Consider the following 115,343-nt stretch of genomic DNA (forward strand, 5'->3'; position numbering starts at 1 on the left):
TCAGTGGTATATCAACAACTATCATAAAAATTAGCTTTCATTACCGCGTGTTTATAATGATATTGTTGCTCAGGTATACCCAACATACTCAGTGGTATATCAACAACTATCATAAAAATTAACTTTCATTACCGCGTGTTTATAATGATATTGTTGCTCAGGTATGTCCAACAATATCAGTGGTATATCAACAACTATCATAAAAATTAGCTTTCATTACCGCGTGTTTATAATGATATTGTTGCTCAGGTATACCCAACATACTCAGTGGTATATCAACAACTATCATAAAAATTAACTTTCATTACCGCGTGTTTATAATGATATTGTTGCTCAGGTATGTCCAACAATATCAGTGGTATATCAACAACTATCATAAAAATTAGCTTTCATTAGCGCGTGTTTATAATTATATTGTTACTCAGCTATGTCCAACAATATCATTGGTATATCAACAACTATCATAAAAAATAGAGCTAATGCTTTAGCTCAGCTAGCCTAGATCTAAAACTAAAAAGCACCTTTACTGATAATATCAGTAAAGGTGCTTTTTATTGCTTGTTAGTTATCTTACGCGAGTAGCTAAAGCCAACCGAGTACATCTCTCATCACCGACCAGCGCGGCTTTTTCGCTTTAGGATTTTGACCTAAAATCCAATAATCATAAACTTGCTGCTGAAAACCATTTTCTTTTTTCAGTTTCAGCCAGGTATTCATATACTGTAAATAATCTAACTGACCTTGCGGCAGTACAAAGGCAACCGGAGCTCTAAGGCGTAAACCTTTTGGTATAACGGCGGAAAAATTAGGGTATAACATTGCCCAAGCAGATCCTGCCTCGGTCGAGTAAATTAAGGCATCAACCTCTTTATAGCGACCTTTTAGAAATTGTCTAACGTTATTAACCACGGTTAACTTGGCGTTGGGTATATATTCTTTAACCATATCTTGGTAATACTTACTGCTGCCGACACCTAGGTTTAGATTCGTCATTGCTTGAATATTGTAAAGATCGGAAAACTCATCACGCCTAGCGTCACTCACTAATAAGCCGGCCGTGCGGAAAGTATAAGAATCGGTAAAGGTCACTGTTAAGGCACGTTTTGGTGTTATTGCATGACCACCAATAGTGATATCAACACTACCATCGGCCAATAGCTTGGCTTCATCAGCTTTATCTTTAATAAGAATTAAGGCCAGATTGACCTCAAGATCTTTAGCAAATTGATTGAGTAGCTCGACATCAAAGCCGACCATCTGGTTATCTTTATTTCTAAAAGCATAAGGCAAGCTGGCATGGTAATAACCAATACGAATACTTTTACGGGCCATAATTATTTCAAGGCGCGGCTGCTGTTGCTCAAAATATCCCAAAGGCGTAAGTTCTTTATATTGTTCTATTTTAGCACTGCTATTCATCGACTTCATTGCTTCAAACGTTTGTACACCTTCATATTGATAGGGGATCAATGATTTCAAAATAAAGCCAGCAGCAATCATCACGCCAAAGGTTACCGCTAAATGCACACCTATGGCTTGCATCATTCTATGCCATTTAAGTTTTTTCAATACTGCGGAAGCGACCAATAGGGTAACGACAAAACCATGCAGTGCCGCTAGGCCTGTAGCAAAACGAGCAGTCACTACACTGCCTAATAAATACAGTTGGAATTGATCGGCGGGTAAGTCAAAAAAGTCGAGTAAAAAGGGAATAGCGACCGCCATGCTACCAAAAGCGGTTAAGGCGCCCATAATAACAAAAGAAATATAGTCATCAAAACCTAAGGGTGAACCGACATACCAAGCTGAAAATAAGATAAAACCTAGGCCCAATAATGTCCCGGAACTGGGGAAACTGTAGGCGGTAGGTACTAGTACATCAACAGTTGAGTATGTTTCTTCACAATCCATACCATGTTTAGCCAACAGCTCTTTACTGCGCTCAATTATCATCGGCAAGACGACTAATACCGTACCGGTCGCTAATGCTGTTATCACGGCTTCACCTGCCGTTGATAATATTTCACGGTAGGAAAATGGCGTTGCCCAATGAATTATCAGTGGTAACAAGACGAAAGCCAGTAAGGCCGCAGCGGTAATATATACCCATAAAAACACTTGCAAGCGGCCAAGTTCTTCAACCTCAAGCGTACCCGCGGCAGAGGCTGAAATAGCAAAAATTCCTAAGGGCGCTAATTTAGCGATATAAGAAGCTACTTTCATTAAGCTGTCACCAATATTGGTGGTTAAGGTTAGTAGTGTTTCCTTATTTTTAACTTGAATAAGTGCGACGCCCATTAATAATGAGAATAATACGACGGCAGGTACAATAGTTTCTGATAACGAAGCGAAAATATTGCTAGGAATATAAAGTTTAACAAAATTAAAAACTTCGGGCTCAGCTATCATACTGGTACTGAAAAACCCTGCGGTTTGCCAGTTCGGATAAGCTAAGGGCAGTAATAATAAGGTAGCCATAACAGACAGCCACAAGATGATTATTACTTTCACCGCGCGTAAACCAATTCGGCTAGCCATAGTGCTGTCTAAGCGACCAAGACCGCCAATGATCGAAACCAGTACATAAGGTAAAACAGTCATTTGCAATAAGCGAATATAAACATCGCCAATGACTTCCAAGTGTTCGGCTGGCTCGCCAACAAAAATCCCCGTTGATATACCGAGTATTAAGGCAATGATAACCCGTTGAAAAGGGCTGATTTTTTTGTATAGTCTGGCTAGTAGCATTTTGTCTCCGCACTAAAATAGGCCAAAGGCTTAATTTTCATAGCGGGTATTATCGCTTTTCTTCTAGGTTATTCAAGTTTAATAAGGCTGTGATAACAAAGTTATGTTTAAGTTGCCATATAAGCAAAAAAACACCCATTCTAATACCTCAGAGTAAGCTGAGTTGTTGATAATAGTTAATAACGGTTAAATAATCGCGATAAAGACGTTCAGGGGTAAAACTATTAAAACCAAGCTCGGTAATTTCAGGCATAAACACTGCCTGTAATTCAGCCTCTGGGTTTATTAATAATATGCTTAGCCCATGGCTAACCTGATATAACGGCCCGCTTTGAGAGGCTGAAATTGCCCTTGGGCGAGTGATCTCAACCTTAATACCTAAGCTTTGTTGAAAGTTTTGGTCATCTGCTGATGTTTTGGCACGAACGGCAATAAACTTATCTGAAAAATAATGAATATATTGACTAAGTATTGCTTGGGAGTCTCTATCTGGGTCAATGGTATAAAAAATAAATTGAGTTTCTGGCTTATCATGGCTTGCGCTGAGTAAGTCAGCAAGCTGGGTTAAGGTGAATAAAGTTGTTGGGCAAATATCAGGGCACTGAGTATAACCATAAGTAATAAAGTGCCACTTTCCTTTGAAATAGTCCTGATTAATAGCCTGGCCCAGATGGTTAGTTAATTGAACGTTTGTTAATAGTTGTGCATCATTTAGGATAATCCCTTGTATCTTAGGCAGGTCAATATTGGTCTGATAATGTGTATTAGTGGTTAAACGATAAACAAATATCGTGAATACCATGACAACTAAAATAGGCAGTAATATTAAGGCTTGTTGCCAATTTGACTTATTCCTAGACTTGGTCTTCATGTTTTTTTTATCACCAGTAAACTACAAGACGATCGAGTAATAAAGCAATAAAAAGCGCAATTAAATAATAAATTGAAACATAAAATGTTTTTAAGGCTAATTGATTATCTACGGCCACTTTAAATTGAATGGCATAATAGCTAAACCATAGGCCAAGGGGCACAGCTAAGGATAAATAAAGCTCACCAGAGTAGTGAAAAAAGTACGGTAATAAACTGGCAATAATGGTTGCTAAGGTATAAATAACAATACAAGTCTTGGTATGGTTAACCCCTTTAATTACCGGCAACATCGGGACATTAGCGCGTCGATAATCCTCAAGCCGGTCTATTGCTAAAGGCCAAAAATGAGCGGGCGTCCACAAAAATATAATCAAGGTCAATAATAATGGTTCCAGTGCAATGCTATTGGTGATGCTTGTCCAGCCTAACAAAGGTGGGATAGCGCCAGCAAAGCCACCGTAAACAATATTTTGAGGTGTTTTATGCTTTAAAAAACAAGTATATATCAAGGCATAGCCTATAAAACCAATTAAGGTAAGTAATGCAGTTAACAGATTGATATAATTTAACAATAAAAACATTGAGCTAGAGACCAAGCTAGCGGCAAAAAACAGCGCCTGTTTATTGCTAATGCGTTGCTTAACTAGAGGTCGCCATTGAGTTCTTTGCATTTTTGCATCAATGTTAACATCGACGACATGATTAATTACTGCAGCGGCACTCGCGGCAAAACCTATGGCGATAGTTGCGATTACTATCAACTTAAGGTCAAAGTTCTGAGCACTAGCCAAATACATACCAACCATAGCGGTGATTAATATCATCAACACCACTTTCGGCTTACATAAGGCGATATAATCTCGCCAACTAGCTAATTGAGACACTGGCAACTCGGGGGTAGCATTGTTATTCATTTGTGCTCCTTATCAGCAATGCGCTAACATCAAGGATTAAAAAACGAAATAATTCGGCCGATAAAAACATAATCAGCTTCACTCGACATCAGGGCAATAAAAATTAAAATAGCAATGGGTGGTAAAAATAATAATAATTTAACTGCCGTACGCTCCCATGCTAAGTGCATAAATACCATGATAATTAAGCCAGCCTTTAATAGCATGAAAACTAAAATAAGAGTCCATCTGAGCACGCCTTGAAATTGAAAGTAATCAACCATATATGAACAGGCACTTAGGACAAAAAGTAATAGCCATACTTTCAGATACATACTGATAGGGTGCTGTTTAGGCTGTGAAGTAACTGTTTTTATTTTGGTGTTTTCTTTCATCAGCTTAGCCTCACCATAAATAGAAAAATGCAAAAATGAATACCCAAACTAAATCAACAAAATGCCAATATAATCCAGTAATTTCAACAATGTGATAACCTTTCTGGTCGTACTTTCCTTGATATACTCGTTTGGCAATCACGGTAAGATAAATAACACCAGCACTGACATGTAAGCCATGGAAACCGGTGATCATAAAAAATGCCGCGCCAAATTGATTGGCACCCATGGGATTTCCCCAAGGGCGTATGCCTTCTTCTACTATTAATTTGGTCCATTCAAAGGCTTGCATGCCAATAAAACTGGCACCTAATAATGCGGTTGCTAGCATTAAATAGACGGTTTTTTGCTTATTTCCTTGATAGGCATAATTAACCGCCATGGCCATAGTGCCGCTACTAGTGATTAAAATGAAGGTCATAATGGCGATTAAGACCAAGGGAATGTGATGGCCAGCAATAGTTAACGCAAAAACTTCACTTGGGTTTGGCCAAACAGCGGTTACCGTCATGCGTACACTCATATAGCTGGTAAGAAAAATACTAAAGATAAAGGTATCGCTTAATAAGAATATCCACATCATCAACTTGCCCCAGGGCATATCAAAAGACTGCTTATCAGCGTTCCAATCATTGGCGACACTTTGCCAGGACGAGGTATTGTTTGTTTCATGGTCTTTTTTATGGTCATCGTTAGGCATAAATTCTCCCTAGAAACCGCAAATTGAAGCAATAGTTTTAAAGGTATCAGCATCACTGGTTAATAAAAAAAATAAAAATAACCAAATAAAAAATAAATAGTGCCAATACCGCGCACACAACTTCAGACGGGAAACTAGCTGTTGGTAAGAGCGGTTAACAGCAAAGAGTAAAATACAACGCATGAATACCAATATGCCGCCAATGATATGTAAGGCATGTACGCCAGTAAGTAAAAAATAATAGCTGTTAGCGGGATTGGTAGTGATATAAAAGCCAGACTGATTCAGTTGTAGCCACACTTGAATTTGGCCACTGATAAAAAGTAAAGTAAACAATGTTGTTGCTGCTAATGAAATCATGATGGCAGAGAGGCTCTGCCGTTCAGCAAATTTTTTCGCTAACATAATACTAATACTTGCCAATAGTAGATAAGCACTGTTTTGCCATAAAATTTCTGCATTGGTAAACGGCAACCATGGCTCTCCCGATAAGGCCTGAAAATCAAAAGATTGTGTACGTTGCAAAAAAGTGACGGTAAATAAGAAAAATATCACCGTGATCACCGCCAATAAAAAGTGTAAGGCAGTACTGGCGGCTTTTTCTTTATTAAGTAAACCAGTGGCTTGGCTAGTTTGTTGTTCAAACTCGACTGGTAACCAAGGTTTAACTCGCAATGATTTAAGAATTTGCATTATTTATCCCTCTGGTTATTATTTTTATCATCAGTTAGATATTCAACGTCTCTAGGGGCGACATTTTGAGGAATAAAGTCATCTTTAACTTTAGGCACACTATAATCGTATGCCCAACGATAAACCTGAGGTAATTGTTTGCCCCAATTACCATGCCCAGGAGGAAATTGCGCCGTTTGCCATTCCAGTGATGTTGCTTGCCAAGGGTTCCGTCCTGATTTTTTGCCTTTAAAGGTACTCCAGATGAGATTAAAAATAAAAACCACTTGCACTAAACCAACGATAATGGCTGACACGGTAATACCCGCATTAAGCGTCTGGGCGGACTCAGGAATAAAGTCTGTCTCGCCCATGGCATAATAACGTCGAGGTACGCCTAAAAACCCTAAATAATGCATGGGTAGGTAGATAGCATAAGTACCTAAAAATGTGCCCCAAAAGTGAAACTTGCCCAGCTTATTATTTAAAAATCGTCCAGTTAAGAGTGGGAACCAATGATAAATGGCAGCAAACAATACCATTATGGGTGAAACCCCCATGACCATATGAAAATGAGCCACAACAAAAAAGGTGTCTGACAAAGGTAAATCTATGATGACATTACCTAACATCAGTCCAGTTAAACCACCATGAGTGAAGGTGAAAATAAAACCTATGGCAAATAACATCGGCACGGTCAGGTGGATATTTCCGCGCCATAAAGTTAATAGCCAGTTATAAACTTTTAAAGCGGTTGGAATAGCAATAATAAGTGTGGTGGTGGCAAAGAAAAAGCCAAAATACGGGTTCATGCCGCTAACATACATATGGTGTGCCCAAACAACAAAACTTAAACCACCAATGGCAATAATGGCCCAAACCATCATGCGGTAACCAAAAATATTTTTTCGAGCGTGTACGGATATTACGTCAGATACCATACCAAAAGCAGGTAAAGCCACTATGTATACTTCTGGGTGGCCAAAAAACCAAAATAAGTGTTGAAACAATATTGGGCTGCCGCCGCTATGCTCTAATGTTTGCCCTAACGATAAAATGGCGGGCATAAAAAAGCTGGTACCAACTACCTTGTCAAAAATCATCATGATGGCACTAACTAATAAGGCTGGAAAAGCTAACAGTCCCAAAATTGTCGCCACAAAAATACCCCAAAGTGTTAAGGGCATGCGCATTAAGGTCATGCCCTTGGTTCTCGCCTGTAAGATGGTGGTGACATAATTTAGTCCACCCATGGTAAAAGCGACAATAAAAATTGCCAGTGAGATAAGCATTAACAAAATACCAGCACCTGAACCTGGCGTACCACTTAAAATGGCTTGCGGAGGATACAAGGTCCAACCAGCACCCGTGGGACCGCCACTAACAAAAAAACTGGCGAGTAATACCAACACGGACAGCAGATAGATCCAGTAACTGAGCATATTCAAGAAGGGGAAGACCATATCTCTTGCCCCGATCATAAGTGGGATCAAATAGTTACCAAAACCGCCTAACAACAATGCGGTTAATAAGTAAATCACCATGATCATGCCATGCATAGTGACAAACTGCAGATAAGACGAGGGATCAATAAATGAAAATTCATTCGGAAAACCAAGTTGCAAGCGCATCATGCCGGACAATACTAATGCCACCAGACCTACCGCTATTGCCGTGATCGAATATTGCACGGCGATAACTTTATGGTCTTGACTCCAAATGTACTTGCTCATGAACGTGGTAGGATGACTGGATTCATCCACTTGATCCGCAATCGCTACATTTTCCATTTTTGTCACATCATGCTCCTAAAGTCTTTCCGCAGTAAGTTCATTTCACGTTAGGTAGTGAATTGATATAACTCACTACATCAATAACCGCTTGTTGGTCATGTAATATTTTGGACATCAACACCATTTGATTACCATAAAGGTCAGCTGGGTGTGTCCCCCTAATGCCCTGTTGATAAGCGTTGATTTGTCGTTTCAAATACCAAGCGTGTTGACCCGCTAATTTGGGCGCGTTCATGGCATAATGTCCTTGAGCATGTTCACCATGGCAATAGGCGCAGTTTTTATAAAGCGACTTGCCTTTAATGGCATCGCCGCCAGTCACTAGCGTATTTTCACTAGATGTTTTTTCAAAAGGACTTTTTTTTGTAGGAATTAAGGCACTAAGGTAAGCGCTAACGTCGGTAATCGCTTTATTATCGGCTAATAAAACCGACATGGCGGCCATTTGTTGGCCATATAGGTCGGCACTATTTTGGCCTCTAATTTTTTCTTTGAAATAATGTAATTGCCTCTGCAGATACCAACGGCTTAAACCCGCCACTTTAGGCGCTCCCATGGCTTCATTGCCTTGACCATTGATGCCGTGACACGCAGCACAACCAGCATAAAGTTGTTTACCTAGCGCTATATTTGCGCTGTCACGAGTTAATGTCTGAGTAAAGGTAGGTAAACTGGCCAGCCAAGTTTGATAATCACTGGCTGAGTCGACTTTAATAAAACCCCGCATGGTAAAATGCGCAATACCACAGAGCTCTTCACACAGTAGTTCGTAGCGTCCTAGTTTGGTCGGGGTAAACCAGACATTAGTAATGGCACCAGGGACTAAATCCATTTTTACTCGAAATTGCGGCACGGCAAAATTGTGTAAAACATCTTTTGAGCGTAATAAAACTTTGACCGGTTGATCAATAAGCAGATGCAATTCATTGCTGTTTACCAGTAAATCATCAGAGCCATTAATATCATTTACATCAAGTCCAAACGGGTTGTCTTCAGTGATTAACTTGATTGCCGTTTTTCCTAACTTGCCATCCTTGCCCGGTAGTCGATAACTCCAATGCCATTGTTGACCAACAGCTTCAACGATTTCGCTATTTTCAGGCACAGTAATAAATTCCCCCCAGACAACCAGCCCAGGAGCTAACATTGCGGCAACACCAATAGTCGTAACAACAGTCAGCCAAGCTTCTAGTTTGCTATTTTCTGGCTCGTAGTCGGCGCGCCTATCTTTATTATGACGATATTTAATAATAACAAAGGCGAGGAATAGATTTACTGCGACAAAGACAGTACCAACAACCCAAAGAGAAATATTAATGGTGTCATCAATAGCTTGCCAGTTTGATGCCAAAGGAGTGAACCACCAAGGGCTGACAAAATGAAAAATTAATGTTGCTATAACTAATAAAATAATAACAATGGCTATCGTCATAACGCACCCTAATATAAGTTGCAGTACTCGATAGCAATAACTTAATTGATAAAATGCTGAGGTGAATGAGTGAAGAGAAATAATAATTAAATTTATTGTCGCGCTTTAGGGTAAAACCAAACTAAGCTAACATTCTTTTTGTAAAAACTGTTGCACTCATATACACAGTAATCATAGTTAATTATCGATCTGCTCAATTATTAACATAGACTAATTTTGATAAAGTAGCGAAATGTAGCACAACTTAACCTTGCACAAGTTAGCGACAACAGCTGAATGATTTCTCTAGCTCCTCACTATATATTTTACCTATAACAGTTAGAAATAATAAGCTTGGTCATATTGTTAAGATAAAATGATAACGCGAGACTAAGTAAACTGAGCTTAGGCATAGCGTAAAAATAAAACAGGTTAGCTTAGGCGTTTTGCTAATATTTAGTACTAGCTTGATAAGAACTTTTAAAATACCGACCAGCATAAAAACCTTATAGCATAATTGTATAAGGTTTTTATTTTAAGTAAGTGCGATAACGTGACCGTTAGGGCATAACTTTCATAAAGCGTTTGAAGTTATCTTGTGCTCGAATAACCCAATTAGGGGTAGACTCGCCAAAGCCTGAAGCACCAACGTTGGGATGTGTTTTCATGACGTTAGCTAAGGCCAGTTCTTGGCGAGGTTCAACATCAACAAACAAGATATGTTTACCGTTATGCAGCATTTCTTGAAAACGTTTAAAGTTTACATTAGGTTGCTGAATACCGATAAAACCACCTTCCCAAGTACAAAAACCTAAGATAATGATTGCTAGAAATATAAAGGGTACCCAACCAGCTGCTGATAGATGCCAGTTTAACAGATAGGTAAGCAGGATAATGGCACCGGCAGCTATTACGCCAATTAGCGCACCTAATTCGGTTGAATGCACTACGTCTTGTTTTAACACCGCAGCAACTTCATGCAGATGATGATTTTCAACCTCAGTATCATTTTCACTTAATACATGAATTTGTGGCTCGCTAAAACCTTGTTGCTCTAATTCATGTTCAACTTCTTCCAACTCATCAAGATCATTGGAAACAAAATAATGTCTCAACATAATAAACCTCACTTAATAAATTTGTATGTTAATGCTCCTTATATCAGGTCAATCTATTGAGTGACCTCATGGTTTATTCTTATAAAGCTAAGTATAGCAAAGTCTCAAAACATCAAGGACTCGACTACATAGTTGCCACAAAGTGAAAATATTAGCTATATTATTCAGAAGGACAATATTGAAATATCATAAATTGTGATGCTTTCCGCTAGCTTATAAGAGAGTGAATGGTGCCGACTGCCGGAATCGAACTGCTGCACTTTTTGAATTACTGATTCGAACAGTGGACTAGTTGTCACTTCAAGTTAAGTAAATTATGGGCAATAAAAAGGCTCTGTTGTAGTTTAGTGTTGCTGAGTAAACAAGCGAGACACGTACACGCTCTTTGACATCCTGTCACCGCGATATACCGTCCGTCCTGAACATAATCCCGTCCATGGGGCTTTACACAAGCATCAGGACAATATGCTCCTTGCATTGTCTAATAAAGTACATCCTGTACCTTCATGCTTGTGAAGCTCGCTTTATCACTTCAGCAATACTCACCATAAAATCATAGAGTTACAATGTAGACAACAGTATTATGGAACAGAGCCATAAAAAAGCCTCAATACTAATGTCTAAACATAAGTGCTGAGGCTTATTACATTCTCAAAGAGAATAAATGGTGCCGACTGCCAAAGTGGAACTGCTGGGGCTATATGAGTTACTGATTCAATCAGTAGTACAACTAGATAAACCCCAGACGAAAAAAAACCTTAACATTGCTGTTAAGGTTTCGTTTCTTCCTTGCGGAATAAATGGTGCCGACTGCCGGAGTGGAACTGCTGGGCTTATATGATGTACTGATTCAATCAGTAGGCTAGTTGTCACTTCAAGCCGAATAAATTACAGGCAATAAAAAAGGCTATGTCTGAGTAAATTGTTGCAAAGGAACCATACTTAATTTATGTGTGAATAACTTCCAAGGTGACACTCATGAATGAACAACAATTTACTCCTTTTTTACAGCAGCTTACATTGTTATCGCCGAGTCAGCGACAACGACTTCATCAGAGACTAGGACAGACTGAATTATCGGCAGAAGAAGTCTTATCAGTTCAGGCAACTTTGCAACGATGTCCTCACTGTCAATCAACGTTATTAAAACCATGGGGATCAAGCCATGGACTGCCCCGTTATCGGTGTGCAATCTGTCAAAAAACATGTAATCCATTAACTAAAACGCCACTGGCTAGATTACGCCAATGCGATAAGTGGCTAACCTATGCTCAAACATTAATTGATGGGTTGAGTATTAGAAAAGCAGCCAAATTATGCGGTGTTGATAAGAACACAGCATTTCTTTGGCGTCACCGGTTTCTAGAAATCGCTAACACGCATCAAGCGTTGGATGAAGAAGGGATTGTTGAAGCTGATGAAACCTTTTATCTTGAGTCGTTTAAAGGTCAACGCAACTTACCGCGGCCACCAAGAAAGCGTGGAGGAGTGGGTAAAACCAGATGAACCAGCGATGATCAAATTCCTGTGCTAGTCGTCAGGGATAGACATAAATCTACCGCGACAGTGATCTTAGCAAAGGTTGATGCCCAGCATGTGGCTGCGGTTTTAACCCCTCTTGTTGATAAAGATGCAGTACTTTGCACTGATGGTGCAGCAGTATATTCCGCATTTTGTAAAACTAAAGGGATCAAACATGAGGTGATCCCTACTAAAGGCCCGAGAACGCGAGGCGCATTTCATATTCAAAACGTCAATGCATTTGATAGCAGGCTTAAAGGGTGGATGAAACGGTTTCACGGTGTTGCAACCAAGTATTTGGGGAATTACTTAGGATGGAGAAGAATGCTAGAACGTTATTCTCATATAAGCCCAGAGATTTGCTTATTTGAAGCTGTTGGACGAATGCCACAACAGCTACTTCAGACATAGCCATAAAAAAGGCTCTGTTGTAGTTTAGTGTTGCTGAGTAAACAAGCGAGACACGTAAACCCATCCTTGGGGCTCTACACAAGCATCCATGCTTGTGAAGCTCGCTTTATCACTTCAGCAATACTCACCATAAAATCATAGAGTTACAATGTAGACAACAGTATTATGGAACAGAGCCATAAAAAAGCCTCAATACTAATGTCTAAACATAAGTGCTGAGGCTTATTACATTCTCAAAGAGAATAAATGGTGCCGACTGCCAAAGTGGAACTGCTGGGGCTATATGAGTTACTGATTCAATCAGTAGTACAACTAGATAAACCCCAGACGAAAAAAAACCTTAACATTGCTGTTAAGGTTTCGTTTCTTCCTTGCGGAATAAATGGTGCCGACTGCCGGAGTGGAACTGCTGGGCTTATATGATGTACTGATTCAATCAGTAGGCTAGTTGTTAAATTACAGGCAATAAAAAAGCCTCAACATAAATGCTGAGGCTTATTACATTCTCAAAGAGAATAAATGGTGCCGACTGCCGGAATCGAACTGGCGACCTACTGATTACAAGTCAGTTGCTCTACCAACTGAGCTAAGTCGGCACACAAAACTGTGTGCAGTATTTAAGCCTATTAAAAATGAGCTTGAATACTCTGGCACCGAAGTATTACTTAATATTATAATTAAATAATAGATGAGCAGTACTTCTGTAAAATGGTGCCCCGACCCGGATTTGAACCAGGGACACGAGGATTTTCAATCCTCTGCTCTACCAACTGAGCTATCGGGGCTTAACATGTTTAACTTGGCTTTCATTCACTGCCTCGTTAAGACGGGGCGTATTAAACTGTTTTTCCTTTATCCCGTCAACTGTTTTTTACTAAGTTTTTTATAAAAAGTGTTTGTTTGCTGTTTTTTACAGCACATCTGTTTTTTGTGCAGTTTTTGTAAGCGTTAACGAGTTATAAAATAGGCAGCGCAATAGTTAACTATGTTTATTTACTCGGTGGTACATAACCTTCAATTTCTGGTTCTTTACCTTCAAATAGGTAGGCAACCATAGCTGATTCTAAAAAAGCACGATCGTCAGCATTCATCATATTCATTTTTTTCTCATTAATGATCATGGTTTGCTTCTTTTGCCAGATTTTCCAAGCTTCTTTAGAAATGTTATCGAAAATGCGTTTACCTATTTCACCGGGGTAAAGTTGAAAACCTAGACCTTCGCCTTCTTTTTTTAGGCTTTGACAAAATACTGTACGACTCATAATGGCTTCTCTTCTCTTTATTAGGTAAATATTAGGTAAGTAGATAGTTAATTTAGCTGATAGCTAATTGCTAACTCTTAATTACTAAGTAGGGTTAGTAGTTTTTGTGTAGCAGCCGCTAAGCCGACACTTAATTCTTGGTGTAAATCATACCACTTTTGCTGATTAGGTTCGTTTATTTCTACTGCATCAAGTTGCTGGCAGTCCACGACCACAGGGGTAATATCTAAATGAAAGTGACTAAAAGTATGCCTAAACTCTGTTAGGGTTTGTGATGAAAGCGCTTTAAGTGACAAACTCGCCATTAAATCATCAATTTCATTTAACTCATCTACTTCATGAAAACACCATAAGCCGCCCCAAATACCCACAGGTGGGCGCTTTTCCATTAACACCTTATCACAGCGTTCATTTTGTATTCTAGGAATGACCATGATGGTTCTTTTCTCAGGAATTTTTTTCTTAGGTTTTTTCTGAGGAAAATTCATTTGCTGCTCACCAGCCTTGGCCAAACAGCTTTGTTCAACAGGGCAAAGCTCACAACTGGGTTTACTGCGTGTACATACCGTTGCACCTAGATCCATCATTGCTTGGTTGAAGCTGTCGGTTTCGATGCTAGGGGTTAATTGCTCGCTTAATAACCACAAGGCTTTATCGAATTTACTTAAACCGTTATAGCCCTCAACTAAATAGCTACGGGCAAGTACTCGTTTAACATTACCATCTAAAATAGGATGATGTTGCTTTAGGGATAAGCTTAAAATGGCGCCAGCGGTTGAACGACCAATGCCCGGCAAGGCAATAACTTGCTCAATTTCTATCGGAAAATGTCCGGAAAAATCATTGACGATAATTTTTGCGGCTTTATGTAAATTACGCGCTCTGGCGTAATAGCCTAAGCCGGTCCAATGATGTAGCACTACATCATCATCGGCATTGGCTAAGTCAGTAATGGTCGGAAAACTTGCCATAAAACGTTGGTAGTATGGGATAACTGTCGTAACTTGGGTTTGTTGTAACATTATCTCAGAAATCCACACACGATATGGGGTTTTATCTTGTTGCCAAGGGAAATGCTTTCGACCTTGTTGGTGATACCAACTGACAACTTGCTGGCCAAATTTTTCAGCTGATTCGGCTGATATTGCTATAGGATAATTCATAGCGCGCAGTGTAACTAAATAATGTGCTGAGCTCAAATAGGCAAATTCGCATCTTGATGGACTTGGGTATATAATATCGCCTTTAAAATTCGCTCTGTTAAAAAATTGGCATAGCGCTAGGCAAAAATAAGGCTTTATTATGAAAGTTACCGCAAAAAATCGTAGTCGACGTATCCGTAAAAAAATGCGTGTTGATGAGTTTCAAGAATTTGGCTTTGATGTTGCTTGGCAATTAAAAGAAGGCATAAACGGTGATGAGCTTGATGCCTTTATCGATAAGTTTTTTGCCGAGGCTATCCAACCAAATGGTTTAGGTTTTGGCGGTGAAGGTGATACTTTATGGCATGGCCTGATTTGTACACAAGCACTAGGCTCTTGTACGGATGAAAACCGTACTGCGGTTGAAAAATGGCTAACTGATAACGGCGCTACATCAGTAGCAGTTAGCGAGCTATACGATGTTTGGTGGGCTGAATAGTCTTATTCGTTATAAATGATTTTTATACAGCATTGTCGGCGTTATTCATTACCATTACTTATGTCCCATAAGCGCAGGCACTGAATATCTTGACGGCTTTGTCTAAAAGACATTTATTTAGAATAACGAACTAACTTTATATAGCTACATCCCGTTAAATGTTATTAGTAGCCTAAGTAATTGATAAAAACTAAGTTTTGCTGATGTGAAAAAACAAGCTTCACCAACATGACGCTACAGGATGTAGCTTATTAGACAATGCATGGAGCATATTGTCCTGATGTTGGTGTAGAGCGGCCATGGATGGCTTCATAGCGTCTTGTTGTTCGCTTAGCAACACTTATGACCAACAGAGTCTTTTTTGATAAAGAAAACTTATGACTGAAAAAAACGAAAAAACACATAAAACCATAGAGCAGGCCGAGCAAGAAGGTAAGTACATTCGTAAAGTTCGTAGTTTTGTTAAACGCGAAGGTCGCTTAACAAAAAATCAACAACGTTCGATTGACGATCATTGGCAAGATATGGGTCTCAACCATAGTGATGGTCTTATTGATAGCCAAGTAGTATTTGCTAATGCTAACCCTGTGGTTTTAGAGATTGGTTTTGGTATGGGGAAGTCTTTAGTTGAAATGGCTCAAGCAGCACCAGAAACAAACTTTATTGGCATTGAAGTACATAAGCCAGGTGTCGGCGCTTGTATTTCATCGGCCATTGCCGCTGGGGTTAGTAATTTAAAAATTTTTGACCATGATGCTATTGATATTTTAGCGGACTGTATTCCAGACGGAACTTTAACAACGGTGCAATTATTTTTTCCTGATCCATGGCATAAGAAAAAGCACCATAAACGCCGCATTGTTTCTGCTGAGTTTGTTGAAACTATCCGACAAAAATTAAAAGTCGGTGGTGTCTTTCATATGGCGACCGATTGGGAAAATTATGCAGAATGTATGTTAGCAGATATGCAAAGTGCTCAAGGTTATAACAATGTGTCTGCATCAAATGATTATGTACCACGTCCTGAATCTCGCCCGTTAACTAAATTTGAAAACCGTGGTCAACGACTAGGGCATGGTGTTTGGGATTTACAATTTGCTAAAAAGGCTTAAGTTTTATCAGTTAAACCTTTGTCCATTTAGCTTGCTTGGTCTTCGTTTTGACTAGGAGATGGTAAGTATTGGCGCTCAATGAAAAATAAGTGTTGAGCGTTACGTAAATTTCCGCTGTCGATTAACCATTGTTGGTCAATGATTTCACGTGCTAAAGCAGCATGCAATATGCGGCTTTTATATTGAGTCCAATAAAGTAATGTTGCTGCTTGATGGCAATCATTGTTAGGTTGCTGCTCAGTGCGGGTTATTGCTAACTCTGCAATAATATTAGCAATAACTTTAGCTTTTAACTCGCTATCAATATGTTGCTTAAAGCGAGTAAACCTTTTGGCTTTAACTAATTGCCACATTAACCAAACCAAAGACAGTAACGCCAGTATGGCGATAATTTCCATGTGTTTTTCCTGTTTAAATAATGATGGCTATCATAGCATCTCCGCTTAGCTATTTACCTAGTCAACTAGATAAAAAGAATGATAAAGAGGTTGCACTTAGTTACACTGTTATTAATTTAATAACAGACGGGTTTTTTTCAATGAGCAGAGTTTTTATATTTCTTTGTGTTTTATTCTTAAGTGGTTGTGTAACACCAAGCCAAGCCTATCAAGTAAAAGAAAATTCAATCCAAAAATTATATAAGAAGGTCAACCCTTCAGTAGTTGAGTTACATGTGCAGTCATTAGCTGACCCCAAAATTGGTCAGGTGGCCTATAAAGCACAAACTGCTAATTCTTTGGGTTCAGGTGCTTTAGTTAGTCGCGAAGGTCGAATTTTAACTGCTGCGCATGTTGTTGATAAAGCCACTTCAATTGAAGTGATATTTTCTGACGGTACCAAAACTACTGGCCATGTTGTTTGGGTAGAGCCATTAATTGATTTAGCCATGATTCAAGCCGGCAAGGTACCTAGTACAGCAAAGCCATTGAAATTAGCTAAAGCTAACGATTATCAAATTGGTGAGCAAGTTATTGTTATTGGCGCGCCTTTTGGTGTTAGTCATAGTTTATCTGTTGGTTATTTAAGTGGTATTCGTGATGGTAGTGCCATACCGGGTAGCACCTTAGTACCACGCTTATTGCAAACCGATGCCTCAATTAACCAAGGTAACTCGGGTGGACCAATGTTTAACCTCAATGGTGAAATAATTGGCATTGTTAGCCATATCTTGTCAAAAAGTGGTGGCAGTAATGGCCTCGGCTTTGTTATCTCTGTTGATACCATACGTCATATAATTGATAGCGATCCAGGTACATTCTCTGGTTTTATTCCGCTGTTACTGAATAAAAAACAGTCTTACGTTCTTAATAACGCCGCTGGGCATGGTATGTTAATTCAACATGTTATTCCTGGTACTTTAGCAGATAAACTCGGTTTTAAAGGCGGTAGCATGAGTGTAGTTATGGGTCGTAACCCTATTTTACTTGGTGGTGATATACTACTGGAAGTGGCCGGTCGTGCTATAACTGATTTGGCCTCAGTGGTGAAAATTAAGAAGCACCTTGCTAGCTTTGAAAAAGGCGATAGAGTGACTTTTAAATATTTACGTAATGGCCAAGTGAAAGAAATACACTGGCTCGTTGATTAATCTTCATTCAATAGTTATTAGCTTGTTATGGCTAAATAATAGCTAGCGTTTTTGATTTAAAAAAAACTAAAATTAAAACGACAGATAAGCTCCCTGGCGTTTTTTAGCTAATTTAAACGCTAAAGTACATTTTTTAATGGTGTTCTATTAATGACTCTTTATAATGGTCGCTAATATTGTTCGGAAGCATTTTATGAATATAGTATATAAAACAAGAACGCAGCTAGTGGTTGAAACTCTTCGAGAGAAAATTCTTAGCGGTGAATTAAAGGCGGGTGAGTCACTGCGTCAAGCAGCGTTGGCGACCGACTTAAATGTCAGCCGTATTCCTGTCAGGGAGGCGCTACTGCAACTTGAAGGTGAAGGCCTAGTTATCTTTGAACCGCATAAAGGTGCAACAGTAACAATGCTTAATGCTAAACATGCTGATGAACTTTTTGAATTACGATCTATGCTTGAAGGGCATTTATTAGCGGCATCATTACCGTTATTAACCCGTGAGAAATTAACGGAAGCGGGTGATATTTTAGCGGAATTAGATAGAGCACTTGGTAAAGAAAATGCTGCTAATACCTGGAGTGAGCTTAATTCACGTTATCACAACTGTTTATATTCAGCAGCTAAACTTCCACAAACACAAGATTTAGTCAATATTTTAAATAAAAATGCAGATAGGTACATACGTATGCATTTATTGTGGGCAGGTGGTATTTCAAAAGCGGGACCTGAGCACAACCAGTTACTCTCCTATTGTAAAACAGGTGATATAGATAAAGCTGTTGCGGTATTAAAACACCATATTTTAAGTTCTAAAGATGAAATTGTAGCCTTTTTAGAGCAACGCGAAGCAGCAGGCAGCTAATTTAGCTCAGAGACGCAGTTTGTTTGCTTATTTTTGTGGTAAAAGTAAGCAAATATTGACTTTTACCCTCTATATTTATAGTATTCCCGCCCCTTAAAATCACAGAAAACTTGCTTGTTTTTGTCTATGCTTAGTATTGATTAAGTGTAAATGAAATCGGCTCGCCAATTCGAATGCGCAATATTTTTCATCTCGGTGTTAGGTCTTGCGTTAAACCCAATGAGATAAAAATGTTTGAATTACACGCCAGTAAAGTGTCCAACCTGAAAAATGATGTGTTATCGGGACTAACCGTCGCTCTAGCACTAGTGCCTGAAGCGATAGCTTTTGCCTTTGTTGCCGGTGTTGGCCCGTTAGTTGGTTTATATGCCGCCTTTATAGTCGGTTTGATTACCGCCGTGTTTGGTGGTCGCCCGGGAATGATCTCTGGTGCAACGGGTGCTATGGCTGTGGTTATGGTGAGTTTAGTTGCCACTTATGGTATTGACTATTTATTTGCCACGGTAGTACTCACCGGTATTTTACAAATATTGGCCGGGGTATTTAAGATGGGTAAGTTTATCCGCCTGGTGCCGCATCCGGTAATGCTTGGTTTTGTTAATGGTTTAGCCATTGTTATCTTTTTAGCACAACTTAGCCAATTTAAAGTCACCAATGCTGCTGGTGAGCTTGAATGGATGCAGGGTGCGCCACTGTATACCATGCTTGGATTAATTCTTTTAACCATGGCGGTTATTCATTTCTTTCCTAAATTAACGAAAGCCGTACCTTCTACCTTGGTGGCTATTGTCGCGGTTTCTTTCTTAGTGTTTGGACTTGGACTTGATACTAAGCTGGTCGGTGATGTTGCCTCTATTGCGGGTGGTTTACCAACATTCTCAATTCCACAAGTACCTTTTTCTCTTGAAACGTTAAAAATAATTTTCCCGTTTGCTATCGTCCTTGCGGCAATTGGTTTAATTGAATCTTTATTAACCCTGACCTTAATTGATGAATTGACGGGCACACGTGGCCGTAGTAATAAAGAATGTATTGCTCAGGGCGCCGCGAATACTGTGACTGGCTTCTTCGGTGGTATGGGGGGCTGTGCCATGATAGGACAGTCTATGATCAACGTGAATTCTGGTGGTCGTGGTCGAGCATCGGGTATTACCGCTGCGTTAGCGTTGCTAGGTTTTATCTTATTTGCCTCGGGTTTAATTGAGCAAATACCCTTAGCGGTACTTGTTGGGGTCATGTTCATTGTTGTTATTGGTACCTTTGAATGGTCAAGTTTGCGTATTTTAGGCAAGGTGCCTAAAGCCGATGCTTTTGTGCTCATCTTGGTTTCAGCGGTCACCGTTTATTCAGATCTAGCGATAGCCGTTATAGTAGGTGTTATTGTCTCCGCACTCGTTTTTGCTTGGGAACATGCCAAACATATAACGGTTACCCGAAGTGTCGATGAAAACGCCTCAACGGTATATGAAGTTAACGGGCCAATATTTTTTGGTTCAATTGCTAACTTCCTTGAGCAATTTAGTCCAGAGAAAGACAGTGACGATGTTATTGTTGACTTTAAAAATGCCCGGGTTGTTGATCACTCGGCCATAGAAGCCATTGATACTTTAGCTGAGCGATATTTGTCGCGTAACAAAACCATGCATTTAAAACACTTAAACCAAGAGTGTAAGCAATTGCTAGATAAAGCCGGTAAGTTAGTTGAGCTTAACGTAATTGAAGACCCTGATTATCATATCGTTAGTGATAAGTTGGCTTAGTCGTTAAATTGTCTCCTTAGGGGGCAACAGCCACTAGCTGTTATAAAAAATGCGCTGATAAGTTATACTTAACTTATCGCGCATTTTTTTTATTTGTTTTTCGAGTGAGGGTTAAGTGCAATTAGAGTTCTTTGAAGTTCCTAGCCCCTGTGTCAGTATTTGTGAGTCTGATGAAAAAGGCCACTGTCGAGGTTGTATGCGCTCGCGTAATGAACGACAAGAATGGGGCAACTTCACTAACGATGAGAAACAAAAAGTAATAAAACGTTGCCTAAAACGTAAAAAACGTAAATTAAATCAGCAAAAGGTCAAAGAAACTGAACCAGTTATTGAGCCTATCGTTGCCGCTGATTTACAACCCTCCTTGCTTGACCCTCCCCAAGAAATAAAGCCGGTACAAAATACTGACTTAGACTTTAGTGAGTTTGAGTTATAATATTTTAGTTATACTTCTATATTATTTTGAATAACCTACATAAATTCAACGTGTTAATATCAGTTCAATTTTCTAATTTAATACTACTTTATTCAAGGATGAATCCATGCGTTCAAATTTTGTTTTATCAATTTTTTTATTATTGTTAACGGCGTGCAGCCATAAGCAAAATAGCTTAGCTCTCATGACTGACAAAAACCTTAGTCAGCAACTCGTAGCAAATCACCTCGCCATTAATGTCGATAGCTCTGGGCAGCTTGAAGAGCAAGATTTAGCCGCCTTTGCAAAAAAAATTGCCAAGGTACGGATCCTCGCTTTAGGTGAACAAACTCATGGCGCGGGCAGTGTCTTTGCTTTGAAAATAGATTTGATAAAATATTTACATCAACATCATGGTTTTGATTTGTTTATTTTAGAAAGTGGCATGTATGATGTACGGGAAATCATGCAACAAGCAAATGCTGGCAAATCAATAAAAGAATTAGCACCAGGTAATATTTTTTATATGTATGCTAATAGCAAGGAAATTACGCCTTTATTTGATTATGTTAACGAACAGCTAAATACTGACAATCCATTGACCATGGTCGGCTTTGACAGCCAGCATACCGGTGGACTATCTTTGGCGGGCCTTGTTAGCGATTTAACGAAAGCACAAGAAGAAATTGATAACACTTGGGTAAATAGTCCTAATTGGCAAGTGTTTTGCCAGCACATCCAACAAGTACTGGAAGGCTCCAATGTCCGCTTACCCTTAGTACAAGAAACGTTGTTTTTTAGTCAACTCGATACCCTAGCAAGTAATTTTGACCGGCACGGTAATGGTTTTTGGTACCGTATAACCAAAGGGCTGGTCGCTCAAGCTAAAAGACAATGGCAACTTGCGGATAACCGTAGTGAGCAAATGGGTGAAAATATTAAATGGTGGGCAGAGCAATACCCAGATAAGAAAATCATAGTGTGGGCACATACTTGGCATTTAACTAAAGAGGGAAATAAGCAAGTAAATGCTGGAAAAGTGGTTAGTGAAGCCTTTGGTGATGCTTATTACATGGTACATTTTAGCGGTGAGCAAGGGCAATATTTAAGTTATATCGATTTGAAAAATAAAGAGCTCACTACGTTAAAGCAAAACTCAATAGAACAACTATTTAAGCAAGAGACATCCTCAGCGATTAATTATATTGAAAATAAAGGCTTATCACTACAAGGGAGTGACATAGAAGTTTTTGTCAATGATTATCAACAGACACTCCCAGCAAGTGAATGGTCTACTTATTGGGATGGTATGTTTATCCTCAAAGAAATAACACCGGCAATTTACCAACAATAAGGCATAGCTTAATTAATGTCGGTGTCTAGTTAGTATTCCTTGGGTCTTAGTTGGGTCTTAGTTGCGTTTTAGGGTAATAATTACACACTTAATTAGCGGTAAAGTATGAATAAAGTACTAAATTAAATTTTAAGTTAATTATTATTATAAAACGGTTGCCACTGATAATGTTTAACTATATTATACGCGCTCTTTAGAGAGTTCCACTCTGTAAAGAATGCCCCGATAGCTCAGTTGGTAGAGCAGAGGATTGAAAATCCTCGTGTCCCTGGTTCAAATCCGGGTCGGGGCACCATATAAAGATAAAGCCTCAGCACTACTAATTATAAATAGTAATGCTGAGGCTTTTTTCGTTGCTAAAGCTTAAACTTTATAAATTCTATATAAAGTTTGGCACGGAGCCCGCGCCTCTTTAACATTCAGTCACTAAACCTCAGTCAAAAAAAAGCAGCCGTATGTGTAACTCAACTGCTGCTTTAGTTAATACCTAGAGCTGCTTTTTTTAAAGCTGTTCCTTTAAAGAGAAGAGTAAATCTAACGCTTGTCTCGGGCTTAAATCATTCACATCAGTCTCTGCGAGAGTGGTTAGCACTGGGTGCTCATCTGGCGCTAAACTGAGTTGTTCAAAAGCATCACTTTGAATGGGCGAAGCGGTTAACTGATTCGATGTTTGCTGTTGCTCTAATTCGGCTAACCGTTGTTTTGCCCGCTTAATTACCGTTTTTGGCACACCCGCTAGTTGTGCTACTTGTAAGCCAAAACTTTTACTTGCTGCCCCTTCTTGTACTGCATGCATGAATATAATGCTATCGCCATGTTCCATAGCATCTAGGTGGACATTAGCAAGGGTATCAATCTGCTCTGCTAACAGAGTTAATTCGAAATAATGGGTGGCAAACAGGGTAAAAGCTTTGGTTTTAAGTGCCAGCATTTCTGCACACGCCCATGCTAGTGATAAGCCATCGTAGGTGCTGGTGCCACGACCTATCTCATCAAGTAATACTAAACTTCTATCGGTAGCGTTATGCAAGATATTGGCGGTTTCAGTCATTTCAACCATAAAGGTTGAACGGCCACTGGCTAAATCATCTGAGGCACCAATGCGAGTAAATATTCTATCTACTATGCCAATGGTGGCACTGTCCGCGGGGACATAACAACCGATATGGGCAAGTAAAACAATTAGGGCTGTTTGCCGCATATAAGTTGATTTACCACCCATGTTTGGTCCGGTGATGATCAGCATTTTACGTTGCTCAGTTAACAAAATCGGGTTAGCGATAAAGGCATTATTGGTCATTTGCTCAACGACAACATGGCGACCGGCATCAATACTAATACCTGCCTCGGCCACCAAGCTGGGCTTGACATAGTTTAACGCTAATGCGCGCTCTGCGAAGGTGGTTAACACATCAAGCTCGGCAATGGCTTGGCTTAATTGTTGTAATTCCGCTATATCTGGCATGACTTTATCGAATAATTCTTGATAGAGTGATTTTTCTAAGGCTAAGAATTTGCTTCGCGCGCTCAGCACCTTATGTTCATGCTCTTTTAATTCTTCGGTAATAAAACGTTCATTATTTTTTAATGTCTGGCGACGGATATAATTATCAGGGACATTAGCTGCAGCGGTGCGGCTCATTTCAATAAAAAAGCCATGGACCTTGTTATAGCCCACTTTTAGTGAGTGAATGCCAGTACGCTCTTTTTCGCGTTGTTCCAGCTGCTTTAAAAACTCGGTGGCGCCATCACTTAAATCTCGTAATACATCGAGTTCGCTATTATAACCAGGCGCGATAACACCGCCATCACGGATAAGTACTGGTGGGTTTTCGATAATGGCATGTTCAAGTAACCCTTGTAACTGCGGCATTGGTTGGCTTTGCTGTGCTAGGGTGTGTAAGTAACTTGGTTTAGCTAAGGTTAACTCTCTTTGCAGCTCAGGCAATTGTTGTAGCGCATGTCGTAAACGGGCAAAATCTCGTGGTCGTGCCGAGCGTAAGGCTATTCTCGAGACAATACGTTCAATGTCGCCCAAGCCTTTTAATATTGGCTGAATTGGTGTGATTAGATCTAATGCTATGATATCACTTACCGTATCTTGGCGATTATTAAGCACGGTTAAGTCGCGTAATGGAAAGTGTAACCAACGTTTCAGTAAACGCGAACCCATTGGCGTGCAGGATTTATCTAAAATGGCGGCAAGGGTGTTATCAAGTCCACCTTGCAAGTTTTGGGTTAGCTCTAAATTTCGTCTGGTGGCGGCATCAAGCACCACACCATTATTGGCCGATTCACAGATAATGGCACGAATATGGGGTAGGGCAGTGCGTTGAGTATCTTGAACATATTGAAATAAACAACCCGCTGCGGCTAGGCCTAATGGCTTATCATCAACACCAAAGCCGGTTAATTCTTTAGTATCGAACTGTTTATTTAACAAACTGATGGCGGTATCGAGATCAAACTCCCATTCGGGGCGACGACGTAAACCTTTTCTTTGCTCGATTAAACTAAAATCTTGTAGCGATTCGCTGTAGAGTAATTCTGCAGGAGATAACCTTTGCAGTTCAGCTAGCAGTTGTTCACTGGTTTGTGGCTCAGTCAAGACAAAGCGGCCACTGGCCATATCTAAATAAGCCAGACCAAAAGCGGGTGCTGCGTTGTTTTTTAGCTTTGCTTGCGGGGATTGATTGTCGACGATGGCGACAATCAGATTATCTTGCCTATCCGTTAGCAGTGCTTCATCACTGAGTGTTCCAGGAGTTATAACCCGTACCACTTTACGCTCAACCGGACCTTTGCTGGTCGCTGGATCGCCTATTTGTTCACAAATAGCGACTGACTCGCCCAACTTGACCAGCTTGGCTAAATAATTTTCAACCGCATGATAAGGTACACCGGCCATTGGAATAGCGTTACCGCCAGTTTTACCTCGAGCAGTAAGGGATATATCCAATAATTCAGAGGCTTTTTTGGCATCATCAAAAAACAACTCATAGAAGTCGCCCATGCGATAAAAGATCAAAATATTTGGAAACTCAGCCTTAATGGTTAAGTACTGGCGCATCATAGGGGTGTGGGATGAAAGATCTTTTATGGCAGTGGTCATGAAATGCTAAAACTCTTATGTTATTACTAGCTAATGAATAGCTTAATGCTAGGGATAATTATACCGATTGGTAATTCCCTAGATTATGCCATAAGCGCTATTAGCATTGCTTAACTTTTTGCTATTTATTGGCGGTAGAATTACTTATCTAGCCATCCAGGTATTAAACAAAGACCAAGCAACCAGCCACATAACTAAGGCAATAATTATATCTATGGTCATTTTTACTTTGGGTATGCTTAATTGTTTGGAAAGTTTTGCCGCGCCAAGTGCTAAACAACTAAACCAAGTTAATGAGCCCAATACGCAGCCAATGAGGAAATATACTTTGGCATCATCTGAGTATTGGCCACCAACACTGCCAATCACCATAACGGTATCAATGTAGGCATGTGGGTTTAAAAAAGTAACCGCTAAGGTTGTTAAGAAAACAATTTTTGCGGACTTCTTTTTTAACACAGTATCAGGCGTACTTTTACTTTGCGAAAATGCCGACTTCATTGACAGTAAACCATAAACACTGAGAAATATGATGCCACCCCAAGTGAGCATATTAAATAAGGTGGCGTTCTGTGACAGTAAAATACTGCCGCCAAGTACACCTATGCTGATGAGTAAGGCATCATAAAGCACAAAAAGAGCGGCGGTCATTTTGTGATGGTTTTGATTAATACCTTGGTTAATCAACATAGAGTTTTGTGTGCCTATGGGCATTATCATACTCAATGTTAGGGTAAAACCTTTGGCTAAAATTAATAAGCTCATGATGTCCTCGATAAAAATAGTCAGAAAATTTGATAAGCGCTAGTGTGCACTAAGTAAAAGTTTTAATATAATTAATAATTATTAACTATCATTAGTAAAACTTATATAGGGGCTAGGGGATATGGCAAACTTTGATTATAAACATCTTGCGGCATTAGCTGAGGTTATTGAGCAGCAAAGCTTTGCATTAGCGGCACAAAAACTGTTTATCTCCCAATCGGCAATTTCTCAACGAATAAAAGCGCTAGAAGAACATATAGGGCAACCGGTACTTATTCGAAACCAACCCATTGTCGCTACGCTTGCCGGCGAACAAATTCTAAGCCACTTTAAGAAAGTTAAGCAACTTGAGCATGAACTTGTGCCAATACTGTATCCGGACAAACCGATAAAACCGATGAAAGTCTCTTTGGCTATTAATGCTGACAGTATTGCTACTTGGTTTATTGATGCTATTACGCCAATACTTAAGAATCACTTAGTGGAATTGAATTTAATTATTGAACATGAAGAGCGAACCTTAGACAAATTACGCAGCGGGCAAGCCATTGGCGCCGTAAGTGTTATTGAACAACCGTTAAAAGGTTATCGCTCTTTTAAACTAGGGAAGATGGAGTATTGCTTGGTGGCTAGTAAAGGTTTTGCGCAAAAATACTTTCCGGATGGGGTGAATCAAAGGTCGTTAACAATGGCGCCAGCGATAAGTTATGATCATAAAGATGATATGCATGTTCGCTATATTGCGAAACACTTTAATTTAGCGGCTAGTGAATATTATTGCCATAGCGTGTGCTCTTCAGAGGCGTTTGTTGCGCTAGTAAAGCAAGATGTTGCTTATTGCTTGTTACCCAAATTACAAATAGAACAAGAGTTAAATTCTGGTCAATTAATCAGTTTATGCCCAGATAAAAAATTAGTAGAAACATTATACTGGCATAGTTGGGTACTGGTAAAAGGTGTTAATAAAAAAATATCCGAGCAAATTGTTAAAATTGGCCGTGAAAAACTAGCACACTAATTTTTTGGCGATTTATAGTGCTTGCCTAAAATAATGTGACTGTTTATATTAGTGTCTGTTAATCTTTTCGAGCTTACTTTTACCGTAGTTCGTTTGATAGGTAAACAAGGTCGTGCATATGAGCTGGTGTGGCTAGATGAATTTTTTCGTTGTTGCTCCACATTTACATAGAATAACTAGGCGACAAAACCCGCATCGCGATTAAAGTCGCTTAGCATTGAATGAAATTTAACCCTGAAAGGGCAATAGTCCCTAATAGATATTAGGTGTTAATTTTGAGAAATGATTGAAACAATCCTACACACAACAAGAGAGTAAAGCATTAAGAACGTCGACACGAGTCGTTATCTTAACGAGCTTTTTGATCTTAATATTATTGGTCTCACAGAGTTTCTCAGCCAGTAATATCCATCAAAGCTATCAAGAGTCATTGATGGACTCAGTAACTGATCGTATTCTGTCAGATTATCAAGAGTATTTCGCCCAACTGCGTTTAGAAATTGATCTCTTTCAGCAAAAACAACTCAATGCTATCGAGCAATTACAACAGCAAGGTGAGCAAGCTTCTCAGCAAGCGTATATGGAAGTATTAACAGCGCTGAGCAGTGAGATCGATAACACCCGTTTATTTGCTTTGATTGATCAAGATGGCAAGGGTACTTTAAAGCATATAACGGGAAATTTTTTAGCTGACTGTGAAGAAGAAATTGCTGAAACAGTTCAAAATGGTGTGCAAAATAAATTATTCTTACACCGTAGCAAAAGCAGTATTCATTTTGACCTATTACAGCCCCTGGCGACTAAGTCAGGTAAAGGTGCTTTTTTCTTTGTTGCCTTTAACCCTGATGTTTTAATTAATTTACTAAAGAAATATCAACTACCACACCAGCAACTTTTTTTAATGCGTGCCGACTCGCTTGGCGAAGTAGAATTAACCACTGAAACGGAGCATAGTAACACCAGTGAATTAATTATCGGCGGTGAGTTGAAATCTTTTAACTTTGTCAAAGCCATTCCAAATACTCGCTGGCAATTAGCCATACGTTTATCACCACAATATAGCAGTAATTTATATCGCCAGAACTTGATTAAAGCACTACTTATCTGGCTGCTGTTAACCTTATTTATTTATGGTTTTTTCCGCCAGCAAAAACACAGTTTACGCAAGCAATTGCAAGTAGAGCAAGCATTAGCTTACGTGGATAATTATGACCAATTAACTGGCTTAGCCAATAGAGTGAATTTCGACCGACAGTTATCTGAGCATATTGAGGCCAATCACATACTTACCCATAACTCTATTAATGCCAACACTATAGCAAGCAAGCAAGTAGGTGTAGTCATACATATTGACTTGGATAAATTTCAAGTCATTAATAATAGTATCAGTTATGCCGTTGGTGATAAATTTCTCCATCAAATATCGATAAGCTTAAAAGAATTTCTTCCTGATGATGCTATTATTAGCCGCTTAGGTAATGATGAATTTGGCATACTTTTACCTGAGCTATTATTTAGTGAGGCAAAAGACTTTGCCCATAAAGTTCGCTTATTAATACAAAAAATTCGTATTGTTGAGTATCAACAAGATACCAATATTACCGCCAGTATTGGTGTTATCATTTTAGACCAGTCCATTTTTGATGCGCAACAAGTGTACTCATCTTTAGGGCGAGCGGTTAATTTGGCAAAAGAAAAAGGTGGTAATAGAGTACAAGTCTATCAAAGTGATGATGAACAACTGGTTTTGCACGCTAAAGAGATGGAAGCCGTGCATGATGTTGCTGAGGCACTTAAAGATGATCGTTTACTGTTATATCGTCAAAAAATAAAACCTCTTGGCCGACAAGGTAGCTGTCATTATGAGGTGCTGATACGAATGAAAAATGCCCAAGGAATGCTGGTGCCGCCTATTCATTTTATTCCTGCAGCGGAGAAATATGGTTTAATTAGACGAGTTGATCAATGGGTTATTGAAAATACCTTTAAAATGTTAGCTTTATCCCCTGATGATAAGGCCAGTTATAGCATCAATATATCAGGTGTTAGCATAGCTGATCGCGATATATATGATCAGGTAATCAGCCTATTTGAACAATATCAAATACCAGCAAAACGTATTTGCTTTGAAATAACAGAAACCTCGGCCATCACTCATTTAAAGTCAGCCCTGCATTTTATTGATAAAATGAAAGCTTTTGGCTGCCAATTTTCATTAGATGACTTTGGTAGTGGTTTATCCTCTTTTAGCTATTTACAAAAACTACCCGTAGACATCATAAAGATTGATGGTGCTTTTGTTCGGGATATGGACACTAACCCGATAAACCGTGTTTTTGTCGAAAATATTAAGCGCACTGCCGAGGCGATGAATAAAAAAACGATTGCTGAGTTTGTTGAAAATGCAGCCATTGAAAAAATACTAACCGACATTGGTATCGATTATGGCCAGGGCTATCATATTCATAAACCTGAACCTTGGTATGAGCCCAGCCAAAAGTAAACTCTAAATATTGACGATGGCGCATGAGATGGCTTAATCAATAACATGCCTATGTAGTTTACTCAGGAACTTTTTGTATACGTCATCTTCGAAGTCTCTGATCGAAGATCCATTGCTCTTTATACACTGGATCCCCGATTAAAACACCACGGGGATGACGATCCTGAGCCAAGTGCACAGGCATGATCAATAATGAAAAATATAGAATCCGTTGTAGGGATAAACAGACTGCTTCCCTCTCACCAAGGTAACTGCTAAGGCAGCGGTTTTTGGCAATATCACCATCTAACTCACCCTCAAAACGTGCCTTTGAGCCAGTAAAAAATATTGTTTAATACTCATCTACGATTGATGTTGAATAAGTTGATAGCGTCATTCCTTAACCTTAACCTTAACCTGAACTCAGGATAATATCTGGTTGATATTTAAGTAAAATCGACGGGTTACATTCGATGATAAATTTAACCAGCAATTGAAATCACTATATAGCCAATCAATGGCTCAATGTATTCGATTATCAAGGCAAGGCGTTTATTAATAGCGGGCTATTTATCGACATTTTAACGCAGAGTTCAGGTTACTTTATGCCCTGATGGCTAAACTTGGTAATATTGCCAGGAAAAATAAAAATTTAAATAGTAGATAAATAACCATAGATAATTAAATAGTAACTTTTTTAAATAAAACAATAAAAAGTTACATTCTATTTAAAAGTATAATTATATCAGTAGCTTAAAAGTATCTATGCTTTAATTTATTTCCAGTAAAAAAATAAAAATTTAAAAGCTTGATACTGTACGACCATACAGTATACTTGCGTTATTAAATTGAAACCATGAAGATGAAATAGCGATATAATCGCGGAGCAACTATGAAAGACGATAAAGAAAAAGCATTATCTGCTGCCTTAAGTCAAATCGAGAGACAATTCGGTAAAGGGTCAATAATGAAGCTTGGTGATAATACCACTATGGACATAGAAACTATTTCTACCGGTTCTTTAGGGTTAGACATAGCACTAGGTGCTGGTGGTTTACCGTTAGGTCGGGTGGTTGAAATTTATGGTCCAGAGTCAAGTGGTAAAACTACGTTAACTCTTGAGGTTATTGCCTCAGCCCAACGAGAGGGGCGAACCTGTGCTTTTATAGATGCTGAACATGCACTTGATCCTATCTATGCCAAAAAGTTAGGGGTAGATATTGATCAATTACTTATTTCTCAGCCCGATACCGGTGAACAAGCTTTAGAGATTGTTGATATGCTAGCTCGCTCTGGTGCCATTGATGTGATTGTCGTTGATTCTGTGGCCGCGTTAACACCTAAAGCTGAAATTGAAGGTGATATGGGTGATTCTCATATGGGACTTCAAGCTCGAATGATGAGTCAAGCGATGCGTAAATTAACCGGTAATCTTAAAACATCAAACACCATGTTAATTTTCATTAACCAAATTCGCATGAAAATCGGCGTAATGTTTGGCTCGCCAGAAACAACTACTGGTGGTAATGCGTTAAAGTTTTATGCTTCTATTCGTTTAGATATTCGTCGTATCGGCGCGGTTAAAAATGGTGATGAAATCATTGGTAATGAAACACGCGTAAAAGTAGTTAAAAATAAAATAGCACCACCATTTAAACAAGCTGAATTTCAAATTATTTATGGTAAAGGCATCAATAGTTTAGGTGAATTAATTGAGTTGGGCGTTAAACATGGTTTTGTTGAAAAAGCCGGTGCTTGGTATAGCTGTAATGGCGAACGTATTGGCCAAGGTAAAGCGAATGCCGCTAAATACTTAGAAGAACATCCTGATATGGCCAAGGATGTAGATACTAAGTTACGTGATATGCTTTTAAACAAAACGGCAGACGAAGATAAAGCAGTAGACAAAGCCGTAGACAAAGCAGAAGCAGTAGAAAAAGTGGCAGATGTCGCTGAATAATTATCTTTATTGGCTAAGTAACGGCTAAAGATAAATCAAAAAAAGGTAACCTTAGAGCTAAGGTTACCTTTTTTTATGCCGGTATAAAATGGACTAGTGGTTGTGACCACAACCCCCTTCACCATGAACATGGCCATGTTCAAGTTCGTCAGCAGTTGCTGCACGAACTTCAATAATTTCAACATCAAAGCTTAAGTCTAAGCCTGCCAGCGGGTGGTTGCCATCAACGGTAATTTCATCATCTTGTACATCAATAACAATAACCGTTTGTTCACCATCGTCTGTTGCAGCACGTAATTGTGTGCCTAGGCTGAGATCTTCAACACCAGCTAGATCTGCTCTAGGTATCTTTTGCACATAATTATCATTACGTTCACCGTAAGCTTGTTGACAAGATAGCGCCACTTCGAATTGATCACCCGCTTGGTGATCAATAAGGGCATCATCTAAGCCAGCAATTAAATAGCCAGTACCTTGAATAATAGCCATCGGCTTATCATCGTATGAACTATCGATTAAAGTACCTTCGCCGTCAGATACGGCATAATGCATAACAACAACATTATGTTTTGCAATTTTCATTTTTTATCCTAATCATTCAAGTATTGTGCTTATACAGGGGCAAGGGTGTATACCCTTGTTACCTCAAAGTGAAGGGTTCAGCTGGAATTAGATACGTCTTTAGGCAAGGCGTTGATTGACGATAATGGTTATATCCATTGTCGAAATCAAGAACGTAGCATAATGCGTATCTAAACCAGCCCTGCGGGAATTCCTGAGAGGTTCATGCTCATCGTTGCATCTATTTTTAAGGGAGTAACCCTGAATAAAAAGATGCGCCTTAATCATGAATCACTCAGGATTTCTGAAACTCTTATTTTGAAGTATCGAGGGTATATGGTAATGCTTGCTTTGTTACTACGCTGGCAACTTGTGCAGCGATACGCATGGTAGGTTGGTCAGCATCATTAGCTAAAATCGCTTGTAGGTAACAGTTGCCATCATCGGCTTGATAATAGGCTAGAATATCGCCAGCTTTTCGCCAGTTCTCGCCTAATTGCTTTTGTATTACGTCATCCTCTTGTAGGTCCTGCTCAAGTTGGCTATGCAGAGAAAATAGTGCGCGTTTGTTTTTACCTAAATATTGCATTCTAGCGACCGTTTCTTGCCCTAAGTAACAGCCTTTGGTGAAACTAATACCATTAATGGCTTGTAAGTTAAGCATCTGGGGCACGTAATGGCCGCTAGTGCTGGCGGTTAATATAGGAAACCCTTGGGTTATTTCTAATAAATCCCATACCTTTTGTGAAAACATCGGTAGTGCCAAGGATGTAACTAGTGAGGTAATAGCGGCTGGATCATCTATGATGATATAGCGAGGCTGTTCACCTGAGATATAAACTAAGCTGGTTGAGTTAATTTGTACCACGGGGTTTAAAGTATCAGGTACTTGAGAGAATTCACGCTGTAATAAAACACTGGCTTGTTCACCCACTAAGGCGATAAACGTTAAGTCTTTAACTTCTTCAATAGTGACCTTAGCGAAAACAGCAAATTTTTTCAACGCGTTAAGTGAGCTGTCAATACTGGTTTTAGGTTGTAATAATAAGTGAGCAGCTGAGCGGTTAATTAATCTGAAAACAGAAAAAACTTTTCCCTTAGCATCACAGTGAGCACCGACAAGTAAGCTTTGCTCTGTGCTGTTATTAACATCACAGGTTACTTGTCCTTGCAAATATTTACTTTGCTCTTCACCAGATAAAGAAATGGCGCCAAAATTGTTAAGCTCAATAAGATAGGTACTTGGCAACTGAGTTAAAGCAGGTAATTGTGTATTGGTTGTTATTGTCATAATGAACTCTATGAAAAAGCGTGGGACTAGCTTTGCTGGACGATTAAAGGTTAACTATAGAATAGGGACGAAATTGCTAAAAACAACTAGATCTTGGATTTATATTAGTGAAAATTAGTGTTTTTAATAGCTGTGCTCGGTGAGTTATTGCTACAATGCCCGTGTGATAATCAATTAAGGGTATTTATGTCTGGTAATGACGTTTCAAGCAATACAGTGACACATGATGAAAACTCTACTAGTGTGTTAAAAGTTAATAAGGCTAAGCTAAAGTGGGCATGTCGTCGCGGAATGTTAGAATTAGATGTATTGTTTATTCCTTTTGTTGATGAAGCCTATGATGACTTATCAATAAAAGAGCAGTTCACCTTTGAACGTTTACTCACTTGCCAAGACCCAGAATTATTTGCATGGTTTATGGGGCATGAACATTGTGAAGACACAGAACTCAACGCTATGGTGCAATTTATACTCAAACGCGTCAAACTATAATATTAATGTTCGAAACTCTCGCTATAAGCTAGCATTATATAGCTTTGTAGTCGTGTTAATATGCTTAACTATCCTTGTTAGTACTAGCTTTTATTATCTTTTAGCTCAATGCTTGGCCCTAGTAAGTCTAATAGGTCTTAGTGTGTTTTTATCCATTAACAATGCTAGCGCCATAAGCCGTTCTTTTACCTTAACGGCAACTGGCGGCTTTTATCTAGCTGGCAGTCCGACAAGTTATCAACTATTAGCAGCAAGTAGAGTAAGCTTTATCGGCTGTTGGTTAGTTATGGTACCAAGTGAGCCGATACTCACGCCACGCAGTAATGCCGCCAATAACATCCCTAAACAGTTATTTATATATAGGGATAGCTTTTCTAAGCAAGACTTTTCTCGTCTTGCTCGGGTAATAAAGCAACTCGGTGACGTCACCTAAAGACGCATATTATTAGCTTAGATTAACGGGTGAAAGGATTGTTGGTTGAGCGGTAGGTAACATATCGGGGTAATCTAAGGTGTAATGCAAGCCTCTACTTTCTTTTCGCTCCATGGCACACTTTATGATGAGCTCAGCTACTTGCACTAAGTTTCTTAATTCCAGTAAATTATTACTTACTTTAAAGTTTTGGTAATAATCTTCAATTTCTTGTTGTAATAACTCTACTCGATGCAATGCTCGTTCAAGGCGTTTTGTTGTCCGGACAATGCCGACATAATCCCACATAAATAATCTTAATTCGTGCCAATTATGTTGAATAACAACTTCTTCATCCGAGTCGGTTACGCGGCTTTCATCCCATGGCGGTAGGGTTAAATAGCGATTATCTTGTCTTAACGTTGCACTAATCTCGACAGCTGCTGCGCGGGCAAAGACCAGGCATTCGAGCAGTGAATTACTGGCTAAACGATTGGCACCGTGCAGGCCGGTATATGACATTTCACCAATGGCATAAAGTTGGCTAATATCAGTTTTACCTTGTTTATTCACCATCACTCCGCCACAGGTATAATGCGCGGCAGGTACGATAGGAATAGGTTGTTTAGTGATATCAATGCCCAAAGACATGGTTTTTTCATAAATAGTAGGGAAGTGCTGTTTGATAAATTCACTGGATTTGTGACTAATATCAAGGTACATACAATCAGCACCTAAACGTTTCATTTCATAATCAATAGCCCGAGCGACAATATCACGCGGTGCTAATTCGGCACGCTCGTCAAAGTCGGGCATAAAACGACTGCCATCAGGGCGTCTTAGCTTGGCGCCTTCGCCGCGCAGTGCTTCTGTTAATAAAAAAGTACCCGCTGAAGGATGAAATAAACAGGTTGGATGAAATTGATTAAACTCCATATTGGCAACGCGACAGCCAGCACGCCATGCCATCGCAATACCATCACCACTGGCTACATCAGGATTCGAGGTGTATTGGTAAACTTTACTGGCGCCACCAGTAGCCAAAATAGTTTTTTGTGCATAAATACTTTCTACTTTTTCAGTATTTCTATTCCATATATAAGCACCAATACATTGTTTTGCTTGATTACCCGTGGAGCTAGGCTGACAAATAAGGTCTATGGCATTAAAACGTTCAAATATACGTATACGAGAATGTTGCTTAACTTGCTCGGCTAAAGTAAGTTGAATTGCTTGCCCAGTAGCATCAGCCGCATGTAAAATCCTGCGATGGCTATGACCACCTTCGCGGGTTAAATGATAGCGGTCTGCGCCATTATTTCCTGGCTCTTTATCAAAGGCGACACCTTGGCTTATTAGCCACTCTAGACAAGATTTAGCATTTTCAATGGTAAAGCGGACGATTTCTTCGTCACATAGACCGGCACCGGCAATTAAAGTATCTTCAATATGAGCAGTAACACTATCATTTTCATCAAATACCGCGGCAATACCACCTTGAGCATAAAAAGTAGAGCCTTCATTTAAGGGCCCTTTACTTAAAATTACCACATCGGCATTTTTAGCTAGATGTAGCGCTAAAGTTAAACCTGCGGCGCCACTGCCGATGATTAAAACATCACAATTATTTTGTTGGGTCATGCGGTATTGGTTAAATTCTGCTGTTAAAGCGAATATATAAGTTAAGAAATTTGAGGTATTCTATAATACATAGATATAAGCCGCCAGATAATAGCGTTTAAATACCTTCTGGCATTAATAATATCATTGCTCGATAAACCAATAATGCACATTGTTAAAAAAGATCAAAAATAAAAAGAACTTTTTATAAAAACATAAGTCTTATTTTATGCGTTTGTTACGAGCCAATGGAAAATATGAGTACAAATCAATTGTCAGTGTTAAAGGATATGGCTCAAAAGAGCGAACTAAATATAGATCAACAATTAGTTGAGCGGGTTCAGCGTGGCGATAAAAATGCGTTTAACCTGTTGGTAACTAAATATCAGCACAAAGTTGCCAATTTAGTGAGTCGCTATGTTAAAAATCATAGCGATGTACCCGATATAGTACAAGAGGCTTTTATTAAAGCCTATAGAGCATTACCGAATTTTAGAGGTGAAAGTGCTTTTTATACTTGGCTATATCGTATTGCGGTTAATTGTGCAAAAAACCACAGTGTGGCGCTTGCTCGTAAACCGCCAAGTAACGATGTAGAAATCGATGATGCGGAGCTTTATGATGCTGGTGGTGCTTTACGAGAGAATGCCTCTCCTGAAAAGATCTTACTTACCGCGGAAATTAAGACCATTATCTTTAGTACCATGGCGTCATTACCTGAAGATTTAAGGTTAGCGATTAATTTTCGCGAAATTGAAGGTTTAAGCTATGAAGAAATTGCGACGATAATGGAGTGTCCAGTAGGCACCGTGCGTTCACGTATATTTAGAGCACGTGATGCCATAGACAAGAAAATTAGACCCTTGTTACAAAAAAGTAACTAAGTCATTTGTGAACGAAAAATTTAACTAAGTGTTTTTAAGGTAAAGGTATGAGTGAATTTAAATCAGAGTCAATATCTGCATTAGTGGATAACTACTCGCCATCAACAGACGATAGTGTCAGTGCAAACTTAGTTGATAATATGCTCAAGGATGAACACTTATCAAGTACTTGGCAAACCTATCACTTAATAGGGGATGTATTACGTGATGAGGTACCTCAATCACTGCAACTCGACTTAAGCAAAACAATTTCAGCTGCTATTGCTCTCGAGGCGACGATATTATCACCTAACTCATCTACACAAGCTTTTGTACAGCAAGATGCGAAAAGTGATGACTCTTCGTCTGCCGACAATGTGCTTTTACCAGTAAGTGAAACGGTGCAAAATACCAACACTGTTATCGATGCCAGCATGCGTTTTAAAGCCAAAGTATCCAGTTTTGTTAAACCCATGGGGCAGGTTGCTATTGCAGCTTCGGCAGCCGCTTTAATGATTGTTGGTGTGCAAAATAATGTTGCAGAAAACTCAATTCCAGTAACACCAAGCCAGGTGGTGCAAACCATGCCTTTAACTGGTTATGCCAACCCAGTAAGCTTTACCATGCAATCACCTCAAGGTGAGTCAAGCCAGCAAAACAAAAAAGTACTGAATGAGCAGTTAGCTGGCGAAAGAGCGGCACAACAGCGTCGGTTACACGCGCTGTTAAAAGATCATAACCAACAAGTGAAATTAGGTAGCAATATAAAATAGCTTGATTGGTTGAATTAGTTGATAATTAAACTTTCAGCCAACCTCTTTGAGAACCTATGAAATTTTCGGCACTTTTGTTATTGCTGTTAAGCGTTAATGTATCAGCTATAGCTGCTGATACAGAGTCAGCCAAGCTTTGGTTAGAGCAACTATCAAAATCATTACGTCAGCTAAATTTTACTACCTCTTTTGTTGTCGTTAAAAATAATCATGCCGAGCCCTATCATTGGTTGCATGGCATTGCCGAAGATAGTCAAGAGTTAGAGATTTTTTCCCGCCTTAATGGCCCTCGCCGTGATATATTGCGCCAAGGGGCTATTGTTAGCTATATCGAACCCGAACAAGAACCTTATTCAATTATTTCTAATGATGTTAACAGCCCTATCCCGACAATTTTTCGCGGTGATATTAGTGCGATTGAAGATAGCTATCGTTTTATTTCTGTCGGCCGCAGTCGAGTGTTGGGTCGAGTTGCGCAGCTGGTACGTATTGTCGCAAAAGATAAGTACCGTTATAGTTATTGGCTTTGGCTTGATCAGCAGACCGGTCTGCTGTTAAAAATGGCGATATTTACCCGTCAAGGGCTGTTACTAGAGCAAATTCAATTTACCCACCTTGAAGTTAGTGAGCAGTTATCGGAAAACTTAGTGCAATTGCAATCATCTGAATTGCCAGGTGTTATTAAGTTAAATAATCAACAACAAAACAAAAGTCTGTCTTGGCAAGTTGATTGGTTACCGCAAGGCTTTGCTGTGATAAAATCTAACCAACATCAGCTAAATAACTATCATCAGGGTGATGATAAAGCCGTTGAGTTTATGTTGTTTTCAGATGGCTTAGTTGAAATATCTGTCTATGTTAGCCTTAGTCATGAAAAGTTTAGAGCGCCTGAATATGCAAGTGATGGCGCAACAATAATCTTTAATCAGATAATTCAAGGCATTGAGGTTGGCGTGGTTGGAGCTATTCCTCTAGCTACCGCCAAAAAAATTGCCGAATCTATTGTTGCTGTAACAAAAATGAAGGTAAGCAACAATACTCAACGTGGGATAAAGGGAGCAGAAAGATGATTAAAGAGCTCGCCAATGTCGTTGCTATTGAAGCTGGGCAAGTTACCGTTACCAGTCAAATAAAATCAGCATGCAGTGGTTGTGCACAAGTTGATAGCTGTGGCAGTGGCCAAATCGCTAAAGCACTGCCACAAGCCAAGCTTACCCTAACGTTACCCTATGATCGTAATGTTATTGGTCAAACCCTAAAGCTGGGTGATAGTGTCGTATTAACTTTGCCGGAAAAACATGTATTATCGAGCGCCGGTCAAGTCTATTTACTACCTTTATTTGGCTTGATTACGTTTTCCGCCGTCGGACAATGGCTGGTTAACCAGCAAATATTAGCCCATGAGTTAATTGCACTAGGTTTGGGTTTAATAGGAGGCTACTTGGGTTATAGGCTGGCTAAGTTTAAGCAAAAACAAGGCAAAAATAGTGAAAACTTACAGCCTAAGATCATTGAAGTTGTTCCTTCGCCAAGCCAAGGTAAATAAAGTCTTAGTCTGTTACGGCTTGAAACAAAAGATATCTGAACAAAAGATAGCCCCAAGGCAGTTAATTCGTTAAAATCACGCCATTATATTATTTTAACGCTTTTTATTTGACTGCCTTTTATGAAAAACATTCGAAATTTCTCAATTATTGCCCACATTGATCACGGTAAATCAACTCTTGCTGACCGTCTAATACAACATTGCGGTGGTTTAGAAGACCGAGAAATGGAAGCGCAAGTGCTTGATTCTATGGATATAGAAAAAGAGCGTGGTATTACCATTAAAGCACAAAGTGTTACCTTAGACTATAAAGCAAAAGATGGTGAAACTTACCAACTAAACTTTATTGATACCCCTGGCCATGTCGATTTCTCCTATGAAGTCTCACGTTCTTTGGCTTCATGTGAAGGCGCTTTATTGGTGGTAGACGCAGGGCAAGGTGTGGAAGCACAAACCGTTGCTAACTGCTATACCGCCATTGAAATGGATTTAGAAGTTATTCCAATTTTAAATAAAATTGATTTACCGCAAGCCGAACCAGAACGTGTTGCTGAAGAAATAGAACATATCATAGGTATTGATGCTACGGATGCCGTAACTTGCTCGGCTAAAACAGGTTTGGGCATTGTAGATGTATTAGAAACTATCGTTAAAAATATCCCACCACCAAAAGGTGATAGAGATGCACCATTACAAGCTTTGATTGTAGACTCATGGTTTGATAATTACCAAGGTGTTGTTTCACTGGTTCGGATAATGAATGGTGAAGTTAAAAAAGGCGATAAAATGTTGGTGATGTCTACTGGGCAAGTTCACCAAATCGATAAAATCGGAATTTTCACCCCTAAACAAAAAGAAACGGGCATTTTAAGAACAGGTGAAGTTGGCTTTATTATTGCCGGCATCAAAGAAATTCACGGTGCGCCAGTGGGCGATACTATCACTATCAGTAAAAAAGAAGCGTCTAAGCCATTAAAAGGTTTTGCTAAAGCTCAGCCACAAGTTTACGCAGGCATATTTCCAATAAGCTCAGAAGATTATGAAAACTTTAGAGATGCACTGAATAAATTAAGCCTTAACGATGCCTCTTTATTTTTTGAACCAGAAAACTCATCCGCCTTAGGTTTTGGTTTTCGTATCGGTTTTCTTGGCATGTTGCACATGGAAATCGTTCAAGAGCGTCTTGCTCGTGAATATGATCTTGATTTAATTACCACAGCGCCAACGGTAAATTATGAAATTGTCTGTACTAATGGTGACTTGTTATCTATTGATAACCCTTCCGACTTACCTGCAGTTAATAATATTGATGAAATTCGAGAGCCTATTGTTCAAGCAAATATATTAGTACCACAAGAGTATCTAGGCAATGTGATTAAGCTTTGTATTCAAAAACGTGGTGTACAAAAAGATATTATTTATCATGGTAATCAAGTGGCAGTTACTTATGAATTACCGATGGCTGAAGTGGTGATGGACTTTTTTGACAAACTCAAATCTACCAGTCGTGGTTATGCATCACTAGATTATCATTTTATTAGATTTCAGACTGCCGATATGGTGCGAGTGGATGTGATGATCAATGGTGACAGAGTAGATGCTTTAGCTATGATCACCCATAGAACTCATTCAGCCGCACGTGGACGTTTATTAGTAGATAAACTCAAAGAGTTGATTCATCGTCAGCAGTTTGATATTGCTATTCAAGCGGCTATTGGCAATAACGTTATTGCGAGAACAACCGTTAAACAGTTACGTAAAAATGTTACGGCTAAATGTTACGGTGGTGATATTAGTCGTAAGAAAAAGCTTTTGCAAAAGCAAAAGGATGGTAAAAAACGCATGAAGCAAGTGGGTAATGTTGAAGTACCACAAGAAGCGTTTTTAGCCGTGCTTAAGCTCGATAGTTAGTTCAAGCCGTTACGCCACAATTTAAATTAGTGATAGTAGAGCATTATTGTCGCTAATTTTTGCAAAATAGCATTTTAAAATAGGAATAGTATGGCCGTTTATTTTTCGATTATTTTAGTGATAATTACTGGGTTAACAGGAGTGGTTTGGTTTGCTGATAAGTTTTACTTAGCGCCACAGCGTAAGCTCAAAGCTGCTGCCGCTGAGGTTTCAGCAAAAGAAATATCCGCTGCTGAGTTAACTCCTCAGGCATTAGCTACCTTAACAGAGCCATCACCCTTAGTTGATACAGCGATACAAATTTTTCCGGTAATAGCCTTTGTTTTAATTTTACGCTCTTTTATATACGAACCATTTCAAATACCCTCTGGCTCAATGATGCCAACCTTACTTGATGGTGATTTTATTCTAGTGAATAAATTCAATTATGGCTTGAAAGATCCGGTGTTAAGACATAAGTTTATTGAAAACGGTCTTCCTGAACATGGTGACGTTGTGGTGTTTAAATATCCACAAGACCCTAGGGTTGACTATATTAAGCGAGTGATTGGTTTACCAGGTGATCGTATTATTTTTCGAAATAAATTACTTTATATTAAGCGCGCCTGTCAAGAAACTGATGCCAAGTGCCCTGAATTTGAACAAATAGAGCAAACTTTTATTGGTAAATATGACGGGCCAGATGCTGAGTTTGGCATGAATGAATTTACCTCGAAAATGTTGAATAAAAGTCACCAGGTATTAAATGACAGTCAGACCTTAGCCCGAGTTAGCCATTACTTCCAGCAGCCAGGGACCGCAGCGGATGAGTTTTTAGTGCCGGCGAAGCATTACTTTGTCATGGGTGATAACCGTGATAATTCCTTAGATGGACGTTTTTGGGGCTTTGTCCCTGAAGAAAACCTTGTCGGTGAGGCTGTTGCTATTTGGATGAGTTTTGATTTTGAGCGCAGCGAAGACAGCTTTTTACCGCAATGGTTGCCTACCGGTATTCGTTTTGAACGCATAGGCGCTATCATTTAACATGGCTATTTTTTTTACCTGGCATATAGAGTTATATCGTGAAAATTAATCCTCGTAATCTTGCTCGATTAGCCAAAAAGCTTGGTTATGAATTTAATGAATCGACATTGTTGGTGCAAGCACTTACTCACCGTAGCGCCAAAGGACCTCATAATGAAAGACTGGAGTTCCTTGGGGACTCTATCTTAGGCTTTGTTATTGCAGAGGCACTTTTTGATAAATTCCCCAAGCAGGACGAGGGTGACTTAACTCGGATGCGCTCTAGTTTAGTAAGGGGCGTCACTTTAGCTGAAGTGGCTCGAGAATTTAATTTGGGCGAATACCTAATACTCGGTCCAGGAGAGTTGAAAAGTGGCGGACATCGTCGTGAGTCTATTTTAGAGGATGCCATAGAAGCCATCATTGGTGCTGTTTACCTTGATTCTACTATCGATCGCTGTAAAACACTTATATTAAGTTGGTTTGATAGTCGCTTGGCGGTAATTAAACCTGGCAATGAACAAAAAGATCCTAAAACGCGCTTGCAAGAATTTCTACAAGGTAGAAAAATTCCATTACCCAGTTATGATGTAATTGATACTACAGGACAGTCCCATAACCAAGAGTTTACCGTTCGTTGTCAAACGTCAGTGATCAGCGAAGAGGTTGTCGCCAAAGGAACTAGCCGTAGAAAAGCAGAGCAAGCCGCTGCTCAGCAAATACTTGCATTGATTGAACAAGCTAACGAGGTAAAAAATAGCACATTAAAACAAGCCAAATTAGCAAATATCCGACATACTAAAAGTAACCCAGTAAAAAAATAAGCACGAGAAAAATAAATTATGCACAACGATACCTCAGCTACCTACGCAGGCTTAATTGCTATTGTCGGTCGCCCCAATGTTGGTAAATCAACATTATTAAATGCCATGTTAGGGCAAAAAATCAGTATTACTTCTAAAAAACCACAAACGACTCGTCATCGTATTTTAGGTATATTGACTGAAGAAAATAGGCAAGCAATATTAGTAGATACCCCAGGTTTACATACCGAAGAAAAACGTGCCATCAATAGGTTAATGAACCGTGCAGCTAGTAGTACCATTGCAGAAGTTGAATTAATAGTATTCCTAGTTGAAGGAACGCATTGGACTCAAGACGATGAACTGGTACTAACTAAAGTCAAACAAAGTGGTTCTCCTTGTATATTGGTTGTTAATAAAATTGATAACATCGCGGACAAAGATGATTTATTACCTCATCTGAAGAAGCTAGGAGCGATGCACGAATTTAGGGATATTGTGCCTATCTCTGCAAGTAAGGGACAGGGTGTTGATACCATTCGCCAATTATGTTTAACCTCGTTAGGTAAAAGTGATTTTTGGTTCCCAGCAGATCACATCACCGATCGATCTAGCCGTTTTATGGCTTCTGAAATCATTCGTGAAAAACTTATCCGTTTTACCGGTGATGAATTGCCATATTCTATTACGGTAGAGATAGAGCAATTTAAGGTGGATCAGAAAGGAATTATCCATATAAACGCGTTGATCTTAGTTGAACGTGAGACCCAAAAACGTATGGTCATTGGTAATAAAGGTGAACGCTTGAAAACCATAGGTCAGGAAGCTAGACGTGATATGGAAAATTTATTTGATAGTAAGGTATATCTTGAGACTTGGGTGAAAGTGAAATCTGGATGGGCAGATGATGAACGAGCATTACGCAGCTTAGGTTATGGTGATGATTACACGGGTTAATTGGAATGTGGTAGATGATTGAACAAAACGCATTTGTTTTACATAGTCGACCATATCGTGAAAATCAGCTGTTAGTTGATTTATTAACTGAGCAAGATGGTAAAGTGACGGCATTGGTCTACGTTGGCCAATCTAAGCGTTCGATAAAAAAAGGCTTAATTCAGCCTTTTTTACCGCTACGATTGACATTGAAAGGTCAAGGTAACGTTAAGCTAATCACCCAAATTGATGCCATTGCCAAATCATTTTCGCTGATAAAACATAGCCTGTTTAGTTCTTTTTATCTTAACGAATTGTTGATTCGTCTGTTAACAGAGCACATAGCTTGTCCGCAGCTATTCTGTCAATATCAAGCTACTTTGACCGCCCTATCTCAAGAAGAAGCCATCGCACCACAATTACGCTTATTTGAACTGGCGCTGCTGGAAGAGTTAGGGCTATCATTTGACTTTAGCCCTGTATTTGAGCACGATGTTAGTCACTTTCATTATATCGACGAGCAAGGCTTTGTCCCTGTCTATGGAGCTATGCCTAAACAAAGTGCTCATTGCTTTGATAAAATCCATTTACAAGCAATTGCTCAGCGCGACGCGTTATGTAATACCAGTGTACCAGCAGAGGTTAGCTATACCTTTAAGTTGTTAATGCGGCAGGTTATTAACCAGTTACTTGGCAATAAACCATTAAATAGCCGGAAACTTTTTGCTAACAAAAAATAAATTTTAGCTATTTATATCGTCAGAAAACATCAAAAAAAACAAAAAGAGAATAAAATGACTGAATTATTATTAGGTGTAAATGTTGACCATATCGCCACGTTAAGACAGGCTCGCGGTACTAGTTATCCTGATCCTGTCTATGCCGCTAGTGTGGCAGAACATGCGGGAGCAGATGGTATTACTGTCCATTTACGTGAAGATAGGCGCCATATTCAAGACAGAGATATTCATGTCTTAAAGCAGACCTTAGATACCCGGATGAACTTCGAAATGGCTGTTACTGATGAAATGATTGCTATTGCCTGTGAAGTTCAGCCAGCATTTTGTTGTTTAGTACCAGAAAAGCGTGCAGAGCTTACCACCGAAGGCGGCTTAGATGTTGTTGGGCAATTAGATAAAGTTACTAAGGCAACGGCACAGTTATCTGCAGCTGGCATAATGGTCAGCTTATTTATCGATGCCGATACAGCACAAATTGATGCTGCTGTTGCTAGTAAAGCTCCTTATATAGAGATTCATACGGGGCACTATGCTGATCTCACCTCACCAGATGAGCAGCAGATAGAACTTGAACGTTTAACGGCAGGTATTAAGTATGCACATAGCTTAGGCTTAAAAGTAAATGCGGGCCATGGCTTGAATTATTTTAATGTTAAGCCTATTGCTGCCATTAAAGAAATTATTGAACTAAATATTGGTCATGCCATTATTGCTCGTGCAGTTATTGATGGCTTAGATAAAGCAGTACGTGATATGAAGCAACTTATGCGGGAGGCTAGGGCACCGATTCGTTAGGTTAGTTACTTATTTGCAAAGGTTGCAGTGAGGTATATTTTTGTCATTTATTTTGTTTGTTGAAATTATAAGCTACACTTTAATGGATAGAGTGCGGGAAGGGATTCAACATGAAAATAAGTGAGGATAAGTGATGCAAACACAGATGAAACCAATGCTTGAGCGTAGAAAGGAAGCTCCAGAGCAGTCAGTTTGGTGGAATAAATTATCCTTAGCGCAAAAATTCTCTGCGAGTAGTTTAGGAAAATTTGGCTATGAAATTACCTTTGTTCGTAATGATGAGGGTCATAGCTTAGCGGTAATGCAGTGCAATGGTGGCGTTGCGGTTATTTCAGAAGATGGAGATATAGATACCTCACCAAAAATCGCTATCCGCTAGTGATCCGTTAGCCATTGCCGATTATCCAGTTAGCAATAACCTCGCTAGCAAGAGGCTAAGCAATAAGAGCTAAGTAGTAACAATCAAGTCACCCCCTAAAAAAGCAACAAATATTGTTGTTTTTTAATGAGCTAAAAAAGTTAATGGCTGTTAACACTCATTTGTTTTAGTGCTTCAGGCACAGCAAGTAAAACTTGTTCTATATGATCAAAAAACTCTAAAAACTCAGGTTCAAGTTCTTCTAAGCCTATGCCCATTTTCAACTGTGTTTCTAAATGCGCGGTGATTTTTGCTAAACTTGGTGCACCAGTATAACAACAAGCGCCGTTGAGTTTATGGACTAAACGCTTAAGTAGAGCGATATCTTGTGCAGCAATAGCTTGATGAATATCTTGTTGAATTTGCGGTAAGCTCTCGATTAACCCTAAAAACATTTCTTTAGCTAAGTCAGCTTTATTAGCACTGCGCTTTAACGCCAAAGGCCAATCAATGACTTTTGAAAAATTTTCAACCTCGGCCAATCTGCTACTGGTGATAAGGGGGGCAGCTGAGCTTACTAAGTGGTTGAAGTCACAATACTCATAGATTATATGACGCAACATTGCTTCATCTATTGGTTTAGTCATATAGGCATTGAAGCCTTGTTGCTGCATTTTCTCCCTTTCACCACTTAACGCATGAGCAGTAACGGCAATAATGGGTGTGTTACTGTGGCCAGGTAAGATTTTAATCTCTTTAAGTGCGCTAATACCGTCTAATATCGGCATTTGTATATCCATAAAAATAAGCGCAAAAGTTTCTGATTTACAAAGCTCGATGGCTGACATGCCATTGTCGGTAACCACCACTTCAGCAACTTGCTCTAATAATAAGGCTTTAATTAGTTTCAGGTTGGCTTCATTATCATCAACCGCCAAGACCTTAATGGGTAATATTTTTCCTATAGGTGCAGCAAGGGTAAGTTTTTGTGATTCAGCTTTTATCATCGGCTGTAATCCTTTACTCAAACTACTTGATGTTAGCGGTTTGCTCATACAGCTAATAGCACCACAGGCAATGAGCGCCTCCGGTAAACTAGGCGAGTGATTATTTAATGCCAGATGTATATTACTGGTGATGGGTTGTAATTCTGTAATGGTTTTCTTCAAGTCACTTAAGGCTGTAGCTGCCTGGTTATGGCCGATAAGTGCATAGTCAAAGCCTCGTTGTGTTTCTTTACTGTGAGAAATCACTTGAGATAATTGATGTTTGTTAGTCACACTAGTAACGTTCATCTGCCAGTGCTTTAATATATTCTTAGTCGCTTCTCTGCTGTGATCGTTTTCTTCATAGTAGAGCAGGGTCTTATTTGCTAAATGCTTATTGTCCAACTCTAGTATTAATGGCATAGCATTTACTTCACATTGAAAAGTAAACCAAAAACTGGATCCTTGATTTTTTTCACTGGTAAAACCTATATCGCCAAGCATCTCTTGTGCGAGTCGTTGACAAATCACTAGGCCTAAACCTGTGCCGCCGTATAAACGAGTAATGCTCTGATCAGCTTGGGTAAAGGCATCAAAAATTGTTCTTTGTTGCTTGCTAGTCATACCAATGCCAGTGTCATTGACGATAATTTTTAATTTGATATTTTTTTGGTTCTCTTCTTCATAGACTATATCGACATTAACTGAGCCTTGTGGGGTGAATTTTATCGCATTACTAATTAAGTTAGTGATAATTTGTTTAATCCGCATCGTATCACCGACCAGTGAATCGGGTATTTCTTGGGGAATATTTATTGATAGCTCAATATTTTTCTTATGAGCTGATGGGGCTAGTAAGGTGAGTGTTTCCTCAAGAGACTCTCGTAACGAAAAAGGAATGTTTTCAATAACCATTTTCCCGGCATCGAGCTTAGAGAAATCGAGAATATCATTAATAATGGTTAATAAATTGTTTGCTGAGCGATCAATGGTTTGTAAATAATCCCGCTGATTTTCAGTCAAGGGGGTTTTTAGCACTTGCCGAGTAAAGCCAATAACTCCATTTAGTGGTGTACGTAACTCATGACTCATGTTGGCTAAAAATTCAGATTTTACCCTATTAGCATCTTGAGCCTTACGTTTAGCAATGCTGAGTTCTACGTTTTGTATTTCAAATTGCTCTAAACTTTCCCGTAGATCTATGGTGGCTTGATCTATACTGGCGTTCATCTCGTTTTGGTAGTTATCAAGAGACTGCGCCATGGCATTAATACCATTTTTTAAAAAGTTAAGTTCGCCAATGAGTTGACCACTTACTCTGCTATCTAATTTCCCTTCTCTAATACGCTCAATTGCTTGCACCATAGAGTTTATTGGCTTAGTTACTTTTTTAATGAGTCTCAGGGCAAATATTGCGCTGAGTAAAGAGCCAAGTAAAGCAAGTGCAAACGCTACTATAAATTGGCTTTGCTGTTGGAAATTGAGCTGACTCTTATCAATTTGCATAGCAATGTAACCAACGGGGGAAGGTCTTGCGCTATTGTGTGTGGGGTTAGGGGGGAAGTTTTTATTTACTAGAGGGTTATAGTTTTCATCAATGATAGGCGTTCTAAAGATAATATAGTCGTCAATGTTTTGCATACTGGTGTGACTTGGCAGCTTTTCCCCGGCATTTAATCTCATTAAATGGGTATCGCCACGATAGGCACTAGCGACAAAAACTTGATTATCTGCGGTAAAAATAACAATGCTGTTGACTATGTTTGATTGACTTCGGTGCGTAAACCCTATTAGTTGGCGAAGCTTATCTCTGTTTTTATTAAGTAAAGGGCCTTTACTGGCAATAGCTATCGGTTCAATGATGCTTTTAGCACGTTGTTCAAGGATGTCATTAAGTTCTACTGAGCGGCTATAAGAAAAATAACTAGCTAAACCAAAACTGATTAACGTTGTCGGGATAATAGTGAGTATGATAACCCAGTCTTTCAGGCTTATTTTATGCATTTTTAGTTGAACTTTTTTTGTCAATTTAGGGTAAAATACTCGTTGAAATAATTAACTATCTAATCGATTATCCAAGTTAACATAAATAATCTCATAAGCGGCTATAAATTAATAGTATAGATGGCTAAGCTCCTGCTGAAATAGATATATTGGTAATAAAGTAAGCGTTAGTTCTAGGGTGAAAATGGCAAATTTTTTTAAAGCAACAGTTAAACCACAAACGTGCAATCAGCGCTTGACCGTTAGTATTGAAAAGCTCGATATAAATGGTGTCGGTGTTGCCCGTTGGCAAAATAAACCGGTATTTATAGCTGGAGCTTTACCCAATGAAGTGGTCGATGTGAAAATTATCGAACAAAAAAGCAAATATGCTCGCGCTAAACTCATTGCTATTGGCAAGCAAAGCGAGCATAGGGTCGAGCCTCAGTGTCAGCACTTTGGTGTGTGTGGTGGCTGTGATCTGCAAATGCTTGATATAACAGAGCAACTGCGGTTCAAACAAGATAAAGTCAGCGAGCTTTTTTCTCGCTTTTTTAGCAGCCAAGATAACGTGGTAAAAGTTGACGGCAAAGACTTACCTTGGCAAGCGCCGATAAAAAGTAGCCCTTGGCATTATCGGCGTAAAGCCCGTATAGGTGTTCAATTTGATAAAAAATCCCACGCAACTATCGGCTTTAGACAAAAATCCACCAATCAATTAGCCGCAATCAAGTCATGCCCGGTCTTAGTTGAGCCACTGAATGACATTTTTCCCTTGCTAAAAAAGTTATTGGCACAACTTACCGTAAAATCTGCCATAGGTCATATAGAAGTCATTCAAGCGGATATACTTGAAAAACACTTACCCGAGCTAAGACAAAAAGATAAGCAAGTAGTGCTGGTTATTCGACAACTAAAGCCAATGAATGCTACGGATATCGAGCTTTGGCAATCGTATGCGCAGCAATATGGTTGGCATGTCATTATTGATGATGGTAACCAGCAAGTGCGGTTGGCGGGTAGCAAAGAGAATAGCTCTGCGGTATTTTCATATACATTAGCCGATAAAAATAAAATTTATTTTGCCAGTAGTGATTTTATTCAAATTAACCATCAGGTTAATAATGCCATGATCAGTCAAGCCTTAGCTTGGTTAAATATTTTACCTAGTGATAAGGTGCTGGACTTATTTTGTGGTCTCGGAAATTTTAGCCTAGCGCTGGCAAAATACGCAAAACTGCTTGTTGGTGTTGAGGGTGTACAAGTGATGGTTGATAAAGCCAGTCATAATGCTCAAGTCAATGGTCTTGATAATTGTCAGTTTTATCAGGCAGATTTGAACAGTCATTGGTTATTAGCATCGTGGGCTAATGGACAAGTGTTTGATAAGGTGCTGCTTGATCCAGCAAGAGCAGGAGCAGAGCAAGCAGTAAGTCAAATTGCTAAACTACAAATACCTAGCGTCTTATATGTCAGCTGTGATCCGGCAACCTTAGCAAGAGATAGCGCAATTCTTATTGCTCATGGCTACAAGCTTGAAAAAATATCACTGATAGACATGTTTGCTCAAACAAAGCATGTTGAGACTATGGTCTTGTTTACTCATAGTATTTAGCATTTAAGATCATCAAAATATGTATTAGCTAACATTAAGTTAACTTTCAAAGACAAAGGAATAGCTATGGTTTCCGTGCGTAAATCTCATCAAATAGCAGAGCAAAGTTTTGAACAATGGCTAACCAACTTAGCGTTAACCGAGGTAAAGGCCAAGGCTTTGTCTGTTTTATGGTTGCAAATCTGTAACTTTTATCAGCATGACAGTGCGGTAAAGTTCGACTTGCAACATAAAAGCATGGAAATGGTGGAAATATTAAGTGGTTTGAACCTAGATGCTGACTCGTTAGTAGCGGCTTTTATCTCCCCCTTATTAGAGCATAATATTATTTCCATAGATTATGTCAAAGAGCACTTATCTAAAGACATATTAATGCTTTGCCAAGGTGTCGAACAGATGGCGGCCATTAAAGCGCTGCGCCAACAAAGTCATAAAGCCCTTGGCTCTACCCCACAGAATATAGATAATATTCGCCGTATGTTGTTGGCTATGGTGGATGATGTGCGTGCTGTGGTGATCAAATTAGCGGAACGGCTATGCGACTTACGGGCAAAGAAAAATAGTGATGAAGAAACGCGTGTGTTAGCGGCAAAAGAGAGTGCTAATATCTACGCGCCACTAGCCAACCGCTTAGGCATAGGCCAATTAAAGTGGGAACTTGAAGATATTTCATTTCGTTACCTGCACCCGCAGGTCTATAAAAAAATTGCTAAGCTTTTAGATGAAACTCGACTAGAGCGAGAGCAATATATGGCTAGTTTTGTTGGTCAGTTAAAGAGTGAACTTAATGCCTTAGCTATTAAAGGGGACGTTTTTGGCCGTCCTAAACACATCTACAGCATTTGGAAAAAAATGCAGCAAAAATCATTAGGTTTTGAACAGCTCTTTGATGTGCGAGCTGTGCGTGTGGTGGTCGAAAAAGTACAAGATTGTTATTCTGCATTGGGTATTGTCCATACCCAATGGCCACACCTAGCCAAAGAATTTTCAGATTATGTGGCTACCCCAAAAGCCAATGGCTATCAATCAATACATACTGTGGTGTTAGGGCCAACAGGTAAGTCGGTAGAAGTACAAATCAGAACCAAGCAAATGGATGATGACGCCGAACTTGGTGTTGCGGCGCATTGGCGTTATAAAGAAGGCACGGCCAGCGGTAAAAATAATAGTTTTGATGATAAAATTGGTTGGTTACGAAAGATTTTGCAGTGGCAAGATGATGTTAGCGAAAGTGGTGAATTACTTGATGAGTTACGCAGTCAGGTGTTTGAAGACCGGATTTATGTTTTCACCCCAAGTGGTGACGTTATCGATTTACCTATGGGGGCAACGCCATTAGATTTTGCTTATTACATCCATTCCAATGTTGGTCATTGTTGTATTGGCGCTAAAGTATTTGGTAAAATAGTGCCTTTTACCCATCAGTTACAAACGGGTGATCAGGTAGAGATATTAACCAGTAAACAGCCAAATCCGAGTAGAGACTGGCTTAACCCTAATTTAAATTATATCTACTCTTCGCGCGCGCGCGCTAAAGTTCAGCACTTTTTTAAATTGCTTGATAGGGATAAGTATATTGCTCAGGGCAAAGAGTTATTTGACAGTGAAATAGCTAAATATGATTTAGCCACTATAGACTTATTAGCGGCAGCAAAACGCTTTAATATGAAAACTATAGATGATCTTTATGTTGCACTAGCTACAGGTAACGCCAGATTACAGCAAGTTATTAATCACTTTACTCAGCTTGATAGTAAATTAAAACCTCAAGCTGAAATAGACCCACAAAGTTTAGTAAAACAAAGTCCAACCAGTAAAACATTAGCGCAAGATGATAATGGCATAACCGTTTCTGGCGTCGGTAACCTACTCACTCATATGGCGAAGTGCTGTCAGCCCGTACCAGGTGACACCATCTTGGGCTTTATCACGCAAGGCCGAGGTATTTCAGTACATCGACAAGATTGTGAGCAACTTGCCAATGCTCTTAGTTTGCAAGCTGAGCGGTTAGTTGAAGTGCAGTGGGGCAATGCACATAAACAAAGTTATCAAGCCACGGCACAAATTATTGGTAGTGATAGACAAGGTCTATTACGTGATATTTCCACCATTATTGCCAATGAAAGAGTAAGTATTATAGGCATGGAAAGTCATACCGATAAAGCCAAGCAGACCATGAGTATGAAGCTAAAACTGGAAGTGGAAAATAGTGAGTTATTGCTGCGTGTTCTCGATAAATTACGGCAATTAGATGATGTAAGCCAGGTGAGACGGCTGTAATTATAGTGCACTAATATGGCTCAAGCCTGTGTGATGCATAATGTAAATAAAGCGAAAATAACAAGCGGAATAAAATATTAAAAGAACAAGCCTCAATAGAAAAGTTACGTTGGATCATGTCGCAACTGCGCGATCCTATTACAGGGTGTCCATGGGATCTTAAGCAGGATTTTGCTTCAATAACCAGTCATAGCTTAGAAGAGGAATGCAAGTTATCACGGGTAATGAGTTTGTAATTTAAAAAATTATAAATAATGAAGGAGTAGTCAGTGAATACAGTGATAGTAATAGCCATAGTTGTGATAATTTTAATTGTTGTTTTAATTAGTCAGTCGCCGAAAAAAGATAAACAGTCCGTAGTTGTTGATTCAAATGAAAAACCAGAACCCGATGATATAGAACCACAAACATCTAATTCAGATGAAAGTGATATTGACTACTTGAATTCATTTGTTGTAATTGACACAGAAACTACGGGTTTGTCTGAGGGGTATCAGGTTATTGAAATTGCAGTAGTGGATATGGATGAAAATATCCTTTTATCAGAAAGAGCCAAACCAAGTATTGCCATTGAGCAAAGTGCAACAAAGGTTCATGGCATTGTTGACAGCGAATTGAGTAATGCTGAATCATTCAATTCACTTACGGAAAAACTATTACTGGCGATACAAGGCAGACGTATTGCAGGGTATAACCTTCAATACGATACCGAAGCAATATATAACAGTGCAATCGCTAGCCATGCTAACGTAAAATTGGATAATGAAGCTGTATGTGTAATGGAATATGCAAACACTGTATTCAAATTGACAAAAAGTATGAAGCTGACAGAGTTATGTGAAGCATTTTCAATCAGTACTTATAATGCACATTCTGCGACATACGATGCACTAATGACTGTTAAGTTATTAAAAAAACTTTTTAAAATTGAAAATACCTTTGGCAGTAATTATTTACCTGAATTTGAAGAAATCAACCCTTTGAACCTTTCTACATGTAAAGATGGTGACTCATTGACGGAGTGGACTGCTTCTGATGGTCGAGTGATGTTGTTCTCACCTAGCTCTATTGGTGGTTCTGGTAGGGTTGCATATCTATCAGAGACATCCAAGAAAAAGGTTATTGAAATATATGAAAGTGATGGTTCTGTTGAATACATTGTAAGTTATGAAAATAATATTCCGACAATAGAAATAAAAACTTACTCCAAAGAAGATGTTGAAAATAGTGAAAATAAAAATCAACAAAAATATATTGATTCATTGAGAACAGAGCTTCCTGTTGCTGGCGTAGTTCCCAGAAAAGGTAGTCTAAGATTAACACTGAAAAATATTATTCTACTAGAGCCATATATTACTCAAAGCTTCGGCGTCCATGAGCAGTTGCACATCAAGCATCAATCTCTTGATAGCTTTCTAGGTGGTTCATTGTTACTGGACTTTTATGATGAAAGTGGCAAATTAGTGGCTCAACAGCATCTATCAAAGCCATGGATAAGAGTAGTTGGAGTCATTACATCGGGCTATAAGGCAACAGTACAAATTGTAAATGCAACTGAAAAAAACAATACAAAAGTGGATGTGATATTTGATAATGCTTAATGATGAACCTTCAATAGAAAAGTTACGTTGGATCATGTCGCAACTGCGCGATCCTATTACAGGGTGTCCGTGGGATCTTAAGCAGGATTTTGCTTCAATAACCAGTCATACGATAGAAGAGGCTTATGAGGTAGTTGATGCTATTGAACAAGGTGACTTTGTTGAGTTGGAAAAGGAGCTAGGCGACTTACTCTTTCAGGTGATTTTTTATAGTCAGTTAGGTCAAGAACAGCAGTATTTCGACTTTGATAGTGTTATAACCGCCATTTGTGAAAAACTTATTCGCCGCCACCCCCATGTGTTTGCTCAGGCGAATTTTCACAGCGATGCTGAAATAAAAGCCAATTGGGAAAATGAAAAAATACTCGAAAGGCAGCAAAAAAGTCAGCGGGAAATGGCGAATACAACGGATAAGCAAAACTTGAGCCTTTTAGCTGATATCCCGAAAAACTTACCGGCTTTATCGCAGGCAGCAAAGATTCAAAAACGTTGCGCACATGTCGGCTTTGATTGGCATAACATCAACGATGTGTTTGCTAAAATTGAAGAAGAAGTACAAGAAGTTAAAGACGAGTTAGAGGCCAAGTCACTGAATAAGAAAGCGCTCGCCGAAGAGTTAGGAGACTTAATGTTTGCAGTAGTAAATTTATGTCGTCATGCCAAAGAAGATCCCGAAACACTACTTCGCCAGGCGAATAAAAAGTTTACTAAACGCTTTCATGGCGTGGAGGCACAAGTACATCAATCGGGTAAAAGTTTTACTGAACATGACTTAGCTGAATTAGAAAATTATTGGCAACAAGTAAAAAACCAGGAAAGAAAGGCATCATGATAGGTAACGGCTATAAAACGCTATAATAATTTTATGAGCAAACGTATGAACAAAAACAAAGAACAAAGCCCACCTCACGTTACCATTGCTTTAACTAACCCAAAAAGCCCAACCAATGTTGGCGCGGTAATGCGTGCTGCTGGTTGTTATCAAGTTGATCAAGTGCTTTATACCGGCAGACGATATGAGCAAGCAGCTAAATATAATAAAGGTGCTTTAAAAACTGATACTAAAAATGCTCAGGGGAAAATTCCTTTATTAGGTGTTGAGGATTTTATAAATATTAAAGACTTACTGGAAAATATCTCATCGACGACTAAAATCATATGTGTTGACTTAGTGGAAGGCGCTACACCATTGCCACACTTTATTCATCCACCCCAGGCAGTATACATATTTGGTCCTGAGGATGGCACAATAAAGCAACAAGTCATCGATTGTGCTGATGAAGTTGTCTATGTTCCTACTATTGGTTGTATGAACCTAGCGGCCTCGGTTAACGTGTTGCTTTATGATAGGTTAGCCAAATCTAGTGCTATGCAAGAAAACCATGGCCAAGCGGATGATGTGCTAATTCGTCAAAGTCGTGATACTAACAACAAGGTGAAAGTTAATACTAACACCGGCAACTAATACCTGAAATAGGGAGTATTCATACATGGAAAGAGTGATTATTACTGAGCGAGAAATAAGTAAAGACGCAAAATTTAATGTCAGTTCCTGTCCTGTTTCACCATCAGTGCAGAGTAAAGCCAAGATTATCTTGTTGAAAGTCACCGGAGTATTTTGTGTTGGTTTAGCTATATTAGGTGCGGTATTACCTGTGCTACCAACAACGGTTTTTCTGATCATGGCGGCGGCCTGTTTTGCCAAATCTTCACCTCGAATGCAAAAAAAATTACTGGCAAATAAAACCTTTGGGCCATTAATTCATGATTGGCAAAAATATCGCAGTATTCCTAGAAAAGCGAAACGTATTGCCTTATTAAGTATTATTTTATCTGTGTGCTGGTCGGCCTTAATGTTACAAAGCGCGCTATTAACCGGACTGGTTGTGGCATTGGTTATTGGGCCGTTTATTTTTTTAGTGCGCTTACCTCTAAGTAAATAGGTAAGCTGAACTCTGAGTAGTTGGTGCTTATCTCAGTTCAGCTTAGGCATAAAGCATAGCAGAGAAGTGTGCAGACTCTCTGCTCTAAGATATTAGAGCAGTCTGCATTATTACTTTCGTTGTTAATCGCGGGAAAAAGGTTAAGCAAGTGCCTTATTTACTATGATCGCTAAATGATCGGGTAGTGTTAAACTTAAAGCAATATCATGGGCTTGCTCTGACATTTTCTTCCAGGTTAATTGCACTATATGAACAATCTTTGCTTCATTATCTTGCTCGGTATACTTGGTTGCAAACGCATCAAAGTAGTGCATAAGAAAAACTAAGCAGGCGACATCTTCTAACGTTTGACTATCACTATTTGTCTTCAAATTATCTTTACGAATAATAGCAGCACATTGCTCAGCTTGCTCTGCTTGGTAGCCCTGAGTAATCATAATGCTTGCCGTTAATTGTGCATGAAACTTACCTTGAGCAATTCGCCATTGATAATATCCTGCTTTGCCGTCGGCAAATTCAGTGCGCTTTAATTGCCAGCGCTTAATATGCTGTGCCCGAACCGCAATTTGCAATAACTCATTTGCTTCAGGCCAATATTGTTTTAAGCAGTCGGTCATTTGTTGACCATAAATTAATTCTTTTACTTGGCTAGTACCATTAAATAGTATTGTATTGGGGTCTTGGCGATTAACTTCGTCAATGGCGGATAAGGTGTTGTTTAATTTTTCTATAGTCATTTTAACATCAATCACGGTTTAATTTAGGAAAGTAGTACCATTATACGCAACTAGTAATAAAAAAGAATCAGAGCAAGGCAGTTGACTTAAATAGTGCTAACTGTGCAGACTTAGAGCAACTAACCTAGAATCAACTGGCGCGGTTAAAATACTTTTTTATCGACTGAATTTTTACAGTTCAAGCGTAATTACCGCTAGAAAACAATAAAAAATAGACAATTTTATTGCTGTGATGGCTTGTTGTTATTGTTGTTCGTTTAGCTTTTCAGTATAATACTTTCCCGTCCTGCTTGTTTGGTAAAACTCCTATTTCAACAATTTTACATTTACGCTAATTCTTCAGTTAATCTCTTATTAGCACTAGGTGTATAGAGCATTTTTTAAATGTGATATTGAAATTAAGTTTATAAATAATAACCATTTAAGCGCAAAATTCTGTTTTTTCTGACATCGGTGTAAACATGACAACTAGATATATTTTTGTAACTGGCGGTGTAGTATCGTCTCTTGGTAAAGGCATTGCCGCAGCCTCATTAGCAGCAATTCTTGAAGCGCGTGGTTTAAAAGTTACCATGTTAAAACTTGATCCGTACATTAACGTTGATCCTGGTACCATGAGTCCAATACAGCATGGTGAGGTTTTTGTTACCGAAGACGGCGCAGAAACCGATCTGGATTTGGGCCATTATGAGCGCTTTATTCGCACCAAAATGACCAAACTTAATAACTTCACTACGGGTCGTATTTATCAAGATATTTTAGCTCGCGAACGTAAAGGTGAGTTTTTAGGTGCCACTATTCAAGTTATTCCTCATATTACCAATGACATTAAACGTCGGATAATTGAAGGTGCCGAAGGTTACGATATTGCCATGGTCGAAATTGGTGGTACGGTGGGTGATATTGAATCACAACCATTTTTAGAAGCTATTCGTCAGTTAGCCACAGAAGTGGGCCGTGAACGTGCAATGTTTATGCACTTAACCTTAGTGCCATATTTAGCGGCTGCCGGTGAGATTAAAACCAAACCTACCCAACATTCAGTCAAAGAATTGCGTGGTATTGGTATTTTTCCTGATATTTTAGTGTGCCGCTCAGAGCGGGTTATTCCGGCCAATGCCCGAGCAAAAATAGCTTTGTTCACCAATGTTGAAGAAAAATCAGTAATTTCACTGCGTGATGTTGACAGTATTTATAAAGTCCCGGCGTTATTAAAAGCTCAAGGTACTGATGAATTAGTGGTTAAACGTTTTGGTCTTGATGTCCCTGAAGCCGATTTAAGTGAGTGGGAACGAGTGCTTTATCAAGAAGCTAATCCGGTTGGTGAAGTCACTATTGGTATGGTAGGTAAATATATTGAATTACCCGATGCTTATAAATCGGTTAACGAAGCCTTAAAACATGCGGGATTAAAGAACCAAGTCAAAGTTAATATTAAATATATTGACTCACAAGACCTTGAAGTTAAAGGCACTGAAATTTTACAAAATCTCGATGCTATATTGGTCCCCGGTGGTTTTGGTGAGCGTGGTATTGAAGGTAAAATTTTAGCGGCGCAATATGCCCGTGAAAATAAAGTACCTTATCTAGGTATTTGTTTAGGTATGCAAGTCGCCTTAATTGAATATGCCCGCAATGTTGCCGGTTTAACGGATGCTAATAGTACTGAATTTAATCCAGAAACACCTTTCCCCGTTATTGGTTTGATCAGTGAATGGTTAGATAAAGAAGGCAAAATTGAATATCGCTCTGAAAACTCTGATTTGGGCGGTACCATGCGTTTAGGCGCTCAATTGTGTCACTTGATGAAAGGTACCAAGGTGTATGACGTATATGGTAGTGAAACAATTAAAGAGAGACACCGTCATCGTTATGAGGTAAATAATAACTACCGTGAACAATTAAACCAAGCAGGTTTAGTGTTTTCGGGATTATCTGCGGATAAAACATTAGTTGAGGTGATTGAAATACCTGATCACCCTTGGTTTATTGCTGGGCAGTTCCATCCAGAGTTTAATTCAACTCCACGTGATGGACACCCACTGTTTGAAAGTTTTATTGCAATGACCTTTGAATTGCAAAAACAAAAAACAAACGTATAACAACTTTATTAAAACCGTAGCTAGCACTGCGGTTTTTGCTTTAAGTTTAGCAATATTAAAATTAACTTTACCGTTCAAAGTATTAACTTTACCGTTCAAAGTATTACTTGAGCGTCATATATTTAACAGGAATGATAATGTCAAAAATTAGCAAAATTTTAGCACGTGAAATCATGGATTCTCGTGGTAACCCAACCGTGGAAGCCGATGTATATCTTGAATCGGGTGCTTGGGGTCGTGCGGCTGCACCGTCTGGCGCTTCTACTGGCTCACGTGAAGCATTAGAGTTACGTGACGGTGACATGTCTCGTTATTTAGGTAAAGGCGTATTAAAGGCTGTTGCCGCCATTAAAAATGACATCACTCCGGCTTTACTTGGTCAAAGTGCATTGGCGCAAGCCAACATTGATAAAATCATGATTGATTTAGATGGCACTGAAAATAAAGAAAAATTTGGCGCCAATGCCATTCTTGCGGTATCTCTTGCGGTAGCCAAAGCTGCGGCAATGGATAAAGGTGTACAATTATTCGAACATATTGCTGACTTAAATGGCACTCCCGGTGTTTATAGCTTGCCAGTACCTATGATGAACATCATTAATGGTGGTGAACATGCTGATAATAATGTTGATATTCAAGAGTTTATGATTCAGCCGGTCGGCGCTGAAAACTTCAGTGAAGCATTACGTATGGGCGCTGAAATATTTCATGCACTGAAAAAAGTATTATCTGCCAAAGGCTTGAATACGGCTGTTGGTGATGAGGGTGGTTTTGCTCCTGATTTAGCCTCAAATGCTGATGCTTTAGTGGTCATTAAAGAAGCGGTAGCTGCTGCAGGTTATATTTTAGGTAAAGATGTTACTTTAGCGATGGATTGTGCGGCTACTGAATTTTACGATAAAGATAAAGGTATCTATGACCTTAAAGGTGAAGGCAAGCAATTCACTTCAAACGAGTTCTCTGATTTCTTAGGCGAACTTTGTCAAGAATACCCAATTATTTCTATTGAAGATGGTTTAGACGAGTCAGATTGGGATGGTTTTAAATACCAGACGGATTTACTTGGCGATAAAATACAAATTGTCGGTGATGATTTATTTGTAACCAATACTAAAATCTTCAAACGTGGTATCGATACTGGTGTTGCTAACTCTATTTTAATTAAATTTAACCAAATTGGTACCTTAACCGAAACCTTAGCGGCGATTAAAATGGCAAAAGACGCGGGTTACACTGCGATAATTTCACATCGTTCAGGTGAAACTGAAGATACAACTATTGCCGATTTAGCGGTAGGTACCGCAGCTGGACAAATCAAAACCGGTTCTTTATGTCGTTCAGACCGTGTCGCTAAGTACAACCAATTATTACGTATTGAAGAGTTCTTAGGTGATAAGGCTATTTATAATGGTCGTTCTGAAATTAAAGGCCAATAATAATTAAACTTTTTGCTACTTAGTTTGAGAGCTGCGTTGCATGTGCTCGTTGACTAACGTCAACTCCGCGCAAGCGCCTTGCTTTAAAGCTAATTAGCTTTAATTTTAAATATTATTTAATGCAAATTAGTTAATAATTAGCATTAGTAGACAAAAGAAAGCACGGTTGTTCCTGTAAAGGCAAGCGTGCTTTTTTATGTCGGCAGTGTTAGCTATCCCGTTACCATTCAAAGCACTCTGAAATATGCATCTTGAATGGTAACGGGTATATGTATAGTTAATCTTCAGGAAAACTGTTTATTATCTCTGTAATTAACTTAGCTGTTTGCTCTGGGCGCTCTAATGGAAACATGTGACCACCAGGGGTAGTCTGTAGCTTGATATGTTTGTTAAGTTTAACAAAGCGACTAAAGATATGATGAGGAAAAACATCGGTAGTAGTGCCATAAACTAAGGTGGCAGGTATGGTTAACTTATTTTTGTAGCGTGATAAATTTGAAGGGATATTTCGAAATATATTGGCTTCTACTTGCGCGTCAAATGTCAGCTCCAACTGATTATTGCGCTCACATATACCATGAGCTATATAATCGGTTAAACACCGGCTATCAAAGTTCTTAAACAGCTTTCTTCCAGAAAACAGCGCGCCTATATCAGAGCCCAATGGCCACTGAGCACGACGGTTTTTAGCACGTCCGGCAGGGCTAAACTTATCTATCCACTTGGTTTTCTTTACCAACCTTGCCGCTAGAGCACCAGCGCCACTGAGTGCGGGAGGATCTAGCATGATAAGTCCTTTGAATAAATCAGGTCTTTGACAGCAAGCAATAAAAGATATCACGCCGCCAAATGAATGACCGAGGCAAATGACTTTATTGCCATCAACTTGGTTAGCTTCGACAAAAATTATTAACTCTTCTACTTGAGCTTGCCAGTTATTATTAACCGGCTTTTGCTTGTTATGACCATATTTATCTAAGGCGATAACCTGCATGTTGTCAGGTAGGTAAGAAAATAATGTTTGATAGCTGCCGGCTGGAAATCCATTAGCATGGGAAAAATTGATGACGTTTTTTTGCATTGAATTTATTTGTAGAGAGAGGTTAGGGGTAAAATTTAAACGGCTGTTTAAATTTTGTCAACTGCTTAGTTACTTTAAAGCGATAAACTGTACCGTTATAAAAAAGCCCAGCATGCTGGGACTTATGACTATTGTCGGTGGAACTTAGCTTATTTACCGTTTAGAGCTCTTCTAACATATACTCTAATGAGTCTTCATACATGCGTAGATCTTTTTCTAGCTGAAACTTATCACGAATCGATTCAATTTCACGCCATGTTTTTTTAGTTGTTGATGCTACGCGCTTTTTACTTACTTGTGTTGTTGAGCTGAAAACTTGGTTTATCTTATCCATAAAGTGCCCCTTATTTTTACCATCACATCGAAAAATAAATGCCTAGACCCATTCTATTAAATTAACACTTGCTGACTGGCAAGTAACTTAAAAGAATTACTATCTTTTTTAGCATAGTTTGTTAGCCATGAATATGAAAAAGCGCATATTTCTATAAAATATGCGCTTAAAATAAGCGTAACCAGTATAAATAATGAAATATTTTATCCTGGATTTAGAGCCTAGCGGCTAATTGTTGTTCAAGCTTCACTTGATCAATGGCAAAATTACGAATGCCTTCAGCAAGCTTTTCTGTTGCCATAGGGTCTTCATTCATCTGCCAGCGAAATTGACCTTGGCTTAAAGCCGCTTCTTGCTCAGCAGTTGCTTGGCAAGTTATTAATTTTTGTACAACAGTATCAGTATTATTCGCTAGTTCAGCCATTAATGCCGGGCTAATGGTTAACCGGTCACAACCGGCGAGTTCAAGAATTTCGCCGGTATTTCGAAAACTTGCACCCATTACCACAGTATTAAAACCATGCTGTTGATAATAGTTATAAATATTGGTAACTGAAACAACACCAGGATCTTCATTACTGGCATAGTCAGTTCGACCGGTATCTTTTTTGTACCAGTCGAGAATACGACCGACAAAGGGAGATATTAAATAAACGCCCGCTTCAGCGCAGGCACGTGCTTGGGCAAAGCTAAACAGTAAAGTCAGGTTACAATTAATACCTTCTTGCTCAAGTTGCTCTGCTGCTTTAATACCTTCCCAGGTAGAAGCAAGTTTAATTAAAATCCTATCGTTACTAATGCCGGCTTCGTTGTACATGGCAATTAGCTTATATGCTTTGGTAATTGATGCAGCAGTATCAAAAGATAATCTCGCATCTACTTCGGTCGAGATACGGCCAGGAACAATTTTGAGTATTTCTAGACCAATTAACACCGAAAGCTTGTCAGCAGCATCAATAACTTGTTGCTCAGCACTGGCTGATTGTGTTTTAGCCCAAGCAACGGCATCTTTTACTAGGCCTTGGTAATTAGCTAAAGACGCTGCTTTTAATAAAAGCGAAGGGTTTGTGGTGGCATCTTGCGGTTGAAACTTTGCTATCGCTTCAATATCACCTGTATCAGCCACAACTGTGGTCATTTGTTTTAATTGTGCAAGCTGTGAAGAAGAGTTTGTCATGGCGTTACCTTAATTCTAACGGGAAAAATTTGATTGCTGAGCCTTTCTAAATTCGATAATGAATGTAGCTGGTGAAATATTACAACATAAAAATAAAAAAGCACCCTTTATTGCGCTATTTTTACCAGATTAAGGTGTTTTTGTTTTTAACTTACGCCAAACAGCATTACTGGCGCTTGCCTTGCTATAGATTAAACGCTGTTAACTTGCTTAACGCTTATGATATATTATGCCTTATTATGTAATCACTATAATTCGGCTGAAAAATAATGTTACTTGTTGTTTCACCTGCAAAAAAATTAGACTTTGAATCTCCGCTAGCGACAGAAAAATTCAGTCAACCTAGCTTACTTGAGCAGAGCCAGTTATTGATCAACGACTGCCTCAAACTTGCTCCCAGTGACATCGCCAGTTTAATGAAGCTGAGTGATAAACTTGCTGGTTTAAATGCAGCACGCTTTGGTCAGTGGTCAACTCCCTTTACCACCGAGAATGCTAGGCAAGCCATTTTAACTTTTAATGGTGATGTTTATTCAGGGCTTGATGCTGGGTCGTTTAGTGAGGAAGATTTCGATTTCGCTCAGCAGCATTTCAGAATCTTATCGGGTTTATACGGCTTGTTAAAACCCCTTGATTTAATGCAAGCTTACCGCTTGGAAATGGGTTGTAAACTTGCCAATAGTCGCGGTGCTAACTTATATCAATTCTGGGGGGACATTATTACCGGCGAGCTTAATAAAGCCTTGGCTGAGCAAGGTGATGAGGTACTTATTAACCTTGCCTCAACAGAATATTTTAAATCGGTCAAGACGAAGTCGTTAAATGCCACTATTATCACCCCCGCATTTAAAGACTGGAAAAATGGTCAATACAAAATAATCAGTTTTTATGCCAAAAAGGCTCGCGGTCTTATGGCACGTTACATTATTCAAAATAAATTAACGTCGGTTGAGCAAATTAAGGAATTTGATTTGGCTGGCTATCAATATAGTGACAGTTTATCGCAAGGTAACGAATGGGTTTTTACTCGTAAAGAGCTTTAGTAGCCAAGTTAATCTTGGCTTTGGCTTTCATCATATTTAAACATTTAAACATTTAAACATTTTAACAGGAGGTGACATGTTAACTTTACTCGCCAAGCTTTTTCATGCCTTAAACAGTGATAGTTCCATCAGGCAAATAGCGTTAGCCATAGCCTTGGGTTTTGTGGTTGGTTTATCACCCATCTTAACCTTGCATAATATAGTGATAATATTTTTTGTTTTACTCATTCGAGTACATTTAGGCAGCTTCATGCTTGCGGTCGGTATTTTCTCTGGCATGAGTTATCTACTCTCTCCTGTCATCGTCCTAGTGGGTGAGTCATTACTTACCCAGCCAGCGTTGACTGACTTTTTCACCTCGATTTACCAACTAAGCTTATTTAAACTCGCCCATTGGCACCATACTTATATCCTGGGTGCCTTTGTTTTAGGGCTAGTATTATGTGTTCCGGTATATTTTATTAGCAAAGTCTTAATAGAGAAATATCGTCTGCATATCATGACGTTTTTTGAGAAATTTAGAATTGTGCAAGCCTTAAAAGCATCTAAGTTTTATCGTTTATACAGCAGTTTTTCTAGTGACTCTAGCCTAAGTAAAGGAGCTTTATAATGGCACGATTTATTCGTTGGCAAGGCATGGTTGCCTTTCTTGTTTTAAGTGCTTTAGTGGTTGTTTTCGGCTATTTTTTTGCGGAAAGCTTAGTAAAAAAAGCCCTTGTTAGTTCGGCTGAAAGTGCTTTTGGCGCAGAAGTAAATATTGCCGAGGTAAAGCTGGCTTATTCGCCTCTGCAGATAAGCGTTTTAGGCTTGCAAGTTACCGATAAAGCAGCACCAACACAGAATTTATTTAGTTTTGAGCGGGCGACTGCTGGTATTGATGTTTGGCAATATTTATTTGGTAAAATTATCATTGATGAACTTGAAGTCAGTCAGCTTGCTTTTTCAAGCGTTCGTGCTCAGCCGGGTAGAGTGTTTGCTGATGAGCAAGCAAGTGATGAGGGTGCACAAGCCAGCTTAGCTGAGCAAGCGAAAGCTATACTACCTGAAGTTGATATCAAGCTACCGGATGTTAAAAGCTTACTTAATGACAGTAACTTATTAACGGTTAAAGCTAGCAAACAATTACAACATAGTTATAAAACTGAACAGGCTAAAATAAAAGCATTAAAGGCACAATTGCCTAATAAAGCAAAACTGAAGTCTTACCAAGATAAAGTCAAAGCTTTAGGTAAGATGAACGTTAATTCGTTAGCCGATATAGAAAAAATAAAAACTGCATTCGAACAAATTAAAGCTGAGTTTAAAGCCGATCAAGCACTTGTTAAAAAAGCTAAGCAACAAGTATTAGCCAGTAAGGACTTATTAGCTAAGCACGTTAATCAGTTAAAAACTGCTCCGGGCAAAGATTGGCAGCAAATTGAAAAAACCTATCAACTTGAAAGTATTGATGCCGAAGACTTTGCTCATATTCTCTTTGGTGAGCAAGCGCGTGACTATGTGAAAAAGGCACAATGGGCCTATGAAAAAATCTCACCCTTTCTTGATAATAGTCAAACTGCAGCAACTGCTAATGAGGTAAAAACTCATACTAGCGGGCGATTTATCTTCTTTAAAGAAGAGTCCCCGCTACCATCGGTCTTGATCAAAAAAGCACTGTTCTCAATTCAACTGGCGCAGGGTGAAGTCATCGTTAGTGGCAGTGAGCTAACACATCAGCATTGGCTTAGAGGTAAAAATAGCCTGATAAACATTAGCTCAACAGCAAATGGTGAACTTAGTCTAACGAGTCACTTTAAGCTAAGTCAATCGGGTGCTTTCAATGCTGGCGGAGCATGGTTTGTTAATGATCGCTGGTTATCCAATACTCAGTTAACAAAAAGCAAGACATTAACCTTATCCCTTGATAAAGCACAGCTTAGTGGTAAGGGTACTTTTAGCTTAAGCAATAATGACATCTCAGCGGCTAACCATTTGTCTCTTAAACAGGCAAGTTTTCAAGGCCAGGCTAACTCAAAAATTACCCAGTTATTACTGGCTACCATGAAGTCATTAGATAGCTTAACTATTGATGTTGCGGTTAATGGCGAGCTTAATAGGCCAAAATTTACTATTGCTTCATCTTTAAGTAACGCCTTAACCGGGGCATTTAAGCAACAGGTTGCTGACAGACTTACTGACTTTAAGGATAAAGTGAATAAGGGCTTAAACGAGAAATTAGCTAATGCCTTGAAATTAGGTGATAGCCAAACAGCAGAGCTGCTTGATCTTGAAGCCTTATTAACCGATACCGATAAAGCGCTGGCTGACTTAAAGAATTCAGATATTGTTAAACAGCAACAGAAAAAGCTGGAAGATAAACTTAAGAATAAAGCCAAAGATAAGTTAAAGGATAAGTTGAAAAATAAGTTCGGTGACTTATTTGGTTAGTTCATTCTCTTTGATATGTATACCCGTGATACCTCAAAATGCGCGTTTCAGGATGTCTGAGCGATTCATGATCAAGGCGTATCTTTTTATTAAGGGTTATTCCCTTAAAAACAGATACAAGGAAGAGCATGATTTGCTCATACATCCCCGTAGGGCTGGTTTAGAAACGTTTTATGCAGCGTTATTGATTTCGACAATAGAACAACTATTATCTTCAATCAATGCCTTGCCTAAAGACGTTTCTAATTCCAGCTGAATCCTGCATTTTGAAGTAACACGGGTATATACCAATTTCATTAAATTATTGCCCACTTGTGCTGGTTAAAATATCCAAGGCGGCGTTGCTCTCAATCCCAATAGCCTGCTATTGGTCAATCGAGCGCCTTGCCCTGATTTATTTTTCCTACGCACAACAAGATCCCAAACTTAATGAAAATGGTATTAGATAAAAAAAGACCGTATTGCTTAAAGCATTACGGTCTTTTTTATGAACTATGAACTGAGATTTTTTACTAGTCGCGATGCATTGCGACAGTAAAAGCCCCAACCATGATAAACGCGACCATCATTGGCGTTATCTGCCATTTTTGCTCTTGCAGGCCAGCTTGATGTTTTAACTTATAGCCGTTAAATAAGCAGGTGACATAGGCAAGGATTTATTGATATTTATCACCTCGCTCGCTGACAACACTGCTATTGCTTACTTAGCGGCTTTTTTTGCTTGCTTAGCGTTTTTCTTCACTTGTTTCTTAGCTTTGGCTTTTTTCTGCGAGTTAGTGAGTTTAAGTTTTACCTTTTTATTGACCACACGCGATTCTTTGTGCTGTGGACGTAAATCTTGAATAACACGACGTGGTAGACGTTCTTTGGTATAACGCTCTATTTTACCAATAACAGCCATATCGTGTGCTTCAACTAAGGAAATAGCAGTTCCTTTGTTACCGGCACGACCTGTGCGGCCAATACGGTGAATATAAATATCAACCTTGCGTGGCATATCAAAATTAATGACATGCGTTATGTTGTCTATATCTAAACCGCGGGCGGCAACATCGGTTGCCACTAATACTTTAATTTCGCCACTTTTAAAACGTGAAATAGCTTTGTTACGTTTATCTTGTGGCATTTTACCTTCTAGCCAAACACAAGGTAACTCTTCCGCATAAAGTTTACCGGAAAGGTATTGTACAGTTTCCCGTTTATTAGCAAAAACGACGGTACGCTCAACACCTTCTTGCTTAAGAATATTGACTAACATATTGAGTTTATGGTGTGAGTCATCAGCTAGGTGTAGCCATTGGTGAATGATGGCTTTCTCTTTACGTGATGGGTTTGACTCTAAAAATATAGGATCGTCTAGTACTTCTTTGGCAAAACCTAGTACACCAGCACCTTCTAAGGTTGCTGAAAATAGCATGGTTTGTTTACGCCAGCGAGCTTCAGCAACAATGCGGTTGATGGCCTCACTAAAACCAGTATCGAGCATGCGATCGGCTTCATCTAAAACAAGAATTTCAATGTCACGGGCATCAAACTGCTCGTTTTCAATATATTCTAATAATCGACCTGGCGTTGCCACTAAGATATCTGTTGTCGTTGTTAGGATATCTGTATGACTGCCGTAGTTAACGCCACCCGTTATCACACCCGTTTTTATTTTAGTTAGCTCGGTAATTTGCTTACAGTCTTCACCAATTTGAATCGCTAACTCTCGTGTCGGGGTTAATATTAATACCCGAGGAAAGCCCGGTTGAGTACGCGGGTAGTCTAATAAATGTTGAGCAATAGGCAGTAAAAAGGCGGCGGTTTTACCCGTACCGGTCGGGGCTGATGCTAGTATATCTTTGCCGGCCATCGCCTCAGGGATCACTAGATCTTGAATTGAGGTAGGCTTGGTATAACCAAGTTTTTTGATACTGGCTAATAATTCTGAGTCTAGATCGAATTGCTCAAACATAGGGGATAATTCACTAAGAGTTAATAATACCAATTCCATTAAATAAGTGATCTTTTTTTGTCGGGAAAATTGCCAAATACCAAGCATTCATTTAAATAACTAGTTGTGCTAATTATTAAATAAATAACGAAGTCCTTGGTTATTTTAACCCGTAGAAATGACTCATTAATGTGTGAGATTGGTATAATGATAATATGGCGACAATTATAGTGTTTTTAGGCCTTGCTGTAACTAATTATCGCAAGGGCTAAATAAATTGCCGAGGAAACTATTATGGAGTAAATGCGGATTGCTAAAGTAAGCTGCTGTACTCAAGTAATACTTGCTCACACCAAGTATCTAAACGGTCATCGGTTAAATTGTATTGGCTATCTTCATCTAACGACAGACCAACAAATAGCTCGCCATCAGCTGTTAATGCTTTTGATGCGGTAAATTCATAGCCTTGAATTGGCCAATAACCGATTGTTTTTGCCCCTTGTACAAGTACTTGTTCGTGTAACATACCCAGAGCATCTTGAAACCATTCGCTGTAACCAATTTGATCACCCATACCATATAAAGCAATAATCTTATCGGAAAGGTCTAATTGATTAATATCACTCCAAATAGATTCCCAGTCTTCTTGTATCTCACCGTAATCCCAAGTGGAGATACCAAAAATAATAAAGTCATAATCCAAGCACAGCGCTAAAGACTGATCTTTGATATTAACGATATCAACCAGATCGGCACCAATTAAGGCCTGAATTTTTTCGGCGATTATCTCGGTATAACAAGTGGTTGAGCCATAAAACAAACCAATTTTCATTTTTCTATTTCCAAATTTTATTATATATCCGCTCTATTTCAAGATAGATGTTCAGGAACATAGAGCCATTTCACTGGGATTTTAGCAAAAACATTTATCTTTGTTTACCAGTTAATTCACTATACTCGCTATTTTAAGTTGCAAATAAAGTCCTATGGCTGTAATTTCCTTGCTTAAAATTAGGTCTATTCCAATGAGCAGGTATGTTAGGCTTGTTTTTATAGCTTTATTGCCATTACTTTATAGAAGTTATTTAAAGCTTTTTAGAATTTTGTTAGGAATTTTTTAGGAATAATTATGTATAAAACGTTCTTTTTTAGCGCCGTATTGGCTACGTTTACTTTAGCTTTATTTGTCCCCAGCGCCCATGTTGCAGCACAAGCGAATGTACCGGAAACATTAGCCAAGCCGGCAACTGACCCAAGTGTGCTTGATGTTGAAGCGTTAAAGGCAAAAATTAACCGCTCTTTAGGCTTAACCGTTGTTAAAGTTGAAAAAACACCGGTACCCGGCATCGCTATGCTTGTTACTAATCAAGGCTTGTATTATGCGAGCTATAACGGTGATTATTTCATTCAAGGTAAAATATATAGCTTAGGCAATGAAGTGAAAGACTTAGCCGAAGAGAGTTTGGCGAAAATTCGTCTTGAAGGTATCGAAAAATTTAAAGACGACATGATTGTTTATAAAGCAGACAATGAAAAATATGTGGTGACCGTGTTTACCGATATCACTTGTGGCTATTGCCGTAAAATGCATGCACAAATGGCGGATTACAATGCTCGTGGCATAACATTTCGTTACTTAGCGTATCCACGTGCAGGTATTAAAGACCGAACGGGAAATTTGAGTCAAGGCTTTAAAGATTTACGCTCAGTATGGTGTAGTGACGATACCGCTAAAGCGTTAACCAAAGCCAAATCAGGTAGTGGTATTGCCTATAGAATTTGTGAAGCGCCGATTGAAGCGCAGTTTAATTTTGGGCGCCAAATCGGTGTTAACGGTACACCGGCAATTATCTTATCAAATGGTATGATGATTCCAGGTTACCAACCGCCAGCACAATTAGAAGAGTTATTGAAAAATACTTAATTCATTTTTCAATGTGCCAGTAAATTGTCCTTTTAAAAGTACTTGTTGATTATCAGTAAGTACTTTTTTTATGTTGAAAATATGTCATAAGCGTTTCTTGTATTGAAACCATCATGAGAATAACCGAGACCGAATAGCATGAGTAAAAAAATTATTCGCCGAGCACAGGTCGCAACTGCTCATTTGCCAGATACTTTACCGGAAATCATAAAACAAATTTATGCCAGCCGAGGCATGAAATCTGCACAAGAACTTGAGCTTAATGTTGCTCGTTTACAAGGTATGACGGATGACACCGCGCTCATGGGCATGGACAAGGCCTGTCAATTATTACATCAAGCGCTATTAAGTAAAACAGCTATTGTTATTGTTGGTGATTTTGATGCCGATGGTGCTACTAGTACCGCCTTAATGATGATTGCGCTTAGTCTGTTTGGTAGTAACCATCATGATTTTATTGTGCCAAACCGTTTCGAATATGGTTATGGCTTAACCCCTGAAATTGTTGATATTGCTGCGCAGCAACAAGCACAAATGATAATTACCGTCGATAACGGCATTAGCTGTATTGCCGGTGTTAAACGCGCTAAAGATCTTGGCATGCAAGTGATTGTTACTGACCATCATTTACCTGGGCATACGTTACCCATTGCCGATGCCATTGTGAATCCGAATCAAGTGGGTTGTAATTTCCCCAGTAAAGCCCTTGCCGGTGTTGGTGTGGCATTTTACCTCATGTTAGGGTTAAGAAAGTATTGTCGCGAACGTAACTATTTTTCTGAGCAAGGAATTGCTGAGCCTAACATTGCTCAGTTATTGGATCTGGTTGCTTTAGGGACCGTGGCCGATGTGGTGTCACTTGATGCTAATAATCGTATTTTAGTTGACCAAGGTTTAAAACGTATTCGTGCGGGTCAAACACGGCCTGGCATTCAAGCATTGATAGAAATAGCCAATAAGAACCAGCAAAGGCTAGTTGCCAGTGACTTTGGCTTTGCCATAGCTCCAAGAATAAATGCCGCAGGACGGTTAGATGATATGTCTTATGGTATCAATTGTTTACTGGCTACTGACTTATCGACTGCTCGCGTAATGGCGGCAGAGCTTGATGACTTAAATAAAACCCGTCGAGAAATAGAACAGGGCATGCAAGTTGAAGCAGAGCGAGTGATGAACTCAGTTGACTTAGTTGGCGGTCTCAATCAAGAAAGTGAAGATAAGCCGCTACCTTTTGCTATAGCCTTATATCAAAAAGATTGGCACCAAGGGGTTATTGGTATTGTCGCCGGGCGACTAAAAGAAAAATGTCACCGTCCGTGTATTATTTTTGCTAATGCCAGCGATGATAGCGAGCAGGGTGACAATGCTGAAATTAAAGGCTCGGCGCGATCAATTCCTGGCTTACATATACGTGATTTACTCGAGCATATTGATAGCCAAAATCCGGGCTTAATTCTTAAGTTTGGTGGTCATGCCATGGCGGCTGGTTTATCGATTAAGCAAAAAGACTTTACTCAATTCAAGCAACAATTTAATGAATTGGCTGAAAAATGGCTAAAACCTGAAGACTTAGCGAGCATCATCCTTTCCGATGGTGAATTAAGTGCTGATCTGCTTACCCTTGAATTTGCCGAGCAATTACGAGAAGCCGGTCCTTGGGGACAAAATTTTCCTGAGCCTTTATTTGATGATACCTTCACCATAGTGCAGCAGCGAATTGTGGGGGAAAAACATTTGAAAATTGTGGTACAAAAAGACACGGCTCAAGGTAAACAAGTCTTTGATGGCATAGCTTTTAATGTTGATGTTAAAGCTTGGCCAAATGCCCAAGCGAAACAAGTTCACCTTGCTTACCGTCTGGATGTGAATGAATTCAGAGGTAAACGTACCGTGCAGTTGATGATTGAAGATATTAGGGTCGTTTAATATTAATTTGGCTCTGTTGTAGAACACTGTTGTCTATAATGTAACACACTGATTTAAAGGAAGATGTTGCTGATGTGATAAGAGCGAGCATCACAAGCATGGATGCTTGTGTTGAGCCCCATGGAAGGGTTTATGCGTCTCGCTCGTTTACTCAACAACACCAAACTACAACAGAGCCATTAATTTATAGATAATAAGGATTTACTAAGGACATAACTGAGGAGATAACTATGGAGCAAGCACTGGTCACTATTCCACTCACTAAACTTGCCATCGCTTTTATTCCCGTGGTACTGGTACTGCTTATTTTAGCTCGCTGGTCATTGCCACAAAAGCGGACCTTGCATGCACTAGTACGTATGTTAGTGCAGTTATTGTTAGTGGGTTATGTCTTAAGTTACCTATTTGCCAGCGACAATGCTTGGATTATTGGCTCCTTACTGCTAGTGATGGTGCTATTTTCAACTTACATAGCCTTAAATAATATAGAGTCACCGCAAAAGTCACTGTTTAGCAGTGCATTTTTGGCCATTTTTATCAGTAGCTTTATTGTTTTATTCGTTATTACCCAAGGAGTGTTGCATTTAGAACCTTGGCATCAAGCGAAAACCTTAGTGCCGCTGGCTGGCATGGTGTTTGCCAATGGCATGAATAGCGTCAGTTTATGTGGCGAGCGTTTTTATGCTGAACTTAACCGTGGTGAACCTTATCAAAAGTCACGTAATATTGCCTTTAAAGCGTCGATGATCCCTAATGTTAATGCCTTATTTGCCGTCGGTATTGTTTCTTTACCTGGCATGATGACCGGACAAATCCTTGCTGGCGTCTCGCCTTTTATCGCCGCGCGCTATCAAATTATGGTGATGTGTATGGTCTTTGCTTCGGCGGGATTAGCATCGGCGATATTTTTAGTCTTAAACAAAGCAAAGCCTCAATAATCTTATATTACTAAGTAATTATGACGGGTGATTAGCAAAGTTGTTATACAAAATAGCTATAAATAGTAACGATAAAAGTAACATAGCGTACTTGTTAGCCGTATATTTACCCCCTTATTTGCGTTACAATGCGCGACTATTTGTCTTTTGCTGTTCAATGCCGTCAAAGACTACACATTAAATTTATGTTTGAAGATTTATGTTTGAAACAAACCCAATATTAACCAAATTAAAAGAAATCCGTGCCCGCGCTAATTCACTTCGGGGGTACCTTTGACTACGATGTTAAAGCTGAACGTCTTGTTGAAGTTTCTCGCGAGTTAGAGCAACCAGAAATTTGGCATGATCCTGAGCGGGCTCAAGCTCTTGGTAAAGAGCGCAGCGCCTTAGAAGAAGTCGTTAATACCATAGTAGAACTTGAAACTGGTTGTGAAGATATTGCCGACTTAGTTGAATTAGCGGTGGAAGAAAAAGATCAAGAAACGTTTGATGAAGCTATTACTGAAGCCGATGCTTTAGATGCCATTTTGGCTAAATTAGAATTTCGCCGGATGTTTTCGGGCGAGCAAGACATAAATAATTGTTATTTAGATATTCAATCTGGCTCGGGTGGCACTGAAGCGCAAGATTGGGCCGAAATGCTGATGCGCATGTATCTACGTTGGGGTGATGCACACGGCTATAAAACAGAAGTCGTAGAAGTTACTGACGGTGATGTTGCCGGCATTAAAGGTTGTACTATTAAGTACACCGGTGAATATGCTTATGGTTGGCTGCGCACTGAAACAGGTGTACATCGACTGGTACGAAAATCACCGTTTGATTCCTCTGGTCGTCGTCATACCTCATTTGCCTCAGCATTTATTTACCCTGAAATTGACGACAGCATTGAAATTGAGATTAATCCTGCTGATATTCGTGTTGATACTTATCGTGCTTCGGGCGCAGGAGGCCAACATGTTAATAAAACTGACTCAGCGATTCGCATAACGCACATTCCTTCCGGTGCAGTAGTACAATGTCAAAGTGATCGTTCGCAACACAAAAACCGTGCCACAGCGATGAAGCTATTAAAAGCCAAGCTGTATGAAATTGAAATACAAAAACAAAATGCCGATAAGCAAGTGCTTGAAGATGGTAAGTCTGATATCGGCTGGGGCAGTCAAATTCGCTCTTATGTTTTAGACGATAGCCGCATTAAAGATTTACGCACTGGTGTTGAGAATAGAAATACTCAAGCCGTGCTAGACGGTGATATAGACAAGTTTTTAGAAGCCAGCTTAAAGTCTGGTTTGTAGCAACGGTTTTCCCGGATATTGAAAACAGAAGCAGAATGAACCAAACAAGCCGTGCTAGACGGTGATATTGATAAGTTTTTAGAAGCCAGCTTAAAGTCTGGTTTGTAGCAACGCTTTTCTCGGATATTGAAAACAGAAGCAGAATGAACCAAACAAGCCGTGCTAGACGGTGATATAGACAAGTTTTTAGCAGCCAGTTTAAAGTCTGGTTTGTAGTATTAAGCTAACAATAAAAGCTAACCACAAATAATTAATTAAATTGAAAAAATTAAAGATAACTTTGAGAAACTAACATGACAGATAAAGCTAAAAGTACACCCGTAGCACAAGATGAAAATAAACTGATTGCTGAGCGTCGGGTAAAGCTTGAAAAAATTCGCTCTAATTGTTCCGCGAATGGTTTTCCTAACGATTTCAATCGTGAACATTTAGCGGCTGATATTCAAGCTGAACATGGTGAAAAAACCAAAGAAGAACTTGAAGAACTACAGCTTACTTATGCTATTGCCGGTCGTATTATGGCAAAGCGCGGACCATTTTTAGTCATACAAGACGTGTCAGGTCGTATTCAAGGTTATGCTGAAAAAACCGTACAGAAAGAAATAAGAGCTAAATGGGGCTCGTTAGATATTGGTGACATTATTGGTATTAGAGGAATTTTACATAAATCAGGTAAAGGCGATCTTTACGTGAATATGAATGAATACTCATTGTTGACTAAATCACTGCGTCCATTACCTGAAAAATTTCATGGTTTGTCAGATCAAGAAACTAAATATCGTCAGCGTTATATTGATTTGATTATCAATGAAGAGACCCGTAATACCTTTAAAATGCGTTCAAAAATTATTTCAGGCATTCGACAGTTTTTAGTTGAACGTGATTTTATGGAAGTAGAAACGCCGATGCTACAAATCATACCCGGTGGCGCAACCGCTAAACCTTTTATGACCCATCACAATACCTTTGATCTTGATATGTATTTACGTATCGCCCCTGAGCTTAACTTAAAGCGTTTAGTGGTCGGTGGTTTTGAACGTGTATTTGAAATCAACCGTAGTTTCCGTAATGAAGGTATTTCAACCCGTCATAATCCTGAATTTACTATGATTGAATTTTATCAAGCGTATGCTGATTTCAATGATTTGATGAATTTAACCGAAGAAATGTTACGTACTGTTGCCCAAGATGTACTGGGTACAACGATGATTCGTAATACCGTTAAAAATTCTGATGGTGAAGTCATCGAAGAGAAATTTTACGATTTTGGCCAGCCATTTGTGCGTTTATCTATGGTCGACGCCATTTTAAAATACGGTAAAGAGCATCGCGCAGCTGAGCACCTTGATGAAGCCGCATTACGTGACCCGGAAAATAACTTTGCCGCGATTAAAGCCATGGCAAAAGCTGTGGGTGTTAAAGAAGGTGAGGCTGCTAAGTTATGGGGACCAGGCAAGTATATCTGTGAAATCTTTGAAGAAGTAGCAGAGCACTTATTGGATCAACCAACGTTCATTACCGAATACCCGTGGGAAGTTTCACCTCTTGCTCGTCGTAATGATAACAACTCATTTATTACCGACCGATTTGAATTCTTTGTTGGTGGTCGTGAAATAGCCAATGGGTTCTCAGAACTTAATGATGCTGAAGATCAAGCAGAGCGCTTTAAGAAACAAGTAGCAGAAAAAGATGCCGGTGATGATGAAGCTATGCATTATGATGCGGATTACATCATCGCCTTAGAATACGGTTTACCACCAACGGCCGGTGAAGGCATTGGTATTGATCGTTTAGTGATGTTGTTCACTGATTCACCAACCATTAAAGACGTGATTTTATTCCCACATATGCGCCCTGAAGCAGAGTAATAACGATGAGTTTATCTGTTAAAAGATAAAATTCAGTTAACGTAAAACTTAAAACCTGCTGTTTTTGCATTGTAAATGCTAAAACAGCAGGTTTTTTTTTAGCTGTTAATAAGCTATTAGAGTAAAATTTTGTACCAAGATAAAGAGTGCAATATCAATTGAATTTTACATTAAGTTAACAAGTTGATAGGGTAATGTTTATTGGCTTTTTATTACCGAACATTACAGCTTTCGGTTAAATTTAACCGTTTATTTGATAAAAATAGCCCGTTCGATAATAAGCTACTCTGTTATTTACCGTTTGTCCCCTTTTTTGACCGTTTATCATTTTTGAGCAAGGATGAATGTTTTTTTAAGTAAAATAGCGCTAAATAACGCTTCACTAATAATAACGCAAGGAATAATAATGTTAACAATAAAAAATTTATCCAAGACTTACGATAATGGAGTTAAAGCGATGGATAATATTACGCTGGAAATCCCGAAAGGCATGTTTGGTTTATTAGGCCCTAATGGTGCCGGTAAATCGTCATTAATGCGTACCATTGCTACCTTACAAGATGCTGATAGTGGCAGTATTACCTTTGATGGTATTGATGTTTTAAAAGACCCGCAAGCCTTACGCCAACGTTTGGGTTACTTGCCACAAGATTTTGGTGTTTATCCTCGTATTAGTGCTTATGAATTACTTGACCACCTGGCTATTTTAAAAGGTTTGAAAAACAAAGCAGAGCGTAAAGAAGCGGTAGAAGGTCTATTGGCACAAACGAACCTATATCAGCATAGAAAAAATGCCGTAAGTGGCTTCTCTGGTGGTATGCGCCAGCGTTTTGGTATTGCCCAAGCATTGCTTGGCGATCCTGACTTACTCATTGTAGATGAGCCGACCGCAGGTTTAGATCCAGAAGAGCGTAATCGTTTTCATAACTTATTAGTCGCCTTAGGTGAAGAAAAGGCCATTATATTATCAACACATATTGTTGAGGATGTTACCGAACTTTGCCCTAATATGGCGGTTTTAGCGTCAGGGAAAATTGTTTTACAAGGTAATCCCATCGAATTAACCAATAAACTCAATGGTCAAATCTGGCGTAAAGCGATTACGCAAGCCGATCTTGCCGCTATAGAAAAAGAATACAATGTTATTTCTAAGCGTTTATTTGCCGGGCAAACGGTTGTACATGTAATAGCAGAAAATGCCCCGTTCGGTTTTGAGGCTGCGCCGGTTAATTTAGAAGACGTTTATTTTTCTACATTAAATGAACATCGTGCAGCTACTCAATCCACTTCAACTCAGCCTGCTGCAGCACAGAAAAAAGTTGCTTAATTCAAGCAAAATAATGACAAGGAACTTATTATGTTAATGCAAATGTTTGCCTTTGAATGGCGCTACTTTACTCGACAGCCCTCTTTTTATGTTACTAGTTTGATTTTTTTCTTTCTGACCTTTTTTGCTACCATTAGTGAAAATATTCAGCTGGGTGGCGCTGGCAATGTTTTATATAACGGCCCTTTTGCTATTGCGCAAACCTTGTTGATCATGGGCTTGTTTGCCATGTTCTTAGTGGTAAATTTTGTTGCCAATACCGCAACCCGTAATGACAGCAGCAAGATGTCAGAGTTGCTTTATTCTAAACCGATAAACCCGCTTAGCTATCAACTAGGGCGTTTTTTAGGCTCTTTTGCCGTCGTTGCAACTGTTTTTGCTTTTGTGCCTTTAGGTATTTTAATCGGCACTTTATTGGGCGGTTTAGTTGGTTGGGTTGAGCCTGAGCGTTTAGGTGATACAAATTTAAGTTACTATTTTAGCGCGTATTTTTATCTATCTTTACCAACACTTTTGGTATTGTCGTGTTTCTTCTATGCTGTAGCTATTAAATTTCGTTCTATGATGGCGGTTTATCTCTCTGCCGTAGGCCTATTTGTTCTTTATTCTGTCTCAGGGCAGCTTTTAGATGCACCAGAATACCGCACCATAGCCGCATTGCTTGATCCTTTTGCATTAAACTCTTTTGCTGAAATGACACGTTATTGGACCATGTTTGATAAGAATAATAGTGCCATTGAGTTAAGCGGCACCTTATTAGAAAACCGCTTACTGTGGTTGACTATTTCGGTATTTATACTGGCAGTCTTTGGTGGTTTTAGGTCTAAGGTAGGTTTATCTAGCGCTAAAGTAAAAAAAATCAGTAAAAAGGCACAGAAAAAAGCAGCACAGCAAACGTTAATGCAAAATGAAAAAATCCCTCAATTATTAAACAATAATATTGCCACTAAAAGTGTGGGTATTCAAACCGCCGCGCATTTACGTTTACGTATTATATTTGAAATAAAACAAGTTGTATTCAGTGCAGCTTTTGTCGTACTTGCCTTAATTACTATGGTTATGCTTATCTCAATACTTATGAGTTCTCTAGGCAGCTATGGCACGCCTAACTGGCCATTAACGCAAACTATGGTTGAGTTTATCGCTGGCTCGACAAGTTTACTAATGATGATAGTACTGGCTTATTACAGTGCTGAAATTGTTTGGCGTGAACGTGATTCAGGTATGGGCGACATTGTTGATTCAATGCCGGTTCATAATATCACTTTTTGGTTATCGAAAATTATAGCTATTAGTTTGGTCTTAGCCTTACTTTATCTCTGTGGTATTGTGGTTACTGTACTTAATCAAGTATTGCAAGGTCATCAACACATTGAGTTATCGCAATATATTTTGCGCTTAGGTTACATCAATTTAGTGCCTTTTGTTTTCACCGCCGTTTTGGCCTTTTTCTTACAAGTGATTAGCTCAAATAAATATATTGGCATGTTGCTGTTTGTACTATTTATTATCAGTTCAATGACACTAAGCAGTTTAGGTTTTAGCCATAACATGTTTCAATTTGGCGCGGCACCACAAGTTTTGTATTCGGACATTAATGGTTATGGGCACTTTTTAACCAGTCATCATTGGTATATGTTTTATTGGAGCGGTTTAACGTTAGTCTTCGCCTGTTTAACTTATGCTTTATGGCATAGAGGGCCGGCGCAATCATTAAAAACTCGTGTTAAAAATATTTCTTATCACTTATCAACTTCAGGCAAAGCCATTATTACGCTAGGCTTAATTATTTTTATCGGTGCAGGCAGTGTTATTCACTACAATACCCGTGTCCTTAATGACTTTGTTATTGCCGATGATATCGATGATAACCGTGCCGCATATGAGCATAAGTACGTGGGCGAACTTAATGCGACTATTCCAACCATCACTAAAGTACATGCGAAAGTGGATATTTATCCAAGTAAACGCCGTATTGAAGCGGTAGCCGAATTAAGTTTAACCAATACTAGCGATCAGCCCATCACTAAATTTTTAGTAGCAAAACCTGACCATAGTAAACAATGGTCGGTGGAGATTGAAGGTGGGATTTTAGGTGAATTAGATGAAGAGTTTGATACAGCATGGTTTACTTTTACTGAGCCGCTATTGCCAGGTGAAGTACGTGAGGGCAAGTTAACGGTTACCCGTGTCCATCAAGGATTTAGTGAAAGCAATGGCGATTTTGCTTTAGTGCACAATGGTACTTTTATTGACAACTTAGCTTTATTTCCAAACTTTGGCTATCAACAGGGCTGGCAGTTAAGCGATCGCCATAAGCGTCGTCAGCATGATTTAGCGCCATTACAGCGCGCCAATAAACTCGAAGATAAACGGTTTTATAATGAAAGTAACCTTGGTAGTGGCATAGGTTTTATTGACTTTGAAGCGACCATTTCAACGGTAGCCGATCAATTTGCTATCGCGCCAGGTTACTTGCAAAGCGAAACGCTGCAAGATGGTCGCCGTACCTTTCATTATAAAATGGACGCGCCTATGGTGAACTATTACTCTTTTATGTCAGCAAAGTTAGAGTCGAAAAAAGAGCAGTATAAAGGCATAGATATTGAGGTTTATTATCATAAAAATCACGCTATGAACGTTGATCGCATGATGGAATCAGTACGTGATTCGATTGATTATTTTAGTGAAAATTTTGGTCCTTATCAACACAAACAAATGCGTATAATCGAATACCCAGGTTATCGCAGTTTTGCGCAAAGTTTTGCTAATACCGTGCCTTTTTCTGAAAAAATGGGCTTTATTAAAGACTTACGCGATCCGAACAATATTGATATGGCTTATTATGTTACCGCACATGAAGTTGCCCATCAGTGGTGGGGACATCAAGTGGGCGCAGCTAATGTACAAGGCAGTGCGATTATCTCTGAAACCTTGTCGCAATATAGCGCGTTAATGGTGATGGAGAAAAAATACGGCCAGAATAACCTGCGTAAATTTTTAAAATACGAGTTAGATAAATACCTTAGCGGGCGCAGTAGTGAAGCGTTAGCAGAAATGCCTTTATACCGTAGTGAGGGGCAGCAATATATTCATTATAACAAGGGCTCTATCGTCATGATGGCACTTAAAGACAGATTAGGTGAGCAGCGTTTAAATAACGCCTTACATAACTTTCTTAATGAATTTAAGTATCAAAGTACGCCGTATCCAACCACCTTAGATTTAATGGCTTACCTTAATCAAGATACTGATGCACAAGAAAAGCGCTTTATTAGCGACTTGTTTGAGCATATTAGTTTATATGATTTAAAAACTACCGATGTGCAAGTGGTTGCTGTTACTGATATTGAAGATACTTTTGATGTCACCTTAACCATTGAAGCAGCACTGATGCGCGCCGATGGTCAAGGCAAAGAAACCGAAGTTGATTTTAGTGATAAAATTGATATTGGTTTATTTAGCGCTGATCCTGATGATTTAACGGCACAAAATTTTGTTTTATATCTTGCTAAACATCAGATCAAAACAGGTACCAACAAAATAACAGTGCGAGTCAAAGGTAAGCCTAAATTTGCCGGTGTAGATCCTTTTATTCGCCTAGTGGATAGAGATAGTGCAGATAATATTTTCCGCTTGTAATTTACAATTGATTGAATATTAATTATAAACCAGTAAGGAGGCAACTCTTGCTGGTTTATTTTTATCGTTCCCGTAATCTTAGGCGAGCGGGATGAAAAATGTAGCGGTTTAAGTTGTTCATTAGATAATTTTCATCGCGGCTATACCCGCGTTATTGTTTTTAATTTATCAGTATCACAATGTTTACAGTCTATTTAACATTTCGGTGTTTATTAAATAAATAATAAATGCCTTCACCTCTATTTTTCTTGTGCGTTATTGCGTAAATTAGTGCTCTCATCATAAGGCAAAGACCTTCATCAATTATTATAAAAATAATTTCGCAAAATATTTCGGGGAAAAGAATGGGTGTTTCAAGAGGCGGCTTTAGTTCGCGTTTCGGTTTTATTATGGCCGCGGCAGGCTCTGCTGTTGGCTTAGGTAATATTTGGGGCTTTCCCACGCAAACAGCAAGCAATGGTGGTGCTGCCTTTGTTTTAGTGTACTTAGTGTTAGCATTTTGTTTAGCTTACCCTGCCTTTATGGCTGAGTTGTTAATTGGTCGTTATGGTCAAGCTAATGCGGTAACCAGTATGCAAAAAATGTCACGTAATTTATGGCAAAAACGTTTTGCCTTTGTTATCGGATTTGGTGGCATTATTTGCGCGGCACTTATTTTAAGCTTTTATGGTATTTTAGCTGGTTGGATGATGGCCTATGCAATTGAACCCATCAGCAAATTACTTGGTTTTCAGCAAGCCGCAAGTTGGTTAACGGTACAATCAGTGCCTCGAGACTTAATATTCAGCGCATTATTTATGATGTTAACCATAGGGATAATTCGCCGTGGTGTTGAGCAGGGTATTGAAAAGTGGTCAAAACGTTTGATGCCAATGTTAATCGGTTTGCTTATTTTATTGATCATCTATGTCTTTACCTTAGATGGTGCTCGCGAGGGCTTTAATGCCTACTTAAATCCAGATTTTTCTCGAGTGTTGGAACCTGATCTTTTAATTAGTGCCTTAGGGCAAGCATTTTTCTCTTTGTCACTGGGTACTAGCGTGATGATTATTTACGGCTCTTATATTGCTAAAAAAGAGAACTTAGTGACACTTGCTGCCCAAGTCACTTTAATTGATGTCTCTATTGCCTTTTTAGCAGGCTTATTAATTATCCCTGCTATGTATGTTGCACAGGCGCAAGGGGTGGCAATTTTTGCCGAGGATGGCAGTTTAATATCGGGTCCTAACTTAGTCTTTGATGTATTACCTAGCTTATTTGCTGGTATGGGTGATATTGGTGTATTTGTCGCTTTTGCCTTTTTTGTTTTAATGTCTATAGCGGCATTAACGTCATCAATTTCTATGTTAGAGGGGCCAGTATCTTTTGTGGTTGAACGTCATAATATTGAACGTAAAAAAGCCACTACAGTAATAGGTATCAGTATTTTACTGTTAAGCGCAATAATCGTGGTAAATTTTGATTTGTTATTTGGTTTGGTGATCAATGTTTCTACGGTATACGGTCAACCTATTATTGCCATGTTATGTTGTATTTTTGTTGGTTGGATTTGGTATAGAAATGAAATTTTAGCGGAAATCAAGCAAGGTAATGAAGATGTCGAGCACAGTTTCTTCTGGAAAATCTGGCCTTGGTATACCAAGTTTGTCTGTCCGACAGCGATTGGTCTAGTTTTTTGGCATTCGTTATAGAAAATTGCGCGATTAGTTTATATTCAAGATAAGCCGCCTACGATTTATTGATAATCTGTAGGCGGGAACTTGTTCGCGCTAAAGCCTTGGCCAGTTTAACTGCCAAGGTTTTTTTATTGTCGTTAACTGGTCATTAACTGCTGCGTTTAAGTAAAACTCGCCTTTTGTCGGTAGCGAAGTAAACTCGAAGTCTTCGCCTAAATAGCTAAACTTGAGCGCATAGGCATGTAGATAGCCTTGGTGCTTTTGTTACTTACGATGAGTTCGTTTGTCCGACCGCTATTGGTCTAGTTTTTTGGCATTCGTTATAGAAAATTGCGCGATTAGTTTATATTCAAGATAAGCCGCCTACGATTTATTGATAATCTGTAGGCGGGAACTTGTTCGCGCTAAAGCCTTGGCCAGTTTAACTGCCAAGGTTTTTTTATTGTCGTTAACTGGTCATTAACTGCTGCGTTTAAGTAAAACTCGCCTTTTGTCGGTAGCGAAGTAAACTCGAAGTCTTCGCCTAAATAGCTAAACTTGAGCGCATAGGCATGTAAATAGCCTCGGTCTGCTGTCGATGTGCTGTAATAAAGTGGGTCGCCAACAATGGGCGCACCTATACTAGCAAGGGCGACACGTAATTGATGGGTTTTTCCTGAATGGGGTTTAAGCAAGTATAACCGTTGTTTGTTGGCTATGCTGAATGATAAAAATTGGGTAATGGCAGGGTTTTTCATGGTGCGTAATAGCTTGAACATACCGCGCCGGCTTTTTGCCATATCACCTTTAATTAAGCCCTGTTTTTTACTGGGTTTTTTGTCGCTAATGGCTAGGTAATATTTTTCAATATCGTGGTCATTAAAAAGCCGACCAAAGGTTTGTGCACAGGCTAGGTTTTTTGCAAAGATAACCAGCCCTGAAGTCATTTTATCGAGTCGATGTACGGGATAGAGATCTGCATTTTTATTTTGCTTTTTTAACTGGCTCTTTACCCGAGAAAAAAGCCCTGAGCCAAGTTCGCCTTCATCATGAAAGTTGCTGCCAGGGTATTTATCAACAACAATAAAATCATGATGTTCTGCAATAGTTTGATACATTTAAATAGCCCCTTGGTGATTATGTTTGCTATGATAATTCAAACTCTTAGATTTTACTCTTTTTACAGGATGTTATTTTGCGACAATCTTTTCAAAAGCACTTTTCTGCCCAAATACTAGATAAATTTAAATCTACATTTAAAGTCACGGCAATAGCCGCTAGCACAGCCTTATTATTTGCTTGTAGTAGCCAAGAAACGACCACTTTACCCGCGGGTGTTAGTTTGGTTGAAACGGTAATTGCTCAGCAAGATGTTATTAATATTCCTTTTAAAAAATATAAGTTAGCCAATGGTTTAACGGTAATTTTACACCAAGATAATTCAGATCCTTTAGTACATGTTGATGTCACCTACCATGTCGGCTCAGGACGTGAGCAACTAGGTAAGTCAGGTTTTGCTCATTTCTTTGAGCATATGATGTTTCAAGGTTCACAAAATGTTGCCGATGAGCAGCATTTTAAAGTGGTTACACAAAGTGGTGGCGACCTAAATGGTACAACTAACTCGGATCGTACCAACTATTTTGAAACCGTACCGAAAAACCAATTAGAAAAAATGTTATGGCTTGAGTCTGACCGTATGGGTTTTTTGCTTGAAGCCATCACGCCAGAAAAATTTGAGATACAACGTGCGACAGTAAAAAATGAGCGTGGCCAAAATGTTGATAATCGTCCCTATGGCCGATTAAATGAAACCATAAATCAAATGATTTTCCCACGCGAACATCCTTATTCATGGCCGGTCATTGGTTATATGTCTGATCTTGACCGTGGCACAGTAAGCGATTTAAAAGAGTTTTTCTCTCGTTGGTACGGACCTAATAATGCGGTACTGACTATCGGTGGTGATATCGATGAAGCACAAACCCTTGCTTGGGTGAATAAATATTTTGGCGGACTAAATGCCGGCCCCGCAGTAGAAAATGTTGCAAAAACATCAGTAACACTGAGTGAAAATCGTTATTACTCTTTTACCGATAATGTCTCTTTACCATTACTTTATATTAGTTTTCCCACCGTTTATGGTATGCATGAAGATGAACCAGCCTTGGATGTCTTAGCCAATATATTAGGCAACGGGCCAACGTCACTACTTTATAAAAACTTAGTAAAATCTGGCATTGCTGTGCAAGCAGGGGCAAGCCACCCATGTCGTGAACTAGCTTGTCAAATGAGCTTTTTTGCTCTACCAAATCCACAACAAGGTTTATCATTGGCAAAAATTGAGCAAGTGATTAATGATACTCTGCTTGAGTTTGAACAACGTGGTGTTAATGCCGATGATTTATTAAAAACCAAAGTGGGTATTGAAACCGGTACTATTTATGGCTTGCAAAGTGTTTCTGGTAAAGTCTCTAACTTAGCGCATTATCAAACTATGTTAGGTGATGCTAATTACACCGCGCAGCAAGTCGATCGTTATAATAATGTAAGCAAAGCCGATGTCATGCGAGTCTTTAAAAAGTATATCCAGGGTAAAGGTGCCGCGATATTGTCGATAGTGCCACATGGGCAAGAAAAGCTAATCGCGAAAACAAACAACTTTACTCTGCCTGATGTCAGTAAACCACCAACGCTGGCTCAACTTGATACAGCACTGATGAAAAACACCAGTGACTTTGATCGTAGTGTTATGCCAACATCTGGGCCTAATCCACAAATTACCGTCCCCACTTTATGGCGGGAAACGTTTGCTAATGGCATTGAAATCATAGCCACTAAAAACAGTGAAACACCCACCGTTAGTTTGTTATTAAGCCTTGATGGCGGTGTCTTACTTGATTCAGTCGACAAAGCCGGCTTAGCCAGTTTAACAGCTAGTTTGATGAATGAGGGCACAACGGTACGCAGCAAAGAAGAGCTATCGAATGAACTGGCAAAACTTGGTAGTGATATTTCTATTGGCGCAAGCGGGCGTAATACCTATATTAAAGTTAATAGCTTGGTGAAAAATCTTGATGCGACTCTAGCGTTAATGAATGAAATGATGTTTAAACCTGCTTTTGCGCAAGCTGATTTTGATAGAGTTAAAAATCAGTTAATAGAAGGCTTACGACAAGGTAATAAAGATGCGCGTACTCTAGCCAGCAGAGCATTAAAGCAAGTCACTTACGGCAAAGATAATCGTTTTGGCTTAGCTGACAGCGGTACCATAACGACAGTATCAGCGATATCTCTTGAAGATATTAAAGGCTTCTATCAAACATATTTTTCTCCGGCTAAGGCGAGCCTAGTGGTTGTGGGTGATATTGATAAAGCTGACTTGTTAGCGAAATTGACTACTTTGCAAGCTTGGCAGGGTAAAGATTACACCATAGCTGGTGATTATCAATTCCCCGCAGTGACACCAAATAAATTATATTTTGTTGATTTACCAGATGCCAGCCAATCTGTGATCAAGCTATCACGTAGAGCGATGACTTATGATGCAACCGGTGAATACTTTAAAGCAACGTTAATGAATTACCCCTTAGGTAGCGCTTTTAATAGCCGTATCAATTTAAATTTACGTGAAGATAAAGGTTATACTTATGGCGCCTCAAGTTACTTCTCAGCCGGTAAAACGCTTGGCAGCTTCAGTGCTGGTGCTAGTGTTAAAAAAGAGCATACTTATGATGCTATGATTGAAATTGAAACAGAGCTGAAAAACTACCAACAACATGGTTTAACGGCAGATGAAGTTACCTTTATGCGTCAAGCTATTTCACAAAACGAAGCCTTAAGCTTTGAAACACCGAGTCAAAAAAGCGGCTTCTTAAGACAATTGTTACAATTTAACTTACCGGTTAATTATGGTGAGCAACAAGGTGAAATTATCAATAACATTACCCTTAAGCAATTAAATGCTATTGCAGCAAAAGAATTGGCAAAACCTATGCAATGGATTGTCGTTGGCGACGGTCAAGTAGTTAGGGCGCAATTAGAAGCACTTAATATTGAAGTGGTTGAACTGGAATTGGCCAAATAATATCAGTCCGCATAAAAAATAAAGCGGAATATATATAACATAGGTATTGAAAATCATTCAAAGACCCCTTATTTATATCGTATTAATAAGGGGTTTTTTTTATACCTCTTACTCGCTAAATGCTAAATTAAGCTAACGGTTAACCTACGTGGCTGACTGGTATAGATAGGAATTATTTTGACACTCTCATTAACTGATTATATTGGCGCTTTTAGCCAAAGTGAAAATTTGGCTGCTGTTGCAGGTATTGGTCGCGGTATAGAGCGAGAGGCATTGCGAATATTGCCCGAAGGAAAGTTATCAGAGCATGGTCATTATCACCAACTTGGTTCAGCGCTAACTCATGGACAGATAACCACAGACTATTCAGAGACGTTACTTGAATTTATTACCCCAGTAAGTCACTCCCCCGAGCAAGCGATAGCTCAACTACAAGATATTCAAAAGTACACCTTTGATAATATTGACGGTGAACTGCTGTGGCCAATGAGCATGCCATGCTTTGTTACCGATGCTGAAAAAATACCACTAGCTCAGTATGGTAGCTCTAACATTGGTAAAATGAAGACTGTTTATCGTCAAGGTCTGAAAAATCGCTATGGCTCTATGATGCAAGTCATCTCAGGAATTCATTTTAATTTCTCATTTTCACAAGACTTCTGGCAGGTGCAACATAAGCTACATCAGACTGAAAAAATAGAGTCAGCAGTAGGTAAGCCCCTACCACTAGATGATTTTATTTCCGATCGCTATTTTTCCATCTTAAGAAATTACAAACGCTTTTGCTGGTTGATCCCCTATTTATACGGTAGCTCGCCGGCAATATGTAGCTCTTTTTTACAAGGTAAAGAGCATAATTTACCTTTTAAAAAGACACCTTTTGGTACGCTGTATCTTGAGTACGCGACCTCCTTACGCATGAGTGATTTAGGTTATACCAGCGCTGAACAATCGACCTTGAAAATTTGTTATAACAATTTGGCGGATTATGTTGCTGGTGTGCAACAAGCGACTAAATTAAAGTCGAAAGACTTTGCTGGCATTGGTGTTAAGGTTAATGGTCAATATCAGCAGTTGAACGACAATGTACTACAAATTGAAAATGAGCTCTATGCGCCTATTCGTCCCAAACGTGTCGCTAAATCTGGCGAGAAACCATCCGTTGCGTTAGGTGAACGTGGTGTCGAGTATATAGAAGTACGAGCACTTGATGTTAATCCTCTTTCAGATACTGGTATTAGCCTTGAGCAAGTGTATTTTTTAGATATATTCCTTACTTTTTGTGCTTTTGTTGATAATAAAGAGTTTGATTGTTCGGCACAAAAAATTCATGAGTCGAATATGAATGATGTGGTATTACGCGGTAGAGATCCCGAGTTATTATTGTCTGATACCAATAACCAGGGAGACGTTGTCCTAAAATCGGTGACTACTTGGGGTAATGAGATATTTGAGCAGCTGAAACTTGTGGCCGAGTTGTTAGATAAAGCTTACCAAACCAGTAATTACAGTGCCGCTATTGTTCGTGAGCAAGCTAAAATTAATGATGCCAATTTAACGCCTTCGGCACAGATATTAACGGCTATTCAAGAGCAGTCTTTGTCTCAGTATGCTTTAGATAAAGCTAGTAAATATCGACAGCAGGCAAAAGAACGGGATTACCAATTTTATAGCCAGACATTTTTTGACGAAAGTGTACCTGTATCTCATCAAGCGCAAGCGGATATAGAGGCCGCAGATGTACTAAATTTCGATGATTTTTTAGCTGACTATTTCGCCTAAAAGCCACGGGCAAGAGGTTAGGTGCACAATTGCTAGGTAAAGTAGAATAGTAATTGAGAGATAAAAAAAGCGCGTCAAGGCGACGCGCTGGTTATCTAAGTAAACAATACTTAAATCAAATGAAAGCAATCCAGGGAAGAATGTTTCAATTAGTAAGACGTGATAAAAGTTGATAAGTTCATTTATTTCAAAAAAATTATCCGTTAATGCCTTTATTATCAAATTATACTCTATGGCATCAATATTCATCCCTTAGCAGATGCCTCTCTTTATAGTTCTAATAGATAAAACTATGCCTCAGTACTGGCTAAATAGTTCGCTGATAAATCTTTAAAGATGGAAGCTCACTAATAAAAGCCGGAATAACATAGCTGTTATTCTACTTGCTGAATTTAAGGTGAAAAAAAGTGCTTAACCATAAATGTAAGCGCATAAAACATGAAAAGTCACTAATAAGAGCCGGCATAACAGAGTTGTTATTCAAGCTCTAAATTCTCATCAAAAAAAAACGCCCAACTACTTATTCTAGATAGGGGGACGCGTAAAACATGAAAAGTCACTAATAAGAGGCGGAATAACATAGCTGTTATTCCAGCTCTAAATTTTCATCAAAAAAAAACGCCCAACTACTTATTCCAGATAGGAGGACGCGTAAAACATGAAAAGTCACTAATAAGAGGCGGAATAACATAGCTGTTATTCCAGCTGTAAATTCTCATCAAAAAAAAACGCCCAACTAAAACTAGAGGGCGCATAAAACATGAAACACTAAGGGAATAACATAACTGTTAAGTAAGAGTGTGGCATTAATGTTTAGTTCAAATTATTTATCTTTATTTAACATTATTTCATAAATTAATTTTAAGCTAATAAATTTACTCGCAATAACTGCCATTGCTTTAGTGATTCTGGCATTATGAACAGTATATTTTCATAATTGTTATTTGTATATGCCTTCATGTAAAACGACCTTAGTTATCGCCGCAAGTGTTTTATTGCTCGCAAGTTGTGCCACCCCACCACCGAAAAACCCTGAGAATATATGTGAAATATTTCGTGAACATCGCGATTGGTATTTTGCTGCTAAAGATACCCGTGAACGTTGGGGCGTACCTATCCATGTACCTATGAGTATGATGTATCAAGAAAGCTCATTTCGTCACGATGCTTTGCCACCAAGAGACTATTTGTTAGGTTTTATCCCCTGGGGTAGGGTAAGTACTGCCTATGGGTATTCGCAAGCTAAAACGATGACTTGGAAAGACTATATGCGTGAGACAGGTAACTCAGGAGCAGATCGAGATGATTTTGATGACGCGATTGATTTTATGGGCTGGTTTATTTTTAAAACCCAAAAGGTGAATCGGGTTTCTAAGTGGGACGCATATAGCCAGTACTTAAATTACCACGAGGGTTGGGGGGGCTTTAAGCATAAAAGTTATAAGAAAAAACCTTGGTTAGTGAAAGTCGCACGTAAAGTGGATAACCGAGCTAGACGTTACAGTAGTCAATTAAAGAGTTGTGAAAAAGACCTAGATCATGGTTGGTTGTGGCGATTATTCTTTGATTAATCCAGCCATTACATGAAAGTCAGTATGATAGTCTTTAACCAGTCATTTTGTGTAAATGATAATAGTTACCCTGGGATAAAGCTTGTCCATTTGTTTTTTACATTATAAAACCAGCAAGCCTAGCTGTGATAATAGCTACAGCAATAGCCAGTGTTTTCATAAAATAAACAGAAAAAAAAGACTGCTTTTTTGTTAAATTTTTATTGAAATAACTAAATGCTGCTGCTGATAGGGTTGGCTATTGTTATCCACAGAAATTGTGGAGCGTTGAATAAGGTTATTCGAAAACCCTATTCTGTGGATAACTTTGTGATTAACTTTTTTCTGTTTAATTATTAATCTTCAGGGTTTTCATCAATATAATGTTCAGGCATTACCCGTACGGTTTTTATCTTATTGTCTGCAACATCAATGATCTCTACAGGGTAGCCAGAGATGCGTAAACTAATATTACTCTGTGGAATCTCTTCTAAGTATTCGAGAATCAAGCCATTAAGGGTTTTAGGACCATCTGTGGGCAATTTCCATGACATCTCTTTATTAATATCTCGGATACTCGCGCTACCATCGACTAAATAACTGCCATCAGGCTGCAAGTTAATTTCTTCACTGGTTGTTGGTGTCATGGTCGTAGTAAAGTCACCGACAATTTCTTCAAGAATATCTTCTAAAGTGACTAAACCTTGGATGTCGCCATATTCATCAACCACTAAACCCAAACGCTCTTTAGCACGTTGAAACTTTAATAATTGAATATTTAATGGTGTGCCTTCGGGAATAAAATATAATTCACGTACCGCTCTAAGTAATGTCGCCTTAGTAAATTGATTTTTTGATAAAAGCTTTAACGCATCTCGGGCATGTATATAACCGACCACATCATCTATGTTATCGCGATAAAGTAATACTCGAGTATGGTTTCCTTGAGTAAGTTGCTTTTGTATTTTTTTCCAATCAGCGTTAACATCTATCCCGACCAAATCACTGCGTGGGATCATGATATCTTCCACGACAACTTTTTCTAAGTCTAAAATACTGACCAACATATCTTGATCGCGTTTATGTAATAAAGCGCCAGATTCGTTTACTACGGTTTTTAATTCTTCACTACTGAGGCTATGTTGCTCTCTTTGGTCAGAATTTATGCCTAAAAGCATCAATATACCATTGGTTATCCAGTTTACTACTACCACCAGTGGGAAAAGTAATTTCAGTAATAAGCTTAAAATTATCGAACTAGGAAAGGCCACTTTTTCTGGGTACAGTGCGGCGAGTGTTTTAGGGGTAACCTCGGCAAAAATGAGGATCACAAAGGTTAACACTATAGTTGCAATCAAAATGCCCATATCACCAAATAAGCGTAAGCCTATTATGGTGGCAATAGCAGAAGCGGCAATGTTAACCAGGTTATTACCAATAAGAATTAATCCAATAAGGCGGTCTGGGCGAGCAAGTAATTTACTGACTCGCATAGCGCCTTTATGTTTTTGTTTTTCCAGGTGACGCAATCGATATCTGTTTAATGACATCATGCCGGTTTCTGAACCTGAAAAATAGGCCGATAAGAATATTAAGACGCCAAGAATGCTAAAGAGCATCTGGGTGGATATACTGTCCAAAAAGGGAATTTCCTCTATATAAAAGTAAAAGTTAAAAATAAAATGATTAGTGAATACGGCTAGCTTATACCAGCAATGTCATGGCGACAAGGGTAGGGATAAATAGTCGTTATTTATAAAATGAATTCTTTTACTAAGCGACTGCCAAAGTAAGCTAAGGTCAGTAAACCACTAGCACTGATCATTAACACTAATACTCGGTGACCACGCCAACCTTTTTGAAAGTGTCCCCATAGAATAAGGCTGTATGTAGCAAAGGCTAGTAATGATAGTACTGTTTTATGAGCATTTTTTTTCGCCAGAAAGTCATCGAGAAAAACAAAACCAATAACTTGACTTACAAATAGAATTACTGTGCCCAGGGTCAAAATGCTAAATAGTTGCTTCTCTACTTGCATAAGTGGTGGTAAATGAGCCACAGCGGTTAAGTTTTTTCTTTTTAGTTTTAAGTTAATATAGGTTACTTGGAACGCATATAAAGTAGCAATAATGAGTATACAATAAGCAATTAAGGCAAAACTGATATGGCTTAATAAAACGAATTTTTCTACCACCAAAGGAATGGATTCAATAGGCGGAAGAAAGAGTATGACTAACTGCCATAAACCGGTAAAGCCATAGACCACAGGTAGCAATAAATTGACTTTAAAGCGCAGCGCTACCAAGGTAACCACCACAGTGATAATTAAGCTGACTAAGGAAATTACATTGGGTAAATTAAAGTTGATACTGTCTTGGGAGAAAAATAATAAGCCATCATTAAAAGCATGAATTGCTATAGCAGCGGTAGCTAAACTTAATACTAAGGTGAGATTCGGTCCTTTAGGGTGAAATAATCGTGTGACGATTGCTAACGTCGCAAGTATATAAAGCAAAAAAGCTAAACTTGAACCTATAACCAAAAAATCCACTAACTAACCCCTAAAACGGCTGAACATATCCATTAAAAAATTGATTCTATCAGATTAAATCTTCTGCGCCATGTGATTCGTGTAAAGTATTGACTTAAATTAAAGAAAACCAAGGGGTATTTTATCAGTGCCTTAATGGATAAAAGATAATCAGTGAGTTCAGTCAAGTCATATATATTTCATTTTTATCCATACTAAATGACATGCAGGACTATCTGCTGTCGCATCTTAGCGATATTTGGGTATAATAGCAGCATTAACCTCACCCATATTTTGCTGTTAGAGTATTTCATGTTTGACAATCTTTCCGATCGCTTAAGTAAAACACTTAAAAACATTAGTGGCCGTGGCCGTTTAACCGAAGACAATATTAAAGATACCTTACGCGAAGTTCGTATGGCATTACTCGAAGCTGATGTCGCTTTGCCCGTCATTCGTGATTTTATTGCTAAAGTAAAAGAGCAAGCGGTTGGTACCGATGTTTCTAAAAGCCTTTCCCCAGGCCAAGTTTTTGTCAAAATTGTACAAAAAGAACTTGAAGCAGCCATGGGTGAAGTCAATGAAGGGCTTGACTTAAAAGCGGCGCCACCAGCCGTAATATTAATGGCGGGTCTGCAAGGCGCAGGTAAAACAACCTCCGTTGCTAAGTTGGCAAAATTTTTAACCGAACGAGAAAAGAAAAAAGTACTGGTGGTCAGTGTCGATGTCTATCGCCCAGCAGCCATAAAGCAACTTGAAACCTTAGCCAAAGAAATTGATGTTGCTTTTTTCCCTAGTGATGACAAACAAAAACCTATTGATATAGCTACTGCTGCTGTTGATCATGCGAAGAAAAACTTTTTCGATGTACTTATTGTCGATACCGCGGGTCGTTTACATATAGATAAAGACATGATGGCCGAGATTCAGCAGCTTCATGCCGCCATTAATCCGATAGAAACCCTCTTCACTGTTGATGCCATGACAGGTCAAGATGCGGCGAATACCGCCAAAGCCTTCAATGAAGCTTTACCGTTAACAGGTATTATCTTAACCAAAACCGATGGTGATGCCCGTGGTGGTGCAGCGCTTTCTATTCGTCATATTACCGGTAAACCTATTAAATTTATGGGCGTCGGTGAAAAAATTGAAGCGTTAGAGCCTTTCCATCCTGATCGTATTGCCTCGCGTATCTTGGGTATGGGTGATGTGCTCTCGCTGGTTGAAGAAATAGAGCACAAGCTTGATATAAAACAAGCCGAGAAATTAGCCAAAAAAGTCAAAAGCGGTAAGGGTTTTAACTTAGAAGACTTCCGTGACCAGCTCGTACAAATGAAAAATATGGGCGGCATGATGGGCATGATGGATAAACTTCCAGGCATGGGCAATATGTCGGCTAAAATAAAAGATCAAATGGATGACAAGGTAACCGTGCGCATGGAAGCGATTATAAACTCTATGACACCGGGCGAGCGTGAACGTCCTGATGTTATTAAAGGCTCACGTAAACGTCGTATTGCGGCTGGATCGGGCACTCAAATTCAAGATGTGAATAAATTACTTAAGCAATTTACTCAAATGCAAAAAATGATGAAAAAAATGTCAGGCAAAGGCGGCATGAAAAAAATGATGCGCAGCATGCAGGGCATGATGCCACCAGGTGGCGGCATGGGCGGCGGTATGGGTGGTATGTTCGGCCGTTAATACACATTTTTTAAAATAAAAATGATGCACTTGTACAACATAAGGCAAGGTATGATGCCTTATGTTGGCGGCATGTTTGGCCGTTAATACACATTTTTTACATAGTTAATTATTCTATTAAAGGTCGCATTTGCGGCCTTTTTTATTTTTCAGGGTTATGCAGTTAGCTCAGCACGTCGTTGTAAACGTCATCTACGAAGTCTCTGATCGAAGATCCATTGCTTTTAGAAGCAGGATCTACTATTGACACCACGGGGATGACGAGCCTGAACCATGTGCATAGGCACGTTATTTTATTTAATTCCCTTGCTATAGTTGCTCATTTTTAGCCTTCGTTACTATAAATCAATAAAAGTAACATTAATTCACATCTTTATGAGATTTATTCGCATTTGTGTTTAGACTTGTGTATTATGCGGGCAATTAAAAAATACAAAATAGCTCGACACTTTAATGGTATGTCTCTCATCGCGAAATACTTTGAGATAACAAGTTAAGGTCGTATTGAGCACAATTGGAGTAGTAATGAAATTTCAAAGAAAAGCACTCGCTATAGCAGTTATGGTAGCAACTTCAGCACTAAGCGCTTGTTCAAGTGATGATATTGAAGAAATAATCAACCTGGCACCTACTGAAATTAAACTTGAGGCATCTTTTGCTTTACACGATGGTGAAGTAGGTATTGTTGTCGATGAGAATGAAGTAGGTGCGGATATTGCTACTCTAAAAACCATTGACTTAGATATTGACGAGTTATTTTCATATGTCACTGATAATGAATATTTTGTTATCAAGGGTGCTAAATTAAAGCTTGCTGATGGGTACGCTCTAGATTATGAAAAAGAAAAAGAAGTCACATTCAATATCACAGTAACTGATAAAGATAGCAATGAATATACACAGGAAGTAACAATTAACGTAAGAGACTTGTTTGAACATGTTCCTAACTACTACGACTTTTCTAGTGAGTTAGTTAAAGACGATAAGTATAAAAAATCAAGTGTTTCTTACGGCGGTCAATTAGCACGTCATGCATTAATTGCAGAATTAAAGCACTACATTGGTAAAGGTGGTTTACAAGCTGATTTAGATAACGGAGATTTACCGTCTAAAGAAGCAGTTATTGCTAAATTAAATACTTATTTTGACGGTAAGAGTGAAGATTGGATCGATGGTGTTTTTCCAATAACCTTTATTGATGCCAAGCAAAAAACCTTTAGTGATATCTCTTCAGGTCATAAAACCTTAAAAGGTAAGGTTGCTGGTAATGATAACTGGGGACAGTCAAAAGATTGGAATGATGGTGACTTTGCTGGTTGGGGCACAAAAGGCACAATTACGCCAACAGGCTTAATCGAGAGTTTCTTTGAGCAGCTTGCTGATAATGCCATGGAAAACCTAGGTGGTGAGCGTTATGCTCCAGGTACTGACACCAAAATTGCTGTTTACGTAAATTATGACGGTACTGATTTAAACCAATTAATTCAAAAATTCTTATTAATGTCTGTGACTTATGCGCAAGGGACAGATGATTATTTAAATGAAAATAAAGGTTTAAAGGCAGATAACATAACTGGTGATAAGGATGGTGATAAAAATTACACCTCATTAGAGCATCAATTTGATGAAGGATTTGGTTACTTTGGCGCAGCACGTGATTATTTAGCTTATAACGACAATGAAATCGCTGGCAAGGTGTCTTCTGATGAAGATGGTCGTAGTGACTGGAATGGTCAACACGACACAAATGGTGATGGTAAGATTGATTTAATGTCAGAGAAAAATTTTGGCAACTCAATAAATGCCGCTAAACGTGACCGTGGTTCAAAAGATAATGCTGCTGCAACTGATTACACTAAGCAAGCGATGGATGCTTTCTTAAGTGGCCGTAAGCTAATTAATGACAATGCCGGTACGGCGTTAACTGAAGCTCAAATGACAGAGCTTTTAGGCTACCGTGACTCTGCCGTTGATGCATGGGAACGAGCAATTGCTGCAACAGTTGTCCATTATATTAATGACTTACATGCTGATTTAGCTAAAGTAGGTACAACTGAGTTCGACTTTGCTACAACGGCTAAGCACTTCTCTGAACTTAAAGGGTTTGCTTTAGGTTTACAGTTTAACCCTTACTCGCCTATTACAGATGAGCAGTTCGAAGCAATGCACATCTTATTTAAAGATGCACCGGTTTTAACTGGGGATGTTGTGGCATATCAAGCTGGTCTGATTAAAGCGCGTGATATCTTGCAAACAGCATTAAGTTTTGATGCTGAAAATGTCGCGAACTGGTAGACGTTTATTGTTAGCCTAAGGTATTAAAACCAAGGGCTAACACCTTAAAATTTAAATAAAGCTTGAACAGGGATGTTGTTCGAGCTTTGTTGCGTTTAAATACTTAGTAACTTGCATTATGGTGCAAGGGGCAATTCTTGCCCATGTATAAGTAGAGTAAAGGTAAGATAATCATGAAGTATTCCCAAGCACTTTCTTTAGCTCTTTCATTCAATAAGAAGCTTATTTTTGTGGCACTGGCCTCTGTGTTTCTAGTTAGCGCTTGTGGCGAAGGCAATAGCAACTCTAGTGGTGATGGTTTTAGTAGTAGAACCGTTAATGAAGATAGCGACAGTAATACTGGCGCGGGGGGAGATGACAGCAGTAATGGTAGTAATACTGGCACTGGAGGAGATCCCGCTAATGGAACTGATGATAACAACCAGAGTAATGATAGTAGCTTTGATCAAGGTAAGTTAATTGCCAGTATTGTCGATAAGGTAATCACGCCAACTTACCAAGAATTCTCAACGCTAGCAGCTGCCCAGCAACAAGCGATTAACGTTTATTGCCAACAAGAAGAAGCTCTTGCTGACAATAATGGTAGTGACTCATTAGTGAGTGAAGCCAAAGTATTGGCGAAAGACAGCTGGCGTAATGCCATGGATAGCTGGCAACAAGCGGATATGATGCAATTGTCTCCTCTACTTATTGGTGATGGCGCATTACGTAATAATATCTATTCATGGCCAACACAAAATACTTGTGGCGTTGACCTTGATGTTACTTATTTTAAAGCCGGCACTGTAAATGGCCAGCCTTATGATATTGCTACCCGTACCGCTTCACGTAAAAGCATGGTCGCCTTAGAGTATTTACTATTTAATGACAACCTCACTCATAGCTGTACTGGTTCAACAGTGCCAAGCCAATGGAATAACCAAACCGAACAATACCGTAAAGTCGCACGCTGTGCATATGCCAGTGAAGTGGCCAGTGATATTGAACATAATGCTAATGAGCTATTAACTGCTTGGTTAGGCAGTGATGGTCATGGTGGTTATGCCGCTAAGCTTAAGTCAGCTGGTACCCTAGGTAGTGATTTTGCTACCCAGCATGATGCGGTAAATGAATTAAGTGATGCCATATTTTATCTAGATAAGTCGACTAAAGACAGTAAGCTTGCTCAGCCACTTGGCTTATTTGCTAATGAATGTGGTGCCCAAGCTTGCCCTGAATCCGTTGAAGCAAAATACGCAAATCACTCGATAATCAATATCACTAATAACTTACGCGCTTTAAAAATGTTTATGCAGGGTAGCTTAACTGCTGATGAAGTCGATGCCTTAGGTTTTAGCCATTATTTAATTGATGTTGGCGATGAGGTTACTGCTGATATCATTACCGATCATGTAGAACTAGCCATAGAAGAAACTGAAAATTATCAACTATCTTTGGCGGCAACCTTAGTAGCTGATCCAGATAAAGTATTAGTCACCCATGGTGAGGTAAAAAATATTACCGATAAGTTAAAAAGCGATTTTATTACCAGTTTAGCTTTAGAGTTACCTCAAACCGCCGCTGGAGATAATGATTAATGCTTAATAACACTATTAACAACTTTGCTTTTTCTACCACCGCACTTGCGCTCTCCATTGCTTTATCTACTTGTTTAGTACCGGTATCCAAGGCAATAGCCGCTGATGACATTAATGCTAACAATTCTGCAGATAATGCTCAAACAAGCGCGAGTATTACTGGTAATATTGAGGCAATTGCCAAGGACGTGAATAAGAAAATTGACTTTGTTGAACGTATACAAATTATTGGCCATGGTAATAAATTAAGAACCGAAGGTGGCTCAGCCACTTTAATTGGTGAAGCAGAGTTAGACAAATTTAAGTTTGATGATATTAATCGAGTGCTTTATAACGTGCCCGGCGTTAACATTCGTGAAGAAGATGGCTATGGCTTAAGACCTAATATAGGCTTTCGTGGTTCGACCCCTGAGCGTAGTAAAAAAATCACCGTGATGGAAGACGGTATTTTAATTGGTCCCGCACCTTATTCAGCGCCTGCTGCTTATTATTTCCCTATGATGTCTAAAATGACGTCTCTAGAAGTATTTAAAGGCCCTGCGGCAATTAAATATGGCCCCAATACCGTTGCTGGCGCACTAAATATGACTACTCGCGCAGTACCTGATGCTCAAGAAGGCATAGTAGATGTGTCAGCTGGCTCTGATGGCTACACTAAGGTTCATGGTTATTACGGCACTAACATTGGCGATCTTGGCGTGTTAATTGAAGCCATAAATATGCAAGCCGATGGTTTTAAAGAGCTTGATGGTGGCGGCTCTACGCTTTATGGCAAGGGTGATGGCAATACCGGTTTTGATAAAAACGATATTATGGCCAAGTTTCGTTATGACTTAACTACTGGCAGCGTTGACCATACCTTTGGTTTAAAGCTTTCTTATGCCGACGAAAAATCTAATGAAACCTACCTAGGGTTAACCGACGACGATTTTTATGTCAACCCTGATCGCCGTTATGTTGCTAGTGAGCTGGATAATATGGACTGGCAGCATTCACAATTCCAGTTCACCCATTTTATGCAAACCAATAGTTTCGATATCACCACCCGTGTCTATCGCAATAATTTTGAACGTTCATGGTTTAAAATAAATGGTTTCAAAAAGTTTGATAATCGATATCGAGATTTACAGGATATTTTAGCAAACCCTGAAGATGATGATAACGTGGGTTTTTATCAGATATTAACTGGACAAGCCGATAGTATCGAAGAGCATGAAAAAATTATTATTGGTGATAATGCCCGTGAATATTTTTCACAAGGCATTCAAACCGAGCTTTATTTTGAACAAGTGCTGTTTGGCTTAAATCATAAATTTAATGTTGGTGCTCGTTTTCATCAAGATCAAATAGAACGTAACCATACCGAAGACAGTTATGATATGCGTGACGGACATCTAGTCAGTGATGGTGAAGCGCAAGTACACACCACTACTAACCGTGAAAAAACCGATGCAATAGCAGTCTTTTTTAAAGACACCATCAAATATGATGCCCTTGCTATAACGCTAGGCTTACGCGGCGAATTTATTGATTCTACTTATCAAAACCGCGCTGTTGGTAAAGAAGATGATTGGCAAAAGAAAAGCTCTCATATCTGGTTACCTAGTTTAAGTCTTTTTTATACGGTAAATGAAAACCTAGGCTTTCTCTTTGGTGTCCATGAAGGTTTTATTCCTACCAGTCCGAAAGAAGGTCCAGAAACTGAAATTGAAAATAGCGTTAACTACGAAATCGGTGGCCGTTTCTATAAAGGCGACCTGCAAGGTGAAGCGGTATTCTTCTATAATGATATGAGTAATTTAAAAGAGAGTTGTTCATTTTCTACCGCATCATCTTGTGGTGAAAGTTTAGACAAAGAGTTTAACGGCGGTGAAGTGGATGTTTACGGTTTGGAATTTTCCACCAGTTATACTGCTAAGCTCAGCGAAGGGTTAGATGTACCCATGTCAATTGTTTACACCTACACGGACTCAGAATTTAAAAACACTTTTGTTTCCGGTTTCAGTATGTGGGGTTCAATTACCGAGGGCGATGGTCTGCCTTACCTTGCCGAGCATCAGTTAACCCTTAATTTAGGCTTAACGGCGGAGCAGTGGGATATCAATTTTATTGCTCGTTATGTCGGTGAAATGCAGGAGGTGTCTGGTAAGGCAACAACACCAGAAGGAGATCCTGTTGAAAAAATATATTTAGAAGGGGCAACAACAGAAGCTTATGTGGTGGTTGATTTATCTGCCAGTTATTATCTTGGTCAATACGGTAAGGTTTATATTAAAGCGGATAATATTTTTGATAGCCAAGAAATTGTCAGCCGCAGACCTTATGGTGCTAGGCCGAGTAAACCACAAATGCTGTTTGTTGGTTATCAGTATAACTTCTAAAGGTATGCGGCATGTTTTATCGGTATAATTTACCGCTATAAGTTATCGGCATAAAATACGCCACGCGCTATAAGTGTGTGGTGTTTCAGCCCGTGCTTTAACGCTTGTTATACTAAATCCAGACAGGATGCGCTGTTTTGATTTAGTATAACGAGTTATATATATTTTAAAATTTGTTAGGTGGTTTTGTGCTCGATTTTTTATCAATTAATTTAACCGAGCTCAGCCAATATTTTTTTGATGCCAATAAACGTATTTACATTGTTTATCTACTTTCCGCACTAGCATTAGCTATCCCAGTATATTGGCTTAAATTCTCTCGTTTTTCCCTGCTGCCATTCTTACGCTTTGTTTTTCCAAAATCCATTTATACGCATAAATCGGCACGACAGGATTATGTACTCTTAGTGGTTAACAAGCTGATTAAATCGGCACTTTTTCCACTGGTTGTTATCACCATGGCGCCCATCGCTATTGGTGTTTCATCTGCCATAGAGGCTGTCTTTGGCTATATTGAGCCGATTGCTTTATCTAGCGCCGCAATTATAACTATATTCACGGTATTACTGTTTTTGTTTGATGATTTTACCCGTTTTTTATTACATTATATTTTGCATAAATTTCCCTTGTTATGGGAGTTTCATAAGGTACATCACTCAGCTTTAGTACTAACACCCTTTACCATTTATCGCAGCCATCCCGTTGAAAGCTTACTGTACGCCTTTAGAATGACACTAACACAAGGTTTTGTGGTCGGACTCTGTTATTACTTTTTTGGTCCGACATTAAAGATGTACGATATTTTAGGGGCTAACGCATTGGTTTTTTTGTTTAATTTCTTTGGCTCAAATTTACGCCATAGCCATATTTGGTTAAGCTGGGGCGATAAAGTGGAAAACTACTTGATAAGCCCAGCTCAACACCAAATACATCACAGTGATAACCCCAAGCACTTTGATAGAAACTTTGGCGCCGCCCTAGCTGTTTGGGACAGACTTTTTTCTTGCCACATTAAAGCCTCACAAGTGGGCAAAATTACTTATGGCATTAGTGTCAATCACAAAGGGCACAACAGTTTGCTGCAAATCTATTTTGAACCTTTCAAAAAGGCGGCTCAAAGCCTCTTACCTAAGCGATAATGAAGCAGGTGGTGTTTAACTGCTTGTTAACTATTTTCTTCTAGGCTAGCTATACTTGTTTACCAGTCACATAATTTAGCAGTGTTTATAGCGTTAAACGCTAAGCTAATTAACGTGCTCGGGCGGCAGCAAGCTCATTGTTTACTTAGGTTATTAAACTATGCAGATAAACTCTAGGCTTTAGTTATGGACTTTAATTGAGGTACTCGACTATATGGCTAAAAACAATGCTCGCAAAAATATAGCTCGTCTACCAACGGGCAAGCCTGAAAATGTCGGCTTTTTTAAACGTTTTGCTTTTGCCTTTGAAAGCGTGTTTATTATCCTTATTACCGCAGGTTCACTCTGGCTAACGCGCTTGCTAGATGTGCCTGAATTTGTCAGACAATTATCTAGTCAGCAACAACATTGGCGATTAGATGAAATCATTACCCTAGCCAGTGTTACCGTGCTTGGCTTATTAATATTATTGACTCGCTATAGCTTATATTTGCGAAAAAAAATCCAGCAACAATTTATTGCCGAAGAAGAAATTAAACGCCTGGCCTTTTTTGATAGCTTAACTAACCTACCTAACCAAGCACTTTGCCACGATCGCTTGCAACATGCTTTATCCCGTGCCGAAAGAAATAGCACGCCAATAGCGGTGTTATTTATTGGCATTCAAGACTTTAAGGCTGTTAATGATAAACAAGGTCATGAGGGGGGCGATAAGTTACTGCAACAGGCCGCCAAGCGTTTATCAAGCGAGTTACGTTCAGGTGACACTTTAGCGAGAATTACCGGGGTGGAGTTCCTTATTATACTTGAATCAATGTCGCCCACTGAGGATATAAACGCTTTTGCAGCTAAGTTAATTGTCAAACTGGCTAAGTGCTACCGGATAGCTATGCAAGAAATGTATATAACCAGTAATATTGGTATTGCTGTCTATCCAAATGATGGCGAGCATAGTAAAGAATTAATTAAACATGCCGATACTGCGATGTGTTTTGCTAAGGAACAGGGCCGTAATAGCTTGGCTTTTTTCTCTAAGGAGCTGCAAGAACAAGTCAATACCAAGAAAAAAATTGCTGAACAATTACTTGATGCCATGGACAAGGAAGAATTCACTTTACACTACCAACCCATAGTATCAACTGCCTCAAATGAAATCATTGCTGTTGAAGCATTATTGCGCTGGCATAATGACTTACTCGGTGATTTGGCCCCCGATGTATTTATTCCTATCGCTGAGGAAATTGGCATTATTACAAAAATTGGTGATTGGGTACTTAACCAAGCTTGTTTACAAAACAAATCTTGGCAGCAACAAGGCTACCCGGGGTTAGTGATAGCCGTTAATATGTCTGTTATGCAATTAAGCATAACGGATCTTTCTAGCACAGTTGCTGATTCGTTAGCGGCTAGTCATTTAGAGCCTCAATATTTAGAATTAGAGTTTACTGAAAATACACTAATGAAAGATGCTAAGCAGTCTATAGTGCAACTGAGGCAATTGAGTACTTTAGGTGTTTCTATCGCCCTTGATGATTTTGGTACCGGTTATTCATCAATAAAATATCTAGCTAAGTTCAAACTTAATAAATTAAAAATAGACGGTATTTTTATAAAAAACATTCCTAAAAGTGCCGCAGATGTTATGGCTACTCGAGCCATTATTGCTTTAGCTCGGCAATTAAAATTACATATAACCGCAGAGGGGGTTGAAACTGCCGAGCAGCGTGAGTTTTTGGCGGTTAGTTGCGTGGACTCTATGCAGGGCTATCATTATAGTCGCCCCGTTGATGCCAAGGCATTTGCACTGCTGTTAAAATCCCCTCCTTGGCTGCAAACTCCCCAAGAGTTAGACTAAGTGTTGAACTAAGGTAGCATCCCTTTTACGTCATATGTTCAAATATATGTAAGCCACTCTTAATGCCTTAGATAAATAAAACTTGTAAAAATCCACTAAAAGCGTAAAATACGCGAGCTTTTCTGTCGCTTGTCGACGGGAAGTGTCTGGAAAATCCGTTTTAACACTTAACATATATAGAGGACGATATGGTTACCATTCGTTTAGCTCGTGGCGGCGCTAAAAAGCGTCCATTCTATCAGGTTGTTGTTGCAGATAGCCGTAATTCTCGCGATGGTCGTTTCATCGAGAGAGTTGGTTTCTTCAACCCAACAGCACAAGGTCAAGCTGAAAAATTACGCTTAGATCTAGACCGTATTACCCATTGGGTAGGTCAAGGTGCTACTTTATCTGATCGTGTGGCTAAGTTAATTAAAGACGCAAAAGCTGCGGCTTAATTGCTTAGTAGGTAGTAGGGGAATTTTGTGAGTAAAGAAGAAAAACAAATCACCTTAGGTAAAATAGGCGCTGTTTATGGCATCAAAGGCTGGTTGAAAATTCATTCATTCACTGGTGAAACCGATGCCATACTTGACTATTTTCCTTGGTCATTAAAATTAGGGAATAAGATACAAACAGTAGAAATTACTGATTGGCGCAAGCATAACAAAGGCCTAATTGTGAAAGTGGCGGGTATTGATGATCGAGATATTGCGCAAGCATTAGTCGGTTCAGAGATACAAACCAGTGCAGCAGCGTTGCCAGAATTATCGCAAGATGATTTTTACTGGCGCGATTTAATAGGTATGTCTGTAGTGACTAACAAAGGTTACGACCTGGGTGTAGTTTCAGACATAATGGAAACTGGCGCTAATGATGTACTGGTTGTGAAAGCTAACTTAAATGATGGTTTTAGTAAAAAAGAGCGGTTAATTCCTTATCTTTTTGAACAAGTTATTGAGTCTGTTAGCCTTGAAAATAAACAAATTTGTGTTGACTGGGATCCAGGTTTTTAACTTGTGACTAGCACTACCTCTGCTAAAGAGAATAACAAAATGTGGATTGGGGTGATAAGCCTTTTTCCCGAAATGTTTAATGCTATTACTGAGTATGGAGTAACAGGCCGAGCGATTCGTAATGGGCTTATTGACTTTCAGCAATGGAATCCAAGAGACTTTACCCATGATAAACATCGCACCGTTGATGATCGTCCTTATGGCGGTGGTCCGGGCATGTTAATGATGGTGCAACCATTACGCGATGCTATACATGCGGCAAGAGAAGCTGCGCGTAAAGATGCGCTAGAGTCTGGTGATGATGATAGTAATGTCAAAGTCATCTATTTGTCTCCGCAAGGAAGAAAGCTTGATCAACAAGGCGTACGTGAATTAGCACAACATAGCCGACTAGTATTTATTGCTGGCCGATATGAAGGCATAGACGAGCGATTAATCGAGTCAGATATTGACGAGGAATGGTCGGTCGGTGATTACATTTTAAGTGGTGGAGAACTCGCCGCTATGACTGTAATTGATGCCGTAGCACGGTTAGTGCCAGGTGTTTTGGGACATAAAGACTCAGCAGAGCAGGATTCCTTCTCTAACGGTTTATTAGATTGTCCTCATTATACTAGGCCTGAGGTAATGACGACTCCTGATGGAGACGTTATGTCAGTACCTAAAGTGTTACTGAGTGGTAATCACGAACATATACGCTTATGGCGACAAGAGCAATCTTTGCTAAGAACGTGGACTAGAAGACCCGAATTATTAACCAACCTAGCTCTGACAGCTGAGCAGGAAAAAGCGCTCGCTTTAATTAAAAAACAAGCGAAGCAAACCACTTAGACTGTGCACACTGGGAAGAAGGTATTATGAGTAAAATTCTTGATATGCTCGAACAAGAGCAATTGAAAACTGATCTACCAACATTCGCTCCGGGCGATACTGTTGTAGTTCAAGTAAAAGTTACTGAAGGTGACAAATCACGTCTTCAAGCATTTGAAGGTGTTATTATTGCTGTTAAGAACCGTGGCTTACATTCTGCTTTCACTGTTCGTAAAATTTCGAACGGTGTTGGTGTAGAACGTGTATTCCAGACACATAGCCCAATTGTTGATTCAATCACAGTTAAACGTCGCGGTGATGTTCGTCAAGCTAAACTTTACTACTTGCGCGAGCTATCTGGCCGTAAAGCACGTATTAAAGAAAAATTGGCTAAGAAATAGAAATATTTTTTATACATTTTTCTGTAAAGAAAGTTTGAAAAAAAGCCTGAATAATTCGTTATTCAGGCTTTTTGTTTTTTATCCTTACTAACTCCCATTGAACCCTGAACCTTCAGTTGAAGGGTAATCCGCCCATTTTTAATTTTACTAAGCCAACGCTCAGTGAAGCATAAGTCTGGTTAAGCTAGCAGTGTCCGATGAAACAGCTCTACCGCCATGCCATAAACACGCAGTGCTAGTTGTGGGTCGTAACGTTCACCTTCATCGCGCATAAATGCATGGGAAGCATTAAATTCATGCCATGCAAAAACATTACCCGAAGCTATTAAGTTCTGGTGTATTTTCATACGGGCTTCAGCAGCAATATGCGGGTCTTGCTTACCCCAAATCATTAATAGCTCGGCTTTAATGTCTTTAGTACGCGTTAATGTGTCATTACCCTCATCACTGGGTAAATCGCCTGAATGGATATCAGTAGCATACAAACAAGCCGCGGCTAAGATATTGTCATTTAATGCGGCGCGATAGGCTAGGTGGCCACCAATACAAACGCCCATGGTGCCAATCTTGCCGGTGCAATACTCTTGCTGTTGAATAAAACTCACTAAGGCTTGGGTATCGCTATCATGGTGTTCTAAAGGTTTAGCCCACTTGTCTTGATTGCCTTTATCTTTACCCGCATCGTCGTAGCCTAACACAGTACCAATAGGGTTTAATTCATGAAACACCTCGGGTACCAGCACAACAAAGCCGTGTCCAGCCATTAGTGCAGCTGTTCTTGCTATCGGCGCTGTTTGTTGGAATATTTCAGAGTAAAAAATAATAGTGGGGAACTTACCCTGCGCTTGCGGGCGGTAAACATAAGTACGCATAGTGCCTGTTGGGGTCTCTATATCATAGCTGTGCTGTTGAATGATCATTATTACGTTAATGTCCTTGTGTTAAATTTACGCTTAATTGAAGTTAGTTTACCCTTGAGCCACCTTGAAAAATAGCGTTATTCATTGCTTTTTATTTACCAGGGAAATCCGTTTAAACACGTAAGTTATGCCGGTTATCGATTTTTCTATGGCTTGAGAGTTAACGCGGTATAATAAATAGTCATTATGTTAGTGTCATTACCTAGCGTAATAATTAACTAACCTTAAAAGGATAAATCATGAGTAAGCAGAAAAAGCCATTAGTGACAGTTGGCAAGAGTGCAACAGAATTGGGCAGAGGGGTAATTAAAGATAATTTTTTAGCGGCGTTAGTCACCTCGAAGCTTTATAAAATGCAGGTAGTTAAAGCGAAAAAAGGTAAAGGTTCGTATCAGCGCAAAGCTAAAAATTTAAGACGAGAGCCTTATTTAATAGTGGCTTAAGGTGTTAACACTAGCCATTATCAAATAAGACTTTCCATCTTTAGTATTATACCCATTTCATTAAATTACCTGCCTATGCACTTGGCTCAGGATCGTCATCCCCGTGGTATTTTAATCGGACGTGCCATGGATGGTACTTATTAGCAAATCAGCGGCTGCGCCCCAACCATCTACCAGTAACTTTGGTGGCTGAGCTATGCTTGAAGAGCATACTTGAACAAAAAGCCTGAACTGTCAATGGTGCCATAAAGCCCGATTATTAGCATAGGCTCGGATAAACGACCCCATCACTGGTGACGCAATAGCGATCCCGTTTAGAAGAATGTTGTCTTATTGATTATCCGATGTTCAAGCATGCTTTTATTAGCATGGGAGAGCCTAAGATGAAAAGCAAAATAAACAGCATCAAAAATATAAAAAAACGAATACAACAACATTAAGAGCAAGTTAATTTGTATGCGGCAGGTATAGATATTGGCTCCCGTGAGCATTATGTAGCGGTACCTTCATCACTAGATGACGATTGTGTAAAAAATTTTAGCTGCTTCACCTCTGATCTTGACGCCATGGCTGATTGGCTGGTAGAAATTGGTATCACCACTGTTGCAATGGAGTCCACGGGCGTTTATTGGATCCCTGCATTTGAAATTCTAGAAAGCAGAGGGCTAGAGGTTATTTTAGTGAATGCTCGGGATGTAAAAAATGTCACGGGCCGTAAGAGTGATGTTAAGGACTGCCAGTGGCTACAACAATTGCATACCTATGGTTTGCTCAATGCTGCTTTCAGGCCAGAAGATGATTATGTGATATTACGCACTTACATGCGCCAAAGGGAAACAATAATATCTCATTCATCAAGTAAAATTCAGCACATGCAAAAAGCACTAAGACAAATGAATGTATTGCTAGATAATGTTGTATCACATATCACCAGCCAAACGGGTATGGCTATTATTAGAGACATTTTATCCGGTATTAGGGATCCCAGAAGATTGGCTGAAAACCGAGACCGTCGTTGTAAAAATAGCGCTGAGATTATTGCCAAGTCTTTAGTGGGTAATTATCGTGATGAACATTTGTTTGCTTTAAATCAGTCCGTTGAACTATATGATTTTTATAATGAGAAGCTAGATGAATGTGATCAGGTGATTCTCCAGCATTTAAATACACTGAATAAGCAGGCTAACGCAGGCGAGCGACCTGCACAGAAAAAACGCAAAAAAAATAGCTCGAATTCATTACGTTTTGATGCCAGCATCAATTTATATGAGTTATGCGGAGTAGATCTGACCGCTATTGATGGTATGGAAGAGCATGGTTTACTGAAAATAATTTCAGAAACAGGGATTGATATGTCTAAGTGGACAACCGAAAATCGATTCACCTCTTGGTTAGGCTTAAGCCCGAATAATAAAATTTCAGGGGGTAAAATACTGAGTAGCTCAAGTATAAAAACAAAAAACAGAGCGAAACAGGCATTTAAGATGGCAGCATTTTCATTATCGAACTCAAGATCAGGTCTAGGTGCATTTTATCGACGATTAAGAGGAAGAGTTGGAGCTCCCAAAGCGATTAACGCCACGGCTCGAAAATTAGCCGTGATATTTTATAAAATGATAAAAAATAAAACAGAGTATAGAAAACAATCTCAGGAAGAATATGATGAGTTTCACAAAAGTAGAGTGTTAAAACAGCTTAAACGTAAAGCTAAGCTGTTAGGTATGGATTTGATTCCCAGTGTTCCGCTTGCTTAAAAAACAAAGAGTTAGGTTTAAGTTACTTAGAAGACAATGCTGACGGTACAGGAAGTACCTTATTAGATAATGCAGGAGCATATTATCCTGAGCTTATTGTCCTGGATCCAGTGTATAAAGAGCAATGGATCTTCGATCAGAGACTTCGAAGATGACGTTTACAAAGAGTTCCTGAGTAAACAACATAGGCATGTTAAATTATTGCTAGCTCTTATTAATTAAGACTTTAATCTTTAGTATTATACCCATTTCATTAAATTACCTGCCTATGCACTTGGCTCAGGATCGTCATCCCCGTGGTGTTTTAATCGGACGTGCCATGGATGGCACTTATTAGACAATGCTGACGGTACAGGAAGTACCTTATTAGATAATGCAGGAGCATATTATCCTGAGCTTATTGTCCTGGATCCAGTGAATAAAGAGCAATGGATCTTCGATCAGAGACTTCGAAGATGACGTTTACAAAGAGTTCCTGAGTACACAACATAGGCATGTTAAATTATTACTAGCCCTTATTAAATAAGACTAAATGATACTAGCTGCGTTTTATTTCAAGCTATTTTTTTAATACGTTAAGCCAATCTTTAGGGCTCAAATAATCCGCCAGTTTAGCTTCTGCGCTTGCTGCTTCGGGCTGATAATTATATTCCCAGCGGGCAAGAGGCGGCATCGACATCAAAATTGATTCTGTTCTTCCGCCGGACTGCAAGCCAAATAAAGTGCCTCTATCGAAAACCAAGTTAAACTCAACATAGCGGCCACGGCGATATAGCTGAAATTGACGCTCTTGCTCACCATAAGTATCATCTTTACGGCGTAGCATAATGGGTACATAGGCATCAATAAAACCTTGGCCAACGGCTTTGACATAATCAAAACAAGTGTCAAAATCCCAGTGGTTTAAATCATCAAAAAATAGTCCGCCAACACCACGGGTTTCATCTCTATGTTTTAAATAAAAGTATTCATCACACCATTTTTTATGATCGTTATAAACATTATCACCAAAAGGTTGGCATAAATCGAACGCAGTTTGATGCCAATGTTGCACATCTTCATCTTTTGGATAAAAAGGTGTTAAATCAAAGCCGCCACCAAACCACCAAACCGGCGTTTCACCTTCTTTTTCGGCAACAAAAAAGCGCACATTGGCGTGTGCTGTCGGCATATGAGGATTTTTAGGGTGGATAACTAATGATACGCCACAAGCTTGCCACGTTCTGCCGGCAAGTTCAGGGCGATGAGCTGTGGCAGACGGTGGTAACTTATCGCCTGATACCACGGAGAAATTGACCCCGCCTTGCTCAATCACTGTGCCATTGGTCATTACGCGGGTTCTACCACCGCCGCCTTCTTTGCGCTGCCAGTTATCTTCAATAAAGGTGCCAGAGCCATCTGCGGCTGCTATCTCCTGACAAATTTTATCTTGTAAGGTTTTAAAATAAGCAATGACTTGCGTTATATTGGTTTCGTTATTAGTTTTGTTATTAGGTAGGGCTTGATTAGACATTGTTTGCTTCTTTATCAATGAATTATTGTGCATGAGGTAAGGAGGCGTATTGTAGATAATGGCTGTCGCGGTGTCAAAGTAGTCGAGCCGTTAGTAATCAATATCTATGTTTTTGAGTACTTGAGTACTTGAGTACTTGAGTAATTTTAATTCAAGGCGACGGCAGTTAAGCTATGATTCATTTGGTACGTTAATGGCAATAAACTCTTCAAGCTCGGTTAATAGTTCAGTAAAATTATCCTTTAGTTTAATCGAGAGTAGGTCAATATCACCACAGTTATTTTCCTTAACGGCTAGCTCAATCTCAAGGGCGCATTGGGCCAGCTTTGTCGCTTCAAGATTAGCACTAGAGCCTTTAATTTTATGAGCGATAGCTGCAATTGATTTTACCTCTCTTGCGCTAATCGCTTGGCTTAACTTATCTATTTCATCAGGCATATCTTGACAATACATAGTCACTATACGCTCTGCTAAGGACTGATTTCCCCCGACCCTTTTATAGAACTCGGCTTTACCCCAAACATTATTGCTTATACTTTCATCTACTGTTTTTATTGCCTTATTTTTGTTGGTAATCTTTTGCTCTGTTCTTCTGGGTATGACTGCTTCACGCGGTTTTAAGGGCATATTTAGTGCTTTTAGTAGACTGTTTTCTAGGGCAATAATATCGACCGGCTTAGTTAAATAGTCATTCATACCGGCAGCAAGGCACTTGTCTCGGTCGCCACTCATTGCGTTTGCCGTCATAGCAATAATATATATATCTTTATAATCATATTGGGATTTTCTAATAGTTTTAGTGGCGGTATAACCGTCCATTACCGGCATCTGACAATCCATGAGCACTACATCAAAATAGCCTTTTTCTAAGCACAATAGCGCCTTTTTACCATTATTGGCTATCTCAACTTGAGCGCCTAAATTTGTTAATAAAGTCTTGGCAACAACTTGGTTGATGGCGTTATCTTCTACTAATAATATACGCGTAGATTTAGGCAAAGGTTTCATCGTTATCGGCTTACTAATATTTTTTATTGGTAGAGTCGGTTGCTGACTTGTGGCTTTATCGTCATTTAACACCTGTACTAGCGCTTTTGCTAAATCTGCCGTGATAACAGGTTTAGGCAGACTGAAATTAAAGCCTATATTAGCAAAATATTGTCCATCTCCGGGTCTCGCTAGGGAAGTAAGCATTATAAGTTTTAACTGTGCTAACTGTTTATCGGCTCTTATTTGTTGACCTAGTTGCGCGCCATTCATGTCAGGCATCTGCATATCTAAAATAGCAATGTCAAAACTTTTATGGCCATTATTGCTTAAGTCTGCAGCCAAACATGATAGCGCAGCTTTAGCACTGTCGACTTGACTCACCTCAGCTCCCCATAATTTTAGCTGGCCATCTAATACTTCTCTATTGGTTTTATTATCATCAACAATTAATATTCGATAAGCTGATAAGTCTACTTGTGGCAATTCTGCTTTAATATAGTCACAAGCCTCTAATAACAGGGTAAAACTAAAGGTACTGCCTTGGCCTGGTGTACTCGTTACTGTGATGTCGCCCTTCATTAGTTGGCATAATTTTTTCACTATGGCTAAGCCCAAACCTGTGCCACCGTATTGGCGCGTCGTTGAACTATCTTCTTGAGTGAAACGTTCAAACATAGAATCTAATTTATGCTGCGCTATACCTATGCCGGTATCGCTCACTGAGCAGCTAAACTGTAGATTCTTTTCATCAATTACAGTTATATTGGTATTAATAACCACTTCACCTTGAGCGGTAAATTTAATGGCATTATTAATTAGATTGCTCAGAATTTGTCTGATCCTATGTGGATCGCCTCTGGTTACCACATGTTTTAATTGCGAGACGTCAACGATAAGCTCTAAACCTTTCTGATGAGCTATATGTGCCATAGTTGCACTAAGGTTGGTAACTAGCTCAGCTAAAGGTATTTCTACCGACTCAATAACTAACTTATCTGCTTCAATTTTTGAAAAATCAAGAATGTCGTTAATTATATTTAACAACGAACTGGCACTAACCGTGGCAAGGTGAGCATGATGATTTTGTTCATGGGTCAGTTCACTTTGCTTTAATAAACTCAGCATACCAATAACACCATTGAGCGGGGTGCGAATTTCATGACTCATAGTCGCCATAAAATCTGCTTTAACTTGATTACTGCTAACTAACTCTTTTGCCTTATGCTCTAACTGCTCAATAGCTAAGCTCATTTCCTCATTGGCAAAATTGACTTGCTCTTGCTTGTTCATCATTTCTATATTTGAGTCGGCCAGTTTTTTTGCATCTTTTTTAATACGACTAAAAAAGATGAACAGCACCAAGGTAATAAGAGCCATCATGGCAAACAAAACGATAAAGGTGGCTTGCAGTGACGATTGTGCGGTAAATTGGGCTTTATCAAGGGGTAAAATTACTTCCATTACGCCACGAACATCACCTATCTGCCAGTCATTTTTCGGTGTTTGAGCATGATTGTTATGGCAATCAATACAACCTTCGCGCATAACATCGGCAATCGCATAACGTATTGACATCTGGCCATTCACCTCCTCAAATCTAAAGAAAGCTTGCTCTGGATTTTTGGTTAAACTATCCCAAGCTTGCTGGGAGAAGTCTTGGTTAAATATGGTTTTATTTTCTTGCTCTCGCCAAGGAAAAGGGTAGCGACTATATAAAAAGGTTTGAGCGCCAGACTGGAACTTACCTATTTCTTTGCCTAAGGCCATGCTTAATGTCGCCGGCAAAGGAATGGCATTTTTAATGTTCTTGTAGTCGTGGCTGATGGTAATATTTTGTTTTATTGCGATGTTCACCACCTCATTAGTATAAAGGGTGCGAAAGGCGGATAAAGCTTCTAAGTAACGCTGTGCATTTAATTGCGAGGTATGGTTGGTCAATGATTTTGTTGTGCTTGCTATAAACAAATAGGCGCTGACTATGCCGGTAACCATGAGTAATACCGATATTTGCAGGGAAAAGCGAATAATGAATTCACCTATTTTAAAGCGAAGAGTCGTCGGGTTTCCTTGCAAGTTATCTCTCATTTCACCTAAGTTCATTTAAAATTTTCAGTACCGATGAATAAATCATGCCTTATGTATAGCTTATTATTACTTTTATCTCACGCTATTTTTTAATCCTCTCGCTAGGCGTTTGTTGCTCATTGACTCTTAGTCATCGTTTCGTTATTTTTCAAAAAAAAGTGATTAAGTTCTATTGCTAATTGAAGGGCACATGTTTTTCCGTCTCGTCCAGCAAGGCGTTGATGCCAACGTCGGTGTTGAACACATCGAACACCAGCTCCATGATAAAAGGTGGTCATTAATACTGCTGGCTTATTCATATATAGACTCATCAGTAAGGTGCTACTTGGTCTACAACAATTCTACGAGAAGAGATAAAATGCAAATACAATTAAAAAAATATTTCATGTAAGTATAGTTGCTGGTGCATTAGCGTTGGCTGGTTGTGGTGGCGACATTAATGTTACGCCGACAGTAAATGACAACAGTACCAATAATTCTGGTAACACCACGAATATACTGCGCGGTTTAAATGCAAATGCTTTTAGTTTGTACTATATGATGGACTTGTTAATATAATCCTCATCGGATTTACTTACCCTTCTAAAAACAAAAACAAAAACAAAAACAAAAACAAAAACAACAGGTACTAGATAATGAATTTTTTTATAAAAACACTGTTCACCTTGATGCTTTGTCTGCCAGTGATAAGCTTTGCTAGTATTTTTGATAGGGGAGAGCGAGTAACAATAAACTCTATCGTGTTAGGCGAACAGCGTGAATTACAAATATTACTACCGGAAAATTATCGTAGTGATTTAAAAAATACTTATCCAGTTATCTACTTGCTCGATGGTGACTATAACTTTCATGGTGTTTCCGGCATGTTGGATCTTTTGGCGAATAAGGGTCAGCTTATTCCTAAAGTTATTCTGGTCGGCTTGGCTGATCAAGGTACTGAAAAATACCGACAGTATATGACCCCCAATAACTCTACTTCGCCGGTAAAAAATAATAAGGGTGCAGCAAAAGAGTTTTTGGCTTTTTTAAACGACGAAGTACAACCTTATATCAATAAAAATTACCGCACGGCTAAGCATTCAACCCTAGTTGGTCATTCAATCGGAGGTTTATTTGTGCTCAACACCTTACTCGAAGCGCCAGATTCATTTAATAACTATGTCGCTATTAGTCCAGGAGTCTGGGTATCGGATAGTGCCATCGTTGACAAAGCAAAAGAGAAATTAGGAAAAACTGAGCATCAAAATATAGCCTTATATTTATCGCTAGCAGATGAGATGGAAATGGGGCAATATGCCTTTATT

At 39.1% G+C, this 115,343-nt stretch carries 89 protein-coding genes, 3 tRNA genes and 2 pseudogenes (1 of these 94 running past the window's edge); 61 read left to right on the top strand and 33 right to left on the bottom strand.

Annotation, left to right across the window (positions count from 1 at the left end; genetic code table 11):
• Positions 1-582: 582 nt before the first annotated feature.
• From MTCD1_RS07240 to MTCD1_RS07280, 9 genes are all read right to left on the bottom strand, one after another.
• Positions 583-2,748: a cation:dicarboxylate symporter family transporter gene (locus MTCD1_RS07240; RefSeq protein WP_057181981.1), complete on the bottom strand. Its 2,166-nt coding sequence runs from the start codon at positions 2,746-2,748 to the stop codon at positions 583-585.
• A gap of 148 nt (positions 2,749-2,896) precedes the next feature.
• Positions 2,897-3,619, bottom strand: a complete 723-nt coding sequence (locus tag MTCD1_RS07245; RefSeq protein WP_057181979.1) for an SCO family protein — start codon at positions 3,617-3,619, stop codon at positions 2,897-2,899.
• 10 nt (positions 3,620-3,629) lie between these two features.
• Complete coding sequence (locus MTCD1_RS07250) at positions 3,630-4,535, bottom strand: heme o synthase (protein WP_057181977.1); 906 nt, start codon at positions 4,533-4,535, stop codon at positions 3,630-3,632.
• Between the two features lie 29 nt (positions 4,536-4,564).
• Positions 4,565-4,909, bottom strand: coding sequence for a cytochrome C oxidase subunit IV family protein (locus MTCD1_RS07255; RefSeq protein ID WP_057182123.1), 345 nt, complete (start codon positions 4,907-4,909; stop codon positions 4,565-4,567).
• 10 nt (positions 4,910-4,919) lie between these two features.
• Positions 4,920-5,609, bottom strand: a complete 690-nt coding sequence (locus tag MTCD1_RS07260; RefSeq protein ID WP_057181975.1) for a heme-copper oxidase subunit III family protein — start codon at positions 5,607-5,609, stop codon at positions 4,920-4,922.
• Positions 5,610-5,618: 9 nt separating this feature from the next.
• Positions 5,619-6,302, bottom strand: coding sequence for a cytochrome c oxidase subunit 3 (locus MTCD1_RS07265; protein WP_057181973.1), 684 nt, complete (start codon positions 6,300-6,302; stop codon positions 5,619-5,621).
• Positions 6,302-8,071 carry a cytochrome c oxidase subunit I gene (locus MTCD1_RS07270; RefSeq protein WP_057181971.1) on the bottom strand — a complete coding sequence of 590 codons (1,770 nt, stop codon included), beginning with the start codon at positions 8,069-8,071 and terminating at the stop codon, positions 6,302-6,304. The genes MTCD1_RS07265 and MTCD1_RS07270 overlap by 1 nt, the downstream gene beginning before the upstream one ends.
• Before the next feature lie 40 nt (positions 8,072-8,111).
• Complete coding sequence (locus MTCD1_RS07275) at positions 8,112-9,506, bottom strand: c-type cytochrome (RefSeq protein ID WP_057181969.1); 1,395 nt, start codon at positions 9,504-9,506, stop codon at positions 8,112-8,114.
• Positions 9,507-10,045: 539 nt separating this feature from the next.
• The gene (locus tag MTCD1_RS07280; RefSeq protein ID WP_057181967.1) at positions 10,046-10,603 is read right to left on the bottom strand and encodes a hypothetical protein; all 558 of its coding nucleotides are present in this window, start codon (positions 10,601-10,603) and stop codon (positions 10,046-10,048) included.
• A gap of 978 nt (positions 10,604-11,581) precedes the next feature.
• On the opposite strand from MTCD1_RS07280, the pseudogene MTCD1_RS07285 reads away from it, so the two are divergent.
• Positions 11,582-12,535 (top strand): annotated as a pseudogene (locus MTCD1_RS07285) (IS1595 family transposase).
• A gap of 520 nt (positions 12,536-13,055) precedes the next feature.
• Here the strand turns inward: MTCD1_RS07285 and MTCD1_RS07290 are convergent.
• The 4 genes from MTCD1_RS07290 to mutY form a co-directional block, all read right to left on the bottom strand.
• Positions 13,056-13,131, bottom strand: a tRNA-Thr gene (locus tag MTCD1_RS07290).
• 113 nt (positions 13,132-13,244) lie between these two features.
• Positions 13,245-13,320, bottom strand: a tRNA-Phe gene (locus MTCD1_RS07295).
• Between the two features lie 204 nt (positions 13,321-13,524).
• Positions 13,525-13,797, bottom strand: coding sequence for an oxidative damage protection protein (locus MTCD1_RS07300; RefSeq protein WP_057181965.1), 273 nt, complete (start codon positions 13,795-13,797; stop codon positions 13,525-13,527).
• A 77-nt stretch (positions 13,798-13,874) separates the two neighbouring features.
• Positions 13,875-14,960, bottom strand: coding sequence for an A/G-specific adenine glycosylase (mutY, locus tag MTCD1_RS07305; RefSeq protein ID WP_057181963.1), 1,086 nt, complete (start codon positions 14,958-14,960; stop codon positions 13,875-13,877).
• 139 nt (positions 14,961-15,099) lie between these two features.
• Here mutY and MTCD1_RS07310 point away from each other — a divergent pair, with 139 nt between their 5' ends.
• A complete protein-coding gene (locus MTCD1_RS07310; RefSeq protein ID WP_057181961.1) occupies positions 15,100-15,438 on the top strand; it encodes a YggL family protein in 339 nt (112 codons plus the stop codon).
• Positions 15,439-15,815: 377 nt separating this feature from the next.
• Positions 15,816-16,550 (top strand): tRNA (guanosine(46)-N7)-methyltransferase TrmB, encoded by a 735-nt coding sequence (gene trmB / locus MTCD1_RS07315; protein ID WP_057181959.1) that lies wholly within the window; start codon positions 15,816-15,818, stop codon positions 16,548-16,550.
• Between the two features lie 26 nt (positions 16,551-16,576).
• Here trmB and MTCD1_RS07320 read toward each other — a convergent pair whose 3' ends face one another.
• Positions 16,577-16,948 (bottom strand): hypothetical protein, encoded by a 372-nt coding sequence (locus tag MTCD1_RS07320; RefSeq protein WP_057181958.1) that lies wholly within the window; start codon positions 16,946-16,948, stop codon positions 16,577-16,579.
• Between the two features lie 140 nt (positions 16,949-17,088).
• Here MTCD1_RS07320 and MTCD1_RS07325 point away from each other — a divergent pair, with 140 nt between their 5' ends.
• The 6 genes from MTCD1_RS07325 to MTCD1_RS07350 all read left to right on the top strand — a co-directional run bounded on the left by MTCD1_RS07325 (position 17,089) and on the right by MTCD1_RS07350 (position 22,824).
• The gene (locus tag MTCD1_RS07325; protein WP_057182121.1) at positions 17,089-18,138 is read left to right on the top strand and encodes a S1C family serine protease; all 1,050 of its coding nucleotides are present in this window, start codon (positions 17,089-17,091) and stop codon (positions 18,136-18,138) included.
• 193 nt (positions 18,139-18,331) lie between these two features.
• Complete coding sequence (locus MTCD1_RS07330; RefSeq protein ID WP_057181956.1) at positions 18,332-19,000, top strand: GntR family transcriptional regulator; 669 nt, start codon at positions 18,332-18,334, stop codon at positions 18,998-19,000.
• A gap of 230 nt (positions 19,001-19,230) precedes the next feature.
• A complete protein-coding gene (locus MTCD1_RS07335; protein WP_057181954.1) occupies positions 19,231-20,760 on the top strand; it encodes a SulP family inorganic anion transporter in 1,530 nt (509 codons plus the stop codon).
• Positions 20,761-20,875: 115 nt separating this feature from the next.
• On the top strand, positions 20,876-21,196 hold the full coding sequence (locus MTCD1_RS07340) for a DUF1289 domain-containing protein (protein WP_057181952.1): 321 nt from the start codon (positions 20,876-20,878) through the stop codon (positions 21,194-21,196).
• Positions 21,197-21,302: 106 nt separating this feature from the next.
• Positions 21,303-22,529 carry an erythromycin esterase family protein gene (locus MTCD1_RS07345; RefSeq protein WP_057181950.1) on the top strand — a complete coding sequence of 409 codons (1,227 nt, stop codon included), beginning with the start codon at positions 21,303-21,305 and terminating at the stop codon, positions 22,527-22,529.
• Between the two features lie 219 nt (positions 22,530-22,748).
• A tRNA-Phe gene (locus tag MTCD1_RS07350) sits at positions 22,749-22,824 on the top strand.
• 207 nt (positions 22,825-23,031) lie between these two features.
• Here the strand turns inward: MTCD1_RS07350 and mutS are convergent.
• Entirely contained in the window at positions 23,032-25,641 is a 2,610-nt protein-coding gene (mutS, locus tag MTCD1_RS07355; protein ID WP_057181948.1) for a DNA mismatch repair protein MutS, read from the bottom strand.
• A gap of 144 nt (positions 25,642-25,785) precedes the next feature.
• Complete coding sequence (locus MTCD1_RS07360) at positions 25,786-26,406, bottom strand: LysE/ArgO family amino acid transporter (RefSeq protein ID WP_057181946.1); 621 nt, start codon at positions 26,404-26,406, stop codon at positions 25,786-25,788.
• 121 nt (positions 26,407-26,527) lie between these two features.
• Here MTCD1_RS07360 and MTCD1_RS07365 point away from each other — a divergent pair, with 121 nt between their 5' ends.
• The 3 genes from MTCD1_RS07365 (at position 26,528) to recA (ending at position 31,866) form a co-directional block, all read left to right on the top strand.
• Positions 26,528-27,424 carry an ArgP/LysG family DNA-binding transcriptional regulator gene (locus tag MTCD1_RS07365; protein ID WP_057181944.1) on the top strand — a complete coding sequence of 299 codons (897 nt, stop codon included), beginning with the start codon at positions 26,528-26,530 and terminating at the stop codon, positions 27,422-27,424.
• Positions 27,425-27,710: 286 nt separating this feature from the next.
• Positions 27,711-29,927, top strand: a complete 2,217-nt coding sequence (locus MTCD1_RS07370; protein ID WP_143760092.1) for a putative bifunctional diguanylate cyclase/phosphodiesterase — start codon at positions 27,711-27,713, stop codon at positions 29,925-29,927.
• Between the two features lie 871 nt (positions 29,928-30,798).
• The gene (gene recA / locus MTCD1_RS07375) at positions 30,799-31,866 is read left to right on the top strand and encodes a recombinase RecA (RefSeq protein WP_057181940.1); all 1,068 of its coding nucleotides are present in this window, start codon (positions 30,799-30,801) and stop codon (positions 31,864-31,866) included.
• A gap of 93 nt (positions 31,867-31,959) precedes the next feature.
• Here the strand turns inward: recA and MTCD1_RS07380 are convergent, their stop codons facing one another.
• Together MTCD1_RS07380 and ygfZ are read right to left on the bottom strand one after the other, a co-directional pair.
• Positions 31,960-32,448, bottom strand: coding sequence for an FKBP-type peptidyl-prolyl cis-trans isomerase (locus MTCD1_RS07380; protein ID WP_057181938.1), 489 nt, complete (start codon positions 32,446-32,448; stop codon positions 31,960-31,962).
• A gap of 292 nt (positions 32,449-32,740) precedes the next feature.
• Positions 32,741-33,718, bottom strand: coding sequence for a tRNA-modifying protein YgfZ (gene ygfZ, locus MTCD1_RS07390; protein ID WP_057181936.1), 978 nt, complete (start codon positions 33,716-33,718; stop codon positions 32,741-32,743).
• Between the two features lie 186 nt (positions 33,719-33,904).
• Here ygfZ and MTCD1_RS07395 point away from each other — a divergent pair, with 186 nt between their 5' ends.
• Positions 33,905-34,210 (top strand): FAD assembly factor SdhE, encoded by a 306-nt coding sequence (locus MTCD1_RS07395; protein WP_197410289.1) that lies wholly within the window; start codon positions 33,905-33,907, stop codon positions 34,208-34,210.
• 142 nt (positions 34,211-34,352) lie between these two features.
• Positions 34,353-34,643, top strand: a complete 291-nt coding sequence (locus MTCD1_RS22685) for a hypothetical protein (RefSeq protein ID WP_057181934.1) — start codon at positions 34,353-34,355, stop codon at positions 34,641-34,643.
• A gap of 12 nt (positions 34,644-34,655) precedes the next feature.
• On the opposite strand, the gene nadB is transcribed toward MTCD1_RS22685, so the two are convergent.
• On the bottom strand, positions 34,656-36,263 hold the full coding sequence (gene nadB / locus MTCD1_RS07405) for an L-aspartate oxidase (protein ID WP_057181932.1): 1,608 nt from the start codon (positions 36,261-36,263) through the stop codon (positions 34,656-34,658).
• A gap of 236 nt (positions 36,264-36,499) precedes the next feature.
• Here nadB and rpoE point away from each other — a divergent pair, with 236 nt between their 5' ends.
• The 11 genes from rpoE (at position 36,500) to MTCD1_RS07460 (ending at position 45,990) form a co-directional block, all read left to right on the top strand.
• Positions 36,500-37,126, top strand: coding sequence for an RNA polymerase sigma factor RpoE (gene rpoE, locus MTCD1_RS07410; RefSeq protein WP_197410288.1), 627 nt, complete (start codon positions 36,500-36,502; stop codon positions 37,124-37,126).
• A 47-nt stretch (positions 37,127-37,173) separates the two neighbouring features.
• Complete coding sequence (locus tag MTCD1_RS07415; RefSeq protein WP_057181930.1) at positions 37,174-37,878, top strand: sigma-E factor negative regulatory protein; 705 nt, start codon at positions 37,174-37,176, stop codon at positions 37,876-37,878.
• Positions 37,879-37,934: 56 nt separating this feature from the next.
• A complete protein-coding gene (locus tag MTCD1_RS07420) occupies positions 37,935-38,948 on the top strand; it encodes a MucB/RseB C-terminal domain-containing protein (protein WP_057181928.1) in 1,014 nt (337 codons plus the stop codon).
• Positions 38,945-39,424, top strand: coding sequence for a SoxR reducing system RseC family protein (locus MTCD1_RS07425; protein ID WP_057181926.1), 480 nt, complete (start codon positions 38,945-38,947; stop codon positions 39,422-39,424). Before MTCD1_RS07420 ends, MTCD1_RS07425 begins: the two co-directional genes overlap by 4 nt.
• 120 nt (positions 39,425-39,544) lie before the next feature.
• Positions 39,545-41,335 (top strand): translation elongation factor 4, encoded by a 1,791-nt coding sequence (lepA, locus tag MTCD1_RS07430; protein ID WP_057181924.1) that lies wholly within the window; start codon positions 39,545-39,547, stop codon positions 41,333-41,335.
• A gap of 90 nt (positions 41,336-41,425) precedes the next feature.
• The gene (lepB, locus tag MTCD1_RS07435; RefSeq protein WP_057181922.1) at positions 41,426-42,358 is read left to right on the top strand and encodes a signal peptidase I; all 933 of its coding nucleotides are present in this window, start codon (positions 41,426-41,428) and stop codon (positions 42,356-42,358) included.
• A gap of 38 nt (positions 42,359-42,396) precedes the next feature.
• Positions 42,397-43,161 carry a ribonuclease III gene (gene rnc, locus MTCD1_RS07440; protein WP_057181921.1) on the top strand — a complete coding sequence of 255 codons (765 nt, stop codon included), beginning with the start codon at positions 42,397-42,399 and terminating at the stop codon, positions 43,159-43,161.
• A gap of 18 nt (positions 43,162-43,179) precedes the next feature.
• Positions 43,180-44,097 (top strand): GTPase Era, encoded by a 918-nt coding sequence (gene era, locus MTCD1_RS07445; RefSeq protein WP_057181918.1) that lies wholly within the window; start codon positions 43,180-43,182, stop codon positions 44,095-44,097.
• A 14-nt stretch (positions 44,098-44,111) separates the two neighbouring features.
• Positions 44,112-44,816 (top strand): DNA repair protein RecO, encoded by a 705-nt coding sequence (gene recO, locus MTCD1_RS07450; RefSeq protein ID WP_057181916.1) that lies wholly within the window; start codon positions 44,112-44,114, stop codon positions 44,814-44,816.
• A 54-nt stretch (positions 44,817-44,870) separates the two neighbouring features.
• Positions 44,871-45,611: a pyridoxine 5'-phosphate synthase gene (pdxJ, locus tag MTCD1_RS07455; RefSeq protein WP_057181915.1), complete on the top strand. Its 741-nt coding sequence runs from the start codon at positions 44,871-44,873 to the stop codon at positions 45,609-45,611.
• A gap of 133 nt (positions 45,612-45,744) precedes the next feature.
• The gene (locus MTCD1_RS07460; protein ID WP_057181913.1) at positions 45,745-45,990 is read left to right on the top strand and encodes a hypothetical protein; all 246 of its coding nucleotides are present in this window, start codon (positions 45,745-45,747) and stop codon (positions 45,988-45,990) included.
• Between the two features lie 140 nt (positions 45,991-46,130).
• Here the strand turns inward: MTCD1_RS07460 and barA are convergent, their stop codons facing one another.
• Positions 46,131-48,959 carry a two-component sensor histidine kinase BarA gene (barA, locus tag MTCD1_RS07465; protein WP_057181911.1) on the bottom strand — a complete coding sequence of 943 codons (2,829 nt, stop codon included), beginning with the start codon at positions 48,957-48,959 and terminating at the stop codon, positions 46,131-46,133.
• Positions 48,960-49,143: 184 nt separating this feature from the next.
• Here barA and rlmD point away from each other — a divergent pair, with 184 nt between their 5' ends.
• From rlmD to MTCD1_RS07495, 7 genes and pseudogenes are all read left to right on the top strand, one after another.
• Positions 49,144-50,553 carry a 23S rRNA (uracil(1939)-C(5))-methyltransferase RlmD gene (gene rlmD / locus MTCD1_RS07470; RefSeq protein WP_057181909.1) on the top strand — a complete coding sequence of 470 codons (1,410 nt, stop codon included), beginning with the start codon at positions 49,144-49,146 and terminating at the stop codon, positions 50,551-50,553.
• 66 nt (positions 50,554-50,619) lie between these two features.
• Positions 50,620-52,833, top strand: coding sequence for a GTP diphosphokinase (gene relA, locus MTCD1_RS07475; RefSeq protein WP_057181908.1), 2,214 nt, complete (start codon positions 50,620-50,622; stop codon positions 52,831-52,833).
• A gap of 116 nt (positions 52,834-52,949) precedes the next feature.
• A pseudogene (gene mazG, locus MTCD1_RS23280) lies at positions 52,950-53,036 on the top strand (nucleoside triphosphate pyrophosphohydrolase); the annotation flags it as partial.
• Between the two features lie 66 nt (positions 53,037-53,102).
• Positions 53,103-54,434 carry a 3'-5' exonuclease gene (locus MTCD1_RS07480; RefSeq protein WP_057181907.1) on the top strand — a complete coding sequence of 444 codons (1,332 nt, stop codon included), beginning with the start codon at positions 53,103-53,105 and terminating at the stop codon, positions 54,432-54,434.
• Positions 54,427-55,266: a nucleoside triphosphate pyrophosphohydrolase gene (gene mazG / locus MTCD1_RS07485; protein ID WP_057181906.1), complete on the top strand. Its 840-nt coding sequence runs from the start codon at positions 54,427-54,429 to the stop codon at positions 55,264-55,266. The genes MTCD1_RS07480 and mazG (MTCD1_RS07485) overlap by 8 nt, the downstream gene beginning before the upstream one ends.
• Before the next feature lie 45 nt (positions 55,267-55,311).
• Positions 55,312-55,899 carry an RNA methyltransferase gene (locus tag MTCD1_RS07490; RefSeq protein ID WP_057182114.1) on the top strand — a complete coding sequence of 196 codons (588 nt, stop codon included), beginning with the start codon at positions 55,312-55,314 and terminating at the stop codon, positions 55,897-55,899.
• A gap of 25 nt (positions 55,900-55,924) precedes the next feature.
• A complete protein-coding gene (locus MTCD1_RS07495) occupies positions 55,925-56,377 on the top strand; it encodes a YbaN family protein (RefSeq protein ID WP_082606568.1) in 453 nt (150 codons plus the stop codon).
• Positions 56,378-56,517: 140 nt separating this feature from the next.
• On the opposite strand, the gene MTCD1_RS07500 is transcribed toward MTCD1_RS07495, so the two are convergent.
• A complete protein-coding gene (locus MTCD1_RS07500) occupies positions 56,518-57,114 on the bottom strand; it encodes a DUF4202 domain-containing protein (protein WP_057182110.1) in 597 nt (198 codons plus the stop codon).
• Positions 57,115-57,575: 461 nt separating this feature from the next.
• Between MTCD1_RS07500 and pyrG the strand changes: the two genes are divergently transcribed.
• Both pyrG and eno read left to right on the top strand, forming a co-directional pair.
• On the top strand, positions 57,576-59,216 hold the full coding sequence (pyrG, locus tag MTCD1_RS07505; protein ID WP_057181905.1) for a CTP synthase: 1,641 nt from the start codon (positions 57,576-57,578) through the stop codon (positions 59,214-59,216).
• Positions 59,217-59,353: 137 nt separating this feature from the next.
• The gene (eno, locus tag MTCD1_RS07515; protein WP_057181903.1) at positions 59,354-60,652 is read left to right on the top strand and encodes a phosphopyruvate hydratase; all 1,299 of its coding nucleotides are present in this window, start codon (positions 59,354-59,356) and stop codon (positions 60,650-60,652) included.
• Between the two features lie 277 nt (positions 60,653-60,929).
• Here the strand turns inward: eno and MTCD1_RS07520 are convergent, their stop codons facing one another.
• The 3 genes from MTCD1_RS07520 to tal form a co-directional block, all read right to left on the bottom strand.
• Positions 60,930-61,733 carry an alpha/beta fold hydrolase gene (locus MTCD1_RS07520; protein WP_057181902.1) on the bottom strand — a complete coding sequence of 268 codons (804 nt, stop codon included), beginning with the start codon at positions 61,731-61,733 and terminating at the stop codon, positions 60,930-60,932.
• A gap of 160 nt (positions 61,734-61,893) precedes the next feature.
• On the bottom strand, positions 61,894-62,067 hold the full coding sequence (locus MTCD1_RS20670; protein WP_143760093.1) for a DUF3545 family protein: 174 nt from the start codon (positions 62,065-62,067) through the stop codon (positions 61,894-61,896).
• 214 nt (positions 62,068-62,281) lie between these two features.
• A complete protein-coding gene (gene tal / locus MTCD1_RS07525) occupies positions 62,282-63,244 on the bottom strand; it encodes a transaldolase (protein ID WP_057181901.1) in 963 nt (320 codons plus the stop codon).
• A 269-nt stretch (positions 63,245-63,513) separates the two neighbouring features.
• Between tal and yaaA the strand changes: the two genes are divergently transcribed.
• From yaaA to MTCD1_RS07540, 3 genes are all read left to right on the top strand, one after another.
• Positions 63,514-64,287 (top strand): peroxide stress protein YaaA, encoded by a 774-nt coding sequence (gene yaaA, locus MTCD1_RS07530; RefSeq protein WP_057181900.1) that lies wholly within the window; start codon positions 63,514-63,516, stop codon positions 64,285-64,287.
• A 76-nt stretch (positions 64,288-64,363) separates the two neighbouring features.
• On the top strand, positions 64,364-64,897 hold the full coding sequence (locus MTCD1_RS07535; protein WP_057181899.1) for a DUF2062 domain-containing protein: 534 nt from the start codon (positions 64,364-64,366) through the stop codon (positions 64,895-64,897).
• Positions 64,897-66,714, top strand: a complete 1,818-nt coding sequence (locus MTCD1_RS07540) for a TIGR03545 family protein (protein WP_057181898.1) — start codon at positions 64,897-64,899, stop codon at positions 66,712-66,714. Before MTCD1_RS07535 ends, MTCD1_RS07540 begins: the two co-directional genes overlap by 1 nt.
• Positions 66,715-67,414: 700 nt before the next feature.
• Here the strand turns inward: MTCD1_RS07540 and srmB are convergent.
• Both srmB and fldB read right to left on the bottom strand, forming a co-directional pair.
• Entirely contained in the window at positions 67,415-68,671 is a 1,257-nt protein-coding gene (gene srmB / locus MTCD1_RS07550; RefSeq protein ID WP_057182107.1) for an ATP-dependent RNA helicase SrmB, read from the bottom strand.
• A 292-nt stretch (positions 68,672-68,963) separates the two neighbouring features.
• Positions 68,964-69,482, bottom strand: coding sequence for a flavodoxin FldB (gene fldB, locus MTCD1_RS07555; protein ID WP_057181897.1), 519 nt, complete (start codon positions 69,480-69,482; stop codon positions 68,964-68,966).
• A gap of 297 nt (positions 69,483-69,779) precedes the next feature.
• Between fldB and dsbC the strand changes: the two genes are divergently transcribed.
• The 8 genes from dsbC (at position 69,780) to MTCD1_RS07595 (ending at position 83,264) form a co-directional block, all read left to right on the top strand.
• Complete coding sequence (dsbC, locus tag MTCD1_RS07560; protein WP_057181896.1) at positions 69,780-70,574, top strand: bifunctional protein-disulfide isomerase/oxidoreductase DsbC; 795 nt, start codon at positions 69,780-69,782, stop codon at positions 70,572-70,574.
• A 138-nt stretch (positions 70,575-70,712) separates the two neighbouring features.
• A complete protein-coding gene (gene recJ / locus MTCD1_RS07565) occupies positions 70,713-72,500 on the top strand; it encodes a single-stranded-DNA-specific exonuclease RecJ (protein WP_057181895.1) in 1,788 nt (595 codons plus the stop codon).
• 230 nt (positions 72,501-72,730) lie between these two features.
• Positions 72,731-73,438: an ABC transporter permease gene (locus MTCD1_RS07570; protein ID WP_057181894.1), complete on the top strand. Its 708-nt coding sequence runs from the start codon at positions 72,731-72,733 to the stop codon at positions 73,436-73,438.
• 199 nt (positions 73,439-73,637) lie between these two features.
• Positions 73,638-74,736, top strand: a protein-coding gene (gene prfB, locus MTCD1_RS07575) for a peptide chain release factor 2 (RefSeq protein ID WP_143760094.1) whose coding sequence is annotated in 2 segments (ribosomal slippage) — positions 73,638-73,712 and positions 73,714-74,736 — 1,098 coding nt in all. Because the reading frame shifts where the segments join, the coding sequence is not laid out codon by codon here.
• 293 nt (positions 74,737-75,029) lie between these two features.
• The gene (gene lysS, locus MTCD1_RS07580) at positions 75,030-76,604 is read left to right on the top strand and encodes a lysine--tRNA ligase (RefSeq protein WP_057181893.1); all 1,575 of its coding nucleotides are present in this window, start codon (positions 75,030-75,032) and stop codon (positions 76,602-76,604) included.
• A gap of 406 nt (positions 76,605-77,010) precedes the next feature.
• A complete protein-coding gene (locus MTCD1_RS07585; RefSeq protein WP_057181892.1) occupies positions 77,011-77,931 on the top strand; it encodes an ABC transporter ATP-binding protein in 921 nt (306 codons plus the stop codon).
• A 30-nt stretch (positions 77,932-77,961) separates the two neighbouring features.
• The gene (locus tag MTCD1_RS07590) at positions 77,962-81,573 is read left to right on the top strand and encodes an ABC transporter permease/M1 family aminopeptidase (protein WP_057181891.1); all 3,612 of its coding nucleotides are present in this window, start codon (positions 77,962-77,964) and stop codon (positions 81,571-81,573) included.
• 344 nt (positions 81,574-81,917) lie between these two features.
• Positions 81,918-83,264 carry a sodium-dependent transporter gene (locus MTCD1_RS07595; RefSeq protein ID WP_057181890.1) on the top strand — a complete coding sequence of 449 codons (1,347 nt, stop codon included), beginning with the start codon at positions 81,918-81,920 and terminating at the stop codon, positions 83,262-83,264.
• A gap of 389 nt (positions 83,265-83,653) precedes the next feature.
• Here MTCD1_RS07595 and MTCD1_RS07600 read toward each other — a convergent pair whose 3' ends face one another.
• Positions 83,654-84,346 carry a TIGR01621 family pseudouridine synthase gene (locus MTCD1_RS07600; RefSeq protein WP_057181889.1) on the bottom strand — a complete coding sequence of 231 codons (693 nt, stop codon included), beginning with the start codon at positions 84,344-84,346 and terminating at the stop codon, positions 83,654-83,656.
• A 113-nt stretch (positions 84,347-84,459) separates the two neighbouring features.
• On the opposite strand from MTCD1_RS07600, the gene MTCD1_RS07605 reads away from it, so the two are divergent.
• The 3 genes from MTCD1_RS07605 (at position 84,460) to MTCD1_RS07615 (ending at position 90,668) form a co-directional block, all read left to right on the top strand.
• Positions 84,460-87,315, top strand: a complete 2,856-nt coding sequence (locus MTCD1_RS07605) for a M16 family metallopeptidase (protein ID WP_057182102.1) — start codon at positions 84,460-84,462, stop codon at positions 87,313-87,315.
• A gap of 177 nt (positions 87,316-87,492) precedes the next feature.
• Complete coding sequence (gene gshA, locus MTCD1_RS07610) at positions 87,493-89,097, top strand: glutamate--cysteine ligase (protein ID WP_057181888.1); 1,605 nt, start codon at positions 87,493-87,495, stop codon at positions 89,095-89,097.
• Between the two features lie 950 nt (positions 89,098-90,047).
• Positions 90,048-90,668 carry a transglycosylase SLT domain-containing protein gene (locus tag MTCD1_RS07615; protein WP_057181886.1) on the top strand — a complete coding sequence of 207 codons (621 nt, stop codon included), beginning with the start codon at positions 90,048-90,050 and terminating at the stop codon, positions 90,666-90,668.
• A 335-nt stretch (positions 90,669-91,003) separates the two neighbouring features.
• On the opposite strand, the gene MTCD1_RS07620 is transcribed toward MTCD1_RS07615, so the two are convergent.
• Entirely contained in the window at positions 91,004-92,287 is a 1,284-nt protein-coding gene (locus MTCD1_RS07620) for an HlyC/CorC family transporter (RefSeq protein WP_057181885.1), read from the bottom strand.
• A 113-nt stretch (positions 92,288-92,400) separates the two neighbouring features.
• Complete coding sequence (locus MTCD1_RS07625) at positions 92,401-93,198, bottom strand: cytochrome C assembly family protein (protein WP_057181884.1); 798 nt, start codon at positions 93,196-93,198, stop codon at positions 92,401-92,403.
• A 291-nt stretch (positions 93,199-93,489) separates the two neighbouring features.
• Here MTCD1_RS07625 and ffh point away from each other — a divergent pair, with 291 nt between their 5' ends.
• From ffh to rplS, 10 genes are all read left to right on the top strand, one after another.
• Positions 93,490-94,881 (top strand): signal recognition particle protein, encoded by a 1,392-nt coding sequence (gene ffh / locus MTCD1_RS07630; protein WP_057181883.1) that lies wholly within the window; start codon positions 93,490-93,492, stop codon positions 94,879-94,881.
• A 525-nt stretch (positions 94,882-95,406) separates the two neighbouring features.
• A complete protein-coding gene (locus MTCD1_RS07635; protein ID WP_057181882.1) occupies positions 95,407-97,176 on the top strand; it encodes a DUF4856 domain-containing protein in 1,770 nt (589 codons plus the stop codon).
• A gap of 173 nt (positions 97,177-97,349) precedes the next feature.
• A complete protein-coding gene (locus MTCD1_RS07640) occupies positions 97,350-98,753 on the top strand; it encodes an imelysin family protein (protein WP_057181881.1) in 1,404 nt (467 codons plus the stop codon).
• The gene (locus tag MTCD1_RS07645) at positions 98,753-101,134 is read left to right on the top strand and encodes a TonB-dependent receptor family protein (RefSeq protein ID WP_057181880.1); all 2,382 of its coding nucleotides are present in this window, start codon (positions 98,753-98,755) and stop codon (positions 101,132-101,134) included. The genes MTCD1_RS07640 and MTCD1_RS07645 overlap by 1 nt, the downstream gene beginning before the upstream one ends.
• 188 nt (positions 101,135-101,322) lie before the next feature.
• A complete protein-coding gene (locus MTCD1_RS07650; protein ID WP_057181879.1) occupies positions 101,323-102,273 on the top strand; it encodes a sterol desaturase family protein in 951 nt (316 codons plus the stop codon).
• A gap of 214 nt (positions 102,274-102,487) precedes the next feature.
• Positions 102,488-104,128, top strand: a complete 1,641-nt coding sequence (locus tag MTCD1_RS07655) for a putative bifunctional diguanylate cyclase/phosphodiesterase (protein WP_057181878.1) — start codon at positions 102,488-102,490, stop codon at positions 104,126-104,128.
• A 188-nt stretch (positions 104,129-104,316) separates the two neighbouring features.
• Entirely contained in the window at positions 104,317-104,565 is a 249-nt protein-coding gene (gene rpsP, locus MTCD1_RS07660) for a 30S ribosomal protein S16 (protein WP_057181877.1), read from the top strand.
• Between the two features lie 27 nt (positions 104,566-104,592).
• Positions 104,593-105,123, top strand: coding sequence for a ribosome maturation factor RimM (gene rimM / locus MTCD1_RS07665; RefSeq protein WP_057181876.1), 531 nt, complete (start codon positions 104,593-104,595; stop codon positions 105,121-105,123).
• Positions 105,124-105,162: 39 nt separating this feature from the next.
• Positions 105,163-105,954: a tRNA (guanosine(37)-N1)-methyltransferase TrmD gene (gene trmD / locus MTCD1_RS07670; protein ID WP_057181875.1), complete on the top strand. Its 792-nt coding sequence runs from the start codon at positions 105,163-105,165 to the stop codon at positions 105,952-105,954.
• 26 nt (positions 105,955-105,980) lie between these two features.
• A complete protein-coding gene (rplS, locus tag MTCD1_RS07675; RefSeq protein ID WP_057181874.1) occupies positions 105,981-106,334 on the top strand; it encodes a 50S ribosomal protein L19 in 354 nt (117 codons plus the stop codon).
• Between the two features lie 179 nt (positions 106,335-106,513).
• Here the strand turns inward: rplS and MTCD1_RS07680 are convergent, their stop codons facing one another.
• Positions 106,514-107,254 (bottom strand): dienelactone hydrolase family protein, encoded by a 741-nt coding sequence (locus MTCD1_RS07680; RefSeq protein ID WP_057181873.1) that lies wholly within the window; start codon positions 107,252-107,254, stop codon positions 106,514-106,516.
• A 239-nt stretch (positions 107,255-107,493) separates the two neighbouring features.
• Here MTCD1_RS07680 and MTCD1_RS07685 point away from each other — a divergent pair, with 239 nt between their 5' ends.
• Both MTCD1_RS07685 and MTCD1_RS07690 read left to right on the top strand, forming a co-directional pair.
• Positions 107,494-107,697, top strand: coding sequence for an alternative ribosome-rescue factor A (locus tag MTCD1_RS07685; protein WP_057181872.1), 204 nt, complete (start codon positions 107,494-107,496; stop codon positions 107,695-107,697).
• A 452-nt stretch (positions 107,698-108,149) separates the two neighbouring features.
• Positions 108,150-109,451 (top strand): IS110 family RNA-guided transposase, encoded by a 1,302-nt coding sequence (locus MTCD1_RS07690; protein WP_057181871.1) that lies wholly within the window; start codon positions 108,150-108,152, stop codon positions 109,449-109,451.
• 559 nt (positions 109,452-110,010) lie between these two features.
• Here the strand turns inward: MTCD1_RS07690 and hemF are convergent.
• The 3 genes from hemF to MTCD1_RS07705 all read right to left on the bottom strand — a co-directional run bounded on the left by hemF (position 110,011) and on the right by MTCD1_RS07705 (position 114,338).
• Complete coding sequence (gene hemF / locus MTCD1_RS07695) at positions 110,011-110,964, bottom strand: oxygen-dependent coproporphyrinogen oxidase (RefSeq protein WP_057181870.1); 954 nt, start codon at positions 110,962-110,964, stop codon at positions 110,011-110,013.
• A gap of 171 nt (positions 110,965-111,135) precedes the next feature.
• A complete protein-coding gene (locus MTCD1_RS07700; protein ID WP_057181869.1) occupies positions 111,136-114,054 on the bottom strand; it encodes a response regulator in 2,919 nt (972 codons plus the stop codon).
• A gap of 101 nt (positions 114,055-114,155) precedes the next feature.
• Complete coding sequence (locus MTCD1_RS07705) at positions 114,156-114,338, bottom strand: hypothetical protein (RefSeq protein ID WP_143760095.1); 183 nt, start codon at positions 114,336-114,338, stop codon at positions 114,156-114,158.
• Between the two features lie 336 nt (positions 114,339-114,674).
• On the opposite strand from MTCD1_RS07705, the gene MTCD1_RS07710 reads away from it, so the two are divergent.
• Positions 114,675-115,343, top strand: the 5' portion of a protein-coding gene (locus tag MTCD1_RS07710; RefSeq protein WP_057181868.1) for an alpha/beta hydrolase. 582 nt of this gene lie beyond the right edge of the window; 669 of the gene's 1,251 nt are visible here — the first part of the coding sequence; the start codon lies at positions 114,675-114,677; the stop codon falls past the right edge of the window.

It is taken from the genome of Colwellia marinimaniae, assembly GCF_002207865.1.
Classification (GTDB): domain Bacteria; phylum Pseudomonadota; class Gammaproteobacteria; order Enterobacterales; family Alteromonadaceae; genus Colwellia; species Colwellia marinimaniae.

Coding starts and splice junctions, on each gene's coding strand:
- MTCD1_RS07700 (WP_057181869.1), bottom strand. CDS start 114,054: ATGAACTTAGGTGAAATGAGAGATAACTTGCAAGGAAACCCGACGACT.
- MTCD1_RS07380 (WP_057181938.1), bottom strand. CDS start 32,448: ATGAAAATTGCAAAACATAATGTTGTTGTTATGCATTATGCCGTATCT.
- recJ (WP_057181895.1), top strand. CDS start 70,713: ATGAGTAAAAAAATTATTCGCCGAGCACAGGTCGCAACTGCTCATTTG.
- trmD (WP_057181875.1), top strand. CDS start 105,163: ATGTGGATTGGGGTGATAAGCCTTTTTCCCGAAATGTTTAATGCTATT.
- MTCD1_RS07680 (WP_057181873.1), bottom strand. CDS start 107,254: ATGATCATTCAACAGCACAGCTATGATATAGAGACCCCAACAGGCACT.
- MTCD1_RS07640 (WP_057181881.1), top strand. CDS start 97,350: ATGAAGTATTCCCAAGCACTTTCTTTAGCTCTTTCATTCAATAAGAAG.
- lepB (WP_057181922.1), top strand. CDS start 41,426: ATGGCCGTTTATTTTTCGATTATTTTAGTGATAATTACTGGGTTAACA.
- barA (WP_057181911.1), bottom strand. CDS start 48,959: ATGCATAAAATAAGCCTGAAAGACTGGGTTATCATACTCACTATTATC.
- fldB (WP_057181897.1), bottom strand. CDS start 69,482: ATGAAAATTGGTTTGTTTTATGGCTCAACCACTTGTTATACCGAGATA.
- MTCD1_RS07645 (WP_057181880.1), top strand. CDS start 98,753: ATGCTTAATAACACTATTAACAACTTTGCTTTTTCTACCACCGCACTT.
- MTCD1_RS07325 (WP_057182121.1), top strand. CDS start 17,089: ATGAGCAGAGTTTTTATATTTCTTTGTGTTTTATTCTTAAGTGGTTGT.
- MTCD1_RS07420 (WP_057181928.1), top strand. CDS start 37,935: ATGAAATTTTCGGCACTTTTGTTATTGCTGTTAAGCGTTAATGTATCA.
- MTCD1_RS07255 (WP_057182123.1), bottom strand. CDS start 4,909: ATGAAAGAAAACACCAAAATAAAAACAGTTACTTCACAGCCTAAACAG.
- mutY (WP_057181963.1), bottom strand. CDS start 14,960: ATGAATTATCCTATAGCAATATCAGCCGAATCAGCTGAAAAATTTGGC.
- MTCD1_RS07395 (WP_197410289.1), top strand. CDS start 33,905: ATGTCTGGTAATGACGTTTCAAGCAATACAGTGACACATGATGAAAAC.
- yaaA (WP_057181900.1), top strand. CDS start 63,514: ATGTTACTTGTTGTTTCACCTGCAAAAAAATTAGACTTTGAATCTCCG.
- MTCD1_RS07540 (WP_057181898.1), top strand. CDS start 64,897: ATGGCACGATTTATTCGTTGGCAAGGCATGGTTGCCTTTCTTGTTTTA.
- MTCD1_RS07490 (WP_057182114.1), top strand. CDS start 55,312: ATGAACAAAAACAAAGAACAAAGCCCACCTCACGTTACCATTGCTTTA.
- MTCD1_RS07595 (WP_057181890.1), top strand. CDS start 81,918: ATGGGTGTTTCAAGAGGCGGCTTTAGTTCGCGTTTCGGTTTTATTATG.
- MTCD1_RS07330 (WP_057181956.1), top strand. CDS start 18,332: ATGAATATAGTATATAAAACAAGAACGCAGCTAGTGGTTGAAACTCTT.
- relA (WP_057181908.1), top strand. CDS start 50,620: ATGGTTTCCGTGCGTAAATCTCATCAAATAGCAGAGCAAAGTTTTGAA.
- MTCD1_RS20670 (WP_143760093.1), bottom strand. CDS start 62,067: ATGGATAAGATAAACCAAGTTTTCAGCTCAACAACACAAGTAAGTAAA.
- mazG (WP_057181906.1), top strand. CDS start 54,427: ATGCTTAATGATGAACCTTCAATAGAAAAGTTACGTTGGATCATGTCG.
- MTCD1_RS07520 (WP_057181902.1), bottom strand. CDS start 61,733: ATGCAAAAAAACGTCATCAATTTTTCCCATGCTAATGGATTTCCAGCC.
- MTCD1_RS07245 (WP_057181979.1), bottom strand. CDS start 3,619: ATGAAGACCAAGTCTAGGAATAAGTCAAATTGGCAACAAGCCTTAATA.
- MTCD1_RS07265 (WP_057181973.1), bottom strand. CDS start 6,302: ATGCAAATTCTTAAATCATTGCGAGTTAAACCTTGGTTACCAGTCGAG.
- MTCD1_RS07535 (WP_057181899.1), top strand. CDS start 64,364: ATGTTAACTTTACTCGCCAAGCTTTTTCATGCCTTAAACAGTGATAGT.
- MTCD1_RS07250 (WP_057181977.1), bottom strand. CDS start 4,535: ATGAATAACAATGCTACCCCCGAGTTGCCAGTGTCTCAATTAGCTAGT.
- dsbC (WP_057181896.1), top strand. CDS start 69,780: ATGTATAAAACGTTCTTTTTTAGCGCCGTATTGGCTACGTTTACTTTA.
- MTCD1_RS07705 (WP_143760095.1), bottom strand. CDS start 114,338: ATGAATAAGCCAGCAGTATTAATGACCACCTTTTATCATGGAGCTGGT.
- MTCD1_RS07320 (WP_057181958.1), bottom strand. CDS start 16,948: ATGGAAATTATCGCCATACTGGCGTTACTGTCTTTGGTTTGGTTAATG.
- nadB (WP_057181932.1), bottom strand. CDS start 36,263: ATGACCCAACAAAATAATTGTGATGTTTTAATCATCGGCAGTGGCGCC.
- tal (WP_057181901.1), bottom strand. CDS start 63,244: ATGACAAACTCTTCTTCACAGCTTGCACAATTAAAACAAATGACCACA.
- MTCD1_RS07345 (WP_057181950.1), top strand. CDS start 21,303: ATGCGTTCAAATTTTGTTTTATCAATTTTTTTATTATTGTTAACGGCG.
- rpsP (WP_057181877.1), top strand. CDS start 104,317: ATGGTTACCATTCGTTTAGCTCGTGGCGGCGCTAAAAAGCGTCCATTC.
- lepA (WP_057181924.1), top strand. CDS start 39,545: ATGAAAAACATTCGAAATTTCTCAATTATTGCCCACATTGATCACGGT.
- trmB (WP_057181959.1), top strand. CDS start 15,816: ATGACTGAAAAAAACGAAAAAACACATAAAACCATAGAGCAGGCCGAG.
- ygfZ (WP_057181936.1), bottom strand. CDS start 33,718: ATGACAATAACAACCAATACACAATTACCTGCTTTAACTCAGTTGCCA.
- pyrG (WP_057181905.1), top strand. CDS start 57,576: ATGACAACTAGATATATTTTTGTAACTGGCGGTGTAGTATCGTCTCTT.
- mutS (WP_057181948.1), bottom strand. CDS start 25,641: ATGACCACTGCCATAAAAGATCTTTCATCCCACACCCCTATGATGCGC.
- MTCD1_RS07585 (WP_057181892.1), top strand. CDS start 77,011: ATGTTAACAATAAAAAATTTATCCAAGACTTACGATAATGGAGTTAAA.
- MTCD1_RS07635 (WP_057181882.1), top strand. CDS start 95,407: ATGAAATTTCAAAGAAAAGCACTCGCTATAGCAGTTATGGTAGCAACT.
- recO (WP_057181916.1), top strand. CDS start 44,112: ATGATTGAACAAAACGCATTTGTTTTACATAGTCGACCATATCGTGAA.
- MTCD1_RS07365 (WP_057181944.1), top strand. CDS start 26,528: ATGGCAAACTTTGATTATAAACATCTTGCGGCATTAGCTGAGGTTATT.
- pdxJ (WP_057181915.1), top strand. CDS start 44,871: ATGACTGAATTATTATTAGGTGTAAATGTTGACCATATCGCCACGTTA.
- MTCD1_RS07460 (WP_057181913.1), top strand. CDS start 45,745: ATGCAAACACAGATGAAACCAATGCTTGAGCGTAGAAAGGAAGCTCCA.
- MTCD1_RS07495 (WP_082606568.1), top strand. CDS start 55,925: ATGGAAAGAGTGATTATTACTGAGCGAGAAATAAGTAAAGACGCAAAA.
- eno (WP_057181903.1), top strand. CDS start 59,354: ATGTCAAAAATTAGCAAAATTTTAGCACGTGAAATCATGGATTCTCGT.
- srmB (WP_057182107.1), bottom strand. CDS start 68,671: ATGTTTGAGCAATTCGATCTAGACTCAGAATTATTAGCCAGTATCAAA.
- era (WP_057181918.1), top strand. CDS start 43,180: ATGCACAACGATACCTCAGCTACCTACGCAGGCTTAATTGCTATTGTC.
- MTCD1_RS07590 (WP_057181891.1), top strand. CDS start 77,962: ATGTTAATGCAAATGTTTGCCTTTGAATGGCGCTACTTTACTCGACAG.
- hemF (WP_057181870.1), bottom strand. CDS start 110,964: ATGTCTAATCAAGCCCTACCTAATAACAAAACTAATAACGAAACCAAT.
- recA (WP_057181940.1), top strand. CDS start 30,799: ATGAAAGACGATAAAGAAAAAGCATTATCTGCTGCCTTAAGTCAAATC.
- MTCD1_RS07425 (WP_057181926.1), top strand. CDS start 38,945: ATGATTAAAGAGCTCGCCAATGTCGTTGCTATTGAAGCTGGGCAAGTT.
- MTCD1_RS07335 (WP_057181954.1), top strand. CDS start 19,231: ATGTTTGAATTACACGCCAGTAAAGTGTCCAACCTGAAAAATGATGTG.
- rplS (WP_057181874.1), top strand. CDS start 105,981: ATGAGTAAAATTCTTGATATGCTCGAACAAGAGCAATTGAAAACTGAT.
- ffh (WP_057181883.1), top strand. CDS start 93,490: ATGTTTGACAATCTTTCCGATCGCTTAAGTAAAACACTTAAAAACATT.
- rpoE (WP_197410288.1), top strand. CDS start 36,500: ATGAGTACAAATCAATTGTCAGTGTTAAAGGATATGGCTCAAAAGAGC.
- lysS (WP_057181893.1), top strand. CDS start 75,030: ATGACAGATAAAGCTAAAAGTACACCCGTAGCACAAGATGAAAATAAA.
- MTCD1_RS07615 (WP_057181886.1), top strand. CDS start 90,048: ATGCCTTCATGTAAAACGACCTTAGTTATCGCCGCAAGTGTTTTATTG.
- MTCD1_RS07685 (WP_057181872.1), top strand. CDS start 107,494: ATGAGTAAGCAGAAAAAGCCATTAGTGACAGTTGGCAAGAGTGCAACA.
- MTCD1_RS07570 (WP_057181894.1), top strand. CDS start 72,731: ATGGAGCAAGCACTGGTCACTATTCCACTCACTAAACTTGCCATCGCT.
- MTCD1_RS07655 (WP_057181878.1), top strand. CDS start 102,488: ATGGCTAAAAACAATGCTCGCAAAAATATAGCTCGTCTACCAACGGGC.
- rlmD (WP_057181909.1), top strand. CDS start 49,144: ATGGCAAATTTTTTTAAAGCAACAGTTAAACCACAAACGTGCAATCAG.
- MTCD1_RS07270 (WP_057181971.1), bottom strand. CDS start 8,071: ATGGAAAATGTAGCGATTGCGGATCAAGTGGATGAATCCAGTCATCCT.
- MTCD1_RS07280 (WP_057181967.1), bottom strand. CDS start 10,603: ATGTTGAGACATTATTTTGTTTCCAATGATCTTGATGAGTTGGAAGAA.
- MTCD1_RS07260 (WP_057181975.1), bottom strand. CDS start 5,609: ATGCCTAACGATGACCATAAAAAAGACCATGAAACAAACAATACCTCG.
- MTCD1_RS07415 (WP_057181930.1), top strand. CDS start 37,174: ATGAGTGAATTTAAATCAGAGTCAATATCTGCATTAGTGGATAACTAC.
- MTCD1_RS07500 (WP_057182110.1), bottom strand. CDS start 57,114: ATGACTATAGAAAAATTAAACAACACCTTATCCGCCATTGACGAAGTT.
- MTCD1_RS07310 (WP_057181961.1), top strand. CDS start 15,100: ATGAAAGTTACCGCAAAAAATCGTAGTCGACGTATCCGTAAAAAAATG.
- MTCD1_RS07360 (WP_057181946.1), bottom strand. CDS start 26,406: ATGAGCTTATTAATTTTAGCCAAAGGTTTTACCCTAACATTGAGTATG.
- MTCD1_RS07240 (WP_057181981.1), bottom strand. CDS start 2,748: ATGCTACTAGCCAGACTATACAAAAAAATCAGCCCTTTTCAACGGGTT.
- MTCD1_RS07600 (WP_057181889.1), bottom strand. CDS start 84,346: ATGTATCAAACTATTGCAGAACATCATGATTTTATTGTTGTTGATAAA.
- MTCD1_RS07275 (WP_057181969.1), bottom strand. CDS start 9,506: ATGACGATAGCCATTGTTATTATTTTATTAGTTATAGCAACATTAATT.
- MTCD1_RS07300 (WP_057181965.1), bottom strand. CDS start 13,797: ATGAGTCGTACAGTATTTTGTCAAAGCCTAAAAAAAGAAGGCGAAGGT.